The organism is Mesorhizobium sp. M0045 (assembly GCF_040323385.1).
In the GTDB taxonomy this organism is placed as follows: Bacteria; Pseudomonadota; Alphaproteobacteria; order Rhizobiales; family Rhizobiaceae; genus Mesorhizobium.
Genome location: NZ_JAMYUY010000010.1, coordinates 115,343 through 222,940 on the forward strand (window position 1 = coordinate 115,343; position 107,598 = coordinate 222,940).

The 107,598-nt window shown below is 60.9% G+C and carries 101 protein-coding genes, 6 pseudogenes and 1 riboswitch; of the genes and pseudogenes, 43 read left to right on the plus strand and 64 right to left on the minus strand.

Annotated features, from left to right (window positions below; genetic code table 11):
• Window positions 1–216 precede the first annotated feature (216 nt).
• The 3 genes from NKJ72_RS17625 to NKJ72_RS17635 form a co-directional block, all read right to left on the minus strand.
• Window positions 217–459, minus strand: coding sequence for a DUF982 domain-containing protein (locus NKJ72_RS17625; RefSeq protein ID WP_352478603.1), 243 nt, complete (start codon window positions 457–459; stop codon window positions 217–219).
• Between the two features lie 143 nt (window positions 460–602).
• Window positions 603–887, minus strand: coding sequence for a DUF982 domain-containing protein (locus NKJ72_RS17630; protein WP_352478605.1), 285 nt, complete (start codon window positions 885–887; stop codon window positions 603–605).
• Between the two features lie 4 nt (window positions 888–891).
• A complete protein-coding gene (locus NKJ72_RS17635; protein WP_352478607.1) occupies window positions 892–1,068 on the minus strand; it encodes a hypothetical protein in 177 nt (58 codons plus the stop codon).
• Between the two features lie 779 nt (window positions 1,069–1,847).
• On the opposite strand from NKJ72_RS17635, the gene NKJ72_RS17640 reads away from it, so the two are divergent.
• The 3 genes and pseudogenes from NKJ72_RS17640 (at window position 1,848) to NKJ72_RS17650 (ending at window position 4,007) form a co-directional block, all read left to right on the plus strand.
• Window positions 1,848–2,123, plus strand: coding sequence for a helix-turn-helix domain-containing protein (locus tag NKJ72_RS17640; protein WP_352478609.1), 276 nt, complete (start codon window positions 1,848–1,850; stop codon window positions 2,121–2,123).
• Between the two features lie 149 nt (window positions 2,124–2,272).
• Window positions 2,273–2,683 (plus strand): annotated as a pseudogene (locus tag NKJ72_RS17645) (PIN domain-containing protein).
• A 244-nt stretch (window positions 2,684–2,927) separates the two neighbouring features.
• Window positions 2,928–4,007, plus strand: coding sequence for an AI-2E family transporter (locus NKJ72_RS17650; RefSeq protein WP_352478611.1), 1,080 nt, complete (start codon window positions 2,928–2,930; stop codon window positions 4,005–4,007).
• Between the two features lie 145 nt (window positions 4,008–4,152).
• On the opposite strand, the gene NKJ72_RS17655 is transcribed toward NKJ72_RS17650, so the two are convergent.
• The gene (locus tag NKJ72_RS17655; RefSeq protein ID WP_352478763.1) at window positions 4,153–5,142 is read right to left on the minus strand and encodes a Tim44 domain-containing protein; all 990 of its coding nucleotides are present in this window, start codon (window positions 5,140–5,142) and stop codon (window positions 4,153–4,155) included.
• Between the two features lie 368 nt (window positions 5,143–5,510).
• On the opposite strand from NKJ72_RS17655, the gene NKJ72_RS17660 reads away from it, so the two are divergent.
• The 5 genes from NKJ72_RS17660 (at window position 5,511) to NKJ72_RS17680 (ending at window position 10,389) form a co-directional block, all read left to right on the plus strand.
• Window positions 5,511–6,230 carry a FadR/GntR family transcriptional regulator gene (locus NKJ72_RS17660; protein WP_502901855.1) on the plus strand — a complete coding sequence of 240 codons (720 nt, stop codon included), beginning with the start codon at window positions 5,511–5,513 and terminating at the stop codon, window positions 6,228–6,230.
• Window positions 6,231–6,243: 13 nt separating this feature from the next.
• The gene (locus NKJ72_RS17665; protein ID WP_352478613.1) at window positions 6,244–7,449 is read left to right on the plus strand and encodes a mandelate racemase/muconate lactonizing enzyme family protein; all 1,206 of its coding nucleotides are present in this window, start codon (window positions 6,244–6,246) and stop codon (window positions 7,447–7,449) included.
• 39 nt (window positions 7,450–7,488) lie between these two features.
• Window positions 7,489–8,472 (plus strand): sugar ABC transporter substrate-binding protein, encoded by a 984-nt coding sequence (locus NKJ72_RS17670; protein WP_352478615.1) that lies wholly within the window; start codon window positions 7,489–7,491, stop codon window positions 8,470–8,472.
• 202 nt (window positions 8,473–8,674) lie between these two features.
• The gene (locus tag NKJ72_RS17675) at window positions 8,675–9,655 is read left to right on the plus strand and encodes an ABC transporter permease (protein ID WP_352478617.1); all 981 of its coding nucleotides are present in this window, start codon (window positions 8,675–8,677) and stop codon (window positions 9,653–9,655) included.
• Window positions 9,656–9,657: 2 nt separating this feature from the next.
• On the plus strand, window positions 9,658–10,389 hold the full coding sequence (locus tag NKJ72_RS17680) for an ATP-binding cassette domain-containing protein (protein WP_254819755.1): 732 nt from the start codon (window positions 9,658–9,660) through the stop codon (window positions 10,387–10,389).
• 52 nt (window positions 10,390–10,441) lie between these two features.
• Here the strand turns inward: NKJ72_RS17680 and NKJ72_RS17685 are convergent, their stop codons facing one another.
• The 8 genes from NKJ72_RS17685 to NKJ72_RS17720 all read right to left on the minus strand — a co-directional run bounded on the left by NKJ72_RS17685 (window position 10,442) and on the right by NKJ72_RS17720 (window position 20,052).
• Entirely contained in the window at window positions 10,442–11,440 is a 999-nt protein-coding gene (locus NKJ72_RS17685; protein WP_352478619.1) for a sugar-binding transcriptional regulator, read from the minus strand.
• A gap of 98 nt (window positions 11,441–11,538) precedes the next feature.
• Entirely contained in the window at window positions 11,539–12,594 is a 1,056-nt protein-coding gene (locus NKJ72_RS17690; protein ID WP_352478621.1) for a hypothetical protein, read from the minus strand.
• Window positions 12,595–13,677 carry an ABC transporter ATP-binding protein gene (locus tag NKJ72_RS17695; RefSeq protein ID WP_352478623.1) on the minus strand — a complete coding sequence of 361 codons (1,083 nt, stop codon included), beginning with the start codon at window positions 13,675–13,677 and terminating at the stop codon, window positions 12,595–12,597. It lies immediately after the preceding gene.
• Window positions 13,678–13,754: 77 nt separating this feature from the next.
• The gene (locus NKJ72_RS17700; RefSeq protein ID WP_352478625.1) at window positions 13,755–15,080 is read right to left on the minus strand and encodes an iron-containing alcohol dehydrogenase; all 1,326 of its coding nucleotides are present in this window, start codon (window positions 15,078–15,080) and stop codon (window positions 13,755–13,757) included.
• Window positions 15,073–16,599, minus strand: a complete 1,527-nt coding sequence (locus NKJ72_RS17705; RefSeq protein ID WP_352478627.1) for an FGGY-family carbohydrate kinase — start codon at window positions 16,597–16,599, stop codon at window positions 15,073–15,075. The genes NKJ72_RS17700 and NKJ72_RS17705 overlap by 8 nt, the downstream gene beginning before the upstream one ends.
• A gap of 65 nt (window positions 16,600–16,664) precedes the next feature.
• A complete protein-coding gene (locus tag NKJ72_RS17710; protein WP_352478629.1) occupies window positions 16,665–18,194 on the minus strand; it encodes an ABC transporter substrate-binding protein in 1,530 nt (509 codons plus the stop codon).
• 47 nt (window positions 18,195–18,241) lie between these two features.
• Entirely contained in the window at window positions 18,242–19,141 is a 900-nt protein-coding gene (locus NKJ72_RS17715) for a carbohydrate ABC transporter permease (protein WP_352478631.1), read from the minus strand.
• Entirely contained in the window at window positions 19,141–20,052 is a 912-nt protein-coding gene (locus tag NKJ72_RS17720) for a carbohydrate ABC transporter permease (RefSeq protein WP_352478633.1), read from the minus strand. The genes NKJ72_RS17715 and NKJ72_RS17720 overlap by 1 nt, the downstream gene beginning before the upstream one ends.
• A gap of 867 nt (window positions 20,053–20,919) precedes the next feature.
• On the opposite strand from NKJ72_RS17720, the gene NKJ72_RS17725 reads away from it, so the two are divergent.
• The 3 genes from NKJ72_RS17725 (at window position 20,920) to NKJ72_RS17735 (ending at window position 25,289) form a co-directional block, all read left to right on the plus strand.
• Window positions 20,920–22,593 carry a LuxR C-terminal-related transcriptional regulator gene (locus NKJ72_RS17725; protein WP_352478635.1) on the plus strand — a complete coding sequence of 558 codons (1,674 nt, stop codon included), beginning with the start codon at window positions 20,920–20,922 and terminating at the stop codon, window positions 22,591–22,593.
• A 201-nt stretch (window positions 22,594–22,794) separates the two neighbouring features.
• Window positions 22,795–23,475, plus strand: a complete 681-nt coding sequence (locus NKJ72_RS17730; protein ID WP_254819764.1) for a hypothetical protein — start codon at window positions 22,795–22,797, stop codon at window positions 23,473–23,475.
• 65 nt (window positions 23,476–23,540) lie between these two features.
• On the plus strand, window positions 23,541–25,289 hold the full coding sequence (locus tag NKJ72_RS17735) for an alpha/beta fold hydrolase (protein ID WP_352478637.1): 1,749 nt from the start codon (window positions 23,541–23,543) through the stop codon (window positions 25,287–25,289).
• A 200-nt stretch (window positions 25,290–25,489) separates the two neighbouring features.
• Here NKJ72_RS17735 and NKJ72_RS17740 read toward each other — a convergent pair whose 3' ends face one another.
• Together NKJ72_RS17740 and NKJ72_RS17745 are read right to left on the minus strand one after the other, a co-directional pair.
• Window positions 25,490–26,536, minus strand: coding sequence for an NAD(P)-dependent alcohol dehydrogenase (locus NKJ72_RS17740; protein WP_352478639.1), 1,047 nt, complete (start codon window positions 26,534–26,536; stop codon window positions 25,490–25,492).
• 132 nt (window positions 26,537–26,668) lie between these two features.
• Window positions 26,669–27,508, minus strand: coding sequence for a hypothetical protein (locus NKJ72_RS17745; RefSeq protein WP_352478641.1), 840 nt, complete (start codon window positions 27,506–27,508; stop codon window positions 26,669–26,671).
• A gap of 530 nt (window positions 27,509–28,038) precedes the next feature.
• Here NKJ72_RS17745 and NKJ72_RS17750 point away from each other — a divergent pair.
• Window positions 28,039–28,305, plus strand: a complete 267-nt coding sequence (locus NKJ72_RS17750) for an AbrB/MazE/SpoVT family DNA-binding domain-containing protein (protein ID WP_352478643.1) — start codon at window positions 28,039–28,041, stop codon at window positions 28,303–28,305.
• Window positions 28,302–28,699: pseudogene (locus NKJ72_RS17755) on the plus strand (type II toxin-antitoxin system VapC family toxin). Before NKJ72_RS17750 ends, NKJ72_RS17755 begins: the two are co-directional and overlap by 4 nt.
• Window positions 28,700–28,858: 159 nt before the next feature.
• On the opposite strand, the gene NKJ72_RS17760 reads toward NKJ72_RS17755, so the two are convergent.
• Window positions 28,859–29,650 (minus strand): class I SAM-dependent methyltransferase, encoded by a 792-nt coding sequence (locus tag NKJ72_RS17760; RefSeq protein WP_352478645.1) that lies wholly within the window; start codon window positions 29,648–29,650, stop codon window positions 28,859–28,861.
• A gap of 143 nt (window positions 29,651–29,793) precedes the next feature.
• On the opposite strand from NKJ72_RS17760, the gene NKJ72_RS17765 reads away from it, so the two are divergent.
• From NKJ72_RS17765 to NKJ72_RS17775, 3 genes are read left to right on the plus strand one after another with little or no spacing between them, the layout of a single operon-like run.
• The gene (locus NKJ72_RS17765) at window positions 29,794–30,903 is read left to right on the plus strand and encodes an ABC transporter substrate-binding protein (RefSeq protein ID WP_352478765.1); all 1,110 of its coding nucleotides are present in this window, start codon (window positions 29,794–29,796) and stop codon (window positions 30,901–30,903) included.
• Window positions 30,893–31,972, plus strand: a complete 1,080-nt coding sequence (locus NKJ72_RS17770) for a FecCD family ABC transporter permease (RefSeq protein WP_352478646.1) — start codon at window positions 30,893–30,895, stop codon at window positions 31,970–31,972. The genes NKJ72_RS17765 and NKJ72_RS17770 overlap by 11 nt, the downstream gene beginning before the upstream one ends.
• The gene (locus tag NKJ72_RS17775; RefSeq protein WP_352478648.1) at window positions 31,966–32,805 is read left to right on the plus strand and encodes an ABC transporter ATP-binding protein; all 840 of its coding nucleotides are present in this window, start codon (window positions 31,966–31,968) and stop codon (window positions 32,803–32,805) included. Before NKJ72_RS17770 ends, NKJ72_RS17775 begins: the two co-directional genes overlap by 7 nt.
• An 88-nt stretch (window positions 32,806–32,893) precedes the next feature.
• Here the strand turns inward: NKJ72_RS17775 and NKJ72_RS17780 are convergent, their stop codons facing one another.
• Window positions 32,894–33,772: a GNAT family N-acetyltransferase gene (locus tag NKJ72_RS17780; protein ID WP_352478650.1), complete on the minus strand. Its 879-nt coding sequence runs from the start codon at window positions 33,770–33,772 to the stop codon at window positions 32,894–32,896.
• A gap of 234 nt (window positions 33,773–34,006) precedes the next feature.
• Between NKJ72_RS17780 and argE the strand changes: the two genes are divergently transcribed.
• The 5 genes from argE (at window position 34,007) to NKJ72_RS17805 (ending at window position 39,152) form a co-directional block, all read left to right on the plus strand.
• Entirely contained in the window at window positions 34,007–35,131 is a 1,125-nt protein-coding gene (gene argE, locus NKJ72_RS17785; RefSeq protein ID WP_352478652.1) for an acetylornithine deacetylase, read from the plus strand.
• A gap of 16 nt (window positions 35,132–35,147) precedes the next feature.
• The gene (locus NKJ72_RS17790; RefSeq protein ID WP_352478654.1) at window positions 35,148–36,071 is read left to right on the plus strand and encodes a 2-hydroxyacid dehydrogenase; all 924 of its coding nucleotides are present in this window, start codon (window positions 35,148–35,150) and stop codon (window positions 36,069–36,071) included.
• A 14-nt stretch (window positions 36,072–36,085) separates the two neighbouring features.
• Entirely contained in the window at window positions 36,086–36,442 is a 357-nt protein-coding gene (locus tag NKJ72_RS17795; RefSeq protein WP_023678793.1) for a cupin domain-containing protein, read from the plus strand.
• Between the two features lie 171 nt (window positions 36,443–36,613).
• The gene (locus tag NKJ72_RS17800) at window positions 36,614–37,657 is read left to right on the plus strand and encodes a tartrate dehydrogenase (RefSeq protein WP_352478656.1); all 1,044 of its coding nucleotides are present in this window, start codon (window positions 36,614–36,616) and stop codon (window positions 37,655–37,657) included.
• 19 nt (window positions 37,658–37,676) lie between these two features.
• On the plus strand, window positions 37,677–39,152 hold the full coding sequence (locus NKJ72_RS17805) for an NAD-dependent succinate-semialdehyde dehydrogenase (RefSeq protein WP_352478658.1): 1,476 nt from the start codon (window positions 37,677–37,679) through the stop codon (window positions 39,150–39,152).
• Between the two features lie 152 nt (window positions 39,153–39,304).
• Here NKJ72_RS17805 and NKJ72_RS17810 read toward each other — a convergent pair whose 3' ends face one another.
• Window positions 39,305–39,994 (minus strand): haloacid dehalogenase type II, encoded by a 690-nt coding sequence (locus tag NKJ72_RS17810; protein ID WP_352478660.1) that lies wholly within the window; start codon window positions 39,992–39,994, stop codon window positions 39,305–39,307.
• Between the two features lie 429 nt (window positions 39,995–40,423).
• Here NKJ72_RS17810 and NKJ72_RS17815 point away from each other — a divergent pair, with 429 nt between their 5' ends.
• On the plus strand, window positions 40,424–41,800 hold the full coding sequence (locus NKJ72_RS17815) for an aspartate aminotransferase family protein (RefSeq protein WP_352478661.1): 1,377 nt from the start codon (window positions 40,424–40,426) through the stop codon (window positions 41,798–41,800).
• Between the two features lie 193 nt (window positions 41,801–41,993).
• On the opposite strand, the gene NKJ72_RS17820 is transcribed toward NKJ72_RS17815, so the two are convergent.
• The 6 genes from NKJ72_RS17820 to NKJ72_RS17845 form a co-directional block, all read right to left on the minus strand.
• Window positions 41,994–42,371, minus strand: a complete 378-nt coding sequence (locus NKJ72_RS17820) for an HVO_A0114 family putative DNA-binding protein (RefSeq protein ID WP_352478766.1) — start codon at window positions 42,369–42,371, stop codon at window positions 41,994–41,996.
• Window positions 42,371–42,862, minus strand: coding sequence for a ribonuclease toxin HepT-like protein (locus NKJ72_RS17825; RefSeq protein WP_352478663.1), 492 nt, complete (start codon window positions 42,860–42,862; stop codon window positions 42,371–42,373). The genes NKJ72_RS17820 and NKJ72_RS17825 overlap by 1 nt, the downstream gene beginning before the upstream one ends.
• Window positions 42,849–43,169 (minus strand): nucleotidyltransferase domain-containing protein, encoded by a 321-nt coding sequence (locus tag NKJ72_RS17830; protein ID WP_352478665.1) that lies wholly within the window; start codon window positions 43,167–43,169, stop codon window positions 42,849–42,851. Before NKJ72_RS17830 ends, NKJ72_RS17825 begins: the two co-directional genes overlap by 14 nt.
• A 236-nt stretch (window positions 43,170–43,405) precedes the next feature.
• On the minus strand, window positions 43,406–43,882 hold the full coding sequence (locus NKJ72_RS17835; RefSeq protein ID WP_023718597.1) for an Lrp/AsnC family transcriptional regulator: 477 nt from the start codon (window positions 43,880–43,882) through the stop codon (window positions 43,406–43,408).
• Window positions 43,883–43,892: 10 nt separating this feature from the next.
• Entirely contained in the window at window positions 43,893–44,966 is a 1,074-nt protein-coding gene (locus NKJ72_RS17840; protein WP_352478667.1) for a tartrate dehydrogenase, read from the minus strand.
• Window positions 44,967–45,048: 82 nt separating this feature from the next.
• The gene (locus NKJ72_RS17845) at window positions 45,049–46,374 is read right to left on the minus strand and encodes an NAD(P)/FAD-dependent oxidoreductase (protein ID WP_352478669.1); all 1,326 of its coding nucleotides are present in this window, start codon (window positions 46,372–46,374) and stop codon (window positions 45,049–45,051) included.
• A gap of 769 nt (window positions 46,375–47,143) precedes the next feature.
• Here NKJ72_RS17845 and NKJ72_RS17850 point away from each other — a divergent pair.
• From NKJ72_RS17850 to NKJ72_RS17870, 5 genes are all read left to right on the plus strand, one after another.
• Window positions 47,144–48,808, plus strand: coding sequence for an ABC transporter ATP-binding protein (locus NKJ72_RS17850; protein ID WP_352478768.1), 1,665 nt, complete (start codon window positions 47,144–47,146; stop codon window positions 48,806–48,808).
• Between the two features lie 23 nt (window positions 48,809–48,831).
• On the plus strand, window positions 48,832–50,502 hold the full coding sequence (locus NKJ72_RS17855) for a peptide ABC transporter substrate-binding protein (protein ID WP_352478671.1): 1,671 nt from the start codon (window positions 48,832–48,834) through the stop codon (window positions 50,500–50,502).
• Between the two features lie 83 nt (window positions 50,503–50,585).
• The gene (locus NKJ72_RS17860; RefSeq protein WP_352478673.1) at window positions 50,586–51,536 is read left to right on the plus strand and encodes an ABC transporter permease; all 951 of its coding nucleotides are present in this window, start codon (window positions 50,586–50,588) and stop codon (window positions 51,534–51,536) included.
• Between the two features lie 32 nt (window positions 51,537–51,568).
• Window positions 51,569–52,447 (plus strand): ABC transporter permease, encoded by an 879-nt coding sequence (locus tag NKJ72_RS17865; protein WP_352478770.1) that lies wholly within the window; start codon window positions 51,569–51,571, stop codon window positions 52,445–52,447.
• Window positions 52,448–52,549: 102 nt separating this feature from the next.
• On the plus strand, window positions 52,550–53,800 hold the full coding sequence (locus tag NKJ72_RS17870; RefSeq protein WP_502901860.1) for an NAD(P)/FAD-dependent oxidoreductase: 1,251 nt from the start codon (window positions 52,550–52,552) through the stop codon (window positions 53,798–53,800).
• Between the two features lie 141 nt (window positions 53,801–53,941).
• Here the strand turns inward: NKJ72_RS17870 and NKJ72_RS17875 are convergent, their stop codons facing one another.
• Window positions 53,942–54,880 (minus strand): ornithine cyclodeaminase family protein, encoded by a 939-nt coding sequence (locus tag NKJ72_RS17875; protein WP_352478677.1) that lies wholly within the window; start codon window positions 54,878–54,880, stop codon window positions 53,942–53,944.
• A gap of 54 nt (window positions 54,881–54,934) precedes the next feature.
• Here NKJ72_RS17875 and NKJ72_RS17880 point away from each other — a divergent pair, with 54 nt between their 5' ends.
• The 5 genes from NKJ72_RS17880 to NKJ72_RS17900 all read left to right on the plus strand — a co-directional run bounded on the left by NKJ72_RS17880 (window position 54,935) and on the right by NKJ72_RS17900 (window position 60,449).
• Window positions 54,935–55,972, plus strand: a complete 1,038-nt coding sequence (locus NKJ72_RS17880) for a GNAT family N-acetyltransferase (protein WP_352478679.1) — start codon at window positions 54,935–54,937, stop codon at window positions 55,970–55,972.
• Between the two features lie 11 nt (window positions 55,973–55,983).
• The gene (locus tag NKJ72_RS17885) at window positions 55,984–57,162 is read left to right on the plus strand and encodes an alanine racemase (RefSeq protein WP_352478681.1); all 1,179 of its coding nucleotides are present in this window, start codon (window positions 55,984–55,986) and stop codon (window positions 57,160–57,162) included.
• Between the two features lie 56 nt (window positions 57,163–57,218).
• Entirely contained in the window at window positions 57,219–58,493 is a 1,275-nt protein-coding gene (locus tag NKJ72_RS17890) for an NAD(P)/FAD-dependent oxidoreductase (RefSeq protein WP_352478683.1), read from the plus strand.
• Window positions 58,490–59,944 (plus strand): aldehyde dehydrogenase family protein, encoded by a 1,455-nt coding sequence (locus NKJ72_RS17895; protein WP_352478685.1) that lies wholly within the window; start codon window positions 58,490–58,492, stop codon window positions 59,942–59,944. Before NKJ72_RS17890 ends, NKJ72_RS17895 begins: the two co-directional genes overlap by 4 nt.
• 286 nt (window positions 59,945–60,230) lie before the next feature.
• Entirely contained in the window at window positions 60,231–60,449 is a 219-nt protein-coding gene (locus tag NKJ72_RS17900) for a hypothetical protein (protein WP_352478687.1), read from the plus strand.
• 268 nt (window positions 60,450–60,717) lie between these two features.
• Here the strand turns inward: NKJ72_RS17900 and NKJ72_RS17905 are convergent, their stop codons facing one another.
• Window positions 60,718–60,876, minus strand: a complete 159-nt coding sequence (locus NKJ72_RS17905; RefSeq protein WP_352478776.1) for a hypothetical protein — start codon at window positions 60,874–60,876, stop codon at window positions 60,718–60,720.
• On the opposite strand from NKJ72_RS17905, the gene fghA reads away from it, so the two are divergent.
• Window positions 60,820–61,671, plus strand: coding sequence for an S-formylglutathione hydrolase (gene fghA, locus NKJ72_RS17910; RefSeq protein WP_352478688.1), 852 nt, complete (start codon window positions 60,820–60,822; stop codon window positions 61,669–61,671). The two genes, NKJ72_RS17905 and fghA, sit on opposite strands and share 57 nt — an antisense overlap.
• A 22-nt stretch (window positions 61,672–61,693) precedes the next feature.
• Here fghA and pqqE read toward each other — a convergent pair whose 3' ends face one another.
• The 7 genes from pqqE to NKJ72_RS17945 form a co-directional block, all read right to left on the minus strand.
• On the minus strand, window positions 61,694–62,815 hold the full coding sequence (gene pqqE, locus NKJ72_RS17915; protein WP_352478690.1) for a pyrroloquinoline quinone biosynthesis protein PqqE: 1,122 nt from the start codon (window positions 62,813–62,815) through the stop codon (window positions 61,694–61,696).
• Window positions 62,812–63,108, minus strand: a complete 297-nt coding sequence (gene pqqD / locus NKJ72_RS17920; RefSeq protein ID WP_352478692.1) for a pyrroloquinoline quinone biosynthesis peptide chaperone PqqD — start codon at window positions 63,106–63,108, stop codon at window positions 62,812–62,814. Before pqqD ends, pqqE begins: the two co-directional genes overlap by 4 nt.
• Window positions 63,105–63,860 carry a pyrroloquinoline-quinone synthase PqqC gene (gene pqqC, locus NKJ72_RS17925; RefSeq protein WP_352478694.1) on the minus strand — a complete coding sequence of 252 codons (756 nt, stop codon included), beginning with the start codon at window positions 63,858–63,860 and terminating at the stop codon, window positions 63,105–63,107. Before pqqC ends, pqqD begins: the two co-directional genes overlap by 4 nt.
• Window positions 63,857–64,795, minus strand: coding sequence for a pyrroloquinoline quinone biosynthesis protein PqqB (pqqB, locus tag NKJ72_RS17930; protein ID WP_352478696.1), 939 nt, complete (start codon window positions 64,793–64,795; stop codon window positions 63,857–63,859). Before pqqB ends, pqqC begins: the two co-directional genes overlap by 4 nt.
• Before the next feature lie 462 nt (window positions 64,796–65,257).
• Window positions 65,258–66,118 (minus strand): substrate-binding domain-containing protein, encoded by an 861-nt coding sequence (locus tag NKJ72_RS17935; RefSeq protein WP_352478698.1) that lies wholly within the window; start codon window positions 66,116–66,118, stop codon window positions 65,258–65,260.
• 1 nt (window position 66,119) lies between these two features.
• Window positions 66,120–66,644 (minus strand): c-type cytochrome, methanol metabolism-related, encoded by a 525-nt coding sequence (locus NKJ72_RS17940; protein WP_254819800.1) that lies wholly within the window; start codon window positions 66,642–66,644, stop codon window positions 66,120–66,122.
• A gap of 151 nt (window positions 66,645–66,795) precedes the next feature.
• Window positions 66,796–68,697 carry a methanol/ethanol family PQQ-dependent dehydrogenase gene (locus NKJ72_RS17945; RefSeq protein ID WP_254819801.1) on the minus strand — a complete coding sequence of 634 codons (1,902 nt, stop codon included), beginning with the start codon at window positions 68,695–68,697 and terminating at the stop codon, window positions 66,796–66,798.
• A gap of 671 nt (window positions 68,698–69,368) precedes the next feature.
• On the opposite strand from NKJ72_RS17945, the gene NKJ72_RS17950 reads away from it, so the two are divergent.
• The gene (locus tag NKJ72_RS17950; RefSeq protein WP_254819802.1) at window positions 69,369–69,722 is read left to right on the plus strand and encodes a hypothetical protein; all 354 of its coding nucleotides are present in this window, start codon (window positions 69,369–69,371) and stop codon (window positions 69,720–69,722) included.
• A gap of 390 nt (window positions 69,723–70,112) precedes the next feature.
• Window positions 70,113–70,493 (plus strand): c-type cytochrome, encoded by a 381-nt coding sequence (locus tag NKJ72_RS17955; RefSeq protein WP_352478701.1) that lies wholly within the window; start codon window positions 70,113–70,115, stop codon window positions 70,491–70,493.
• 56 nt (window positions 70,494–70,549) lie between these two features.
• Here NKJ72_RS17955 and gph read toward each other — a convergent pair whose 3' ends face one another.
• The 15 genes and pseudogenes from gph to NKJ72_RS18030 form a co-directional block, all read right to left on the minus strand.
• The gene (gph, locus tag NKJ72_RS17960) at window positions 70,550–71,248 is read right to left on the minus strand and encodes a phosphoglycolate phosphatase (RefSeq protein WP_352478703.1); all 699 of its coding nucleotides are present in this window, start codon (window positions 71,246–71,248) and stop codon (window positions 70,550–70,552) included.
• On the minus strand, window positions 71,245–71,802 hold the full coding sequence (locus NKJ72_RS17965; RefSeq protein ID WP_352478705.1) for a thioredoxin family protein: 558 nt from the start codon (window positions 71,800–71,802) through the stop codon (window positions 71,245–71,247). Before NKJ72_RS17965 ends, gph begins: the two co-directional genes overlap by 4 nt.
• A 22-nt stretch (window positions 71,803–71,824) precedes the next feature.
• The gene (gene rpe, locus NKJ72_RS17970) at window positions 71,825–72,511 is read right to left on the minus strand and encodes a ribulose-phosphate 3-epimerase (RefSeq protein ID WP_352478707.1); all 687 of its coding nucleotides are present in this window, start codon (window positions 72,509–72,511) and stop codon (window positions 71,825–71,827) included.
• Between the two features lie 62 nt (window positions 72,512–72,573).
• Window positions 72,574–73,512 (minus strand): CbbX protein, encoded by a 939-nt coding sequence (gene cbbX, locus NKJ72_RS17975; RefSeq protein ID WP_352478708.1) that lies wholly within the window; start codon window positions 73,510–73,512, stop codon window positions 72,574–72,576.
• 8 nt (window positions 73,513–73,520) lie between these two features.
• Entirely contained in the window at window positions 73,521–73,955 is a 435-nt protein-coding gene (locus tag NKJ72_RS17980) for a ribulose bisphosphate carboxylase small subunit (RefSeq protein ID WP_352478710.1), read from the minus strand.
• A gap of 18 nt (window positions 73,956–73,973) precedes the next feature.
• On the minus strand, window positions 73,974–75,467 hold the full coding sequence (locus NKJ72_RS17985) for a ribulose-bisphosphate carboxylase large subunit (protein ID WP_502901857.1): 1,494 nt from the start codon (window positions 75,465–75,467) through the stop codon (window positions 73,974–73,976).
• A gap of 21 nt (window positions 75,468–75,488) precedes the next feature.
• Window positions 75,489–76,568 carry a class II fructose-bisphosphate aldolase gene (gene fba, locus NKJ72_RS17990; protein ID WP_352478712.1) on the minus strand — a complete coding sequence of 360 codons (1,080 nt, stop codon included), beginning with the start codon at window positions 76,566–76,568 and terminating at the stop codon, window positions 75,489–75,491.
• Between the two features lie 10 nt (window positions 76,569–76,578).
• Window positions 76,579–78,582 (minus strand): transketolase, encoded by a 2,004-nt coding sequence (tkt, locus tag NKJ72_RS17995; protein ID WP_352478714.1) that lies wholly within the window; start codon window positions 78,580–78,582, stop codon window positions 76,579–76,581.
• A 10-nt stretch (window positions 78,583–78,592) separates the two neighbouring features.
• Window positions 78,593–79,465, minus strand: coding sequence for a phosphoribulokinase (locus NKJ72_RS18000; protein WP_254819812.1), 873 nt, complete (start codon window positions 79,463–79,465; stop codon window positions 78,593–78,595).
• Between the two features lie 5 nt (window positions 79,466–79,470).
• Window positions 79,471–80,379, minus strand: a pseudogene (locus NKJ72_RS18005) (class 1 fructose-bisphosphatase); the annotation flags it as partial.
• A 512-nt stretch (window positions 80,380–80,891) separates the two neighbouring features.
• Window positions 80,892–81,629, minus strand: coding sequence for a hypothetical protein (locus NKJ72_RS18010; protein WP_352478716.1), 738 nt, complete (start codon window positions 81,627–81,629; stop codon window positions 80,892–80,894).
• A gap of 37 nt (window positions 81,630–81,666) precedes the next feature.
• The gene (locus NKJ72_RS18015; protein ID WP_023679689.1) at window positions 81,667–81,789 is read right to left on the minus strand and encodes a hypothetical protein; all 123 of its coding nucleotides are present in this window, start codon (window positions 81,787–81,789) and stop codon (window positions 81,667–81,669) included.
• 15 nt (window positions 81,790–81,804) lie between these two features.
• A complete protein-coding gene (locus NKJ72_RS18020; protein WP_352478718.1) occupies window positions 81,805–83,337 on the minus strand; it encodes a Fic family protein in 1,533 nt (510 codons plus the stop codon).
• A gap of 402 nt (window positions 83,338–83,739) precedes the next feature.
• A pseudogene (locus tag NKJ72_RS18025) lies at window positions 83,740–83,949 on the minus strand (bifunctional hydroxymethylpyrimidine kinase/phosphomethylpyrimidine kinase); the annotation flags it as partial.
• Window positions 83,950–83,963: 14 nt separating this feature from the next.
• Complete coding sequence (locus tag NKJ72_RS18030) at window positions 83,964–85,124, minus strand: porin (RefSeq protein ID WP_352478720.1); 1,161 nt, start codon at window positions 85,122–85,124, stop codon at window positions 83,964–83,966.
• A gap of 1,046 nt (window positions 85,125–86,170) precedes the next feature.
• Between NKJ72_RS18030 and hemN the strand changes: the two genes are divergently transcribed.
• Entirely contained in the window at window positions 86,171–87,532 is a 1,362-nt protein-coding gene (hemN, locus tag NKJ72_RS18035; protein ID WP_352478722.1) for an oxygen-independent coproporphyrinogen III oxidase, read from the plus strand.
• 175 nt (window positions 87,533–87,707) lie between these two features.
• On the opposite strand, the gene NKJ72_RS18040 is transcribed toward hemN, so the two are convergent.
• A complete protein-coding gene (locus NKJ72_RS18040) occupies window positions 87,708–87,899 on the minus strand; it encodes a hypothetical protein (RefSeq protein ID WP_023727257.1) in 192 nt (63 codons plus the stop codon).
• Window positions 87,900–88,893: 994 nt separating this feature from the next.
• Here NKJ72_RS18040 and NKJ72_RS18045 point away from each other — a divergent pair.
• A complete protein-coding gene (locus tag NKJ72_RS18045) occupies window positions 88,894–89,220 on the plus strand; it encodes a hypothetical protein (protein ID WP_352478724.1) in 327 nt (108 codons plus the stop codon).
• 207 nt (window positions 89,221–89,427) lie between these two features.
• Here NKJ72_RS18045 and NKJ72_RS18050 read toward each other — a convergent pair whose 3' ends face one another.
• From NKJ72_RS18050 to NKJ72_RS18080, 7 genes are all read right to left on the minus strand, one after another.
• Entirely contained in the window at window positions 89,428–91,083 is a 1,656-nt protein-coding gene (locus NKJ72_RS18050; RefSeq protein ID WP_352478726.1) for an MFS transporter, read from the minus strand.
• Between the two features lie 280 nt (window positions 91,084–91,363).
• Window positions 91,364–91,729, minus strand: a complete 366-nt coding sequence (locus NKJ72_RS18055) for a hypothetical protein (RefSeq protein ID WP_352478728.1) — start codon at window positions 91,727–91,729, stop codon at window positions 91,364–91,366.
• 992 nt (window positions 91,730–92,721) lie between these two features.
• Window positions 92,722–93,678 carry an ImmA/IrrE family metallo-endopeptidase gene (locus tag NKJ72_RS18060; protein ID WP_352478730.1) on the minus strand — a complete coding sequence of 319 codons (957 nt, stop codon included), beginning with the start codon at window positions 93,676–93,678 and terminating at the stop codon, window positions 92,722–92,724.
• Window positions 93,675–94,205: a helix-turn-helix domain-containing protein gene (locus tag NKJ72_RS18065; protein WP_023830723.1), complete on the minus strand. Its 531-nt coding sequence runs from the start codon at window positions 94,203–94,205 to the stop codon at window positions 93,675–93,677. Before NKJ72_RS18065 ends, NKJ72_RS18060 begins: the two co-directional genes overlap by 4 nt.
• 15 nt (window positions 94,206–94,220) lie before the next feature.
• Complete coding sequence (locus tag NKJ72_RS18070) at window positions 94,221–94,655, minus strand: hypothetical protein (protein ID WP_352478732.1); 435 nt, start codon at window positions 94,653–94,655, stop codon at window positions 94,221–94,223.
• Window positions 94,637–94,867, minus strand: a complete 231-nt coding sequence (locus tag NKJ72_RS18075; RefSeq protein ID WP_352478733.1) for a hypothetical protein — start codon at window positions 94,865–94,867, stop codon at window positions 94,637–94,639. The genes NKJ72_RS18070 and NKJ72_RS18075 overlap by 19 nt, the downstream gene beginning before the upstream one ends.
• Entirely contained in the window at window positions 94,864–95,070 is a 207-nt protein-coding gene (locus NKJ72_RS18080; protein ID WP_010913797.1) for a ribbon-helix-helix protein, CopG family, read from the minus strand. Before NKJ72_RS18080 ends, NKJ72_RS18075 begins: the two co-directional genes overlap by 4 nt.
• A gap of 150 nt (window positions 95,071–95,220) precedes the next feature.
• On the opposite strand from NKJ72_RS18080, the gene NKJ72_RS18085 reads away from it, so the two are divergent.
• Genes NKJ72_RS18085 through NKJ72_RS18105 form a run of 5 tightly spaced genes read left to right on the plus strand, consistent with a single transcriptional unit; the run spans window position 95,221 to window position 97,520 of the window.
• Entirely contained in the window at window positions 95,221–95,769 is a 549-nt protein-coding gene (locus tag NKJ72_RS18085; RefSeq protein WP_352478734.1) for a multiubiquitin domain-containing protein, read from the plus strand.
• The gene (locus tag NKJ72_RS18090; protein ID WP_352478735.1) at window positions 95,685–95,876 is read left to right on the plus strand and encodes a multiubiquitin domain-containing protein; all 192 of its coding nucleotides are present in this window, start codon (window positions 95,685–95,687) and stop codon (window positions 95,874–95,876) included. Before NKJ72_RS18085 ends, NKJ72_RS18090 begins: the two co-directional genes overlap by 85 nt.
• Window positions 95,851–96,318, plus strand: coding sequence for a DUF6791 domain-containing protein (locus NKJ72_RS18095; protein WP_352478736.1), 468 nt, complete (start codon window positions 95,851–95,853; stop codon window positions 96,316–96,318). The genes NKJ72_RS18090 and NKJ72_RS18095 overlap by 26 nt, the downstream gene beginning before the upstream one ends.
• Window positions 96,319–96,378: 60 nt before the next feature.
• The gene (locus NKJ72_RS18100; RefSeq protein WP_352478738.1) at window positions 96,379–97,122 is read left to right on the plus strand and encodes a ThiF family adenylyltransferase; all 744 of its coding nucleotides are present in this window, start codon (window positions 96,379–96,381) and stop codon (window positions 97,120–97,122) included.
• A complete protein-coding gene (locus NKJ72_RS18105) occupies window positions 97,122–97,520 on the plus strand; it encodes a ubiquitination-like system serine protease family protein (protein WP_352478740.1) in 399 nt (132 codons plus the stop codon). The genes NKJ72_RS18100 and NKJ72_RS18105 overlap by 1 nt, the downstream gene beginning before the upstream one ends.
• A gap of 385 nt (window positions 97,521–97,905) precedes the next feature.
• On the opposite strand, the pseudogene NKJ72_RS18110 reads toward NKJ72_RS18105, so the two are convergent.
• Both NKJ72_RS18110 and NKJ72_RS18115 read right to left on the minus strand, forming a co-directional pair.
• Window positions 97,906–99,106, minus strand: a pseudogene (locus NKJ72_RS18110) (IS256 family transposase).
• Window positions 99,107–99,526: 420 nt separating this feature from the next.
• Entirely contained in the window at window positions 99,527–99,946 is a 420-nt protein-coding gene (locus NKJ72_RS18115; protein ID WP_352478742.1) for a hypothetical protein, read from the minus strand.
• 203 nt (window positions 99,947–100,149) lie between these two features.
• Here NKJ72_RS18115 and NKJ72_RS18120 point away from each other — a divergent pair, with 203 nt between their 5' ends.
• Window positions 100,150–100,323: a hypothetical protein gene (locus NKJ72_RS18120; protein WP_023737084.1), complete on the plus strand. Its 174-nt coding sequence runs from the start codon at window positions 100,150–100,152 to the stop codon at window positions 100,321–100,323.
• Window positions 100,324–100,344: 21 nt separating this feature from the next.
• Here the strand turns inward: NKJ72_RS18120 and NKJ72_RS18125 are convergent, their stop codons facing one another.
• The 7 genes and pseudogenes from NKJ72_RS18125 to NKJ72_RS18155 all read right to left on the minus strand — a co-directional run bounded on the left by NKJ72_RS18125 (window position 100,345) and on the right by NKJ72_RS18155 (window position 107,217).
• Entirely contained in the window at window positions 100,345–101,106 is a 762-nt protein-coding gene (locus NKJ72_RS18125) for a hydroxymethylpyrimidine/phosphomethylpyrimidine kinase (RefSeq protein ID WP_352478774.1), read from the minus strand.
• Window positions 101,097–101,702, minus strand: a complete 606-nt coding sequence (locus NKJ72_RS18130) for a thiamine phosphate synthase (protein WP_352478744.1) — start codon at window positions 101,700–101,702, stop codon at window positions 101,097–101,099. Before NKJ72_RS18130 ends, NKJ72_RS18125 begins: the two co-directional genes overlap by 10 nt.
• Window positions 101,699–102,472, minus strand: a complete 774-nt coding sequence (locus NKJ72_RS18135; protein ID WP_352478746.1) for a thiazole synthase — start codon at window positions 102,470–102,472, stop codon at window positions 101,699–101,701. Before NKJ72_RS18135 ends, NKJ72_RS18130 begins: the two co-directional genes overlap by 4 nt.
• A gap of 1 nt (window position 102,473) precedes the next feature.
• Window positions 102,474–102,671 (minus strand): sulfur carrier protein ThiS, encoded by a 198-nt coding sequence (gene thiS, locus NKJ72_RS18140; protein ID WP_023685606.1) that lies wholly within the window; start codon window positions 102,669–102,671, stop codon window positions 102,474–102,476.
• Window positions 102,640–103,640 (minus strand): annotated as a pseudogene (thiO, locus tag NKJ72_RS18145) (glycine oxidase ThiO). The gene thiS and the pseudogene thiO overlap by 32 nt, the downstream one beginning before the upstream one ends.
• Window positions 103,637–105,472, minus strand: a complete 1,836-nt coding sequence (gene thiC / locus NKJ72_RS18150) for a phosphomethylpyrimidine synthase ThiC (protein ID WP_352478748.1) — start codon at window positions 105,470–105,472, stop codon at window positions 103,637–103,639. The pseudogene thiO and the gene thiC overlap by 4 nt, the downstream one beginning before the upstream one ends.
• A 103-nt stretch (window positions 105,473–105,575) precedes the next feature.
• A riboswitch (TPP riboswitch) is annotated at window positions 105,576–105,692 on the minus strand.
• 223 nt (window positions 105,693–105,915) lie between these two features.
• On the minus strand, window positions 105,916–107,217 hold the full coding sequence (locus NKJ72_RS18155; protein ID WP_352478750.1) for an ATP-grasp domain-containing protein: 1,302 nt from the start codon (window positions 107,215–107,217) through the stop codon (window positions 105,916–105,918).
• Between the last annotated feature and the right edge of the window lie 381 nt (window positions 107,218–107,598).

A 107,598-nucleotide genomic window follows, 5' to 3' on the forward strand; every position in this document is an offset into this window, starting at 1 on the left:
GTGCCAGCGAGGTCCTCTGCGGGTCCACGTCTTGAGCTGCTCAAGGGCTGCCCTCGCATTGTTGCAGCCATGCCTGTCGCCGGTTTCAGTCTTCACGAACACCGGAGGGACGAACCAATGGGTTGCCATAAGGGATAATTAGAGGGGTCGGAGTGTTTGGCAGGGATGTCTGAGCCGGTGATCGAATTTGGCTCGCGCGAAGATCCACACGACCTACTAACCAGGAAAAAGCATACCCTCCTCCTCGGCAGCAGCCAGGAACGCCTTACGTGCCTCCTCAGGTTCCATCTCGTCGGAAATGCAGGCGATGCAGACGCGCACCGCTTGGTTCCATTTGGGGCCACGCTTGGTCCACTTCATCAACTCCTGGCCGGCTGCCTCGACGTTGTTCACGTTCCGAGTCATACCGGCGCGCTCCGTCCTCACAGGGACCGGAGCGGAGAACCAATGGCTTGCCATGGGGGGAACTTAGAGCGGGAATGGCCTGCTGGCCAACCCAGGAATCGTCCGCTGGTAAGGGAACAACGGAGGCCCTCGTAGGTTTAGAACTCGCAGCGGTCGATTTCTTCGAGGATGTAGCCGCTGTAGGTCCGTCGCCTTTCTCACGGGCGGCGGGCCCTCGTGGTATCCGATTTACCTATTCGCGGTTGGCGAAGTAACATACCCTCTTCCTTAGCGGCAGCCAGGAATGCCTTGCGGGCCTCCTCAGCTTCCATCTCGTCGAATATCACGGCCATACACACGCGCACCGCGAGGTCCCAGCAAGGGCCACGCTTGCTCCACTTCATCAGCTGCTCGCCGGCTGTCTCGGCGTTGTTGACGTTGTGGATGATCCCGGGATGCTCGGTCTTGACGTAGACCGGAGGGTTGAACCAGTGGAGAGCCATACAGTCACTCTTTGTCGGCCCTATCAAGTTCCTCCAGCAAATACCTTTGCTCAGCCGGCAGCTCTCGTTCTACAGGCAAATTTAGCAGGTTGCGAAGGTAATTGCGGACTACCTCTGAGGTGATCCACCGCCGCACAAGTTCGGCAATAGCCTTCTGTTTGGCTTTCTCGCTTTCAGCCATGTTCGGGCCTGCATGCTTAAGAGGACCGAACTGCACCGCGAGCGGATTTGTTCCTGCTAATCACGAACATCAAGCAGGACGGCGCGCCCGTCTTGCGGGGCCGCGATAAGCAAATTCCTGGAATGCTGGGCGGGAACGTTAGACGGATTAGCGAGGCGCGTGCTGGACAGCTACTCCCGGCCGTCGAAACACACGAACAGGCCAGTGGCGGAAGCTACCTCAAGGATAGCCTCAGTTAGCTCTTCGTCAGATGCCCGCAGATTAGGCGCAGTCACACGGACTCGTTCTATTGCAGCCTTGATCGATACAATGTCTCCGCGAGCCGCCCCGTTCAGGAGTGCAGCAATAGCCTGATATAGAATTGGACTGACAATTTGAACGACACTCATCCGACCATCCCCAAGGGACACGCCGAAGAGGCGACAGTACTCTCTCCCTGACCGACATCAACAGGATGTAAGAATCGTACAATGCTGGGCCGTAACCGTCAGGAATGTTGGTAGAAATTTCTGAGCGGGGGATCGGATAACTGGCTCGCGACGACCCCCATGCCCCCTTAGTTTCCCATCATACGCCAGCCTCAGGAAATCCTAGGGCCTCGCTTAATCCAGCGGTTCGGTGCCGTTTGTCGGCCGAGGTCCGCGTTGCACGGCTCGGGCCGCTGCTCGTGGCTGCGCTGCTGCGGCAGGAAGGTCTTGCCGCCAACCTCTCGCCAGCCTGCATGTCGGCGCCAAGAATATTCCGCGGGAGCGAAGGCGTGCGCGCAATCGCTCCGGTTGTTGGCTTTTGTTGACGCCATCCGCGACGCCGCGCTGGCCGGGTTGAAGGAGCACGATCGGCTGACGATGGCCAGAAAGCAGATGGAGCGGCGGCTGCGCGAGAGACGCGCGAATTCAAAGCTGCCCGACCTCGTCGAGCTGGTGCTGTCAAGACCGGTTGTCTCCACGGCTCTTATCCAGGAGCGACTAAAGATCTCGAAACAGGGCGCGCTCAATCTCGTGGGCGAACTCGGCCTGCGTGAGATGACGGGAAGGGAGCGGGCCTGGGGGATGTGATTTGCGGTGGTTGGAGTAAGGGCTGTCGAACCTTACGGACTTACCTAACTTGACGAACTTTCGAAGCGTCTTTCAGCGCAATCCGGCACAGACATCGAACTTGAGGCGGTGATCCGAGAGAGTCGCCGGCCGAATCGAGGCGTCGAGCTTTGATCTTCGTCAATACCAACGTCGTTTCCGAAACGTTGAAAAAACCCAGACGAGGCAGTCATTGCCGGGCTGATCCGATACGATGCCGAACTCGCGCTTCCAACCGTGACGATTGCCGAGATCGCCTTCGGCATCCAGAAGATAAGACCGGATCAACGTGCCGAACGGCTGGAGCAAGGGTTGGCCGACTGGCGCCGGCGTTTCGCAGACCGCATCTTCGGTCTGACAGAAGAAGCTGCGCTGGTTTATGGGAAATTGTGGGTGCTGCTGCTCGCCAGGGACGCGGCATGTCGGCACCCGATGGCATGATCGCGGCGATCGCTCGAGTAAACGGTGGCCGCCTCGCCACGCGCAATCTGACTGACTTCGAGACGGAAGGACTCGTTCTGACATCTCCATGGGAGTTCTGAGAGGTTTTCCTGTCGTCGCTTTTGCTCAAGCCCGATCTGCCAGTCACAGACGAGCTGAAAAGGCCGTCAAAGCGCAGGCGAGCGACATCAGGTTCGATTGCATGCCGTCAAATCCCCTCAAGATCACTCGAAGCGCCTCGGCAGCCTCGCCGTAAGGCTCCCGCAACCGACGCTGCCCTTTTTTTGAGAAACCAATTAGGCTCGCTGGGCTTGCGAGACACCGAAAGGGGCTGATCTGAAACAGATGCCGGACGTGAAACAATTGAGATTGCTCGGCGTTCTGGCAGCCGCAGCGATCGGTCTATATGTCTGCTATCTGCTTGCGTGGCCTTTTTTGCCGGCATTGACCTGGGCTCTCGTCCTGGCAGTCATTCTGTCTCCGGCTCATCGTTGGGTTGAGAGACGGGTCGGAAATCGAAACCTGGCAGCGCTGATATCGGTAAGCGTCGCGGCGATTGCCGTCGGGCTGCCGCTGGCACTCGTCGCACAACAGCTCGTTCGCGAGGCGGTAAACGGAGCGACTTATCTGGAGGAGGTCATCCGTGGTTGGGATGCAGACGGCTTCATGTCTGGCTATCCCACGCTTTCGGTCATTGCCCAATGGATCGAGAACCAATTCGATCCGGCCGGCTCCGTCGCAGCATTCGTACAATGGCTGACGGGACAAAGCACGTCGCTGTTGCGTGGCTCCATCTATCAGGTCGCGATGTTCGGGCTGACATTTTATCTTCTGTTCTATTTTCTGCGCGATCGCCAACATGCCCTGCAAGCCGTTGCGGGCCTTTCGCCCCTGCGCGCTCCGGAGACAGCATACATCTTGTCCCGCTTTGCGGAGACCGTCCATGCAACACTGCTCGGCACCGTGTTCGTCGCCGCCGTCCAGGGAACATTGGGTGGCCTGATGTTCTGGTGGCTCGGCCTGCCGACCCCAGTCTTTTGGGGCCTTGTCATGGGACTTCTTGCCATAGTGCCTGTGCTCGGGGCATTTGTGATCTGGGTGCCCGCAGCGGTCTATCTCGCGCTGGAGGGGGCTTGGGCCAGCGCGGCGATATTGACCGTCTGGGGCGGCGTCATTGTCGGCGGCATCGACAATCTGCTCTATCCGATGCTTGTCGGGAATCGGTTACGCCTCCACACGGTCGTGGCCTTTGTCGGCTCGGTCGGCGGCATTGTCTTGTTTGGGGCATCCGGCCTTGTCCTCGGCCCCGCGGTGATCGCCATCACCGTCAGCCTCATTGATGTTCTGAAGAACCGATTGACTGATCAGCCCGAGTCGGCGCCGCCGCGCCCTACCGAGCTACCGCATCAGCCCGTGACGGATTGACCACGAAGACAGGGCTGCTCATGAGTTCCGTGTTCTGACCGCACCGTACTCAAGATCAAGCGGGCGGAAGGGGCGGGCTGGCCTTCGAGCGGTAGCGAGAAACCTGAACAACTCTGGGCCAGACATTTCAATCAAGGCAAGCACATCAGCTCGGCTGCTGTATTGCGGCGAGCTTCCAGTCCCCGCTGTTCTGGCGCATGAAGGTCCACAGTTCGGTTGTCTCGGTCGGCTGATCGGCCTGGCCCTCAACGATTTTGTCGCTGATGCGATCGCGGGTCACGTCGCGAGACTCATAGCGCAAAGCAGCCGTCGCGTAGTCGCGGTCACCCTCCCGCCAACTTTCCGCAATATCGGCCTCCAATAGGTTGACGTCCGACACGTCGTTCCTGACGCCCTTTTTGGCATTGTCGGCAAGTTCCTCGGACAGATAGGACACCATCTCGGGCGTCGCCAACCGGCGCAAAGCAGCATGATCTTCGCGCCCGAATGCCTCCTGAACTTCCGTCAGCCGTTGCTGGAACGTGTCGAGGTCGGTTTGCGTTTGTGTGATCTCATCGGAAGCGTTGGCTTGGCTCGTTCCGCCAAATCCTGACCCGATGCCTGGAATGGGGAAAGCTGTAGCGTTGCTCGGCTCGGGCCCAGCTGCTGCGTTTCGCCCAAAGGTCCCGGTGCCCCGCGAGGCACCGGCCGTAGCGGGCGCTGGGTTGTATGCCGATTGCGAGCGGAAAAAGCGGATCACCAGCATGATCACGCCGCCGATCAGCAGTACTTGGAGCAAAAGGCCCAACATGCCGGCCAAGCCGCCGAACCCATGGCCCAGAAGAACGCCGATCAAACCGCCGAGGAGCAGCCCCCGCATCATCGATCCGCCGAGGCCGTTGAAGAAGCCTGGGCGCTGGAATGCCTGCGGCTGACGGGCCGCATTGTTCGTTGCCCCATTAGGCGTCATCGAGCGCTCGACCGGTGCGGCCGGTTGCGGCGCGACTCTGGTCGGCGGGACCGGCTGGAAAGTGCGCATGCCGCGACTGCCGAAGCTGCCGCCACGGCGAGCATCGGCGTGATCCACAGCGACCATGGAAAATGCCAGGAACAATCCGGCGAACAAAACTGCAAACCGTCCCCAACGCGAAATCAGCATAGGCAAATCCTCAAGTGACACTCTGTCCACCCATATGGGGTGCGTCGATCGAAATATCAGTGAATAGTCCGCTGAGATATTTTCCGACGGCATGGTCGGGCGCCCGCCGGGGTTCACGATGAGACTGTCCAGCCTGCCCAAGCGAGATGATTGCCTGTCCGATCATGCAGGCGCGCCGCACCCGGCCGACTGCCGTCTGTCGCATCAAGAGCAGCGGATTTGCAAGCGTCGGGTCACCGCCCTCCCGGCGACGAGGCCGACGGTTCTCCCGGCAATGACTTGAGCTTGACAGACAGCTTTTCTAGGTATTATCAACACACCTGCAAAACCTGCCATACAGGTTTGCCTTCTGAACTGGAGATCGCGTGAGCACGGTGGTAGCCGCAAAACATTCCGACGCAGTGAGCCTGGTCAGCAATACGATCGGCGAGATCACGCGCCACATCCGCACGCATGAACTCGGACCAGGCGACCGGCTGCCCAGCGAGGCCGCGCTTTCGAGGCAATTGAGCGTCTCGCGTACTGTGGTGCGCGAGGCCTTCAGCTCGCTCGCCGCGATGCGGCTTATCGACCTCAGGGCAGGGAGGCGGGCTACCGTCGCCGAGCTGGACTATGGCGCCATGTCGCTGGTGATCGAGCATGGTGTCCACACCGAGCAGATCACGGTGCAGCAAATCTACGACGTGCGCCGCACGATCGAGACCCGCACCGCCATGCTGGCGGCTTTGCGCAGAACCGCCGACGAAGTGGAAAGGATCAGGGCGCACGCGCTTGCCATGCGCGAGAATTTCCAGCGACCGGAACAGGTCATGGAGCACGATCTCGCCTTTCACCTCGAAATCGCCAAGGCGGCAAAGAATCCGGTTTTTAGCCTCATCGTAGGCGCGTTCGAGCGCGTATCGCGCCAGACCTGGCCGATCGGCTGGCGCAGCCGCCCTTCGGATGCCGAGCAGTTGGAGATGATCCAGATCCATATCGAGCTCGCCGACGCAATCGAGACCGGTGATCCCCAGTCTGCTCGCGACCTGATGGCGAGGCATTTTGACGAGAGCGTCAAGGCCCTGCTGGCGGCCGGCATCGCCTGAGGACGGGGGCGCAATGAAGATCGCGAAACTGGAAACGCTGCGGCTCAAGGAGCGGCCGAACCTTCTCTGGGTGCTGGTTCACACGGACGAAGACCTCGTGGGACTGGGCGAGACCTTCTTCATGGCCGAGACCGTCGAGACCTATTTGCACGAATATGTCGCGGCGCGCGTGATCGGTCGCGACCCCTTGCAGATCGACCTGCTCGCCGCCGATCTTGTCGGCTATCTCGGTTTCCGATCGACGGGCGCGGAAGTCAGGGGCAATTCCGCTTTCGACATCGCGCTTTGGGATCTGTTTGGAAAGGCCACGGGTCAGCCGATCGCACAGCTCCTCGGCGGGTTCACCAGGCACGAGATCAGGACCTACAACACCTGTGCCGGACCCGAATACATCAAGAAGGCCACGGGCCAGACGACGGCCAACTACGGGCTCGATAAGCCCGGCGACGCCTATGATGATCTGAACGGCTTCCTTCACCGCGCCGACGAACTGGCGCATTCGTTATTGGAGGAAGGCATCACGGCCATGAAGATCTGGCCGTTCGACATGGCCGCCGAGAAAACGCGCGGCCAGTATATATCGCAGCCCGATTTGAATTCCGCGCTGGCGCCATTCGAGAAAATCCGCAATGCGGTCGGCGACAAGATGGACATCATGGTTGAATTCCATTCAATGTGGCAGCTGCTGCCGGCCATCCAGATCGCTCGCGAGCTTGCCCCCTACAAGACCTTCTGGCACGAAGATCCGATCAGGATGGACAGCCTGTCCAGCCTGAAACGCTATGCCGAGGCTTCGCTGGCGCCGATATCGGCTTCGGAGACGCTCGGTTCCCGCTGGGCCTTCCGCGACCTTCTCGAAACTGGAGCGGCCGGTGTCATCATGCTCGATATCAGCTGGTGCGGCGGGCTCTCGGAGGCGCGCAAGATCGCTGCCATGGCTGAGGCATGGCACCTGCCGGTCGCGCCACACGACTGCACCGGTCCAGTGGTGCTCGGCGCATCGACCCACCTGTCGCTGAATGCGCCGAACGCGCTTGTCCAGGAGAGTGTCAGGGCCTTTTACAAGACCTGGTACCGCGACCTTGTGACCGCTTTGCCGCAGGTGAAGAACGGCATGATCACCGTGCCTCCCGGACCGGGCCTCGGCATGGAACTGAACCCGGAGATCGATCGCGCCTTCACGGCGCTTCGACGGGTGACTGACGCATCGACTCTCTGAAAATGAACCTGAAGCAGCTTTCTACGGAGGAGGAGAACCATGAAGAAGCTACTTATCTCGGCAGCCTTGGGAGCAGTACTGGCTGGAGGCTCGGCAATCGGCTCACGCGCACAGGAGCCGATGAACATCGTCTTCACGCATCATTCGTCGGCGTCGAACCCGTTCTGGCAGGCGGTGAAGAAGGGATTTGACGACGCCTGCGCCAAGATCCAGGCCAATTGCCAGATGGTCTTCACGCAGACCGAAGGCTCGATCGAGCAACAATCGGCCAACATGCAGGCGGCACTCGCGGCAAAACCGGACGCGCTGATCACCTCGATCGTCGACAACAATGCTTTCGACCAGATCATCGCCGACGCCCGCGCTGCCGGCGTCACGGTGATCGCGTCCAACGTCGACGACACCGAGGGTGCAGCCGGCAATGCCCGCCAGGCCTTCATCGGCCAGGGCTTCATTCCCGCCGGCTACGAACTCGGCAAGAAGATGTCCGAGTTTTTCCCCAAGGAAGGCAAGATCAGGGCGCTCGTCGGCGTCTCCGCGCCCGGTCAGAACTGGTCGGAACAGCGCGCTGCTGGTGTCATGAAGTTCCTTGAGGAATACAAGGCCGCGAATGGCGGACGCGAAGTAGTCATCGAACGGCTCGACACCGGCACAGATGGCGCCGTCGTCGCCGATCGTGTTGGCGCCTATCTGTCTGCCCACCCGGACACCACGGTGTATTTCGACACCGGCCTTTGGCATGCCTACGTGGCCCAAGTGCTGATCGATCGCGCCATCGAACCGGGCAAGGTGCTGATGGGCGGCTTCGATATCGTCTCGGAAGTCCTGCAACAGATGGAAGCGGGTTATATCCAGGTCCAGGTCGACCAGCAGCCCTACATGCAGGGGTTCATGCCGGTGATGGAATCCTATCTCGCCAAGAACGTCGGTTTGCTGCCCGCAGACATCGACACCGGCAAGGGCATCATCGTCAAGGAAGACGTGCCGAAGCTCAAGGAACTGGCCGCAAAAGGCGTGCGGTAGGCGGCGAAGCCGGCGTCGTCTCCTCCGTTCTTTACGGGAGGGGGGCAAGGGTGGGGGGCAGGCCGCGTGGCCTTTGGGCGTCTTAGCTCCACCCTTCATCCTGCCACCGCATCTCCCCGTCAAGGGCGGTAGAAGACAGACTGCCGCCATCCCCTTGCCGATGCGGCAAGCCAGCGCAAACAATCCCAAGCCGGAGCGAATGATGAAGCGCTTGATGAAGATTTATCTAGAGAAGCCGGAGCTTGCCGCGGTCGTGTTCCTGCTCCTCCTCCTTCTCGTCTTTCAGATACGCTCGAACGGCGTATTTCTGAACACACAGAACGTGCGTGGAATGCTTGGGCTGCTGCCTGAAATGGGGCTGGTCGCGATCGGCGTGACCCTGCTGATGATATGCGGCGAGTTTGATCTTTCCGTGGGCTCGGTCTTTGCGCTGACCCCGATGACGATGGCGGTGATGCTGGCGGCCGGCGTGCCGTTCGCGCCGGCCTTTGCCGCCGGCCTCGTGATCGCCGCCCTAATCGGCTTCTTCAACGGGTTCATAACGATTCGTTTCGCGATACCAAGCTTCATCACCACGCTTGGCATGCTGTTCATTGCGCGTTCGCTGACGGTGGTAATCTCCGGTGGCTTCCCTCCTGTCATCCCGGCCAACGCTCTGCCCAAATGGCTGTTTACGATCTACGTGGGGCCGGGCGACCTCTTTCGCATGTCGTTCTTCTGGTTCGTCGCCGTGGCAATCCTGGCGACGGTGCTTCTGTCGCGCACGAATTTCGGCAACTGGGTGCGCGCCACCGGCGGCTTTCTGCCTGCCGCGCAATCGATGGGCATCCCGACGGCCCGGGTGAAGGTCGCCTGCTTCATGATATGTTCTGTGCTCGCCGGCTTTGCCGGCACCATTCAGGTGATGCGGCTCGGCGCGCCGCTGCCCTCGATCGGCGAGGGGCTGGAGTTGCAAGCCGTGTCGGCTGCCGTCATCGGTGGCGCCTCGCTGGCTGGCGGCATCGGCACTATCTTCGGCGGCATCATAGGGGCTGCCCTTATCCGCGTCATCGACAACGGACTGGTGCTGAGCCAGGTTGACGCCAACTGGTTCAAGATGGCAATCGGCTTCCTGACTATCTTCGCGGTCGTCGTGAATGCCTGGCTGCGAAAGCGGGGCAGGGCAATGAAGGTGGAGACCTGATCATGGCGGCACCCATCATCGCGATCAAGGGACTCCAGAAATGGTATTCCGGCGTCCACGCCTTGAAGAACGTTACACTGGACATCTACCCAGACGAGGCACTGGGCCTCGTCGGCGACAACGGCGCCGGCAAATCGACGTTGATCAACATCCTGTCAGGCACCCAAAAGCCCGATGGCGGCGAGATCAGGATCGAAGGTGAACCGGTCCGATTCTCTAACCCGCGCGACGCCATGGATCGCGGCATCGAGACGATCTACCAGTACAATTCGATGGTGCCGACCATGACCATCGCCCGCAACGTTTTCATCGGACGCGAGCCGGTGAAGGGCTCGGTTTTCGGCATCGGCATCCTGGACCAGAAGCGCATGCGTGATGAAAGTGTCAAGGCGATCGCCGACGTCGATCTGCATCTGAGGTCGCCGGACGCGCTGGTCGGCGAACTGTCGGGCGGCCAGCGCCAAGGCGTGGCGATCGCCCGGGCCATGCACTTCAAGTCGAAAGTCATGATACTCGACGAGCCGACCAATCATCTCTCGGTAAAGGAGACCCGAAAGGTGATCGGCTTCGTTCGCGCCCTCAAGGCCCAGAACATCACCAGCGTCTTCATCAGCCACAACATGCATCATGTTTTCGAATGCTGCGACCGGGTCGTGGCCATGGCGCGTGGCGAGATCGTTCTCGACAAGCGGATCGGCGAGACTTCGATCGAGGAAATCCACGAGGTTCTGTGACGTGGAGAAGCGATCGCTCGCGAGCCGCTCTGCTGGTAGAGGTCAGTCTTCGCTACGGCTTTTGCACAAGGATCGCCTCAGCGGTTTTCTCGTCGGTGATCAGCACATCGACGACTCCCAGACGCAACACGGCGCGCAGCACCGGAACCTTGTCGAGGCCGCCGGAGGGCAGGATCACAGTGTCGACGTCGCGCAGATGTTCGGGCGCGAGGCCGATTACGCGACTGTTTAGCGGGTGATCGACGAGTTGTCCGTCGGCGCCGATCCAGTGGCCGCAAATATCGCCGACGGCTCCCGCTTCGCGGAGCGATTTGAGATCATCGCCGCCTACCAGTCCGATCCGAAAGATGGTGGCGTCCTTGTGCACCGCGCCCACCGAAACGAAAGCGGCGTCAACGTCGCGGGCATGGGTGAAGGCGTCTTCCAGAATGGACTGGCGCATAAGCAGATCGCGCGTGGCCTCCGTGTCCGTGAACACCGGTGCTGCGATGTAGAAGCATTCCGCATCGAAAAGCGCCGCGAGCCGCGAAGCGATCTCATAGATGTTGATCGCCGATCCGCGCGTGAGCCCACCAAGCAAGGAAACGACCGACATTCCTTTGACCGGGCGTACGGTCACTGACCGCAGACTAAGCTGGAGCGTCCGTCCCCATCCCACGCCCACCGATATCCCGTCGCGGATTCTGAGCGACAGGGCCTCACCGGCGGCGGCTGCGATGACCTGTGGCACCAGCGCGGGATCGGGTGGTGTCGGAACCACGATTGGATCCGAAACACCATAGGCGTCCCGCAGCCGGTGCTCCAGCTCGATGCAGTTCGCCACCTTCGAATTGATGCGAATCTGAACGATCCCCCGCTGGCGCGCATGCGCCAGCATCCGGTTGACGCGAAGGCGGGTCAGGCCAAGAGACTTGGCAATTTGCGCCTGCGTGAGGTCACCGACGTAAGCAAGCCAGGCGGCGCGCACGAGCAGCCCTTCCTCACGATCAGCCGTGACCGAACTCGTTACAGCTTGGCGGCCGTCGCGTTTCTTTCGTGCGGGTTTCTCCATCAGATAATCCTGTCCACTCCGCGGCAGCGGGTCCAGAGCGGGCTCGGCCGAGCCATGTGCTCATCGATATGAGGCATCAATCGAGTTCCCCGGCTCCGCTAGCCTCGATGATAGCGGTCGAAGGACAAAACCAGCGGAGCATCGTGACAAACCGCGTCGATGATGGCGGTCGTCAGCGGCAGGCGATCATGGGGAAGTACACCCCGGGCCATCATATTCTTCAAAGTCGGACCAAGGTCCAGCGCCAGTTGCGCTCCCTCGACCGTGTCCGAACTCATATGTTCGCGCTTCGCCACGGAATAGGGCAGGCCGCGGCCAAGCAGACGCCCCATGCGACCGTTACGGCCCGCCTGGCAGGTCACATAAAGATCGCCGGAGCCTGCCAGCCCCAGCACTGTTTCGATTTTTCCGCCCAGAGCATCGACCAGAATCGCCATCTCCGCGAGGGACTGCGAGAAAAGTGACGAGGCAAGATTGTGCATGAGCGCACCATTGGGCGCCTTGCCGTCGCGCTCCAGCAGTCCGACGGGAGCCCCAACGGCGAGTGTGTAGAAATTCTTGAAAGCAGCGCAGATCTCGACGCCGACGAGATCGGATGACGATCGCGCGTGATAGAAGGGCGCGCGCAGAAGGCGGGAGGCCCCGGCCACCTGGTCGGGATCGTGTCCGGCAACGATCACAGACGTATCGCGCTGTGCCGCCAGTTCGCCGGCAATGCACGGTCCGCCGACCGCCATCACCGGGACTGACAAGCCGGTGCGTTGCTCGATCTCGCGGGCAAGCAGATGTGGCAGGACGTCGATGCCTTCGTCGCTTGCTGCAAGTCCTTTCGTAATCATCAGTATCGGCACGGGCGACTTGATGCTTTCGGCAATGCGCTCGATCGCCCATGGAATGCCGGCCGACGAGACGCCGAGTACAAGCAGATGGGGTCCATCGTTCATCGCTGCCCCGAATTCGGTCCAGGACCTGGCGGCCACCACATCAGGCAGTGTGGTGTTGAGGCGCGGATGACGACCGGTGCTGGCCACCGAGTCGACGATCTCCTCGTCGAGATGGGTGCCGACAAGAGTGATGCGGTTACCCGCGTGAGCGGCCGGAAGCGTCATGGCAGAGCCCATGACGCCGGCGCCGAGGATAACGACCTGGGCCATTCAACTTCTTCCCTTGTCCAGTCGCTCGCCGCTGCCTTGGTCGAACAGGTGGATTCGCTCAGGCGCCGGTTCCAGATGGATTACAGCTCCAGGAGAGAACTCCATGCGGTCATGCAGCACCGAGCAGATCGCGGTGTTGCCCATGCTGGCAAAGATGTGGATTTCGGGGCCGGTCGGCTCGACAACCGTAATCCTGGCCGGGATGCCGCGCCCGTCGGCCACGGGTCGAAGATGTTCGGGGCGAATGCCGTAGATCACCTTTTGGCCGGGCCGGACCGCAGCCCCTGGCGGCAGCGGGAGGGATAGCTCGGCGGTCCGCACCACCCAGGCATCGCGCTCGGAAGCCACCTCGCCATGGAACATGTTCATTGCGGGCGAGCCGATGAAAGAAGCGACGAACAGGTTTGCCGGGTGATCGTAGACATCGAGGGGACGCCCGATCTGCTCGATATGGCCGTCGCGCATTATGACGATGACATCGGCCATGGTCATGGCCTCGATCTGGTCATGCGTGACATAGACGGTGGTGGTCTTCAGCCGCTGGTGGAGTTCCTTGATTTCGGTGCGCATCTGCACGCGCAGTTTGGCATCGAGGTTGGACAGCGGCTCGTCGAACAGGAACACAGTTGGGTCCCGCACGATGGCGCGGCCCATGGCGACACGCTGCCGCTGGCCGCCCGAAAGCTGGCGAGGGTACCGTTCCAGATAGGGAGTCAGGTTGAGGATCGATGCCGCCCACCCGACCTTCTGTTTGATTTCTTCGTTGGGGCGCTTCTTCAACTGCATGGAAAAGGCCATGTTGTCGAAGACGGTCATGTGCGCATAAAGCGCGTAATTCTGGAAGACCATCGCGATGTTGCGGTCTTTGGGATGAAGCGTGTTGACGACCCTGTCGCCTATGGCGATCTCACCGGACGTGATGGGCTCGAGACCGGCTATCATGCGCAACAACGTGGACTTGCCGCAGCCGGACGGCCCCAACAGAACGACGAACTGGCCATCCTCGATCGAGAGATCGAGTCCATCGATAATCGAGAGGGCGCCATAGTCCTTCTTTATGTTGCTGATGCTGACAGACGCCATAAATTGCTACCCTTCGATTGCCCTTGCCGGTTGGATCTCATTTTCACCATGCGAGCCATTGGCGATCGGATACGCTCTCACCATTCGCTGTCCAGAAACTCTTCCAGGACTCCTGCATCGGCGGCCAGATTGACAAAGGACCAGCGGCCGCGGATTTCTCGCGAATAGCGAATGGCATTGTGCCAAAGCGCGCGCGGAAGGCCTAGTTCCGCGCCGGTGGCCGGCCCCCCCGCAGCCTTCAGGGCTGCCTCCATGCGGGCAACCGGCATTGCCATTGGCCGAACCTCCTCGCGCAGGGCCGGCCAGATTTCCGCGAGTTTCCGGTTGAAGATTTCCGTCTGGCTGGCGTCAAGTGCTGTCTTGCTCATCTCGGCAATGCAAAGTGGTCCAAGCTGCGCTCCATAGCGGGCCAGCATCGCCGCCTCGTCGATGACGGTTGGCTTTGCCTGCGGCGGCTCTTCCATGTCCAGCAGCCGCGCTTGCAGACGCGCCATGACCAGCGAGGCAACCCCGACCTGCTGGCCGTGCGTGGTGCCTGGATGATGTGCTTGCGCGAACATGTCGACCCAATGGGAGATCTGGTGCTCCCCCATGGACCCGGGATGGGAAACGCCGGCAAAGCACACGCCCATCGAGCACAGCGTCAGGACGCGCTGGAGATGCCCGACGGCGGTGATGTCGTGCCTGGCAAGGCCAGGCGCATGGGCCAGCATCGGTTCCTCATCGCCCGCCTGAAGCAGATAAGGCACCTCGGAATAGTAAGTGCCGAACAGCCGATGCGAAGCCCACCAGTCGATCTGGGCGGTGGAGCGGCAGAGGCTGTCGCCAAGCCCGGCGGCGCTGAGCCAACTGGGTGCTGCAGCCGACACGCCAAGGTCCAGGAAGATGCCTCGCGGAGCATGCGAGGGCAGCGAGATCTTGAGCCCTGAAGCCAACGTCACCGACGCTGTCGAGGCGCCATAGCCATTCATCGAGGCCGCCGTGCCGAAGACGGCATAAGGCCGCTGGTCGAGGAAGGTTGCATGCTTGCAGCTGTCGTTGAGGACGCCGGACCCGACGGCCACGACGCCTTCGGCGTGACGCGTCTTCTCCCTGACCATCTGGATCGTTGCCTCATCGCAGTCGAGGCCGTCAGGCAGCACGATTTCGTCGATTTCGGCGATGGCACGCAGCGCCTTCGCGACGCGCCTGCCCATCACATCGACGGTGTTGATGTCGGAGACCACGGCGATACGGCTGCCTAGCGCCAAGGGCGCAACGAGATCCCCTTCGCGGCCCTCCGTCGTCTCCAGCAATTCGATTGTCTGGAACGGCAGGACCGCGGCTGCGCCTGTCTTGGGATCTGTCCAGCGTCCTGCGACGACGTCCTCGATCAAGGCGTTCCAGTTGCTCGCTTCAGCCATGATCGGTCTCCATGAAGGCCGCGAGACGCTGGTTCCAGGTTGAAAGCGTTGGCCAAAGATCGGCATGGATCGCAAGAAGTTCGGCGTAGAGCGCGGCCCGTTTCGCGTCCGGTTCGAAGGTTCTGGCCGGCTCGCTGGCCATTGCGAGCGACGCTTCGGCTATGGTGGAAAACCAGCCCACGCCCTTTGCCGCCGCCATCGCCGCGCCAAGCGAGGAGGCTTCGACGGTCGTCGAACGCTTTATGGGATGATCGAGCGCATCCGCCAGAATCTGCATCCACAGGTCGGACTTCGCCCCTCCGCCGATGGCTATGAATTGGCCGATGGTCTGGGCGGCCGCTGCGGCGGCCCGCTGACTTGTCGCGGCCTGATGCAGCGCTATACCTTCCAGCACGGCACGATAGATGTCGCCGCGGCTGCTCGAGCCGGACAGCCCGGCAATCACACCACGGGCCGTACTGTCCCAGTGCGGGTCCATGACGCCCTGCCAGTAGGGAAGAAGCATTATGCCGCCTGCGCCGATCGGGCTGGCAGCGGCTTCGGCCTCGAGCGCTGCCAGGCCGCTTGCGCCATGCAGATCGACGCCAAGCATTTCGCGCGCCATCCAGTCGACGAGAAAAGTGCCGGCGCGAAGGCACGTCTCGTAGATATAGCCATCATCGGCGACCGCTGACTCGGTGCGGAAGGCCTGGTCATGGACGTAGTCCGTGCCAAAGCTGCCGGAGACGACCGCCGTGCCGAGATTGATGTAAGCGCATCGTGGCTGCAACACGCCAGCGCCCGTTCCGGCACATTGACCGTCGCCGCCGCCGGCGACGATCGGCGTGCCCTCCCGCAGGCCCGTCAGTATGGCGGCTTCCGAAGTCAGTTGGCCCAGAACGCTGCCGGGCCTCGCCAGGTCCGGCATCATTCCCCGCGCCACGCCCGCGGCGTCCAGTATTTCGTTCGACCAGTCCATAGCTCGCATATCGAGTATGCCCATCGGGTCGGCGGATGCGGTGGATGTCACCCACCGGCCGCTCAAACGAAAAACCAGATAGCCATGGACTTCGGCCATTCGCTCCACGCGGGCAAAAATCTCGGGCTCTTCCTCGCGAAACCAAATCATGCGGTAAAGGCAAGGAATGACGTCCAGGGGCTTGCCCGATATTGCGTGGACGCGTGCCGCGCCGAAACTCTCGCCGAAGCGCCGTGCTTTCCCACGGGCGCGCTCATCGAGCCAGAGCGTCGCCGGCCCGACCGCCTGGCCCCGCTCGTCGAAAAGGCCGAAGCTCTCGCGCTGGTTAGCAATCGCAAGGGCGGCAATGCGTGCCGGCGAAACTGTTGCCGCGACAGCACGAAGCGCCGTCACCGTCGAGGCCCACCACGCGGCCGGATCCTGCTCGAAATAGCCCGGCCGCGGGTTGGACATTGCAAGCGGTGCACGACCTTCAGCCACGGCCAGCCCATTGCGGTCCCAGGCGATCGCCTTGGTTGCCGAGGTCGAGGAATCGATGCCGATGACGAGATCCGGAACCATTGCCGCCACATTGCCAAAGGGCGAGGGCGGTGGAAGCCGCCTTCGCCCAAATCACCGACGAGTCGCTAAAGACCGGCGTCCTTGACTTTGCCGTCGACAATGCCGGCGATGGCATCGAGGCACGCCTTGGCATTGCCGCCATAGTCTTGGCCCGTAAGCAATTTGCCGAGCTCAACCGGAATGTCGTTGTTCGACAGATCCGCCCAGATCGGCATGTCCGGCTCCGATCCCATCTGGTTGTCGATCGTGTATTTGATCGCGTCGAAGTGGCGTGTCGTTCCAGGCCCGACGACGGCCTTCGCCTTCACGCGAGGATCGGTGAAGGAAGAATTGCGCATCGGCGAGGCGCCGCCGCCGAGCGTCGATACCCGCGCCATCACATCCTTCGAGCAGACCCACTGCATGAACAGCCATGCCGCTTCCTTGTTCTTGGAATATTGCGACAGCGAAATCGTCGAGCCGCCCTGGTGACCAACGGCCGGGATTTCGTTGAAGCCGCAATCGGCGGCGGCGCGACGACCGGGAACCTCCTTGGGCGCGGGCAGGGCCTCGAACAGGCCTTTGACCTTGGAATCGTTGGCGTCGAAGCCGGGGAAATCTTCGCCCCAGGTGATTGCCATCGCCGCCTGCCCCTGTGTCAGTGCCTGTCCCTGCCCGTCCCAGGTCCATGTCGTCGCCGAGGGCGGCGAGTTCTTGACCAGCTCCTGATAGAATTGCAGCCCGGCCACGCCGCGCTCGTCATTGCCGACAAACTTCTTGTCTTTGTTGAAGATCGACCCGCCATGGCCCCACAAGGCGAAGGTCCAGTCGCATTCCAGCGAATAATGGCCGGACTTCGCCTGGCACGCGGTGCCGAAGATGCCGTTGCTTTTTTCTGCCTCAGTGAGCGCCTGCACGGCCTTGAGGTAAGCGTCGAGGTCTGTCGGCAGCGCAATGTTGTGTTTGTCGAAAAGATCCTTGCGGTACATCAGGATGAAGATCGGAATATCGAAGGGGATTCCGCACTGCTTGCCGTTGTACATGGCGATGCCGTCGACCAGCGGCTTAGAAAAATCGTCCCAGTCGAAGTTGGGCATCGCCAGTTCTTTGTTCTGGTCATAATACTCGCGCGGATCGACGACATCCTGCGCAAATGTCGCCATCCAGGACTGGTCGAGATAGTAGACGTCGTAGGTGCCAAGCTGGCCCTGCACATCTTGCGTAGCCTTGGCGAGAACCTGCTCCAGCGGCACGATCTCGACTTCCACCTCAATGCCGGTGGCCTTGGTGAATTCACCCGCGACAAGCTGGTTGGCGACGATCGTTGGCGGCGTAGCTTCCGAAGTGTAGCGGATTTTGGTGCCGGCATACGGTTTGCCGACATCGGCCAGCCACTTCAACATATCGGCGTCCTGGGCGCGGGCTTCTTCAACCCCGAGGCCCAGGATCCCGCGATTGGTGCGGCCGCCACCTAGCATGGCTGATCCGAAGGCAGAAAAGCCGACACCGGCGAGCGCCATCTTCCTCATGAAGTCGCGTTTGGTTATCCGGCGCGCCGTGAAGTCGTTGCAGGTATCGGCGACGAATGTCTTCTTGTCGTATTCTCTGAAGCTCATGATCGTTCCTCCGTTGCGTTTTTGTCGTCGTTCTTCTCGCCTGCGCCTCACTCCTTCAGGGACCCGAGGGTGAGGCCGCGGACCAGATGCCGTTGAACCAGCAGGATAAAGATGAAGCTGGGTATGATCGCGGACGTGCCGAGCGCTGTGATGTAGCCCCACTCGGTTGCGGTCGAGGTGACAAAGGTCGAGATCTTCACCGGCACGGTACGGATCGACGTTGTCAGGAACAGTGAGAGCAGGAACTCGGTCCACGAAAAGATGAAACACAGCACAGCCGTCGCAGCGATGCCGCCCTTGACCATGGGAAGGACCACGCGCCGGAACGTCTGCCAGCGCGTTGCGCCGTCGATCAGCGCCGCCTCATCGACCTCGCGCGGGACGTCGTCGAAGAACGACTTCAAAAGCAAAACCGCCAGCGGCAGATTGATCAGACTGTGAACGAGGATGAGCCCCGTATAGGTATCGCGCAAGCCGAGATCGCGGAACATGAAAACGATCGGAATGACGATCGCGATTGGCGGCATGAAGCGCTGCGAGAGAATCCAGAACAGGAAGGACTGCTGGCCGCTGAACTGCATTCGCGACAGGCAGTAGGCGGCCAAAGTTGCGAGCAGCAGTGTCAGCGCCGTCGATCCGACGGCTATGATGGCACTGTCGAGCAACGACTGGCGGGAATCATAGGAACTCGCGCCCCCCTTGATGACCCCGGCCGCTTCGCCGCCCTGTTCCATGCCGATGTCGACGCGCGAGACGCCAAGCAACGTCACGCGGTAGTTGTCCGGTGTCGGCGTGAAACCGGTATAAACCGGTCCGCTGCGATCGAAGATCGCCGAATAGGGTTTGATGGACGACAGGGCCCACCACGCGATCGGGAACATGAAGAACGCCACCACCAGGACGGCGAGCACGTCACGGGCGATCGTTTGGGCGCGCGACGACTCCATCAGAACCTCACCTTGAACAGCCTGACGAAGATGTTCGACACGACGATCAAGACGACGAGCACAATCAGCGACAGGGTCGCGGCATAGGGGAAGTCTCCCGTGAAGTAGATTCGACCAGCGTAGAATGAAAGCGTCTCGGTGGCCGTGCCTGGCCCGCCAGCGGTGATGATGTAAACGTAGTCGTAGATGCGAAAGAGGTCGACGCCGCGGATCAGCACCGCGACCGCTATCACCTTGCGCAGCATCGGCAATGTGAGCCGCCAGAACGTCTGGATGCCGGTGGCGCCGTCGATCGCCGCGGCTTCGAACGGTTCCTTCGGCAGCGCCCTAAGCCCTGCCAGGATGATAAGCACCATGAACGGCGTCCATTGCCATATGTCTGCCAGCAGGATCGCCGCCAATGCGGTTCCGGGCTGCGTGAGGATCGGCTGTGCCGGCGAGATCAGGTCGAGGGCATAGAGGTAGAACGACAGGACACCGAAAGAGCCGTCCTGCATCAGCAGGAACATCATTCCGGTTACCGCAGGCGGCACCACCAGCGGCAGTGTCATCAGCGCCCGCAGCACGCCGTAACCTTTGCGATCGGTGTCAAGCAGAAGCGCGATGAGGATGCCGAGCGCAAGCTGAACCGCAAGCGCGACGAAGGTGTAGATCAGCGTGGTTTCCAGCGAATGCCACATGCGCGCATCCGAGAAGGCACGCGTCCATTGGTGGAGCCCGGCGAAGTCAAGTTGCCGGGAGACGACATTGCGTTTGTGAAACGACAGCCAGACTGAATAGGCGAGGGGGTAGATGCCGAAAACGAGAAGCATCACCGTGATCGGCGCGAGCCAGGGGAAAGGATGCTCGGCCGTCATGAACCGGGGCAGGGCCCATCTGGGCGTTTCGCGGGTCACGGTCAGCGTGCTCACGCGCAAATCTCCGCTCGGTCACAGAGACGCATCGGCCTTCTCCCTATCGGCCAGATTGTGCCAACTTGAACTTTTGTAAGTTTGTTGTGTCTTTTGTTAAGAACGTGTCGGACGGTCGCCGATTTGTCAAGTGTCGGTTCCCTCAGCACTCAAGGGATTTGCTCGTGGTCCCAGAGGATGCCGTCATCGCCGGGTATGGAGTTATTTTTGGAGGGAACGTCGCCGGTAAATGCCGTGTGTCAGCATCAAAAGCGCTTAGGGCTGCCGCCAACTCTGGCAGCCCAAGGAAAGCTACAGAACGCGTCGAGGAGATCGGGAGGATACCCCGGGCTTTTGGAACTCCCTCCGGGCTCACCCACCATTGTCGTTATTTATCAATAACAGCGGTTATTTGTTCCCTCGGTTAACCACGTCCAAGATGGCGAACCTGCACGCATTGCTTTGATTTGATTGACCAGTGGTGGCCTACTGACAATCCAAATCGGCGGGTGAGGAGATGGTGCTCCACTACCTCGTCGAGGTTTCGCAAAATAGCAGCGTTTGGTTGCGCCTAGCCTACTCCGATAACATAGCGAGCGCTTGCTGCAGAGATCGCACCAGATCACCGGCCGCAGATGCTAAGGCCAGGAGGGGAGGGATAAGGTCGGCCCGTTGCGCGGAGGTCGTCGGATGGCTTGGTTGCGTCATGAGACGAAATTTGCATCTTGTGCGGCGAGCGTCGCGATCCGACCTGTTGCTGTCGTCCGGAACGCTCTCATTCAGAGCGCATAAGTGCATTCCGGTCATTCGTGCTCGATCATGCTATACTCCGTCTCGGAAAGTAGCCATTGATGGCTAGGATTTCTGTTCGTCTGCGGAGCCAACTGGATGGGCAGCTCAGATCGACAGCAATGCAACAGCGGCTCCTTGGAAGAGACGGATCAGCTCGCCCTCGGTCGTGAGACTTACGAAGAAAGGGCGTGGGGCGACGCCTATAGGTTCCTCTCGCACGCCGATGAGACGGCTCCGCTTGCCGTGGATGATCTCGAACGGCTGGCGATGTCGGCCTATTTGACCGGGCGCGACGAGGAGTACCTGCGGGCCCTGGAGCGAACCCATCATGCATATCTCGATGCTGGCGAATATCATCGCGCCGCCCGCTGCGCCTTCTGGCTGGGCCTGCGTCTTGTCCTTCGTGGGGAGATGGCTCCGGCGACCGGCTGGTTTGGACGGGCCCATCGACTGGTCGAACGCGAGCCACATGATTGTGTCGAACAGGGTTATCTGATGCTGCCCCGCGTCGAACAGCATCTTGCTGCCGGCAACCTTGAGGCATCCTACGCTGCGGCCAGCGCCGCAGTCGAGATTGGCGAGCGCTTTGCGGACGCGGATCTCGTTGCCTGTGCGCGGCACCTGCAGGGCCGTGTTCTGCTACGTCAGCGGCGGACCACAGAAGCTTTCGCGCTTCTCGATGAGGCGATGGTTTCGGTCACGGCCGGCGAATTGTCGCCGCTTTTTACCGGCTTGATCTACTGCAGCGTGATCGAAGCGTGTCAGCAAGTCCATGCTCTGGGCCGCGCACGCGAATGGACTTCCGCTCTGGGGCGATGGTGCTCGGAACAGCCCCAGCTGATCAGTTTTAGCGGCACCTGCCTGATGCATCGCGCTGAAATCAAGCGGCTCAGCGGCGCATGGCAGGATGCAATCGACGAAGCGCAGCATGCCGTGGAGCGTTTGACGCAGTCAAATAATCGAAAAGATACGGCTGGGGCTTGGTACCAGTTGGCGGAAGTACACCGCCTCCGTGGAGACTTTGAAGCGGCCGAACAGGCATATCGGAATGCAAGCCAATATGGCTTCGAACCGCAGCCGGGCCTTGCCCTGTTGCGGTTGGCCGAAAGGCACATCGATGCGGCTGTGGCCGCAATCCGGCGCGTCATGGCCGCGACGACCGACCAAGTGAAGCGCATTCGGCTGTTGCCAGCTCACGTCGAGATCATGCTGGCGGCTGACGACATCGAGGAAGCACGCCGTGCCTGCCACGAACTGTCGGAGGTTGCAGAAAGCTACGGAACCGAACCGTTGCGCGCCCTTGCCGCCCACGCGCGCGGAGCGGTGGAACTGGCAGAAGGCGAAGCGCAGGCCGCGGCGATTTGTCTGCGCCGGGCAATAGAGGAGTGGCAGCAAGTCGACGCACCATACGAAGCAGCGTGCGTACGCGTCATCATGGGCCTGGCATACCGCGCGCTCGGTGACGAAGACGGCGCGACACTGGAGCTGCAGGCAGCACGGACAGTATTTCAGCAGCTTGGTGCCACGCCCGACGTTTCTCGCATCGATGCCCTGCTTGACATGCGGTCGGAGGAAGCCAGCAGTCTCTCTGCCCGCGAGTTGCAAGTCCTCCGCCTGATCGCTTCTGGCAAAACCAACAAGGAAATCGCCAACGAACTGCATTTGAGCGGAAAGACAGTAGACAGGCACGCAAGCAACATCTTCAACAAGCTCGACGTCCCCACTCGCACCGCCGCCACCGCTTGGGCCTACGAGCACCGCCTAGTCTGAGCGTGCCCGGCATGGGTGGAATCACCCATGCATAGTCGGCGCCGATTGGGTGGTTCGCCCGAAGCGCCGCCTTCCCTTCCGGCCTAAGCTTGCACCTGTCGGCTATGGATGCGCGCCGCCTCGGCGCAACTCGCCTGCAGACTGCAGGACGGACTCGGTGATCGCGCTGCAAACATCCGGCCACAATGAAAGGAGGAAGCGATGTCACGTACCGATACCGGGATGCGGGTTGCGGGCGCCTGGCTTGCAATTGCTTCTGTACTCTTAGGTTTCGTCCTGGTCGGTCACGGGCCGATTCATCCCGACCTCGCCCTTCAAATGCACATCATCGCCAACAACGTCACCCTGTGGGTGGTCGTGCATTGGGCCGCCGCGGCAGCACTGTCGCTGTTCGTCGTCGCGAGCCTGATCGTGCTGACCGCGGGCTCTCGCCTGACCGAACACTGGTGGACCCTATCCGCCTGGGCGGTGGTGCCGGTCGGCGCCCTCTGGACAATGACCACCGCCGTGGCCGAGGCCACCACCGTCGCCGATGCCGCCGCCGCCAACGATATGGCGCGCTTCTCGGCCTGGTGGGCGTTCGCCGAAGGCAAGGCCAACGGATTCATGTTCCTATGTCTGGCGGTTGTCGTGATCGCCGGCAATGAGGCGCTGAGCCGGCAACAGATAACGCCGACCTGGGCGTCACTGGTCGGAGTTGTGGCCGGGCTTGCTGCCTTTGCCGGCTGGCCGTTGGGCATGTGGTTCGGCATCTGGCTGGGCAGCCTCGTCTGGGTTGCGTCGTCTTTCGTGATGGCCCTTTGGACGTTGTGGTTCGGATTGGGGCTCGCGCGAACCGAGATCAGCGTGTCAAGCGCTCGCAGCTCAAGCTCTGGCGCGTGAGCAACCCAAGAGGCCGGGCGGCACGCGCAAGACGAAATCGTCCTATCAACATTAGGGAGGCCATGATGACTCACGTTGAAGGTTACACCGCCACCCCGGCGGCGATTGATTCGAACCGCATATCCGGAGAAGCTGCGCGCAAGCGCCTGCTCACCGGGTTATCGATCGCCGAACGGCGGCTCGAATTGGCCGGCATCTCGACCGTGCTACTGGAAGGGGGCGCGGGATCACCGATCGTGCTGTTGCATGGCCCAGGAGAACATGCAGCAAAGTGGCTGAGAATTCTTCCGGAGCTTGTGAGAACGCATCACGTAATCGCGCCCGATCTGCCGGGCCACGGCACGTCGGGGACCCTCGAGGGACCGATTCATCCCGATCGTGTTCTCGCGTGGCTTGGCCAACTCATCGAACGCACCTGCCCAACGCCGCCCATTCTTGTCGGCCAAATTCTTGGCGCCGCAATTGCTGCTCGCTTTGCCGCCAAGCACGGTAACCAGCTCCGCTGCTTGGTGCTGTCGGACGCGCTCGGCCTTGCGCCGTTTCAGCCGGCGCCTGAATTCGGTGCGGCCCTCGCCGCGTTCATCACGGAGCCAAGTCCGGAAAGCCATGACCGCCTCTGGCAGCAATGCGCCTTCGACCTCGACGCGCTGCGTGATCATATGGGCGAGAACTGGGAGCGGCTGCGAGCCTACAATCTCGATCGCGCGCAGGCGCCGGAGTTGAAGCCGACCCAGCAAGGTCTGATGGAGCAGTTCGGATTTCCCGCAATCCCATCAGAGGAACTGGCGCGCATCAGAATCCCGACCTTCCTGATCTGGGGGCGGCACGATCTTGCCACCCCATTGCCTGTAGCGGAAGCGGCGAGCGTCCGATTTGGGTGGCCGCTCCACATTATCGACGGCGCCGCCGATGATCCGCCGATCGAGCAGCCTGCCGAATTTGTAAAGGTGCTGCGGGCTGCTCTTACCGCAGCCGGATCCGCGGCTCCTCAGGCGCTGCCCGACACACGTGAGGCTTGGGACCGAATTGCCTCGGGTTACGATCGGACGAATACCGAAACACAGATGTGGCTTGGCAATGAGAGTCTGGTCAGGGCAGGGCTCCGCGCGGGCATGCGCCTTCTAGACATTGCATCCGGCAGCGGCGCGCTCAGTATCCCGGCAGCTCGGATCGGTGCCGAGGTACTCGCCGTCGACCAGTCGCCCGTCATGCTCCGCCTGCTGCGAGAGCGCGCGAGCCGCGAAAGCCTGGAAATCGACACCCGCGTGATGGACGGGCATGCGCTTGCCTTTGACGACGACAGCTTTGACATGGCGGGGTCTCAGTTTGGGGTCATGCTCTTTCCCGACATGCCGAAGGGCATTCGGGAGATGACGCGGGTCGTCAAACCTGGAGGGCGGGTGCTGGTCATTGCCTATGGCGACCCGCATCGGATTGATTTCCTTGCATTCTTGATTGGGGCCGTTCAGGCGGTACGACCGGAGTTTAATGGTCCGCCCATGGATCCCCCACCACTGCCGTTTCAGCTCAGCGATCCGGAGCGGCTTGCCGGCGAACTGGCGAAGGCTGGACTGAACGGCGTCAATGTCGAGACGATCACCGAGAGCACGGCGTTCAAGTCAGGTGCTGAGCTATGGGATTGGATCGTTTGGAGCAATCCGATTGTCGAGGACGTGCTTGGCAGCCTCGCGTTGAGCGAAGGCGAGCGCGTGGTCATTCGCCAGACGCTCGATCGCATGGTGCGCGAACGGGTCGGCGATGACGCTTCAGCCATTCTCAGAAACCCCGTCAATATTGGCATCGGCACCAAATGACTGCGCGGGCGATGGACCGGAGGATGGTGACCGAGAAGGTGGCCCGCCCGAACAGATTCGAACTCCTGCCCTCGGGGACTAGAGGAGCGCAAGGTGCGACGAAGTCGTTCTGGGTTTTATCCTTGGGTTCGCCGGACCATACGAGATGATATGAGACATATGGGTTGGCGAACCAGCCGCTCTGTAGAAAACAGCGTCCCTTAATCCGGCAATTGGATCTGAAGCTTTACGTCCGCCGGCCGGGCTTCGACTGCGCGGTCGAAGGCGGTGATGGAGTCTTCGAAGGGGAAGGTCGCCGAAATCAATGGTTTGAGATCGACGCGGCCCGATCCCATCAGTGCGATCGCCCGGTCATATTGGTGGGCATAGCGGAATACCGTCTCGATGCGGATTTCCTTGGTAGAGGCCGTAGCGATGTCGAACGCCACCGGCGCGACCGGCAGGCCGACCACGACCAGGGTACCACCGGGCCGCGGCAGATCGAGCAGGGTCTCCCATGCCTTGAACGAGCCCGAGCATTCAAACACCACGTCGGCGCCCCAGCCGTCGGTCAGGCGCTTGACCTCCGCGGGCAGGCTCTTGTCGCGGATGTTGACCGGGATCACACCCTGGTAGCCGGCCGCAATGTCGAGCTTGGGTTGGGCGAGATCGGCGACGATGGCGCGGGCGCAGCCGCCGGCCAGCGCGGCGATCGCCACCATCGTGCCGATCGGCCCGGCGCCAATCACCACCGCGGTGTCACCCGGCGCAATCTTCGCTTTGGCCGCCGCCTGCATTCCGACAGCGAAGGGCTCCACCATGGCGCCCTCGGCGAAGCTGACATTGTCGGGCAGTTTGAAAGTGTAGTTGGCGGGGTGGACGACATAGGGCGTCAGCACGCCGTGGATTGGCGGCGTTGCCCAGAACCTGACCGCTGGATCGATATTGTAGAGGCCGAGCCGGCTCGCCCGCGAATTGGGATCGGGGATACCCGGCTCCATGCAGACGCGGTCGCCGACCTTCAGATGCTCGACGCCTTCCCCCGTTTCGACGACGGTGCCGGCGGCTTCATGGCCCAAGACCATCGGCGCTTCGACCACGAACGGGCCGATGCGGCCATGCGTGTAGTAGTGCACGTCGGAGCCGCAGATGCCGACAGTGTGGATTTTGATGCGAACTTCGCCCGGGCCGACGGTCTGTGGCAGATCGATGTCACGCAGCTTGAGTTCGTGTTGGCGTTCGAGGACAAGGGCGCGCACGTTCGTCATCGACGTAGTCTCCTCTAAAGCCGATCGTAGGGGCCTTTAACCCTCTACGGGTATACACACCGTCCATCTATGCATCATTGTTCTCCGGGCTGGCGCTGTGGCCCCGATAGACGCGATCAAGCGCAGGCGGGTTCAGTTGGTGCTGGTTGTGGGGGTGAACCCGCACTGCTTCTGTTCCATATCGATCTGTTTCGTGATGCGGACGGCGTTCTGCGCGTAGGCCTCCGTCACGGAGCCACTATTCACGGTCTTGCCCTTCAGCGGACTCACGCCTGCGCAGAGGTGGAAAACATGCGGCTCAGCGGACTTCGCGGCTCCGGCTTCCGGCGCGATCCAGTAGACGACATCCTGACCGGCGGGGTGGCTCGCGTCCCGCGTCGCCGCCGTTACCGCGGCGGTGTCCGTCGCGATCGCCTGCGCCTGAGCGGCGACATCGGGCGAACAGGCGGTGGTGGGCTGCCCCGACTTGATCTGGGCTGCGCATGCGTTCATATCCTGGGTGTACTGCTCGACCGACGGGGGTTTGAAACTGATCCCCATGACCGTCGCGAGCACGGCCAGCGCAGCGCCGACGCCGCCGGCAACCTTCTTGGTCCGCGGATCCATGTTTTTGTCGGTGAGGATCAGGAAAACCAGCGGGAGGAAGGCAATCAGCGTGATGATTGCGCCGAGCTGGTTTTGGAAGAAGAACCTGGCCGCGTCGGATGCACGGGCCGGATCGTGCCTGTTGGCCGCCTTCCACAGCAAGTTGCCGGCGATTGCGAAAATCGCGATGCCGACCAAAAGGCCGATGACCAGCGGCAGGTGTGCCTGGTCGAACTTGTTCTGGCGAAGCAGCATAATTCCGTAGATCTCGCCGCCAATAGCGACGATCCACGAGAGTGCGGCGAAAAGGCGAAGACGCGTGGCGGAAGACTTCTGGCCCTGCGTCGCTTGCCAATCCTTGGTAACGTCTGGCTTGTTGTCGGTCATTGACCAGATCCCCTGATATCGACACTTCTGCGGGCGACGTTAGACCAGAAGGCCAACCCGCCCGGCGCAGCAGCATTGAACGAGCGCCACCTGCCTTAGCGACGCGGCGAAAATGTGAGCGCCACGGCAGGCCTCATCTCCATTCATAATTCATATTGCGCATGAGCGAGTCCGTCCAGACCCACGCAGGCAGACGCCTATGCGGCGATGGCTCCGTTCTTCTTAATCTCCGGCTCGAACTTGATGGAGCGGACTGACAACTTACGGCCAATAAATGCGACGTAGAGTATCTGCTCGGCAAAGAGGGCTCCTGTACAACTCCGACGTCGCAGGGGGCAGATCAACCGGTTCGGCCAACATCAGAATCAGTCGAACGAGGGGCGAGCGCGAATCCACGATGCCTGACGGCTTTCTAAAAGGCATCAATGCCATTCAGTCGCCGCATGGACGCCAAGCTTTGGCCCCCGACCATCTGCATTGATAATAATGCAGATTTGCATGATCTTATCGCGAGAACAGGAATGTTTAACATGGCAACGTTGACAGTGACGACAAGGGGACAGGTGACGTTCCGCAAGGCCGTGCTGCAACATCTGGGCATCAAACCGGGCGAGAAGATCGAGCTTGATCTGCTGCCCGACGGTCGGGCGGAATTGAGGGCTGCACGGGCGAAGGGGTCGTTCCGGGACCTCCACGGCTTCCTCAGAGGCAAGACGAACGGCCGGGTGCTCAGCATCGAGGAGATCAACGAGGCGATAGCGGAAGCGGGCGCTGCGGCCGGGTCCGGCAAGGAATGAGGGTGACGGCCGACACGAATGTGCTGCTGTGCGCCATGTCGCCGATGATGAGGCGCAGGCGGCCATTGCCGTCGACCTGCTGGCCAAAGCGGACATCGTGGCCGTGAGCTTGCAGGCCTTGTGCGAGTTCGCCTGGATTCTGGCCCGGCAGTACCAGACAGAGCGCGAAAATATTGGCGCGGCGATCCGGGCGTTGCTGAACACCGCGAATGTTGTCGTCAACCGGCCGGCAGTTGAGTCAGGGCTGTTAGTCCTCGATGCCGGCGGCGATTTCGCCGACGGCGTGATCGCTTTTGACGGCGGCTGGCTTGGCGGGGAGACTTTCGTCTCGTTTGACCGGAAGGCCGTCAAACTGCTCTCGGCGCGGGGACAATCCGTACAGCTTCTTTTCTAAGTCTCTTTCCGCGGTGGTCTTTCGCCCTGTGCTGTCGCGTCTTTAGAGGCCGCTGCGAGCAATCGGATTCTGTCTGCGGCATGGATGTCAGATCGGAATGGCGGGGTGAGAGCCGACGATCGCCGATAGATGGTTGTGGAAATCGTTAGAATTCCCCAACTACCAGGCCGACTTGGTCGCGCAGATCGCGTAGCGATGCTGCGTCGAGCGTTCCAGCGCCCTGAGGAAATACATGTGCCGCGCCTGCGCACGATGAATTGCGCCGAGCCGGGTGTCGACCACGGGCATCTCAAAGCCAGCCTCCACCAGAAGCGCGCAGACCTCGTCCGCTTTGGCGCCGCTCGAAAAGTGCAACCGTGACAGGATGCTGCCATGGCGGTCCGCCATCGCCTGATCCAGTTCGTGGACCGGCCCGACTGTCCGGCCAACGGCCCTTTTCAGGACTTGTCGCAGAGAGGTTACCCAGGTCTTACTGACGAAATCACCATCAATGATCAGCAGCCGTCCGCCAGGCTTGAGCAGCGAGAACCATTCGGCGAATGCCGCTCGCGGATCCACCAACGTCCAGACGAGATGACGGGTGACGAGGACGTCGTAGCTCTCTGCTTTTTCAAGGGTTCGCTCGGCGTCGCCGATCAGAAACCGGATGCCGCTTTCCCTCTGCGTCGCCTTTGCACGCGCGCGGGCAAGCATGGCCTCTGACCAATCGAGCCCGGTCACGGCATAACCCAGGTCGTGCATGAGATGGGATATGACCCCGGTGCCGCAAGCGAGGTCGAGCGCGCGACGCCCATCCCCGCGCCCCAAGTGCTTGAGTATCAGCCTGTGCCAGGCCAGGCGTTCCCGCTGTGAGAAGATTTCATGCCCCACCGAAAGGTCGAATGTTCCGGCGCGCGTCGACCAATAGTCGCGTATCTCATCCCGCAGCGAATAATTGGGCTCGCCCGCCATTCCAGACCCCTTGTCGTCGTACCAGTCTGAAATGGCTCTAAAAGATATTTCTTGAGAATTTAAGTCATCTTTTATAAGCCACCTCTGGCTAATCCATTTCAAGAGAGGGCGCGATGAATTTCGGAAAGATCCCAGCAGCGACGATGGCGGCCGCCATCGTCGCTCTGTCGATGACGCTGGCCGCCAGGGCCGAAATGGTTGCAGTGACTGACATCACGGGCCGCCAGGTCGAGGTGAACGTCCCGGTGGAGAGGGTAATCCTGGGTGAGGGCCGGCAGGTCTATCTCGTCGCGGCACTCGACACCGAGGATCCGTTCAAGCGCATCGCTGGCTGGCGCGAGGATTTCAGCCAAGCGGATCCGGACAATTACGCCGCCTATCTGGAAAAGTTCCCAAGGATGGCGAATATCCCCACATTCGGCGGTTTCAAGGACGGCACTTTCGACGTCGAGCAGGCGGTATCGCTCAAGCCCGACGTCATCGTGATGAACATCGAGTCGAAGCAGGCCACGGAAGACGCCAAGTATATCGAGAAGCTCACCGCTGCCGGCATTCCGTTGGTTTATGTCGATTTCCGGGAGCGTCCCTTTACCAACACCGAACCCAGCATGCGCCTGTTTGGCAGGCTGTTCGGCAAGGAGGAGCGCGCCGAGGAATTCATCACCTGGCGCGCCGCCGAGATCGCGCGCGTTACCGACGTAATCGAGAAGGCCAAGCCGGAAAGGCCCAAGGTCTTCATCGAACGCGCCGGCGGCTATTCGGACGATTGCTGCATGAGCTTCGGCGACGACAATTTCGGCAAATTCGTTGAGATGGCAGGCGGTGACAACATCGCCAAGGACATCATCCCCGGCACCTTCGGCACACTCAATCCCGAACAGATCATCGCCTCCGACCCGGATCAGATCATCGTCACCGGCGGTTCGTGGGAAGCCTATGTACCGGGCGGTGCCTGGGTGGGCGTCGGCCCCGGCCGTGATGAGGCGGAGGCGGTGCGCAAGCTGAAGGCGCTGACCGAGCGGCCGGCGCTGACCGGCGTGAAGGCCGTCGAGGACGGCGCGGTGCATGCCATCTGGCATCAGTTCTACAACAGTCCTTATCAGTTCGTGGCCATCCAGCAGATGGCGAAGTGGCTGCATCCCGATCTTTTCGCCGACCTTGATCCCGAGGTGACCTTCAGCGAGTTGCACAAGAAATTCCTGCCGATCGCATACAGGCCCGGCCACTGGGTCTCGCTGACCGATGTCGATTGAATCGACGGCGGTCAGCACCGCGCTCGACAGCACCGATGGACGAGGGCGTTACCGCGCTCTCGTCTGGCGGCGGCAGTTGATCCTTGTCGGCCTCGGCGCTGCCCTGCTCTTCAGCCTGTGCGTCGACCTTGCGGTCGGTCCCGCCCGCTACGACCTCGGCGAGGTCGTGCGGGCCCTTGTGTTCCCCGACACCGTGCCGCAGCAGGTGCGCGTGGTGCTCTGGGACATCCGCATGCCGGTGGCCCTGATGGCGATTGTCGTAGGAGCGGCGCTCGCCGTGGCCGGCGCGCAGATGCAGACCATCCTCAACAACCCGCTGGCGAGCCCCTTCACGCTCGGCATATCCGCCGCCGCGAGCTTCGGCGCCGCGCTTGCGCTTGCCTTCGGGGTGAGGCTTGTCCCCGCCGCAGTCGAGTATGTAGTGCCGATCAACGCCTTCGTGATGGCGATGCTGGCGGCCTTCCTCATTCACGTGCTGAGCGTCAAGCGCGGCGTCAGCGCGGAGACCATCGTGCTGCTCGGCATCGCGCTGGTTTTCACCTTCAACGCGCTGCTCGCGCTCGTCCAGTTTTTCGCGTCGGCGGAAGCGCTGCAGGCGGTCGTCTTCTGGACAATGGGCAGCCTCACCAAGGCCACTTGGCCTAAGCTTGCGGTCACCACATTCATTCTCCTCGCAGTCTTACCCATTTTCGCCCGGCGCGTCTGGGCGCTGACGGCGTTGAGGCTCGGTGAGGACAAGGCGGCCAGCTTCGGCGTCAAAGTCGGTCGCCTGCGGCTCGAGACGCTCATCCTGGTGAGCCTCCTCGCCGCCATTCCCGTCGCCTTCGTCGGCACCATAGGTTTTATCGGCCTCGTGGGCCCGCACATCGCGCGCATGGTCATCGGCGAGGACCAACGCTTCTTCCTGCCCGCCTCGGCGCTCGCGGGCGCGCTCATCCTGTCGGCCAGCTCGGTCGTCAGCAAGTCGCTTATCCCGGGGACGGTTTTCCCGATCGGCATCGTCACCTCGCTGATCGGCATCCCCTTCTTCATCTCGCTCATCCTGTCCAGCACGAGGCGCTCATGGTGACGATCCGGCTTGAGGCGCTCGGCGCGGGCTACGGCACGAGCCTCCGGCTTCGGGATGTGACGACCCCAGCGTTCGAGGGCGGAGACATTGTGGCCGTGATCGGTCCGAATGCCGCCGGGAAGTCGACGCTCTTCAGGCGCATCGCCGGCCTCCTGCACGGACCGGGAGCAATGCATGTCGAGGGGGCCATTCGCGGGACGAGCGGCATCTGCTACATGCCACAGGAAACGTCCGCCAACGCGGTGCTCACCGTCTATGAGTCAGTGTTGCTCGCCCGCAAGCAGGGTATGGGCTGGTCCGTGGGCGACGATGATCTGGCTCGCATCGACGAGACCCTTGCGGCGCTCGGCATCGCCGACATCGCTTTCCGCAACATTGGCGAGCTTTCCGGCGGCCAGCGGCAACTCGCCAGCCTGGCACAGACGCTGGTGCGCGAGCCGGAGGTCCTGCTGATGGACGAACCGACATCAGCACTCGATCTGTCGCGGCAGGTGGAAGTGCTCGGTCTCATGCGGGAACTTGCCAGGGCGCGAGGCATGGTCGTGCTGATCGCCCTGCACGACCTCAATCAGGCCCTGCGCTTCAGCGATCAGACAATGGTCATCGCGGACGGCCGGCTGGTCGCATGCGGGCCAACGCGGGACATCATTACCTCACATCTGCTGCGGGACATTTATCATCTCAACGCGCGCATCGAGCCGTGCTCGCGCGGCATCGGCCATGTCATCGTGGATGGCGTGGCGGATGGGCGTCGGACGCTCATAATGCCGGCAGCGGAGACCGAATCCGGGCTTCAGAGCAGATTCGAGGCGGCAACCGTTCCGGCCGCGTGACGGCAACCGCATTAAGCCGGTTGATCGACGCCCGCACTGATCGACCTGGTCCTCTGACCGCTGATTGAAGGCGACAGCGTGCTTGCATTCAACTCAAGGCGTGGCCGGCCAATCCATAGACCCAAGGCCCATTGTCTTCCCGGTTCAGAAAGCGGCGCCCCTTGGACATGGTCGTAACGGTCTCGGCAATGCCGAGGCCGCACTGCTGGAGAAACGCGGCAAACACGCCACCCTTCTCGCGGGTGTCGACGCGGGCAAATCGTCCTGCCAGTCCCTTCAGATGCACGGCTGTAAGATGGACCGCGTCGAGATCGTTTCGCGCGACCATCGGGCCGATCACGTGACCACGCCCGAACTCGCGACACATGGAATAGCCGACGATCTCGCTGCCGCGGCTCAAAGTGCAGATTGAGGCATCGGCCGCGAGCAACGTGAGCAGCCTCTCGCGGTTTGTCCCAAACGCGCGGGTGTCCAGCGCCGTGATCTCCCTCAGCCTGTCGCTCGACAGCGCCTGCAATTGACCGTCCAGGGACGGCACTGTTGGGAGGATCGGTGGCACTTCCCCCTGGCGCATGTATACAGTCGCCTCGGTCGTGAAACCGAGTGAGACATAAAGAGGATAGGCAGCATGGGTAGCATTGAGTGCCAAGTTGCGATCGCCGCACTGCTCGAGAACTAGCTCCATGAGCCACCGGCCGCCTCCTTGCGCTTGCGTGCGGGGCGTTGTGATCACTACGCCGATGGTGGCGAAATCGTCCCCGTGAGGAAACCACATCGCGCTGCCGAAAACGCGTCCAATACCATCAACGGCAACGATGCCCTGGCCGGCGCGACGCAGTAGGTTCCAATCCTTCGGCCGATGAGGCCAGCGGACTGAGATCGAGAGCGCGTGCAGCAGCTCAACGTCGACATCATTGATGTCCCGCGCGGCCAGTTCGAAGGATTTCAGGCGTACTGATCTCTGCATCTCAGTCGATCCTTCAACAAATGCGCAAGGCACGCGGTGTGACGTTGTGATCGATCGCCATCGCGACATGCCTCTTTTGCCGTAGCATTATACGGGAAAGCCAGCAGGTTTCGCTGGTTCGAGGTGCTTTTTCGCAATCTTCGGCCAAAGCATGACGCAATTCGGCAGGGAACTCTGCTGCCTGCGGATACGCTGATTGCACCCGGTGATAATGTGCGATTAGAGCGGACCGCCATGAACGTGGAAGAAATCCTCGCGACGCTGATTGGATTTCCCTCTGTTGTGGGCACGCCAAACCGCGCGATCGTCGATTGGATCCGCGACTACTGTCAGGCAGCCGGAGCCGAGGTGACGGTTCTGCCCGGTCCCGAGGGTGACCGGTCCAATCTCTTCGTGACGATCGGCCCGCGCCAGGGTCGGGGCTACATCATCTCCGGACATATGGATGTCGTGCCGGCCGGCGAGCCGGAATGGAGCTCGGATCCGTTCGTCCTGCGCGGAGAGGGCGGCAGGCTATACGGCCGCGGCACCACCGACATGAAGGGCTTCCTCGCCTGCGCATTGGCCGCGCTCCCAGGACTTGCGGCGATGAACCTGCGGCAGCCAGCTCATCTCGCATTCTCCTATGACGAAGAGGCGGGGTGCCGTGGTGTGCCGCATCTCCTGGCCGCGTTGCCGAGCTTATGCGAGAGGCCGCTTGGCGCCATTATCGGCGAGCCGAGCCGGATGCAGCCTGTGCGCGCGCACAAGGGGAAGGCCGCCGCGCGGCTCGAGGTGATGGGGCGATCCGGCCATTCCTCACGCCCCGATCTCGGACTCAATGCTGTGCACGCCATGGCCAGCGTCATCGCGAACGCCGTGGCGTACGGCCAATCCCTCGCCGACGGGCCGCTCGATGAAAATTTCGAGCCCCCATATTCTTCCTTGCAGGTGGGCGTGATCGCCGGTGGACAGGCGGTCAACATCATCCCTGGCCACTGCACAGCCGATATCGAGGCGCGCGCCGTGCCCGGCGTTTCTCCTGCCTCCCTGCTTGAGCCGGTCAAGGCCCGGCTTTTCGCTCTGCGAGACAGCGGCTTCGATGTGGCGTGGCATGAGTTGAGCACCTATCCCGCCCTTGCGCCCGCCAACGGGAGCGCGCTAGCGGCCGTTCTGACCGAGCTGACCGGGCAGGAGCCGCTCACAGCCGTCAGCTTCGGCACGGAGGCCGGGCTTTACCAGCAGGCCGGCATCGACGCGATCATTTGCGGTCCTGGCGACATCGGCCGTGCCCATCGTCCCAATGAGTATATCGAGATCGGTGAACTCGCCGCTTGCCGGAAGATGATCGAGGGGCTCGGCGCGCGTCTTGCGGCCTGAAGGAAGGGCGGTCGCCATGGCGTTTCTTTTCAATTCCGATGCGGCGCGTGCTGCGATCTTCCGCGAGATATTCGCGCGCGAGCTCCCGGATCTGGAATTCTTCCATTCCGGAGATGAGATGGAGCCGGAGAAGGTGCGCTATCTCATCACCTGGACGGTGCCGGACGAGATCTCGCGCTACCGCAATCTGGAAGTGCTGTTTTCCATCGGCGCGGGCGTCGACCAGTTCAAGCAGGACGTGGTGCCAAGCCATGTGAAGCTTGTACGCATGGTCGAGGACGGCATCATACGCATGATGCAGGAATACGTCGCGCTCGGCGTGTTGGCGCTCCACCGCGAGATGCCCGCCTATCTTGAGCAGCAGAAAAAGTGCTTGTGGAAACCGATTGCCGCTCGACAGGCGGCCGAACGCCGGGTTGGCTTTCTCGGCCTTGGCATGCTGGCGCAGGCGGCTATCGAGCGTTTGAGGCCCTTCCAGTTTCAGCTTGTCGGGTGGAGCCGCAGCGAAAAGCGGATCGAGGACGTCGCCTGCTTTCATGGCCCGGATCAACTCGCGGGCTTTCTGAAGCGGACGGATATTCTCGTCTGCCTGCTCCCGCTCACGGAACAAACGCACGGCATGCTCGATGCGGAGTTCTTCGACTTACTGCCCGCCGGGGCGCAGCTGCTGCATGTCGGCAGGGGTCCGCAACTGGACCAGACGGCGCTGATCGATGCGCTCGACACCGGTCACGTATCTGCGGCGATGCTTGATGTCACCGATCCAGAACCGCTTCCGGAAGACCATCCGCTGTGGTCGCATCCGAAGGTGATGATAACGCCGCACATCGCCTCGGTGACGCAACCGCAGACGGCGGCACAATCCGTCGTCGACAACATCCGGCGCCACCGCGCCGGAGAAGAACTGATCGGCCTCGTCGATCGGACACTCGGCTACTAACAAGGAAACATCACATGTCACTTCTGATCACGATCGACACAGTTCCAGACTTCGCGCCGAAGGAGGCATTACCGGCTCCGGAGCGGCTCATTTCGGGCAATCCATCCTTCAAGACCTGGGCGCAGGATGCCTCGAAAGGTGAGAAGGTTCTGACCGGCGTCTGGGAGGCGACGCCCGGCGAGACGCATTCGATCAAGGGCACTATCTACGAGTTCTGCCATATCGTTTCGGGTCTCGTCGAAATCGAGGAGAAGGGCGGTGAGACCAAGACTTACCGCGCCGGCGACAGTTTCGTGATGAAACCCGGTTTCGTCGGCGTCTGGCGCACGATCGAGACCGTGCGCAAGATCTACGTCTGCGTTTATGACTGAGTTCAGTGCTCAAGGTCCGGCCGAATAGCGCGCGGCGGTTCCAGAACAATCGGCTTTCCAGGTTCCGCCTGACGCGATTCGACGCCGTCGGAGGCATCAACCTCGACGGAAAATGCGGCAGGCGGTCGACTACTGTTCCGGTCACGCCAGTGCGAATGAGGACCTCCACCAATGAAGACCTACAAGATAGCGCTGATCCCCGGCGACGGCATCGGCAAGGACGTGACGCAGGCGGCATGGCAGGTGCTGCAGGCGGCGGCTAAGCAGGGCGGTTTCGTGCTTGATGACACAAGATTCCCGTGGTCGTGCGCCTACTACCTGGAGACCGGTGCAATGATGCCGTCAGACGGCATCGATACACTTCGAAAATTCGATGCGATCTATCTCGGCGCTGTGGGCTGGTCCGCGGAAGTGCCCGACTCAGTATCGCTTCACGGACTGCTCCTGCCGATCCGGAAAGGCTTCACGCAGTACGCCAACATACGACCGCACCGGCTGTTGCCGGGCGTTCAGGGGCCCCTCCGCTCCGATGGTTTCGATATCCTGTGCATCCGCGAGAATACGGAAGGCGAATATTCCGGCGCCGGTGGGCGCGTTCATTCCGGCACGGCCGATGAGGTCGCGGTTGAGACTGCGATCTTCACGCGTACGGGTGTCGAACGGATCATCCGTTTCGGTTTCGAACAGGCGCGGGCGCGTCGCAAGAAGCTCGCATCTGTCACCAAATCCAACGCGCAGAAACACTCCATGGTTTTCTGGGATGAGGTCACGCGCGAGGTGGCGAAAGACTATGCCGATGTGGAGGTCTCCCACTACCACATCGACGCCATTGCCGCCCGCATGGTCCTGGTGCCGGAAAGCCTCGACGTAATCGTCGCATCGAACCTTTTCGGCGACATCCTCACCGATATTGGAGCGGCCATTCAGGGAGGGCTGGGTTACGCCGCTTCCGCCAATATCAATCCCGATCGCAGCGTGCCTTCCATGTTCGAACCGGTCCATGGTTCGGCGCCCGACATCGCGCATCTCGGCGTCGCCAATCCGATCGCCGCGATCTGGTCCGGTGCCATGATGCTCGAGCATCTGGGCGAGGGGCACGCTGCGGCGCAAGTGATGTCGGCAATCGAGTCCGCAACCGCGCGGGGGATTGGCACGATCGCAGGCAAGGACAGGACTGAAACAATCACGCAGGCCGTGCTGGCAGGATTAAGCTGAAAGGGGCAGAGGAAAGACCATGAATGCGATGACGAAGATTGGCATGTTCAACGACTCCGACCTTTTTCGCCAGCAGGCGCTGATTGGCGGTGTCTGGCAGGATGCGGAAACGAAGGGCGCGGTCGATGTCGTTGACCCTGCCAGCCAAAGTGTTCTCGGCACCGTTCCCGCAATGGGGGAGAACGAGACGAGAGCGGCAATCCATGCCGCGGCCGAGGCCTTCAAAGGCTGGAAGAAAAGGACGCATGCCGAGCGTGCAGGATTTCTGGAGCGCTGGCACGACCTCATCCGCCAGCACGAACAGGATCTCGCGCTCCTGCTGACGCTGGAACAGGGCAAGCCGCTTGCCGAGGCGTTGGCGGAAATCCGCTATGGCGCATCTTTTGTGAAATGGTTCGCCGAAGAAGCGCGCCGGATCGGTGGCTCGACCATTCCCTCACCCACGGCCGATCGCCGCATTCTGGTGCTGAAAGAACCCGTCGGCGTCTGCGCCATCATCACGCCGTGGAATTTCCCCAACGCGATGATCGCACGCAAAGTAGCACCGGCGCTGGCCGCAGGTTGTGCGGTTGTCATCAAGCCGTCGGAATTTACGCCATTCTCGGCGCTGGCGCTCGGCGTTCTGGCGGAACGGGCAGGTATCCCTGCAGGCGTGATCAACATTGTGACCGGCATGCCCGTCGAAATCGGCAACGAACTGATGGCAAATCAGACGGTGCGCAAGATCTCGTTCACCGGTTCGACCCGCGTCGGTGCGCTGCTCATGCGCGGCGCGTCCGATACCATCAAGCGGCTGAGCCTGGAGCTTGGCGGCAACGCACCCTTTATCGTCTTTGACGACGCCGATCTGGATAAGGCAGTTGAAGGGGTGATCGCATCCAAGTTCCGCAATGGCGGTCAAACCTGCGTCTGCGCGAACCGGATTCTTGTGCAGGAAGGCGTTTACGACGCTTTCGCCGAAAAGCTGAGCCAGCGCGTCACGCGGATGAAGGTTGGCGCAGGGACCGACGAGGGCACTGAGATCGGCCCGATGATCAACGCGGCCGCGATCGACAAAATCGGGCGTCACATCGCCGATGCTCAGGCGAAGGGTGCGCAGATCATCGCCCAAAGCGAGACGGTGCCGGAGGGCAAGCAATATGCACGGCCCGTCGTGCTGGGAGAGGCTACTACCGATATGCTCCTGGCATCGGAAGAGACGTTCGGTCCGGTGGCACCGCTTTTTCGCTTCGAGACGGAGGAAGAGGCCATCGCCATCGCGAACGGTACGCCGTTCGGCCTTGCCGCCTACTTCTACACCGACAACCTCAAGCGCTCATGGCGTGTTGCCGAGGCACTGGAGTTCGGTATGGTCGGGCTCAACACAGGCATGATCTCGACCGAGGTTGCGCCTTTCGGCGGTGTCAAGCAGTCGGGAGTGGGGCGCGAAGGATCGCAGCTCGGCATCGAGGAATATCTCGAGGTCAAGGCGCTTCATGTTGGCGGGCTTAACTAGATATCTTGCATGCCGGTGGAAATACCTGCAGCCCTAAAGCGTTGGAATCACAAGAAAGGGGCGGTGAAAACCGCCCCTTTCTCTATCGCGACCAGTGATTATTAACGTCTGGGAGTGCCTCAGCCTGGTGCGACTGCGCCAGCAAACAAAGTTCAGGCGAATTCCCGAACAGGCTCCAGCCCGACGGCGCCAGCCAGACCGCCGATATCCTTGATTTCGGTATATTCGTAGAAGGGGTTCGCAGGTTCATGGCCGCGGTTCACCCAGACCTTGCTCTTGATGCCAAGATCATAGGCCGTCATGAGATCGTAGCGGAATGAAGACGACACATGTGTGATGTCCTCCGGGCCGCAGCCTAGCTTCTCGAACATATATTCGAAGCCCTTCATCTGGGGCTTGTAGGCGCCGGTCTCCTCGGCCGTGATGACCATGTGAAAGGGTGCGCCGAGTTTCTCCACATTCGACATGATCAGGCTCTTCATGGAGTTCGACAGGATCACCAGCGGAATCTCCTTGGCGACCTTGGCCAGGCCCGCCGGGACATCCGGGTGCGGACCCCATGTCGGCACTTCCGCATAGATGCGCTGGGCATCTTCGGGCCGGAATGCGACGCCGTTGCGCTTGCAGGTCCGTTCCACGGAATTGTGCACGACCTCGCTGTACGGCTTCCAGGCGCCAAGAACCTCGTCGAGGCGATAGGCCGAGAAATCCTTGATGAACTGCGCCATCCCAGCTGGGGAGAGCTGCGCGCCGTATACGCGTCTCGCCGCACCGGCCATGTCGAAGTTGGTCAGCGTACCATAGCAGTCGAAGGTGATGTATTTCGGTCTGAACTGGGTCATGGGCGTCGATCCTTCCAATCCTGTCGGCACCGCGTGCCTTTAACAGCAAGGATCATAATGAGGACCGGAGAAGACTAGTGGCCGCATTCGATGCGCCCTGAAGCAGATTGTTTTGTATTGCGTGAGAGCTTTGGCAGAGAGTTGCGCCTGAGTTCGTTTCGAGCTTCGGCGGGAGCGCGATCCTTCTGCCGTGCGTCGGCATAAGATGCGGCGCCGGCGACAAAGGAAAGTCAAAACGCCCATCGCTCAGGTTCTGGTCGGGAGGAACTGCTGCCCGCGGCGGGCTATCTTCGGCCTATGCGAATTCAGGCCCGAAATGAACCATGACCGCGCAGCAGATCACGCTGGAAAACGAGCTGAAGGACGAAACCGCACCACACCGGACTTACGCTCTCGTCAGTCAGGTCCCAAGCTGAATCGGAGGAAGCAATGCTGGCAAACTCACTGATCGAACTCGATCGCGCACATCTGGTTCACCCGTTTTCATGCTATCGAAGCCACGAGGAGACGGGCGTGCGGGTGCTCAAATCCGCCAAAGGCGCAACCGTGACCGATGCAAGCGGGAAAACCCTGCTGGACGGATTCGCCGGTCTATGGTGTGTAAATATCGGATATGGCCAGGAAAGCGTCATTGAAGCAGCGGCAAAGCAGCTAAGAGAGCTTCCCTATGCGACGGGATATTTCGGGCTCGGATCCGAGCCTGCCATTCGCCTTGCTGCCAGGCTTGCCGAGCTGGCGCCCGGCAATTTGAACCATGTCTATTTCACGCTTGGCGGCTCCGACGCGGTCGACAGTACGATCCGCTTCATTCGCTATTACTACCATGCCAAGGGTACGCCGCAAAAGGACCAGTTCATCTCGGTGGAGCACGGCTACCATGGATCCTCGACGGCAGGGTCAGGTCTGACCGCGATCCCGGCTTTTCACGCGGGTTTCGGCGTGCCTTACGACTGGCAGCACAAGATTCCCTCGCACTACGCCTATCGCAATCCGGTCGGTTCCGATCCGCAGGCGATCATCGGCGCATCGGTCGCGGCCCTGCGGGCCAAAATTGCAGAACTCGGCGCGGGCCGCGTTGCGGCCTTCTACGCCGAACCAATCCAGGGTTCGGGCGGTGTCCTCGTTCCACCGACAGGTTGGCTGAAGGCTCTGCACGCCGTGTGCAAGGAACACGACATCCTGTTCATTGCCGACGAAGTTATCACTGCCTTTGGCCGCACAGGCCCTCTCTTCGCCTGTGAGGAAGACGAGGTCGTGCCGGATTTCATGACCACGGCGAAGGGACTGACCTCGGGCTACGTGCCGATGGGCGCCGTCTTCATGTCGGACCATGTGTACAATACGATCGCGGACGGAGCCGGCAAAGCGGCTGTCGGCCATGGCTATACCTATTCGGCCCATCCCGTGAGCGCGGCGGTCGGGCTCGAATGTCTGCGTCTCTATGAAGATGGCCTGCTCGAGAATGGGCGGAAGGTGGGGAAGCGGTTGATGGAAGGCCTTCGCTCGCTCGCCGACCACCCGCTGGTTGGCGACATTCGCGGTCGCGGCATGCTGGCAGCAATCGAGTTGGTCACCGACAAGGCACGCAAGACACCGCTGCCGGCGGCGGCCGATCCGGGGCGCCGCATCTTCGAGCGCGCGTGGGCAAACGGCCTTGTCGTCCGTGCCTTCAACAGCGGCATCCTCGGCTTTGCGCCGCCGCTCTGCTGCACCGACGACGATATTGATGGAATCCTCGAACGCACGCGGATGACGCTGGACCAAACCCTCGAAGATAAGGATGTGCGGGCAGCGATGAAGGCATGATCAGCGGGCGCATTGCATTGACCAGGGCTAAACTCACGCCGTCCGGGTCTTTCGCATGTGTCCCGGCCTAAGTATCAGCCCAGACGCTTCTTTCTCCGTTGTACGAACGCTTGGCTCGCCGTCACCGAGGCTTCACGTCCGCCACTTGCCAAACCTGGTCAGCGGCGCACCCACTGATCGACTTTTGCCCCTGTCACCCATCGCGCAGCAAAGATGATGGTCGGGCGATTTGTCTCCACGAATCGTCGACCTCGCATCGGCCACGCTGAAGCTCAGCGAGGTCGGTCGTGACTCGTTGCACGGCGAGTTCGGGTCTCTTCGGCCTGGAGCCCGCCATTGAGACAATTCCCGCCCGCTCAAGGGCCGCCAAGGAGCGGGATACGTTCGGCTGCGGACGCGCCGCCAACCTGCACAGCTCCGTGATGCTTTGCGGTCGATACCGATGCATCAGCGCCACCAGCCGACAATTCTCAGGGGTCAACGCCCGCAGAATCTCTTCCGGCGCACACGACTGAGCCATTGGTTCAGGGACCACCAGATGCCCGGCCTCCTGAACCGTCGCCGCCGCCATCACTGTCGTGCGTGTTTTCCTAAGTAAGAGGTTTCCAAGTAAACAATGGCCTCGAGGAAAGACGGAAATGCCTCTTTTACCCTGTCGAGGCTTTCCTGGACCTTGTCGGTTTTCAGGTCAAAACCGTACCGATGCCTCACCAAGTGACGGAATCCGTGTAACTCACTCAAGGACTGATAAAGCTCGGGGTCGAGCACAGCCGGCCGGATGCCTGCAATTTCCGCCGACATCTGATCGAGCACGTCCTGGTGCATCGTAGGCCCTTGGGGAACGAGGCCGTCTATGTCGTTGGAGAGGCTGAGCAGGATGTCCTCGATGCTGTTGTAGACATTGTGGACTCCCAGCGAAACTGCTGCGACCGCGCCCCATTCGCCGAGTGACAGCTCACTCCGATGAGCCGCAAGATATTCCTCGATTTGCTGCAGTTCCTTCGCAGCGCGCTCGATTTTTGGCGACAGTTTTGCGAATGCCGGATGCTTAAACGCTGTCATTAAGCAATTCCTGCACTCGTTCGGACGAAACGTCTGAGGCAAAGATCAGGTCATAAGGAATGTTCGTTCCCCGAAGCTGGTCTGCGACCAAGCGCTCTACCATGGCCCGGCGCGCCGGATCAGTGCGTCCGTGCACCAGCAGATCTACGTCAGAGTGGACGCGGAAACGGTTTTTCGCGAGGGATCCGACAACAGAGATATCGACGCCGCGGGCTTTGGCGTTCCGGAGAATACGCGATACACAGGCTTGCGCAGTCATCCGGCGATCGTCAGCTCTTCGGTGGATCAAAGTGTCAATCTTGTTCATCTTTTCGCCTGTTGCCTTTGCTCCAACTGTGACCCGAGGCGAGATTGTCGCAACTCCGCAAGCTGTGCGCGCTACCTGCCTATACATCATTCATATTCAGGCCATTTGACGACAGGCGAGTGGCAATGACGGCCTCACCCGAAACGTGGACATCGTCATTCGACAAATGCCGCGCGCAACAAGATGGAGCTTGGCACGAGCGCCCGCCGCTTGAGGACCGAGCCGGAGCTGCCTTCTCATTTGTCGAAAATGATGTCGAGAGGCAAATGGGATTTCACGATCGGTGACTTCAGCACGACGAAGCTGAAATATTTGTCGATTCCGATATCCAATTCGATCATGCGCTCCATAATCGTCTGGTACTCGCTGATGCCTGCTGTGACAAACTTCACAAGATAGTCGTAACCGCCTGACACCAGATGGCATTCGATGACAGAATCGACTTTCTGAATAGCGGTGAGAAATCTCGCGAAGTCGTTCTGTTGATGGTGCTTGAGCGTGACTTCGGTGAAGATCGTTAGAGTCTGTCCGAGCTTGGACACATCGATCTGGGCGGAATAGCCGGTGATGAAGCCTTCCGCCTGAAGCTTCTTCACCCGCATCAGGCAAGGGCTCGGCGAAAGGTTGACAAGGTCGGCAAGCTCGACATTCGTGACTCGCCCGTTCTTTTGCAGTTGGGATAAGATCTTGATGTCGATCTTGTCGAGCTTCATTGGAAACCTGTCACATGTTCGAACCGCGGATCGCTCGGCAGACGGCGTCCGTCACTCCCTGCGTGGTCGCTGTCCCTCCCACGTCCGGCGTCAGCACGCCTTCACTCGTCACCGTTTCCACAGCGCTCATCAACCGCACGGCCGCTGCGCTCTCGCCCAGATGTTCGAGCATCTGGGCAGCGGTCCAGAAGGTGGCGACCGGGTTGGCAAGACCCTTGCCGGCGATGTCGAATGCCGAGCCGTGAATTGGCTCGAACATCGAGGGATAGCGACGCTGGGGATCAATGTTGGCGGTCGGTGCAACGCCGAGACTGCCCGCGAGCGCGCCTGCAAGGTCCGACAATATGTCGGCGTGAAGATTGGTGGCGACGATCGTATCGAGGCTCCGAGGTTTCAACGTCATACGCACTGTCATAGCATCGACTAGCATCTTGTCCCACGCGACGTCAGGGAACTCTTGCGCCACCTCGGCTGCGATTTCGTCCCACATTACCATGCCGTGACGCTGAGCGTTGGATTTCGTAACCACGGTCAGGAGCTTTCGCGGCCGTGACTGCGCCAGCCGGAATGCATAGCGCATGATGCGGGTGACGCCGACGCGCGTGAAGATCGCGACCTCGGTTCCGACCTCCTCGGGGAGGCCGCGATGGGCGCGGCCGCCGTGGCCCGAATACTCGCCCTCGGAATTCTCCCGCACGATCACCCAATCCAGATCGCCAGGGCCAACACCCGCCAGCGGAGAAACGATCCCGGGCAATATTCTTGTCGGCCGCACGTTCGCGTATTGATCGAAGCCTTGGCAAATCGGCAGCCGGAGGCCCCAGAGCGTGATATCGTCGGGCAGGTCGGGAGCGCCTACCGCGCCAAAGAAGATGGCGTCGAAGCGCTTCAGTTGCGCCACGCCATCTTCGGGCATCATCCGACCATGGGCCTTGTAGTAGTCCGAGCCCCAGTCGAATTGCTGGACGCGCAGCTTGAAGTCGCCGCAGCGCTGCTGCAGCGCCTCAAGCGCTTGGAGACCTGCGGCAATGACCTCTGGCCCGATCCCGTCGGCAGGAATGGCGGCAATCTCATATTCGCGCATCGTTACTTCCCTGTTTTTGGTGCTGGCCGCATCGTGCCTCAATCTCGTGTGCGACCGATTGTACCTTGGCAAGACGGTCCTCTCAGAATTCAGCGACCTTGCCCCACGCAGCGGTCTTCAGACGCTCGGGCCTATAAGGACGCGGATCGACAATAGGCTCGCTGCCTGTGATGATGTCGGCGATCATATGCCCCGCGCCGGGGCCAATCCCGAAGCCGTGACCGCTGAATCCCGCCGCCAGGATGAAGCCCGGAATCCCCTCCACTTCGCCGACTGCGGGAATGCCGTCGGGTGTACTGTCGATATAACCCGCCCACACATCGGAGATCGCGACCCGTTGGAGTTCGGGGATCAATTCGCAGGCTCTCCGATATGTCAGCCGAATCTGCCCCATGTCGGGCTTCGGGTCGAGAATCCGGTTCCGTTCCATTGGCGTGATGTCGTCGAGGGTCCATTTGCGCAGGCTTTCGTGGCCCTGACGCCAGCCCTCGAAGGCGCCCGGGGCGAGATGGCGCCAGCGGCGGGCGAACATAGGTACAAACTCGCGGCTGAACCTGAACTGTTGCGGCGTTGGATCGACACGCGCCCGACCGCTGATCGCCAGCGTGTATCCACCGTTGCTGCGCCGCGTCAGAGAGATGCGAGCGGTATGCAGGGCATCTGGCAGGCCGTTTGCTCCTGGCGCCACGGCCAGAATGGACTGACGCACGGCAGCTTGCGGAAAACGCACACCGAGCTGGTTGCAGAAGGAAGAAGCCCACGCGCCCCCGGCCATGACCACGGTCTTTGTCCGGATGCTACCCGCTTCGGTCACGACAGCGCTCACCCGGCCGGCGCTCAATTCCAGCCCGCGCGCCGCGCAGTGCTGATGTACGGTGCCTCCCGCCGCCATGATGCCGCGCGCCGCAACCGGCACTGCCTTGGAAGGGTCCGCCGTTCCGTCGGTTGGCGAGAACACGCCACCTTTCCATTTGCGGCCCGTCGCTTTGCCCCGTTCGGTGGCTTCTTCCGCGCTCAGCATGTGCGTGGTGACGCCGACCGTTCTCGCAAAATCGCGCCACTTTGCCCAGCCTGCCAGCTCATTTTCGTCCTGTGAGAGATAGAGGAGCCCGCAGCGGCGAAAGCCGGTGTCTTGGCCGGTCTCCTGTGCTACCTTCTCCCAGAGGTCGAGGCTCTTGGTCGCCATCGGCAGCTCACGCGCATCGCGGTTCTGCTGGCGGCACCAGCCCCAGTTGCGGCTGGACTGCTCGGCCGCGATACGCCCCTTCTCGATCAGGGTGACCTTGAGGCCGCGGCGCGCCAGATAGTAAGCGCTGAACACGCCCACCACCCCGCCGCCGATGACGACGACGTCCGCCTCGCGAGGGAGGGAAGGGCTGCAGTCGATATGCATGAGCGGCGCGGGCATGGATGGGACTCCGGTAATTTGAAGCATCCTAACCTGCCGCCCGCAGAGGCAGACTGCGGAGTTTGTGCCTGGACGGAATTTCCTGCGTTTAGCAGCCCCCAAGACAGGCAATTATTGCGCGAAAAGCTCGCTGCGTGGGCAAGCTGGAGTACATTTCATGCAGTCACGTCGTCTGCGGCATGGGCGGCATACGGCGCAGTCGTCGACCTTGATCGGCAGCGCCTTGGCCGACATTGCGATGGGCCGTACGGTCACCAATCGGTTTGGGCGCCATGGCCCGCAAATGGTGTCGATGTACACCGGAAATCTTTGGTCCTATCCCTCATGGCCACGTATTGCCGTATGGTTGCCTGATCCCGGTTTCCGCGCCGAAACGGGAACAGAGTGAAATGCCGAACTGGATGTTCTTTTCAGAAGTTCCTGCCGCCCGAGGGCGAAGTTTCGAAGACTCTGCGGAAACAGAACAGTCAAACTGGCTGCACGAACGGAGCAACCCTTCCTTTTGGCAGGCAGGCTCCAGAGGACATTCGACAGGCAAGGCTTGCCCCCTCGGAGAGTTCTCCAAGAAAATGGAAACTGAGTCCGGTACACGGACCGGATTTCATAAGGGAACCGCCAGGATGAGCAGAACCCGTCACTCGCAGCCTCAGCGCGCGAAGCGTCGAGAAGGCCGGACTGCGGCCGCTACGGTGAGGCGCTTCTGCTCAAAGGGCGATGATGCGGTCCGCAACAGGGTGGACGCGCTCGGTTGAAAGGGGAGGTGATCTCGATGATCGCAAGCATCCAGGCTGTGGCCCCCCACGATGTGGCGCTTTCGGTGCGCGACCTCACAGTGAATTTGCCGCAAGGCATGGAACGGACCCATGCTGTCAAGGACATTTCCTTCGATCTGAAACGCGGCCAGATCCTTTGCATCATAGGCGAGTCCGGATCGGGTAAGTCGGTGACGGCGAACGCGATCATGGGGCTTCTGCCGAAGGTGATCCGCCTCTCATCGGGTGTCATCCAGCTGGAAGGGATGAACATCGTTGGCATGTCGCCAGACAAGCTGCGCAACCTGCGTGGACGGGTCGTGTCGATGATCTTTCAGGACCCGCTCTCGGCGCTCAATCCCCTGATGACGGTGGGCGCGCAGATTGACGAGGTCATGGCCGCGCACGGCTTCGGCACGCCACAAACCTGTCGCAACCGCGCAATCGAACTGCTCACTGAAGTGGGCCTGCCAGATCCCGAACTCATGTATTACCAGTACCCGTTCCGGCTTTCGGGCGGGCAGCGGCAGCGCGTCATGATCGCCATGGCCTTGGCGCTCGAGCCGACGGTGCTGATTGCGGATGAGCCGACCACCGCGCTCGACGTCACCACCCAGGCTCAGATCCTGCAACTGATCCGTGACATTCAGCGACGCAAGGGCATGAGCGTGATGTTCATCACCCACGATTTCGGCGTGGTGGCCGAGATCGCCGACAGCGTCGTGGTGATGGAAAAGGGTCATGTCGTCGAACAAGGCAGCGCCGAGCAGGTGTTGAAGTCGCCCAAGCACCCTTATACCCAGCGCCTGATTGCAGCCGTACCGCATTTGACCGGCGAAGATCGCCCCCGTCCGGACGCTGCCAGCAAGGAGCCGATCCTGAAGGTTGAGGGTCTGGTGAAGACCTATCGCGGTGGCAGCGCGCTGTTCGGCGCGCAACGGACTGTGACAGCGGTCAACGAGGTTTCGTTCGAACTGGCGCCCGGCCGCACGCTTGGGGTCGTAGGCGAGAGCGGTTCGGGGAAATCGTCCCTGGGCCGGCTGCTGATCAAGCTGCTGGACAGTGACGGCGGCGGGATCTTGTTTGAGGGCTGTGACATAGCCAAGCTTTCCGAAGCGAAGTTCCGCCCGCTTCGACCGCGGATCCAGATGATCTTCCAGGATCCCTTCGCTTCTCTGAACCCACGCTCGACGGTCGGTCACATCATGACGGTAGGCCCGCTGGCGCACGGGATGCCTTATGTCCAAGCGCGCGATGAAGCGCGTGCGCTTCTGGCCCATGTCGGTCTCGATGCCGGCGCTTTTGGCCGCTACCCGCACGAGTTCTCGGGTGGGCAACGCCAGCGCATCGGCATCGCTCGTGCGCTGATGTTCAAGCCGAAGCTGTTGATTGCCGACGAGGCGGTCTCCGCACTCGACGTGTCGATCCAGGCGCAGATCCTGCAGCTTCTGGACCAGATCCAGCGCGAGACGGGCGTGTCGATGGTCTTCATCACGCACGACCTGCGCGTCGCCAGCCAGATCTGCGACGAAATCGCAGTGATGCAGACGGGCCGGATCGTCGAGCGCGGACCGCCCTCGCAAATATTCCTGAACCCGCAAGCAGCCTACACGCGCCAACTGGTAGCGGCGATTCCAGGAGAGCGGCCGGGCAATGCCGGTCCAGTAGCAGCAAACGCATAAGAAATAACAGGAGAGGAACTACCATGACCAAAAATTCATCGACTACGTCCAACTACTCGAGACGCGAAGCGCTGCGACTGATGGCGATAGGTGGGGCTGCAGGCCTCATCGCGCCCAATCTGTTGGGCAAGCCCGCCTTCGCCAAGACCCCTCCTGCAGGGCCGGCCGGGCGCGTCGTCGTCGGCCTCTCCCAAGAGCCGACCGTGTTCAATCCGCTGATGGCGCATATCGAAGTCGATGACGCGATCCATTTCTCGGTTTTCGACGCGCTGGTCCGCATGGATCCCCAAGGCGGCCTACATCCAAACCTCGCGGCCGAGGTGCCAAGCCAAAAGAACGGCGGCATTTCGGAGGACGGTCTCAACTGGCGCGTCCGGTTGCGTGACAATGCCCGCTGGCACGACGGTGAGCCCTTCACGGCCGAAGACGTGAAATTCACCCTTGAGCTCATCACGAACCCGAAGTTTCGGGCTTGGCGCACGAGCGGCCATTCGCTCGTGCAGGACATCACAGTGGTTTCGCCCACCGAGATCACATGGCGGATGAAGGAGGCCTTCGCGCCCTATCTTTCGTTCTTGGCCGAAACCTTCATCGTGCCGAAGCACATTCTGGGGAAAGAAGCCGATCCGAACACAGCCGCGTTCAATCAGGCGCCGGTCGGCACCGGAGCATTCAAATGGGGCCAGCGTGTTGCGGGCGATCATATCGAGCTCGTCGCCAATCCTGAGTACGCCGGCGAAGGTCCCTATGTCGAGCAGCTCATCTTCAAATACATCCCCGACATGACCGTGCTCTACACTCAGTTCAAGAGCGGCGACGTGGACCTGGTCGATCAGTCGTTCATCACCGCCGACCATTATACTGAAGCCCGCGAACTGCCGGACCGCGTGGTGACACTGGAGACAGGGGCATCCCTGGAATCGATCTACCTCAATTTGGGCCGCCCGCAGTTCAAGGACCTGGCAGTGCGCCAGGCGCTCTACGCCGCGTTGGACAGGAAGGCGATTGTCGACACGATCTATTACGGGGTGGGTACCCTCACCGAGACCTTCATGCCGAAGGAGTCCTACTACTATGACCCGAACCTGCCGGTTCAGGAATTCAATCTGGACCGGGCGCGCCAAATCCTTGATGAGGCCGGGTGGGTGCCGGGGCCGGATGGAATCCGGGCCAAGGATGGGGTGCGACTGTCCTTCTCCAACTCGACAACTTCCGGCAACAACCTGCGCGAGCAGACGCAGCAGTTCCTGCAGCAGACGTTTGCCGAGATCGGCGTCGAGATGACGATCTCGAATTTGCCGGCTGCAGTCATGTGGGGCGAGTTCTGGCTGAAATCGCAATTCGACACCGCCATGGTGGGCGTCACCTATCTGATTGCCGCGGACCCCGACGCCACAAACCGGCTCCATACGAAGGCAATCGCCGCTCAAGGCGGACACGGTTCGAACACCGGGCAATATTCCAATCCTGAGGTCGATGCTCTGCTCGAAAAAGGTGCTCGCAGCTTCGATCCGGAAGAACGGCGCGCGATCTATAATCGTGTGCAGGAAGTCGTGCGCCACGATCTGCCCTTCCTGCCGCTGTTCGCGTACACAATCGTCCTCGGGCGCAAGAAGGGGTTGGACGGCTTCGAGCCCAACGCCAACACCCGCACCGCGTCGTGGAATGCCGCGGCCTGGAAGTGGAAGGCCTAGATCCACGCAGTTGCCGCCGCCCAGCCCGATTCCGCCGCGGCGGCAACAGACCAAAATCATCAACCCACAATGGAGGGACTCGAATGCGCGGCTTCCTGCTCAATCGCCTCTTGCAGAGCCTGGTGCTGCTTGTGATCGTTTCGATCATCGGCTTCGGCATTTTGAACCTCCTTCCCGGCGGCCCGCTGGCGCAATTCGGGCTCGATCCCGGAATGACCCAGCAGGATATCGAGCGTCTCAAGGGGCTGCTGGGCCTCGATCGCCCTATATGGATCCAATATCTGGACTGGGCATGGCGGCTGCTGCGGGGCGACTGGGGTCACTCCTTCCGCGACGGAGCGCCGGTCTTGGAGGTCATCGGCAGCCATCTCTTTGCCACGCTGCTGCTGATGGGTTCCTCAACCGTGATTGCAATCTCCATTGGCGCCTGGATTGGAATCCGAGGCGCCACGCGCCGCTACTCGCTGTTCGACTATCTTGCAACTGTCGGCGCCATGGTCGCGTTGTCGGTCCCCACCTTCTGGTTCGGACTCGTCGGCATCTACGTCTTTTCCCTGAAGCTGGGCTGGCTGCCCGCGGGCAATATGTCCGAGATCGGCGATGCCTCGATCCTGGGCTATCTCCACCATCTGATCCTGCCAAGTATCGTGCTGTCGCTGGTCCATGTCGCGATCTGGAGCCGTTACATGCGGACGGCGACTCTCGACGCCATTAGCCAGGACTTCGTCAAGACGGCCCGGGCCAAAGGGTTGAGTGAACGCCGGATTCTGATGAAGCATGTCGTCGGCAACGCACTATTGCCGATGATTACCTTGGCCGGGATGCAGCTTCCCAGCGTCCTTACCGGCGCGCTCGTGACCGAAACCGTCTTTACCTGGCCAGGAATGGGACGGTTGTTCCTCGATAGTCTTGGTTACAGCGACTATCCGGTTGTGATGGGGCTGCTGATGTTCTCCGCCATCCTCGTTCTGCTTGGAAACCTGATCGCCGACATTGTAGTCGCTATTGTCGATCCGCGCATTCGCCTGGCTTGAGCGAGCAACTTCCCCGACAGGAGACAGCCGATATGACCGCTCTCACCGCAAATGCAGCTCCAAGCCGATGGAGTAACAACCGCGCGGCACGTCGTTTCATGCGTCATCGCTTGGCGCTGCTGGGGTTGGCGATGATCATCTTCCTGAGCCTCGCTTGCGTCCTCGGCCCCCATCTCCTGCCTTATGACTCACTGTATATCGATCTGCGGGCCCGCTTTGCCCCTCCGCTGACGGGCTACCACTTTCTAGGTACCGATCCGCTTGGCCGAGACGTGGCGGCAAGGCTTTTGATGGCGGGACGAATCTCGCTGCTGGTGGGTTTCTTTGCCATGGTTTTATCGACGCTCATCGGCACGCTGGTCGGCGTAATTGCCGGCTATCGCGCCGGCTGGGTCGGGGCCACGCTGATGCGCACGGTCGATGGTTTCCTGTCATTCCCATCGATCTTTCTGCTGCTGGCGCTGGCTGCCGCACTGAAGCCCAGTCCTGTGATGATCACCGTCATTATCGCCCTCACCAGTTGGATGGAGGTTGCCCGCATAGTCGAAGCGGAAGTCCGCTCGCTACGCGAACGCGAGTTCGTCCTGGCCGGGCGAATGCTGGGATTGAGCGGCACCCACATCATGTTCCGCGAGATACTGCCCAACGCCATGGGGCCGATTATCGTTGCTTCCACCTTGACGGTCGCGCGCGCCATTCTCATGGAAGCCTACATCAGTTTCCTCGGCTACGGGATCCAGCCGCCACTGCCCAGCTGGGGCAACATGCTCAATGGCGCCCAGCAATATCTGGGCAGCGCACCCTGGCTGGCAATCATTCCCGGAGCTGCAATCACGATCGCGGTAACCAGTTTCAACTTCATCGGTGACGGGCTGCGTGATGCGCTCGACGTCCGAGACGACCACATCTGAAGTTTCACCGACCGTAGATCACCCCAGCGAGAAGTCAGCCCCGTGCAAGAGCCTCATATCGCCGACAAGAACACACCCTACTGGTGGGAAGCAGCGCCCGTCATGCCGCTGCCGCGGCAGCCCCTCGCAAAGAAGCTTGACGTGGCAATCGTCGGCGCCGGTTATGCCGGTCTTTCGGCCGGGCTTGTGCTGGCGCGCGAAGGACGCTCGGTCGCAGCTTTTGACGCAATGAATCCGGGCGAGGGTGCTTCCACCCGCAACGGCGGGATTACGAGCGCGAGCATCCGGCCCGACTATGCTACGATCACCCGGCGCTTCGGGGAAGAGAAAGCCATGGCGATCGAGGCCGAGGGAAAGGTCGCACGCGAATTCCTCTACGACTTCATCAAGACCGAAGGGCTCGACTGCGACTTCCGACTGGTTGGCCAATTCAAGGGCGCTTTCGGATATGAACAGTATGAGAAGATGGCGCGCGGCGCCGAGACGCTGGCGAAGAAACTAGGGATCGAGTCCTACGCGGTTCCGCATGCCGAGCAGCGAAGTTATATCGGCACCGACTTCTACCGCGGCGGAACCGTTCGGATGGACATTGGCGGGCTGCACCCCGCAAAATTCCATGCTGAGCTCCTTCGGGTGGCGCTCGCATCCGGGTTGACGGTCCATTCGCATACAGTGGTCAAGTCGATCGAGAGGAACGGTTCGGGGTTCCGCGTCGCGACTTCGGCGGGGACGGTGGACGCACGGCAGGTTCTGGTCTGTACCAACGGCTATACCGACGGCGCTGCTCCCTTCCTGCGCCGCCGCCTGGTTCCGGTCCGCAGCCGGATCATCGTCACCGAGGAACTTGCGCCCGATGTCATGACGCAACTGATGCCGAAGCTGATGACGGTCACCGAGAACCGGCAACTCGGTTTCTATTATCGTCCCTTGCCCGACGGAAAACGTATCCTGCTGGGGGGCCGTGACAGTTCCCGCTTCGGCGATCCGGCGGCGCCGAAACTTCTCCTTCGCAAGGGCCTGGTGAACCTTTTCCCGGAATTGGAGAACGTGCGCCTTTCGCATTGCTGGTTCGGCAATGTGGCGATGAACCGAGACATGCTGCCCCGCATCTTCGAGAAGGACGGCGTGGTCTATGCAACTGGCTTCTGCGGTTCGGGCGTGGTCTGGGCGCCATGGATTGGCATGCGTGCGGCCTACAAGTTGATGGGGCATGGCGAGCAGTCGCGCACTGCGTTCGACTTTCGACCGCCTTCGGCCGTCCCGCTCTATCGTGGCAATCCGTGGTTCATGCCGGCGATTATCCAGGGCTATCGGTTGCAGGACCGTCTCGCCTTCTGGCGCGCCAGACGCTAGTCGCCGACATCGGGGGCGATCCGTGGTTCATGCGGGCACCCCTTTGGCGCGCCCGCCGCTGATACGACTGCAGGATCGCGCGCGGCCACCTGTTGCCGTGTCGAAAAATCCGTCGGGACTGGGGGCCTGGTGCGAAACTGATCAGCGGTGGGACGCCTTTGCGCGGATCAGCGCGTCGGCCATGTAGAGGTCCTGCAGGGAGATGCCGGAACTGTCGAAGACGGTGATCTCATTGTCGAAGCGGCGTCCGAGCGCACGCCTTTCAATAACGTCGCCGATTGGTGTTACCACAAGCACGCCGGCGTCGATCTCGTCGCGCACGTGTTGGAACTCGCCGATCTGGACGGACTGGGAAAGCAGATCACAAAACAGACGTGCCTTGGGAAACAATTCGCTCGGCAATTCGCGTTTGCCCGGAGCATCCGACCCGATGCTGACGATATGGGTTCCGGGTCCCACCCAAGCGGCATCGAACAGCGGTTCGCGTGCGGGTGTCGCCGTCACCACGATGTCGGCCGTGCGCACGGCTTCTTCCGGCAAGGCAGCGCGCGCCTTCAGTCCCCTTTCGCCGATCTGATCGACAAAAGCGTCGCGCCGCGGCGAAGGCCGGGCCACGACCAGCACTGTTTCGATTGGGCGGATGCGTGCCAGCGCCATCACTTCGAAGCTCGCCTGGTTGCCGGCCCCGAAGATCGCCAGAACCTTGGCTTGCTTGCGCGCAAGAAGATCGGCCGCAACCGCGTCGGCGGCGGCCGTCCTGTAGGCGTTGACCTTCCCGGCCTCGACTACGGCACCCAGCCGACCTGTATGCTGATCGAGCAGCACGATGGTCGAGTTGTGGCGGGGAAGGCCACGTGCCGGGTTGCCCGACCAGAAGGAGCCAATTTTCACGCCGGTCAGCTCGCCCGACGAACCGGATTTGATTGAGAAGGTATTGGTCACCTCCTGTGTGCGCCCCAGAACAGCCGGAAAGACCCAGCTCTGCCGCGATGTTGCCGCCACGAGAGCCTCGCGCGCCGCCTCGAAAGCAAGTTCATGCGTGACGAGGGCGGCTGACTCCTCTTCGCTGATGTAGATCATCCAAAATTCCTCCTGGGCATCGCCGATCGGGCAACCACGAAGTGGCGATTCAAGGTGCCAGGTATTCCTCGCCCGATTTGCACGATTTGGCATGCCGAGGAACTGCGTAAAACGAATAATACCGCTGATTTGACGGGGCAAAACAGCAGCGAAATCTGTCCGCCGGGCGCGACCCTAAGATCCGACTTCAATCCGACTCTGGATCAACTGACAGCGTTGCACCTTATGGCCTTTGAGCATGACAGAGATATCGTCAGCGCCCCGATCGAGCTGATGGAATTGGAAACCCGCCATTTGCCGGGCGCACTGAAGCTGTCGCAGGAGATGGCCTGGCCCTACCGTCAGGAGGATTGGGAATTTGCTCTGATGGTCGGCAATGGCCTGGTCCTTGAGCGGGCAGGACAGGTGATTGGCACGGCCATGTCCTGGAATTACGGACAGTCCTATGCCTCGGTCGGGATGATCATAGTTACTGGCTCCGCGCAAGGCGGTGGCAACGGGGCCCGGCTCTTTGATGGATTGCTTGAGGCGACACACGGTCGCAACCTGCTGCTCAACTCAACCGAAGAGGGGCTGGCGCTCTACAAGCGACGCGGCTTCACTGCCTGGGGCACGGTGCTTCAGCACCAGGGCTCGCTGGCTGTCGCCGTGACGCGGAGTATCAGCGACGACGTCCGTCAAGCGACAGCCTCCGACCTCGCGGCAATCCAGGCCTTCGACGAACGGGCCACGGGCATGCCCCGGCTGGCGATGGTGGCTGCGCTCGCCGATGTGGGCAACGCATTGGTCATTGAGCGCAGGGGACGGATTGCAGGCTACGCTGTCGCCAGGAGGTTTGGCCGCGGCTATGTCGTCGGCCCTTGTGCAGCCGAGAGCGACCACGACGCGCGGCTTCTGATCCTGGCCCAGCTTTCGAAGCTTCACAATCAATTCGTTCGCATCGACGTCTATGCCGAGGATGGATTGGGCGACTGGCTTGCGAGCCTTGGCCTGCAGCGGTCCGGCACTGCGACCGCCATGGTCAAAGGACAGCGACCCGTCGCCGAGGGGCCAGCCCATATGTATGCGTTGGCAAACCAGTCGTTCACTTAGGAAACGAGACTATGAACAAGATGGCGGCAAGCCTGACGGTGAGCGAGACGGCTAGGACGATCGACGCCTTGGTCACGCCGGCGCTGCTTCTCGACCGTGGGCGGCTCGGACGCAACATTCAGCGCTTGGCTGAGCGCGCCAGGAAGCTTGGCGTGGTGCTGCGCCCGCATATGAAGACGGCCAAGAGCATTGATGTTGTCCGATACGCGTTTCACCGCGAACCCGGACCGATCACGGTCTCGACCATCGCCGAGGCGGAGTATTTCGCGGGCCATGGCTTTCGAGACATGACCTATGCGGTCGGCATCTCGCCGGCCTCGGCCAAGCGGGCCATGGAGCTTTGTCGCCGCACCGGCGCTGATGTGAAGCTGTTGCTCGATTCGGTCGAGCAGGCCGATGCCCTGGCCAGCGTCCGCGAAGCCACCGGTATGACCCCATCTGTTTTCATCGAACTGGACTGCGATGACCATCGCGGTGGCTTGAGGCCGGACGACCCGAAGTTGCTCGACGTGGCCGGCAGTGTCGTCGCGGCCAGTGCCAAACTGGTCGGCGTTCTCGCCCATGCAGGCGAATCCTATGGCTTGAACACGCCCGATGCGCTGGTCAAGGCAGGCGAGAACGAGCGGTCAGCCACGGTGCGCGCCGCTGAAATCCTGCGCGCCCATGGCCATGCCTGCCCGATCGTCAGCGTCGGCTCGACCCCGACAGCGCATTTCGCCGGCAATCTTGAGGGGGTCACGGAGCTGCGTGCCGGCGTCTACATGTTCTTCGACCTTGTCCAGCACGGCGTTGGGGTGTGCGAACTCGATGACATCGCGATTTGCGTATTGGCCACGGTGATCGGGTCCAAGGCGGAAAAGGGATGGGTGCTGGTTGACGCCGGATGGATGGCGCTTTCGCGCGACCGGGGAACCGCAAACCAGCAGATCGACCAGGGTTACGGCGTGGTCTGCGACGAAAAGGGGCGGGTGCTTGAAGATGTGATCGTGGCCCAGGCCAGCCAGGAACACGGTATCCTCGCCATTCGTGCCGGTTCTGGAAAGTCCATGCCCGAGCTGCCGCTCGGGACTCGGGTCCGGATTCTGCCCAACCATGCGTGTGCGACGGCCGCCCAGCATGATTTCTACAGCGTCGTCAACGGGGCCAGCCCCAAGATTGAAGCACGTTGGGAGCGGATGCGCGGCTGGTAGGCGCGCGACTAGGCTCGGATGTCGCCCCACTCAAATCAGCACTGGTGGTCAAGAAAATGAAGTTTACCTCTTACTGGCTGGATACGTCTCAGCCGTTCAATGAAGGGTCGTCCAAACCGCTCGAAGGCCACTACGACGTGGCGATTGTGGGCGGCGGCTTGACCGGCTCCTCCGCCGCGCTGGCCCTTACCAAAAAGGGCGCCCGGGTTGGCCTGTTGGAGGCCGAAACGATCGGCAATGCCGCGTCCGGCCGCAATGGCGGCATGTGCAACAACGGCTTTGCCCAGAACTATGCAATCATGGCTGGCAGGCACGGCAAGCCTGCCGCAAATGCGCTCTACAAGGCTTTCGACGCCGGCGTCGATATGGTCGAGCGGTTGGTGCAGGAAGAGAAGATCGACTGCAGCTTCTCCCGCGTCGGCAAGCTCAAGCTTGCCGCCAAGTCCGAGCACTACGACATGCTGGCGCGCAGCCAGGAACTACTGGCTGCCAATGTCGATCCCGACACCAGGATGATCGCGCGCGAGGACCTGCGAACCGAAGTCGGTACCGACCGCTACCATGGCGGGCTGCTCTTTCCCAAGAGCGCGGCCATGCATGTCGGCCGGTTCGTCCGGGGCCTCGCGACCGCCGCTGCCCGGCGTGGCGCAGAGGTCCATGAACGCTCGCCCGTCACTGCGATGCGAAAGGTTTCAGGCGGGCATGAGGTAACGACGCCAAAGGGCAAGATCGTCGCGCGGCAGGTCCTGTTGGCAAGCGGCATTTCCCAGGTTGGCCCGCTCGGCTGGATCCGCCGGCGCATGATCCCGGTCGGCGCATTTCTGATCGTGACCGAGCCGCTGTCGCCTTCGCAACTCGAGCGCCTCATGCCGACCCGTCGCAATGTCGTCGACACGCGCAATCTCGTTGTCTACTGGCGGCTCACGCCGGACAATCGCCTTCTGTTCGGCGGGAGGGCGCGCTTTGCCGTGTCCAACCCTCAATCCGACGAAAAAAGCGGCCGGATACTCAAGGCGGCGATGGTCGAGGTCTTTCCGGAACTGGCCGGCACCCGCATCGACTACTGCTGGGGCGGCATGGTCGATATGACCCGCGATCGTCTGCCGCGCGCCGGAGAGCGCGATGGCATCTATTACTCGATGGGCTATAGCGGACACGGGACCCAGATGTCGACGTTGATGGGCACCATCATGGCCGACGTCATGGACGGGCGCCCCGAGCTCAATCCCTGGAAGGATTTCGACTGGCCAGCGATCCCCGGTCATTTCGGGCGCCCCTGGTTCCTGCCGATTGTCGGCGCCTATTACCGCATGAAGGACCTTGTAGGGTGATGACGCCTCTCGAACACCTGGCCCGCAACGGCCACCTGGACAAGTTCTTCATCGACGGTCAATGGGTTGAGCCGAGCGGCACCGCGACGGGCGTCGTCGTCAATCCCGCCACAGAAGAGGTTGTGAGCCAGTTTCCGCTTGGAAATGGCAAGGACGTTGACGCGGCCGTTGCAGCGGCTCGCCGGGCATTCGCCACCTGGAGTCGGACCACGCCAGAAGACCGCGCGGGTCTGCTCGATCGCCTGCAAACGCTGCTCGAGGCGCGGGGCGAACTGCTGGCTCAATGCCTGAGCCTCGAAATGGGCGCGGCGATCGGCTATGCGCGCAGCGCCCAGGTGCCGCTGGCGATCACGCATGTTAAGGTCGCTCGCGATGTGCTGACAGACTTTCGCTTCGTCAAGCAACGGGGGCAAACCGCCGTCACCCACGAACCGATCGGTGTATGCGCCCTGATCACTCCGTGGAACTGGCCACTTTACCAGATCACCGCCAAGGTTTCGCCGGCGCTCGCTGCAGGCTGCACGATCGTGCTGAAGCCGAGTGAGCTTTCTCCCTTGGACGCCCTGCTATTCGCCGAGGCAATCGAAGAAGCCGGCTTCCCTGCCGGGGTTTTCAACCTCGTGCAAGGTGATGGTCCAGGCGTGGGTATGGGTCTCGCTTCCCATCCGGATGTCGACATGATCTCCATTACCGGGTCCACCCGCGCGGGCATTGCAGTGGCCCAGGCGGCAGCGACGACTGTCAAGCGTGTCGCGCAGGAGCTGGGCGGCAAGTCGCCGAACGTGATCTTGCCGGATGCAGATCTCGATCGCGCCGTTTCTCTGGGCGTATCCGCCGCCTTCCGCAATCTCGGCCAGTCATGCAGTGCGCCGACGCGCATGGTCGTGCCACGCCCGCGGCTCTCCGAGATCGAGGCAATCGCCAAAAGGGCCGCAGCCCAGATTGTCATTGGCGATCCTCTTTGCGAAGCCACTACTCATGGTGCAATCGCAAACCGTGCCCAATTCGACCGCATCCAAACCATGATCGGCGTCGGCATTTCTGAGGGCGCCAGGCTCCTCACCGGCGGACCGGGTCGTGCGCACGATCTGAACGTCGGGTTCTATGTGAGGCCGACCATCTTTTCCGACGTGCGCACGAGCATGCGCATTGCCCAGGAAGAGGTCTTCGGGCCAGTTCTCTGCATCATCCCTTACGACACAATCGAGGAAGCCGTCACCATCGCCAACGACACGGTCTACGGTCTGGGGGCTCATGTGCAGGGCCAGGATGTGGACGCCGTCAGGGACGTGGCCTCGCGGATCCGCTCCGGCCAGGTGCATCTCAACTACCCGGCCTGGGATCCGCACGCCCCGTTTGGCGGTTTCAAGCAGTCTGGAAACGGACGCGAATATGGGATCGAGGGCATGTTGGAGTATCTCGAGGTAAAATCCATCCTCGGCTATTTCTAGACGACATCTTCGCCCAGCGCAGGGGGCGCCCGTGGGCCGAGCCGAGCTCCTGGACCGGGCTCGCGTACGTACCTGGCAATTTGACATGGCTCTGCAGCGCGCTAGCCATCTGCTGAGAAACCGGTCGAGGCCGCTAGCCAGGCTTGGTCGATCCCGAATGCCGTCGAAATTAGAGATGTCTGGCCGTAGCGGTCCAGCCGATCGAGTGTGTACGTTTTCGTACATCGATTTGGAACACAACCACGGATAGAGTACCATCCCTATGGGCAGCTATGGGGAGGGTTGGATGAGTAAGGTGCAGAGGGTCAGTCCGGTAGTAGAGCAGGCAATCGCCGCAGTCCTCAATAGGGAGGATCGTGGTGACACCATCTCGGTCACAGCGACATTAAACGCAGCACGGCAAGCCGCCCCTTATCTGGTCGCATCCGACGAAGAGCTGACCGAGGCGATCGTCGAGGCAGCAACTGCCTTGGGCCTGTCCGTGGCTTTCGACGCTCGGAAATAGCCGTTGGCTCACAGGGTGGCTAAGAGTCGGAAAGTTGGTGTCGTGCTTAGGAGCCCTCCTATTAGGAGGTAACTATCACCCGCAACACTTTCTTGCTCGGTCCCTGGTCACGCATGCTGCGAACCCACGCGATGACGCGTGCGTGCTCGTCCGCCATAGCCGCGTCGAACCTGCTGTCGCCGCTGAAAGCCACGGTGCATTTGCGCAGAGCTCGTCCTCCCGGAATCATTGCTGAGGTACTGGGCAGTGTTGGCCATCCCGGCTCCGATCAAGAGCCCTGCGCGCCAGCCAGCCCACCAAGGTTGCCGCGATCGCCCACGATGTCGTAGAGGCTATGGTCGGCGGTCAAAAAATTGGCGGAGAAGAATACATGCCAGAGCACCTGAAACTCGTCTCGACTGCCAAGTCGCATGGCGGTGCCCAGCACGTTTACTCTCATCTCTCGACGAGCTGCTCGTGCGAAATGACGTTTGCCATTTTCGTGCCTCCGCAGGCGCGGGAAAGGCGTTGCCCCGTGGTGTGGTACCTCTCCGGACTCACCTGCACCCATGCGAATGTAATGGAAAAAGGCGAATACAGACGTATTGCCGCCGAACTTGGCTTCATCGTCGTGTGTCCCGACACCAGCCCGCGTGGTGCCGACATTCCAGATGAAAAGGACAATTGGCAGTTCGGCACCGGCGCCGGTTTCTACCTCGACGCCACGCAAGAGCCGTATGCCAAGAACTATCGCATGTATTCCTATATCGTCGAGGAACTGTCAGCCGTGATCGGGCGCGAATTTCCCGCCGATATGGCGCGCCAGTCGATCTTCGGCCATTCGATGGGCGGGCATGGCGCGCTGACGATCGCACTGAAAAATCCCGCGCGTTTCAGAAGTTGCTCGGCCTTTGCGCCGATCGTGCAACCAAGCACAGCCGGCTGGTCGAAGCCGGCTGTCCAAAAATATCTCGGCCTGGATGAGGCCTCGTGGCGGCGCTACGATGCCACTTCGCTCATCGAGGATGGATACCATTTCCCGGAATTCCTGGTCGATCAGGGAACGTCAGACGGTTTCCTCAAGGAGGGCCTCAGGCCTTGGCTGCTCGAAGACGCGTGCTCCAAGGTAGGCATTCCGTTGAAATTGCGGATGCAGGATGACTACGATCACTCCTATTTTTTCATTTCGACATTCATGCAGGACCATATGACGTGGCATGCCGAACGGCTTTCACGAGGCTAAGGCCGTAGGAATAGGTCGGCAGTCAGGCCGGCTCGGTGACGACGCCGATACGCCGGTAGACGAACAGTTCGTCCTTCGAAGGAACCGTCGCAGCGCGCTGAGCTTCGTCGATCAGCATTGCCATGCGCGCATGGATCGGCGATTTCGCGCAAGCCGGGTCCGTCGCGGCGGCGTCGCCGGCGATTGCCATCGCCTGGCAGCGGCAGCCGCCCCAGTCGATCTCGCGCCGCTCACAGTTGCGGCAGGGCTCCTGCATCCAGTCCGTGCCTCGAAAGGCATTAAATGCCGGGGAATCGGTCCAGATCGCGGCCAGGCTGCGAGGTCCAAAACGCTCGAAGCTGAGCGACGGGATGGTCTGGGCGGCATGGCATGGCAGTACGGTGCCGTCTGGCGTCACCATGAAGGCGTCGCGCGCCCAGCCGCCCATGCACGGCTTGGGATAGATGGCGAAATAATCCGGCGTGACGAAATCGATGTTCATGATGCCGGTGAGCCGTTCGCGCGCCGCCGCGACGATCTCCGCCTGCCGATCGACGGCAGCACGCTCGGGCATCAGTTGATCGCGATTGGTCAGCGCCCAGCCGGCGTACTGCACGTTGGCTATCTCGAGACGCTCCGCATCCAGCGAAAGGGCCAGATCGATGAATTCCGGTACCTCCTCGATATTGTGGCGATGGATCGGCGCGTTGATGGTAAGCGGCAAGCCGGCCGCGCGGGCGCGGCGTGCCGTTTCCAGCTTCTTTTCGTGGCTGCCCCTGTGATTGCCGATGCGCTCGGTGGTCGCCGGCCGTGCGCCTTGAAAACTCAGTTGCAGATGGTCGAGCCCGGCTTCGGCAAATGCCTCGATACGGCCATCCGCAATGCCGACGCCGGCAGTGATCAGGTTGGTGTAGACGCCGCGCGCCGAAAGCCCGGCGATCAATTGCTCAAGATCGCGACGCAGCGTCGGTTCACCGCCAGACAGATGCACCTGGAGAACGCCAAGATCGGCCGCCTGCGAGAACAAGTCGAGCCAACTCTGCGTGTCGAGTTCGCGATTGGCCTTCAGCAATTCGAGCGGGTTGGAGCAATAGGGGCATTGCAGCGGGCAGCGATGCGTCAGTTCCGCCAGCATGCCGATCGGGGGGAGAGGGGGCTCGCTCATAGCTTCACCAGCAGCTTGTCCGACCATTCCTGCAGGAAGGCAATGACATCGGCCGCCACAGCCTCCTGTTGGGCATCATAATCTGCGGCAAGGCCGGCAATGATGTGGCCGACCGTGGACCGCCCATCGCAGCGGCGCAATATGTCGAGGCTGATGTCGTTTGGCCAGAACACCTTTTCAGGCGAAAGCACGGCGAACGCCTGGCGCCCGGGGTCGTACTGTATGCGCACGTGCTTAGGCAGCGATGGAACCGACAGCGGCGACACCATGGCTCTTTCGCGCAGTGCCATCATGGGGCCCCCGGACGGAAGGCGCCGGGCGGGATATTGCCCGGCTCGCCATAGGCGTTTTGAAGCGCGTCGAGCATGGCCCAGAGTATATCGCATTTGAACACGAGTGCATCGATCGCCCGCTGCTGGCGTTCCGCCGTGTCGGCATGTTCGAGCACATAGGCAAGAGCGAAGTCGGCGTCGCGTGAGGCCTGTTCGGGCCGTCGGCTGAAATAGGCCAGCGTGTCCTCGGTGATATAATCGTACCTGGCCAGCATCGCGGGTACCCGCTCGCCGATGATGAGCGGCGAGAACATCTCGGTCAGCGACGACGCGACCGCCTCCAGCAGGGTCCGGTTCGTGCAAAAAGAGAGGTAAGCGCCAACCGCAAAACGTGTCGCCGGCAGGGCCAGCCTCTCGCTCTTCACCGCTTCGGCATCCAGACCGAGCGAGGTCGCCAGGTGCAACCAGCGCGCAATACCGCCGCTCCAGCCGTCCTCGCCGTCATGATCCTCGATGCGTTTGCGCCAGGCGGCGCGAAACGCCGGATCCTCGGCATGCGCGAGGATCATGGCATCCTTGCGCGGAATGACAGCCTGATAGCAATAGCGGTTCAGCGCCCAGGCCTGCATCTCGGTCCTCGACAACGCACCGCTGGTCATCCTGTGATGGAAAGCATGGCGGTTGTGATAGCGTTCGGCACCGACCTGCCGCAGCACGGCTTCGAGCTCTCTGGAGGACAGGCCGTTGCTGGCGGCGTCGTGGAAATCACTCAAAGTTCCATCTCCATCCCGTCGCGGGCCACTTCCCAGCCAGCCGCTGCGACTGCTGCATGCTCGGGAGAATCCTCGTCCAGAACAGGATTGGTGTTGTTGATGTGGACGAAGACACGACGGCCGATCCTCACATCGGCCAAGCCGGCGATCGACCCTGCGTCTCCCGACATTGCCAGATGCCCCATGCGCGCACCGGTCTTTTCACCGACGCCGGCAGCAATCAACTCGTCGTCGGTGAAGACCGTGCCGTCGAACAGAAGGCATGCGGCATCGGCTAGACGCGTGCGCAGGGTCGCATCAATGCGGGCGCAGCCGGGGATGTAGAAGACGGAGCCGCGACTGCCGGCACCGGCGATACGGACGCCGATCGTGTCGCCGGCGTCAGAGCTGAAATTCGCATCCGGCTGACCTCTTTCTTCGAGATAGAGCGCTATCTTCCCGGGCACGGGAAAGCTCTCGACAGCCACGCCCGTGTCGTGGCCGTCTGCGTCGCAGATCGCCAATTCTTGCGCCGGTGGCAAGATGCGTCGCGGCACGAGCGCCGGATCGAGGACATTGAAAATCGAATTCGCCTCCAGCGTCGCCAGAACCTGTGTCGTTGCATAGATAGCGAAAGGCTGCCGCTCACGCAGGCTGAGCAGGCCGGCGATATGATCGACATCGGCATTGGTCAGTACCACCGCGCGAATGGGCGTCGAGCGCAGCGGCGCATCGTGCGCGGGCTGCAATTCAGGCGTTGCCGCGATCTGCTGGCGAATGTCGGGTGACGCGTTGAACAGAACCCAGCCGAGCCCATCCGCCGACGCGGCGACACTTGATTGGGTTCGTGAATGCACGCCAGCCATCCCGGTGCGAGCCGCACGGCTCAGACGATAATTGCAGTTCCACTGCGGAAAGCCACCGCCGGCCGCCGATCCGATGATTCTCAAGCGCATGAAAACGCCCGCCCCGCGGCTTCTCTGACCAGCAGCCAATTAGCAGCCGCAAAAAACGTCCCGCTCGCTTTGCGTGCCTCAAGATCTTTCACGAAAAACCCATGCGGCAAGGGGATGCGTGCCCCTGTTGCCAGGGACACGCACCTCTGCGGCCTACTTCTTGGGAGTAATCTCAGCAGGCAGATACCGCGAAATTTCAAAGCCCGCAGCAACCTGACACATGGTCGGTTTTGTCCAGCTCTTCTTCATAACATTTCTCCTCTTCTACCAGCCCGAAGGGGCCGATCCGGTGGTTAGCCAACCATTGCAGGGCACCGAAGCAATGGCTCGTCCATCACGTCTCAAATGGACAAATGAAACACAAGGTTTTGAAAGGCCGAAAAACAAAACGATCGAAAATAGCTGTAGCCTTCTCTTCAATTTTTCATCGCGCAGGTTTGTCCTCCTCCTCACACATCCCGACTATTGCGTAATCGGATTATCGTGCTCGTCGATCAGCGGCACATTATAACCCAGCAGGAGCTTGGTGATCTCCGCCTGGTTCTCCCTGATCACCCGGTTGAGCGTCCGCTTCCATTCCTGGTCGGACGGACGTACGCCCATGGTGATGCGGTAGGACATGCGCGAGCCTTTCTTTTCCTTCAGTAGCGGAACAATGGTGATATCGGCTCCGAGTTCCCTGGCATAGTAACCTGCCATCGGCCCCCACAGGACCGCCGCGTCAATCTTGCCGGCCAGCATGTCCTTGATCATGACCTCCCCCATGGAAGGAGTGACGCGCGTATCCACCGCGAGTGGATAGATCTTGGCGGTCCGCAGAAGCTTGTTGGCGGCCATGTTGGCGGTTGGCGGCGTGCTTTCGACGACGCCGATTCTCTTGCCGGAAAGTTTCGGGTCTTCGATCGTCTCGATGCCTTCCATGCCCTTGCCTTCGGGGTATACGAGCACATAGGCGGAGCGATAGTAGGCGTTGGTGTTCTGCACCAGTTCGTCGCCTTGGGCGTAGCCCATGATGATGTCGCATCGGTTGGCCCCCAGCGTGTTGCGCACAAAGCCGACGACAGTGGGAAACCATGTGTAGGCGACTGATTTCCGCCCCGTCTTCTTGGCAACCAGTTCAGCCAGCTTGTTTTCGAAGCCTTGGCCGTTCTTGTCGGTAAAAGGCATGTTCGAGGGATCGGCGCAGACGCGCAGAATGTTGGGATCCACCAGTTCGCCCGCAGCGCCAAGTCCGGCATTTTGCGCCAGAACGTTCGACGGCAACAAGGCGAGCGCGCCGAGGATCGGCAGAACGACGCGCAGCTTCGATGCAGTATTGGTCATATCATCCACCCATGCAGGATGCTTCGGCATCCTTGGCTGCCTGAGCCTTGTTTTCGTGCTTGGGCGGCCTGCCGCGGGGTGCCGCGCCATCAGCGCGCGCGCGCAGATAGACGTAGAGATCGTCCAGGTAACAATAGACGTTCTTGTTGTCGCCAAAGGCAGGCATGACGTTTTCCTTGCCGCCGCCGACATTCTTGCGGCCCTCGGCGACGATCGAGAGGAACGTGGCGTAGTCCATGGTTTTCAGACTATTGACCAGGGCAGGCGCATAGCTCGAACCTGTTGCGTCCTGCCCGTGACAGACATGGCAATCGGAGTGATACCGGCGGTACCCGCTGAAGGTGTACCAATCGACGGTTCCGTTTTCGATCTTGTAGGTCGGATTTCCGTCCGCATCTAGATATTTGCCTCCTTCTTGCTTCACCGCCTTGGCTTTTTCCATGCTGTCTTCGGCCCGTGCCAGAGTTGAGCTGGCCACAGGCAGCAGGACTAGGGCGAGAGCGGAAACTGCAATGCGAACGATCATTCAGACTCTTCCTTCATCTGCCAGGGACACTGGCTGCCGTCGTGCAGCGGCATTGATCGGTGTTGGGTGGGCGCAATCGAGAGCCCGGTTCCCGGCTTAGGGTGACCCGGGCTCTCGTTTTCGAACCTAGTCGTAAGGCTCTTCCCGGTTATCAGTCCGGGAGGCCGAAGACGGTGAGCTGGCCGCCCAGCGTCGTATAGTCGGCAAGTGCCGCGTAGCCGCCGACGGCACCCAGGCCGGCGGTTCCAACCACTGCGGCCTGGTCACCCTGCTCACGGCCCTGATCAACGGCGCCATGCCAGGCAGCGGCGTTATCGGGCGAAAGCAGCCCACCTGCCAGACCGATACCGGCCCATCCACCGACGCCGGACAGAACGGCGATGTACTGCTTGCCGTCATGCTCGTAGGTCGTGATGTTGCCGATGATGCCGGACGGGGTCTTGAACTTGTAGAGTTCCTTGCCGTCCTTATCGACCGCCTTGATGTAGCCTTCGAGGGTACCATAGAAGACGACGTCGCCATCTGTCGCCAATGCGCCCGACCACACCGAGAACTGCTCGGGCTTCGACCAGACGATCTCACCCTTGGCTGCATCCCAGGCAATGAAGTTGCCCATGTTGCCGTCACCGCCGGGCGCCGCATACATCGACACGGTGGCGCCCACGTAGGGCTGACCGGCGGTGTAGCTCACTTTGTAAGGCTCATAGTCCATGCAGACATGGTTGGTCGGCACATAGAACAACCCGGTCTTTGGCGAGTAGGCGGCCGGCTGCTGGTCCTTGGTTCCAAGCGCGGCCGGGCAGATACCGGTCGAGTTGGTGTCTTCGCCGTTCTGCTGGGTCGAATACTTGGCGACGACCTGCGGGCGGCCATACTGGTCGCTCTTGGGATCCATGTTGACTTCCGTCGCCCAGTTCACTGCCGGATCGTATTTTTTGGCGACGAGAAGTTCGCCGGTGGCGCGATCCATCGTGTAGGCAAAGCCGTTGCGGTCGAAATGCACCAGCACGTCGTGCTTGGCGCCGTTGACCTCCATGCCATCGACGAGAATCATCTCGTTGATGCCGTCATAGTCCCACTCGTCATGCGGGGTCATCTGGTAGAGCCATTTGGCAACACCGGTATCGGCGTCGCGAGCCATGATTGTCATGGACCAGCGATTGTCGCCTGGGCGCTGGACCGGGTTCCACGTCGAGGGATTGCCGGTGCCGTAATAGACCAGGTTCAGCTTGGGATCATAGGAATACCATCCCCATGTCGTTCCGCCGCCCGTCTTCCACTGTTCGCCTTCCCAGGTGTTGGTGCCGGAATCCTTTCCGACGGGCTTGCCGAGATGGGTCGTCTTCTCGGGATCGAGAAGGGTGTCTGCATCAGGACCTTCCGAATAGGCTTTCCAGGCAAGCTTGCCGTCTTTCAGATTGTAGGCGGCCAGCCAGCCGCGAACACCGAATTCAGCACCGGAGACGCCCACGAGCACCTTGTCCTTGATGACCACGGGTGCCGACGTGCCGGATTCGCCCTTTCCGCCGTCGGTCTGGTCGCCGTTCTTGACAGACCATACGACCTTGCCGGTCTTGGCATCGAGCGCGACGACGGTGGTGTCGGCCTGGTTGAGAATGATCTTGCCGTCGCCATAGGCGACACCGCGATTGACCGTGTCGCAGCACATGATCGGAATGACGTTCGAGTCCTGCTTGGGCTCGTATTTCCACAGGATCTTGCCGTCGTTCTTAAGGTCGAGAGCATAGACGTTGTTTGGGAAAGGCGTGTGGACATACATCACATCGCCGATGATCAGCGGGCCGCCTTCGTGACCGCGCAGCACGCCGGTGGAAAAGCTCCATTTGACCTGCAGGTTCTTTACATTGTCGGCAGTGATCTGGTTGAGTTTGGAATAGCGGGTATTGGCGTAGTCACCCGTCTGCATCGCCCAGTTCTTCGCATCTGATGCGAGCTTTGCAAGGTCTTCATTGGCCGAAGCCGTATAGGCAGCGCCTAGCGACAAAAAAGCCGCGGTCGTCAGTATGTAGGTAGTTTTCGCAAGTACACGCATCCGAAATCCTCCCGAGGTTCACAGTGACGAATCGACCGTCAAGCCCACAAGGGGCCTGCCCAAGCGATTCATGTGGGGAAGTAATTTCCGGCAGCTGTCACGACCTACCCCGACAAGCAGAGGGCACGTTATTGCCCGCCCCACTTGGCCTTCGAAAGACTGCCACCGCTCCCTGACAATGGCGCTCTTGAAGCCGGAAACAGGGAAAAAGCTATGTCATCGCTAAAGGCCAAGCAAGCAAAAACCCTGAAGTGATGTTGCGGTGCAATATCTATTATGGTGCGTCGCAGTATAAAGACACAAACAAGAGAAGTATCCTGTGCGGAACTATTGAGAGAATGACTGGCGGCGACGACATATATAATATCCATGTCGTTGTTGTATTATTGATGAAATTCGGGTTGGAATTTATTTCCATGTAATTTACAAGGTCGCTTCGAGGTAAGTATGCGTACGCCTGGTTGGTTGCCGATAGTGGGCGAGGCATGAAATGACGGCTGGAAGCGGGGTGTGCAGCGGGCCGTGAATCCACCTCTTGCCGGTCGACAGGGCATTCCTCCTTTGGTCCTATAAGCAGGCCATGGGAGCTTGACTGGCTTTGCGGTACGTCGCCAACTAGGGCGATGATCCTGTCCGGATACATCGTGTCTAGGCCAACTGGAGGCTCCCTCATGATCAGATCTGTTGGATCTTTTATCCTACCGCTGGTCTTTTCGGCGACTCTGGCCTTTGCGAACCCGGCCAGCGCCGCGGGAGACTACCCGACGGCAACGATTGCAGACTACGTGCTCGGCTGCATGCAAACAAATGGCCAGACACGTCAGGCGCTTGAAAGCTGTTCGTGCTCGATCGATGTTATCGCCTCCATCCTCCCCTACGATCACTATGAGAGGGCGGAGACCTTCAAAAGTATGTCGTTGACGACAGGGGAGGCGGCAGGGCTGTTTCGCGAAAGCGCGCCAGCGAAGGCGGCGCGGGCGGAACTGAAACGCGCGCAGGCTGAAGCCGACGTACGTTGCTTTTAGTCAGGCGGAACAGGCACGCGTGGCGGTGCCTCACAGTGCCGCCATTTCTATTGGCCATTGGCTGCGAAATACCTTCTAATCCGCATTCGAGCCGTAAGGCGACCAGGTCACGCCCGGAAAGTTTTGGTGGAACGAAAAGGTCGCTCATCACAACCGGCTTTGAGGCGAGGATGGCGGCTGCCCCCACAGCCGACAAGCGCAGCGAAACAGGACCTTTGTACGATTGACTTCCTTCATCGGCAGTCTACCTTTTCGAGGCGTGTAGGTGCTGCCGGTCCCCGGGGGAAAGGACGAATAGTTCGCTCTCCCGCACAAAAACGGATGCCGGCGGTCTAGGCATCGACACGCGTAAATTATCCAGGGCACTCACACGATCAATGAGGAAATGCCATGCGCGCAGTCGCATTTTTCGCCGCCGTGTCCGTCGCTACCTTTGTCACCACCCAGTCCCAGGCACAGGATGCGGCGGCGGGTGAGAAGGTCTTCGCCAAATGCAAGGTCTGCCACGTCGCAGACAAGGACCAGAACAAGGTCGGTCCGTCCTTGAACGGCGTCATCGGCCGAACGGCCGGCACGCATCCAGGGTTCAGCTATTCCAAGGCCATGACCGAGGCCGGAAAATCCGGCGTTAAATGGGACGAAGCCACGCTGACGAACTACCTTCGCGATCCCAAGGCGATGGTCAAAGGGACGAAGATGGCGTTTGTCGGCCTCAAGAAGGACGAGGACATCGCCAATGTCATCGCCTACCTGAAGGAATTCTCCAAGTAACGCGGTACCGCCGGCCATTTGGACTGCGCCCGGCCGGCGTTGGCTTGGGCTTGGGGTCACGCAGCGTCTTGCAGCGTCTGCATCGCGGACGGCAGATCGAACAGGCTATCGCAAACGAGGTCGGCGCCAAGCTCTTCAACGGGAATTTGGCTGTATCCGCCACGCAGCAGAATGACTGCCATGCTGGCCGCGCGGGCGGCGGCCACGTCGGCGCTGCTGTCTCCGACCATCAGCGTATCACGAGGTTCGACCTGAAGCTGGTCGAGCGCCAGCAATAGCGCATCTGGCGCCGGCTTCAAGTATGTCACCGCGTCTCCGCCGACGATCGCGCCGAGATAGTCCGTCAGCCCAAAATGCAGCAGGATTTCGCGAGCCGCCAACTGCGGCTTGTTGGTCACCACGCCCATGGCTATTCCGCTCAAATGCAAGTGCGTGAGAGCTTCCCTGACGCCGGGCATCAGCCTCGTGCGGCCGGTCAGATGCCTGCGATAGATCGGCGCCATGACGCGGTTGGCTTCATCGAGCGCGCTGCCGAGCGGCGTACCGGAAGCCGCGAAAGCTCGCTCGACCAGTTTTCTGATGCCGCCGCCGATCATGGCCTTGACCTGATCCAGGCGCAGCGGCGGCAGATCGCGGCCGGCCAGCAATTCGTTGACGGCCGCCGTTATATCAGGCGCCGAATCGACCAGCGTACCGTCGAGATCGAAAAGGATCGCCTTGGGCGATCGAAACCGCCTGCCTGCGCCGACGTTCATGCAGCATCCTTCCATTTGATCGAACAGCCGATCGAAGCGATCTGGTCCAGCGGTCCGTCGCCGGTTCGGGCAACCTGCTTCATCGCCTCGAACAGATCGCGCCTGAGCCCAGGCGGTCCGGCGTCGCGTCGCGACGCGTCAAGCCGGCCGCGATATTGCAGCGTCAACTCATTGTTGAGCCCGAAGAAATCCGGAGTGCAAACGGCTCCGTAGGCACGCGCCACCCTCTGGTGCTCGTCGTGGAGGTAGGGGAAAGTGAAGCCGTTCGTCCTGGCGAAAAGTTTCATGTTGTCGAAGGAATCATCGGGGTAGGCGTCGGCATCGTTTGAGTTGATGGCGACAAAGCCGACGCCTTCTGCCTTGAGGTCGTTGGCATCGCGAACGATGCGTGAGATCACCGCCTTCACATAGGGGCAGTGGTTGCAGATGAAGGCCACCACCAAGCCGTTCGGGCCGGCGTGGCTGAAGATGGAACGCGATTTGCCGTCGACGCCGGGCAATACGAAATCGACGGCTTGCCAGCCGAAATCACAGACAGGTGGGATTGCCCCCATGTTGCCCTCCGATGAGATGGTTCTACGCGGCTTTCTGGAGCGCTCCGTCGGCCGCCTGCCTGATGGCGCCGATATTGGCACGATAGGCAGCCTCGGTGCCACCCCTGAAGATGGCCGAGCCGGCGACCACCACATTGGCGCCGGCCGCGGTAACCAGCGGAGCGGTCTCGGGCGTGACGCCGCCGTCGATCTCGATGTCGATCGGACGTTGGCCGACCAGCGCCTTGACTCGCCTGACCTTGTCGACGACACCCGAAATGAATGCCTGGCCGCCGAAGCCCGGATTGACCGTCATCAGAAGCACCAGATCTAGCCGATCGAGCACATATTCGATCACGCTCTCCGGCGTTGACGGGTTCAGCGACACGCCGGCCTTCTTGCCGAGATTCCTGATTGCCTGCAGCGAACGGTCGAGATGCGGTCCGGCCTCGGCATGCACCGTAATGATGTCGCACCCGGCATCGGCGAAGGCGCCGAGATAGGCGTCGGCCGGAGCGATCATCAGGTGGCAGTCGAAGACCTTGTCCGTTCGATTACGGATCGCCTTGACCACCGGCGGACCGAAGGTGATGTTGGGCACGAAATGGCCATCCATGACATCGAGATGGATCCAGTCGGCACCCGCCCGGACGACCGCTTCGACCTCGTCGCCGAGCCGCGAGAAGTCCGCGGAAAGCACCGAGGGCGCGATGATTGTCTTGGTACCCATGGTCGTCGGCTCCCATTCTGTCGTCCGTTTCCATTCGCTGCACAGCAACCGCCGTCATCTTGTCAGCGCGCCTTCGTCTCCGGTTCGCCTTCGAGCTTACCTTCCGCGAATACGCGGCTGCCGCGAATATCGGATTCCTCGATGGTGATAAGATCGGTTTTCGTCAACGCCCGGTCGCGCGACGCGAAAAGCCGGTTGGCCTGGCGAAGCCGCGCCCGGTCGAGCCCATTGCGGACCGATCGAGCGTTGGAGAAGTGCGGCAGCCGCATGCGGATCGGGAGATACTCTTCGAGCGCCTTGGCTGCCGCTTCGCTGAGACGGTAATTCTGTTCCGCCAGCATGATCTCGGCGATCGATTTGAGTTCGCTGACACCGTAGTCGGGAAAATCGAGGTGATGGGCAATGCGCGAGCGCATGCCGGGATTGCTGTCAAAGAAGCGGTCCATCTTGTCCTTGTAGCCGGCGAGGATCACAACCAGATCGTCACGGTTGTTTTCCATGCACTGCAGCAGGATTTCGATCGATTCCTGACCGTAGTCGCGCTCGTTCTCGGGCTTGTAAAGATAATAGGCCTCGTCGATGAAAAGCACCCCGCCCATGGCGCGCTTGATCACTTCGCGGGTTTTGGGCGCGGTGTGGCCCACATATTGGCCGACGAGATCGTCGCGCGTCACCGCGACCATGTGCCCTTCGCGGACATAGCCGAGACGATGCAGGATTTCTGCCATTCTGAGCGCCACGGTGGTCTTTCCGGTGCCGGGATTGCCCGTAAAGTTCATGTGCAGCGTCGGGGCGCCCGAGGTCAGCCCGAACTTGCGGCGAAGCCGGTCGACCAGGAGGAGCGCGGCGATCTCGCGGATGCGGGTCTTGATGGGTTTCAGGCCAACGAGTTCGCGGTCGAGCTTATCCATCACCTCGTCGATGTTGGACGCTTCGAACTCGGCCTGCAGATCGACCGTTTCGCCCTGCGCGGCAGCGCCCTTTGCTATCGCGTCCAGCATGGTTTCGCCTAGCTCCGCTCGCCTTCAGGCCTGTCGGTCGCATAAGGCACGATCGAATAACCCTGGCTGCGGCCGTCACGCTCCTGGCGCAGCAGCCGGAAGCCGGGTTCATTGGGTGGCCGGTTGACGATGAATGACATGCGCGGCGCTTCCCAGCCCTTGGCCGAATCGAAGGCGGTTACCCGGACATACATGTTGGGCATGGCTTTCCGGCAATTGTTGACTTCAAGCAGGATGCCCGCCGGGTCCCTCAGGTCGAACATCGGGTTGCCGTACATTTCCCAATAGGTGTTTCGCGGATGCGGATCGTCCGTGTATTCGACGCTGACCGCCCAGTGGTTTTTCAACGCGTATTTGATCTGCGCCGAAATCTGCTCATCGGTTAGCTCAGGCAGGAACGAAAACTGTCCCTGCGTGACTTTGTTTCCCGGATTGGTCATCATGGCGACGGTTCCTTTCGTCTAGAAGCTCGGCGTTGCGGTTGGCACAAAGTCGGCCGTGTCGGTCGATTCGTAGTTGAAGGTGACGTCCTTCCACGTCTCCAGGGCCGCCTTGAGCGGCGTGCACCATCTGGCCGCCTGATCGAGGATCTTGGTCCCTTCGCGCAGATAATCGCGGCCCTCGTTGCGGGCGAGGATCATCGCCTCCAGCGCGACGCGATTGGCCGTCGCGCCGGCCTGGATGCCCTCCGGATGGCCGATCGTGCCGCCGCCGAACTGTAGAATGACGTCCTCGCCGAGATAATGGATCAACTGGTGCATCTGGCCGGCATGGATGCCGCCCGAGGCGACCGGCATCACCTTGTTGAGCGAGGCCCAGTCCTGATCGAAGAACAGCCCGGTTTCGAGGTTCTGCGGCGTGCGCTCCTCGCGCAGCGTGTCATAAAACCCCTTGATCATCAGCGGGTCGCCTTCCAGCTTGCCGACCACCGTGCCGGCATGGATGTGATCGACGCCGGCCATGCGCATCCATTTGCAGATGACGCGAAAATTCATGCCGTGGTTCTTCTGGCGCGAATAGGTCGAGTTGCCGGCCCGGTGCAGGTGCAGGATCATGTCGTTGCGGCGTGCCCACTTGGCCATCGACTGGATCGCCGTGTAGCCAATGACGAGGTCGATCATGACGATGCAGGAGCCAAGCTGTTTTGCGAATTCGGCGCGCTCGTACATGTCCTCCATCGTGCCGGCGGTGACGTTGAGATAATGGCCCTTGACTTCGCCGGTGGCGGCCGACGCCTTGTTCACAGCCTCCATGCAGTAGAGGAAACGGTCGCGCCAATGCATGAAGGGCTGTGAGTTGATGTTCTCGTCGTCCTTGACGAAGTCGAGGCCACCCTTCAGCGCCTCGTAGACGACGCGGCCGTAGTTGCGGCCTGACAGGCCAAGCTTCGGCTTCGTCGTCGCGCCGAGCAGCGGCCGGCCGAACTTGTCGAGCCGCTCGCGTTCCACCACGATGCCGGTAGCCGGGCCCTGGAAGGTCTTGAGGTAAGCCACCGGAATGCGCATGTCCTCGAGCCGCAGGGCCTTGACGGCCTTGAAGCCGAACACGTTGCCGATGATCGATGCAGTCAGGTTGGCGATGGAGCCGGGCTCGAACAGGTCGAGGTCGTAGGCGATATAGGCGAAGTACTGTTGCTCGATCCTGGTGCCTGGACCTGTGTTCGGCACCGGCTCGGATTTGAACGCCTTGGCGCGGTAGAGCTCGCAGGCGGTCAGCCTGTCGGTCCACACCACAGTCCATGTCGCGGTAGAGGATTCACCGGCGATGGCGGCGGCCGCCTCCTCATGGTCGACGCCGGGCTGCGGCGTGATCCGAAACATGGCGATCAGGTCGGTCTCCTTGGGTCGGTAGTCCGGCTCCCAGTAGCCCATCTTCTTGTAGGGGATGACGCCCGACCTGTAGCGTTCCTTGCCTTCCTTGAGCGTGCCTGCTGAGGGCATGTCGATCTTGTTCATGGCAGGTCTCCTGTTTGCCGCTCAGGCGGCTTTCGCGGTTGCGATACGGGGGTCGAGCTTTCCTGCGGCGTAACGTTTCGCCATCTCATCCATGGCGATCACCCTGATCTTCGACGCGTGGCCTGCGGTGCCGAAGCGTTCGAAGCGATCGCGGCAAAGGTCGCGCAGCGCGTCCATGGCGGGTTTCAGGAATTTACGCGGATCGAATTCGCGCGGGTCCTGCGTCGCGACGCGGCGGAACTGCCCGGCCATGGCCATTCGGCAATCGGTGTCGATGTTGACCTTGCGCACGCCGTAGCGGATGCCGCGCTCGATTTCCTCGACCGGGACGCCAAAGGTCTGGGGCATCTCGCCGCCATAGTCGTTGATGATGTCCTGCAGTTCCTGCGGCACGGAGGAAGACCCGTGCATGACCAGATGCGTGTTGGGCAGCTTTTCGTGGATCGCCTCGATCACCTGCATGGCCAGGATGCCGCCGTCAGGCTTGCGGCTGAATTTATAGGCACCGTGCGAGGTACCGCAGGCGATCGCCAGCGCGTCGACCCCGGTGGCGGTCACGAAGTCGACCGCCTGATCGGGATCGGTCAAAAGCTGGTCATGGGAAAGCGCACCTTCAGCGCCGTGGCCGTCCTCGGCCTCGCCCTGGCCGGTTTCTAGCGAGCCGAGCACGCCAAGCTCGCCCTCGACCGAAGCGCCGACCCAATGCGCCATGCGTGCGACACGTTCGGTAATGGCGACGTTGTAGTCGTAGCTCGCCGGCGTCTTGGCGTCCGCCATTAATGACCCGTCCATCATCACCGAGGTGAAGCCGTGGCGGATCGCCGACAGGCAGGTGGCTTCGTTGTTGCCGTGATCCTGATGGATGCAGAGCGGAATGGCCGGATGGATTTCGGTCAAAGCCTCCATCATCTTGGCCAGCATGACGTCAGTGGCGTAGGAGCGGGCGCCGCGCGAGGCCTGGATGATGACCGGCGCGTCGCAGGCCCTGGCCGCCTCCATGATGGCGAGGCCCTGTTCCATGTTGTTGATGTTGAATGCCGGCACCCCGTAGCCGTGCTCGGCGGCATGATCGAGAAGCTGGCGAAGGGTGATGCGGGCCATGGTCGTCCTCCTAGATGATGAGCAGCGCCGCTTCCGCGACGGCTTCGGGCGTGATGTCGAAATGCCGGTAGAGATCCGGGGCAGGGGCGCTGGCGCCGAAACCAGCCATACCGACGAAAGCGCCGGTGTCGCCGATCCAGCGGTCCCAGCCGAGCCGTGCTGCGGCTTCGATGGCGATGCGCGGCGCCAGGCCGAGGACGGCCTTGCGGTAGTCCGCATCCTGTTCCTCAAACAGCTCCCAGCACGGCATCGAGACGACCGCAACGGCGACGCCGTGCTCGGTCTCCAGCCGTTCGGCGGCGGCAATAGCGATCTCGACCTCCGAGCCGGTGGCGATCAGCGTCACGGCGCGGTGCCGGGCTGGCTCGCGCAGGATGTAGGCGCCACGGCTCGACCGGTTCTCGTCGCCGTGCCCCTGGCGCAGCATCGGCAGGTTCTGGCGCGAGAGCACCAGCACGCTTGGCCGGTCCTCGCTTCTCAGTGCCAGTTCCCAGCATTCCGCCGTTTCGATGATGTCGGCCGGACGGAAGACGTTGAGGTTTGGCGTCGCCCGCAGCATTGCCAGGTGCTCGACCGGCTGGTGGGTCGGGCCGTCCTCGCCGAGACCAATGGAATCATGGGTCATCACATAGATGACGCGCTGGCCCATCAGCGCCGAGAGCCGCATCGCGCCGCGCGCATAGTCGGCAAAGCACAGGAAAGTGCCGCCATAAGGCAAGAAGCCGCCATGCAGCGCGATGCCGTTCATGGCTGCGGCCATGCCGTGCTCGCGGATTCCATAGTGGATGTAACGGCCGGCGTAGTCGCCCGGCGCGATGCGATCCATGCCCTTGGTGATCGTCAGGTTCGAATGCGTCAGATCGGCGGAGCCGCCGACCGTCAGTACGGTTGCGGCGTTGATTGCAGCGAGCGCCATTTCCGAGGCTTTTCGCGTCGCAACCTTGGTCGCCTTTTCGACATGCTCCTTGCGGAAAACACCGAGCGCTTCGAAGACCGCGTCAGGCAGGGCGCCGGCGACCGCGCTCTCGAAGGCCTCACGCTGCGGCGAGGCGGCAAGCCGCTGCTCCCAGGCCCGCCGCACCGCTTGACCGCGGCTGGCGATCTCGCGCCAGGCGAAAAGGATGTCGTCCGGCACCTCGAACGGCGCGTAGGCCCAGCCGATGTTCTCGCGCGTCGCGGCGATCTCCGCATCGCCAAGCGGCGCGCCATGCGTCTTTTCCGAACCGCCCAGGTTGGGCGCCCCCTTGCCGATCACCGTACGGCAGGCGATCAGAGACGGCTGGTCCGATTGCTGCGCCGCTTCGATTGCCGCCGCAACAGAGTCGGTGTCGTGGCCGTTCACCGACTGGACATGCCATCCAGCGGCTTTGAACCGTGACGGCTGGTCCATCGATGTCGACAGCGAAGTCGGTCCGTCGATCGAGATCGCATTGTCGTCCCAGAGGACGATCAGCCGGGAGAGCTTCAGGTGACCCGCAAGATCGATCGCCTCGTGGCTGATGCCTTCCTGCAGGCAGCCGTCGCCGGCGATCACGTAGGTGAAATGGTCGACGAGATCGGCGCCGTGCCGGGCAGCAAGCATGCGCTCCGCCAGCGCCATGCCGACCGCGGTCGAGATGCCTTGTCCAAGCGGACCGGTCGTCGTCTCGATGCCGAGCGCATGGCCATATTCCGGATGCCCGGCGGTGCGGCTGCCCAACTGGCGAAACCGCTGCAACTCCTCGATCGGCATGTCTTCGTAGCCGAGCAGGTAATGCAGCGCATATTGCAGCATCGAGCCGTGCCCGGCCGAAAGCACGAAGCGATCGCGATCGGGCCAGTTGGGCGCCGACGGATCGATATTGATGAAGCGGCTGAACAGCACCGTCGCGACATCGGCCATGCCCATCGGCATGCCCGGATGACCGGAATTGGCCTTTTGGACGCTGTCCATCGCCAGTGCGCGAATGGCGTTGGCCATGTCGCGCTCCGAGACGGCGGCGACGGGCTTCAGTGCTGCTGTCTGGCTGTTCATGGCGTCCTCCTCACGACACACGGTTCTTGCGTTCGATCAATTGCAGGATGAGCGGCGTCAGGATCAGCTGCATGGCAAGGTCGAGCTTGTTGCCGGGCACCACTATGGAATTCGGCCGCGACATGAACGAGTCGTGGATCATCGAAAGCAGGTAGGGGAAATCGATGCCGCGGGGATTGGCGAAGCGGATGACCAGCATCGATTCGTCGGGTGTCGGAATCCAGCGCGCGATGAATGGATTGGACGTGTCGACGATCGGCACGCGCTGGAAGTTGATGGCGGTCTGCGAAAACTGTGGGACGATGTAGCGGACATAGTCCGGCATGCGGCGCAGGATCACGTCCATCACCGCCTCTGTGGAATAGCCGCGCGTTGCGCGGTCGCGGTGGATCTTCTGGATCCATTCCAGATTTATGACCGGCACCACGCCGATCCTAAGGTCAGCGTGTCTGGCCAGGTTGATCTTGTCGGTGACGACGCAGCCATGCAGGCCCTCGTAGAAGAGCAGGTCGCTCGGCGGGAATTCGCGCCATTCGGTGAAATGTCCCGGCGGCGTGCCGTACTGCTTCTCCTCATCCTCGTCATGGATGTAGGTGCGGGTCTTTCCGGTTCCCCGGCGGCCATATTCCTCGAATACCTCTTCGAGGATTGCCAATTCATTGGCCTCGGCATGGAAGTGGGTGAAGTTTGGATTGCCCGCCTTTTCCTCCTCGGCCACCTTCGCCTTCATCGTGGCACGGTCGTAGCGATGGAAAGCATCGCCTTCGATGAAGGCGGCCCCGATGTTCTCGCGCCGGAAGATCAGTTCGAAGATGCGCTTGACAGAGGTGGTGCCTGCGCCCGACGACCCGGTGATGGTAATGATGGGGTGCTTTGCCGACATGGTGTTCAGGCCCTGAAAAGGCCGCGGCGGCTGAACAGCGGCGCGCGCTCGCCGATGGCGCTCGGCTCGGTGTGGTAGCGGGTGATGCGCGCGACTTCGCGCGCCGATCCGAAAACCATGGGCACGCGCTGGTGCAGGTTCTCTGGTTCGATTTCGAGGATGCGGGTGATCGTATCGGTGGCGGCACCGCCCGCCTGTTCGACGAGATAGGCGATCGGGTTTGCCTCATAGACGAGGCGCAGTCGCCCCTGGCGGTAAGTCTTGCGCTTGTCGCCCGGATACAGGAATACGCCGCCGCGCATCAATATGCGGTAGCAGTCCGCGACCAGGGAGGCGATCCAGCGCATGTTGAAGTCCTTCTCGCGTGGGCCTTCGGTGCCTTCAAGGCAGTCGTCGATGTAGAGCCGCACCGCCTCGTCCCAATGCCGGTAGTTGGCGGCATTGATGGCAAACTCCTGGGTTCGCTGTGGGATGATCCGGCTCTCGTAGGCCTGGACGAAGGTGCCGAGCCGGGTCGAGAGAACGAAGACATGGGTGCCGCTGCCGAGCGACAGAACCAGCGCCAGCTGCGGCCCGTAGATGAAGAAACCGGCGCCCAGCTGCTTCACGCCTGCCTGCAAAAACGAGGCGGCCGGATTCCCATCCGGCTCATCAATTGCAGGGAGGAGCGAGAAGATCGTTCCGATCGACACGTTGGTGTCGATGTTGGATGAGCCGTCGAGCGGGTCGATGGCGATGGCAAGAGCCGCTTGCCTGTCGAGCAGCACCGGCTGCTCCAGTTCCTCGGAAGCGTAGAGCGCGACCGGAGCGTGGCGCATGGCGTCGAGGAAGATGTCATCGGCAAAGACATCGAGATCCTTCTGGATGTCGCCGTCAGCATTGGCGCCGCGGGTTCCGGCAAAGGCCGTGCCGAGCACCTGCGCATCATCGCAATCCGAAAAAATGGTATCGACAAACCGGGACAATGTCCGCTCGCAATCTCAAAGGCAGTTCCTCGCTTCATCAGCTCCGGAAGCTTGTACTGGAAAAACAGCGGAACCCCTGGGAAATTGATGCGGATGTCAAAGCCAGAATGCCCCTCCTGTATGAGGTTTGGAAAGACCGGCGCGCCTACAGGTGCGGCTGACGATGACCGGATAAGGTTTTCGGTGAAGGCATACCCAAATGAGAACTCCGTGTAGCCCACCTTCATTCAATTCTGCTTTCGTGCTGAAGTTTATCGGGGCTCTTTGCCTGCAGCCGAGCAGACTCTATAACAAAAAAACTATGTATACTTGCGAGATAGTCTGAGCTTATCGATTCCTCGGATAGATATTTAAAGAGCTCACCCACTCTTCTGGCTGCTAGAATGGGAATGGGAAGCTTCTGGTTGATCTGGGTCGAGTTCCAGTTGATTTTGGTAAGCGACAAAACCTCCTGCGCTATCTCAGCGATTCCCGGCCAGATCGCCGATAAGTTTCGGGCTTCGCGAACAGAGCCAGAGTGCGTAGCCGATATCTTCAACCAGGGCGGCGGCTTCTCCCTCGCCAGTGCCGAGCGCGATCACATGCGTTGCCCATTCGGCCAGCGCGCCGTCAAGGCGCCCCGCTTCCGTCGCGCTGCCGTAAAGGTCCAGGAACCTCGCCAGCGAATAAGACCAGTCGGCAGGCAAGTCCTGCCCATTGTGATCCCTTGCGACGAGGGCCACGACGGCGTTGCGGCCTTCGGGCGTGCGGGGCTCTATCCCAAGGATCGGGTATAATTCGGGTGTCGGCTGCTGAAGGATACGCGCCGGCACGAGCGACAGTGCTTTCTCCAGCGAGGGAGGAAAATCCTCCAGTTCTTCGGTCAGTTCGGCAGCTTCTCTCCTTCGTCCCTCGCGGCGCGCTTCTACATATTCTGCCGCAACCACGGCAATGGTGCGCTGCGCCCGTTCAGCGGTGCTGGTGGCAATCAGCTCGGCCGGAATGTCACCATCCTTGATCGCCCAGTGCGTACGGTGCTGTTCGAACTGTTGAATGCCCAGCCGGTCCGCAATTCTCAACACCGCTGACCGGTCGAGAAAGGCATGTTTCGGATCGGGCTCGAAGGTGAAGGCCAGTTCGTGTCCGCGCCGAACGATATTGCGTATGCGGCTGTGCCGGACCACGCGCGCGTGCGGGCCTCCCGCCCCGACTTCGTACATCAAAAGCGCCGGGATTTCCTCCAGCCGGCGCAATGTTTCAGGGCGCGAGGTCGATAGCCTCGGCCTCGGCGCCGCTAGATTCCTTGAACCGGTCAATGGTTGACGTGAACGGCGGCGTTTCCCACCACTCGCCGTGGCCCGAGACAAGCAAGTTAAACATGGCACACCACCGACCTCACGCCGCCTTCTCCATAGACCACTTCACCCGTTCGCCGAGAAAGGCGGCGAACGTTTTCACATTCATATTGCCGCTCGCCTCCTCCAGCCCTGCGAGGTAGGCCTTCCGGTCATCGACTCTGACGACTGTCCAGGGGTAACCGCCTGAAGCCAGCATCGCGTTCATGAGGAACCGCGCCATTCGTCCGTTGCCGTCCGGATAGGGGTGCACATAGCCCACAAGCCAATGCCCCAGCACGGCACGCACGGAGGCCTCCTTCTCCGCCTCCAGCAGGTCGAACAGCTCATTCATACCATCGGCCACCGCTTCGGTACGCGGCGGCACGTGCTGCGAGCCGCGCAGGTACACAGGGTGATTGCGATATCCCGCAAGCGCGCTGGCTTTGAGGATGCCGGCGGTCACTGACGGCGCGAACAGCTCCCGGTACCACTCCCGGTGAGTGTCCCGCGTCAACGCGCCGGCTGGCTTGCCGTTGATGATCGCGGCAACAGAGTCTTTGACCTTCTGGAATGCGAGGTAGTAGCCACGCGCGGCAAGCGCATCTCGGTTCTTGCGGTCCTCTTCATCAATCTCCGGATTCCAGCTCCCCTCGCGCACCCGGTCGATGAGTTCCGGGGTGACGCTGTACCCTTCTATCGACAGCGAATGGTAGGCGTCGCTTTCGTAGATATCCTCGACGAACTTCATATAGGCGTCTTTGTCGGACGGCAGTCCGGGTGCCTTCGGGAATATCTCGATGATGGCTTCGCGCTGCGATTGCCAGATCGCGCGCAGGCGGGCGACCAACGGCGGTACGCCCGCCGCAATAGTTGTCACTCCAATTTGTCCCGCGAACGGATCGGATTCGCGCACGTCATAGCCGGCGGCTTTGAAGGCGGCCACGATTTCATCGGCAAAGGAGTCGCGTCCTACGCGACGGAAGGCCCCCGCAAGCCGTCCCGCCACGGCGGAATGGCCGCCATCAAGCAGCAGGGCCAGAACGGTTGATACGTCGCGCACCGACGCCATGGCGATCTGCATCTCGATAGGGGCGCGCTGGAAGAACGCTTCCGGCACCCGGGTAAGGGCGGCCTCGACAGTGAACACGCGCTGGCCGTTTTTCTCTGTCAGTTCGGCCGGCATCTCCTTGACCTTGAGGTCATAGAGCGAAGTGCCGAACAGCAGGTCGATTTTGTTATTCGTGCCTTTGGGGGTGTTCACCACCACCTGAGGCGGAATAGTGGGCGCTTCCGCGTGCAGAAGCAGCGACTGCTCCGGTGAGAGGAACCAGTCCTTGCCGAACCGGTCATTGCAGTAAAGGGAGCAGAACTCCCAGAAGCTCGCGTTCCAAGGGGTGGTGTCTTGCTGCCGTGCCTGCGGGCCGGTCGACATGAGCCAGCCTTTGATAACATCGCGCAGGAACCCGTTCTGCAGCAGCCGCTCCCGGTGGACGCGGGTCAGCTTATCTGATTTGAATATGCGCCGCCCACCCTCCTGCAGCTCTTTGAGGACGGCCAGTGATACAGCGAGTTTTTCATGGGGCTTGGCCATGGCCGTGCCTTTGCAAGTTTTTAGAGCTGTGCGATTACAAGTATATAGTGCTGATAGGCGACAAGTCAATGATGCTGTGGAGTTGCAAGTTTTTTTAGTCGTGCGATAACAAGTTTTTTATGCGATAATCGGCAAATGCGATCGTTTCCATAGCCGCGCGAAGGATCGTTACCCGGATGGGCCGAGACCCAGCTCCCCCGCAGGCTACGCAGGGGCTCGGGGCGAGCCTAGAGCCTGGCCCTCCGAAGCGCTTCGAAGGAGGACGCGCCTCTTTGAAAAACTCGCCCGTTGTGCATCGTGGGTACCCGTAAACGCGAATTCTCAAAGGAAAGACGCTCCTTACCTCTCCCTCCCGCCACGATCATCACGGCCGCGCCCGCGCTCACTACGCCGCGACGCCCGCGAGATCGCTGCACGCATCTGATCGGCCACCAGACCGGGTTGCAGATGAAGGATGTCCGTGACGCTGTCGTGTGTTTGCACCGTCACCGCAGTGACGGCAAGGCAGCTGCGCACGCCCATGGAGGAGAGCGTCTCGATGTCGCGCGCGATTCCGGCACCCCCACTGGAGTCCGATCCGCCGACGACAAGTACATGCGATGCCTGCCTCAGCGCCCTTTCATCCGTTAGAATGAGCGTTCGAAACGCAGGATTCCGCCGACACTGCTCTTCTTGTTCGCGTTGGTCCAATTCATGTTGGAAGCGCCGTCCACCTTGCCGACGGCGAAGTTACCGTATCGGCCATAGTCGAGTTCCGCCGTAACTGTGAAATCTGGAAGAAACGCATAGGCGACGTTTGCAGCGACACCATGGTTCTTGAGCTGATCACCGGAGAGCTGAAGGTTGAACGAAGTTGTCTCGTTGAGCTTGTAAGTGGCGCCAGCCCAGAAAGCCCAGTTCCCGCCCCAACTCTTATAGAAGCCGCGACCATGAGCGTCGATCGCGTTGATGGAGTCGTCGTTGAGCTTGCCATTGGAACCGTAGCCGAACATTCCGAACAGCAACAGTTCGTCGGTGACATTGATGTCGACACGGACCTTAGCGGCCACCGATTCGTAGTTGCTATCATAAGCGGCAACGCCGGTGATCGCGCCCCAGCCATGTGTGTATTTCAAGCCGCCGACTACGTGCGGTGCGTAGCTGTCGATTGTGCCGACCACGCCCGAGCCTTCTTCGAGCGAAACCACGGCCGAAAAGCCGTTCCCGACGTCGAAGTAGTACTGAACCACATTGGTATCGAAAGGGCCGTACGGAACCGGCGTCTGGTTGAGTACGTCACCCGCGCCGCCAATAAACATGTCGAAGGCCGACCAGTCCTTACCAACTCGGAGGCCACCAAGCTGAATCCAGGCGAAAGTCAAAGTGCTGTCTCCGTTGAAGGCATAGGGCCGAGAACTGTCCGAAACCGAAGTGTGGCGGTTGCCGAAGTTCATGCGGGTTTCGGTGTAGGTCTTCAACGTGCCGAGTTCGGTCTCCTGGCCGGTCCAAGTTTTCAATGTGAAGCGCGTGTTGTTTTGCCATGTGCCCTGATGCTCACCAGTCCTCACATCCGAGGTTCTGGCGTGATCAACCAATCCGACATGGCCCAAGCCGACGTCGTAACGGACATAGCCGCCGATGCGCACGCAGGTCTCAGTGCCTGAAATGTAGACGTAGCCCGAGCCGTAGACGTCGCAGACTTTAACGTACTCAGTCGGGTCAGGCTCGGCAACGGCGGTCACGGCGCGAGCGTCGGAAACGGCAATCAGTGCCGCAGTTGAGCCGAGGAGGAGGCTCCTAATGTTCATTGTTGATCTCCGTTCAAAGAGTAAAAGGAATGGACGTCAGTGATGAACTCTTGCTAAGGAAACAGTCGATAACGATGCGCATTGAGTTGAATTTGAGCAGTTTTGACGCGCTCGTCACGCCAGATATTCATCAGAAATTGAGAATATGATTGGGTGTTATTGTTACAAATATGCGATTGTTATTACAAATATAATAATCGCCGAAACGACGCCATCCAACATTTCTGTACAAATCATCCCCGTCATCTCCGCTAGTTGTTGGCGGGCCGTCACAAAGGCTTCTACTGCAAATGACGTGCCATCCTGACGACGCAGCTGCGGCTTGAAGCTCAAGTGTGCCGGCGGACCTTGGTTCGCTCTTCCTTCCTTTTTGCCTGCGGATCAACCCAAGCACGAACGGCAAACGTTTCGGCTACGGTTCGTCTGTTCGCTTCGCGACAGTTTCGTTCAATGGCGACAGCTTTGTTTGCTGTGAGCCCCGACGTTGAGACATCATGCGGCGGCACCCCTCGGTACGACGCCGTCATTTTGGCGAGCGCGATGATCGGTAATCACGCGCTGAACGCGCAGCCTTGCCTCCACCACGGAGTCAGTAGACGCGCCGGCCTTGGCATTGCGGCCGACCTGACGGTCGCGTCGAGCAGCCTCTCGTCCTGATAGACGGCGCGCCACAGCTAATGCTTCTTGCCAGCAATTCACACAACGAGCTCATCGAGATGCCAGAGATCACTATGGGGGCTGCGCTAGCTGGCGAGCAAAGTGTGGTCCCAACGCCGTGTTATCTCGTTGGATGCGGCAGCCGCGCTCAGCAGAATCTACTCGACCAGGCGCAGGCTGAAGGGAAGGGATGGTGGAACCAAACGGTGCGCGTGAGGGTCGCGGCGGGAACAGCCATGGCCAGTCGCTGACCGTCCAGCCAAGACTGAACGGCCGCTATTGCTGAGAAATACAAGTTTCGAGACCAAAGCGGAACGGACTGACATAGCGCAAAGACACAGGCGAGCGCAGCGGTAAGGTTGGTGGTTATCAGCATGGGACGGTAACTGTTGCAGACCACAAAATATCGCGAGGCCGGCCTGCCTTGGTACACTATCTATCCGGCTGTGTCGGAGTTCTCTGGGGCGGTCGGCGCCGAGGCTTATGAGGAATGGCTCAGGAACCTGCCGGCTGATGATCCGGTGTCACTCTATCTGCACGTTCCGTTCTGCCGATCAGCCTGCTGGTATTGCGGCTTCCCAACCACCATCACCCGCCGTGATGCGCCCATCCTCAACTATCTGGCGGCGCTGCGTGACGAGATCCGTCTGGTTTCGGAGCGAGTGCCGAAGACGTTGCCCGTGAGCGACATACATTTCGGCGGCGGAACGCCGTCTCTCATTGGACCAGCCGAGTTCCTCGCTCTGATGGAGTTCCTGCGATGCCGCTTCGCCATCTCGAAAACAGCTACGGTCGCCATCGAGATCGATCCACGCACGCTCACGCCCGAGATGGCGGAAGGCTTGGGAGCGGCCGGCGTGAACCGCGCGAGCCTGGGCGTACAGAGCTTCGATCCCATTGTTCAAAAAGCGATCAACCGAATCCAGAGCGAGGCCCAGACGTCGGCTGCCGTGGAAGTGCTGCGCCGGCATAGAGTAAGCCGCATCAACTTCGACCTCATCTACGGCCTGCCGCGTCAAACGGTGGAGTCGTGCGTCGAAACAGTGAGGGCGGCGGTCGCCATGCGCCCCGACCGGCTTGCCTTGTTCGGCTACTCGCACATCCCATCCCAAGTAAAGAATCAGCGCCTCATCGAGGCGGAATTTCTTCCCGACAGCGCTGCCCGCGCTGAACAGTATGCGGCTGTCGCCGTGACGCTGATTGCCGCCGGCTACCGACAGATCGGGCTCGACCATTTCGCCTTGCCGGACGACGAGCTCGCGCTGGCACAGGAAACAGGTCGCCTGCGACGTAACTCGTTGGGCTACTCGGCTGACACCTGCAGAACCCTGATCGGTTTCGGCGCGTCGGCTATCGGCCGCATCGGCCAGGGATACGTTCAAAACGAAGTTACACGGGATTCCTACATCCAGCACATCGCAGCTGGCCGACTGGCTACATCGAAGGGCCATCGCCTCACAGACGACGACCGCGTGCGAGCCGCAATTATCGAGCGATTAATGTGCGATTTCGAGGCTGACGTGCCGGCAATCTGTGTCGCCCACGGATCTGATCCGATCCGTCTTCGCGATTCGGCTGAGCGCTTGGCCATGCTGGCCAAGGACGGGATAGTGGACTTCGAAAACGGCTTTGTCCGCGTACGGCGGGAGCATCGCTTTGGGATTCGCGCTGTCGCTGCCGCATTCGATGTTTTTAGGGATGGCGTTACGTATATCCCGCAGCAGCTTAATGCGATGCAAAGCACGACATAGTCCGGCATCAATGTCTCCGCTTGGAACCGCCGGCCTACTTGCCACGCCGGCCGGGCGCTGGTCTGGCAAGTGGGCTTTCCGTTTGCCAATGCGTTCGTTCCCGGCCCTCCGGGGCGGCGAGTCCCTGCCGTGAGCGCCTCACCCGCGAGGCTACATGGCGGCCGTGGAGATTACCTCAGCAGCGGCGCCCGATCGGAAACCTTAGCACCTCAGCGCTTTGGCGTGGCTGCTTGAACTCTTCGACGGCAACCGCCTCAATTAGCAGGTCCAAGGCTTCGCGGCCCCTTTGACTCATCGGGTCATCCCCACAAAGGTAGTCATACGCTCGATCTAAATGCACTCGGGCGGCGGAAAAATCGCTTGTCATATCATAGAACCCTCTCTACCCGCCCGCATTGCCGTCTACGAGGTGAAGGTAGTGCAATCGTCAATATATACAGACAAATTTGAATTAAATCGGAGATGATCATGGAGGCCGAGTTCCCTGACCTGATGCCGCCATCGAGCCCGCCGACGACCACTCGCTGGCGCTCGGTCGGTTCATAAGTGCCGAGCACCCCGTCCCGAGACCACCTCTGACCTCCCTCCTTCGATGCTAGACGCGTGGAAGACATGGCTGCGCCGCCGCTGCGAGAAAGGCGTGTCCCATCGCGCGGCGGCTGCATAGTGGGCAGCCAGCGCCGGGAGCTAATCGGCAAAGCCGCGTGTGGCGATTTTGCATAGCGGGCGCAGGCGAATCGCCACGCCCGTCCAGCATGTCCGATGCCGCGTAGGCCGCCAGGATCCCTGAGCGGAGTGCATGCACGATCCCGCGTGATGACAGTGGATCGGCACAGAACAGGCACCGCGACCCAGCGGTCACCGGCGGCGGGATCGATCGTTGCGGTTCCCGCCGCCTTGATCATGCTGGCGGTCTCGATTGCGTTGGGCGGCACGAGCGGCGCGATGGACTGCGTTGCGGCTAAAGCGCGGTACCAATGTCCGGCTTTGCGCAGTTCGCTGCCCAGATCCGGATCGGTGAGGCACGCGCAAGTCGGCGCTGTACCACCAGCCTTCGGGACGCGCCTCGACAACCATGCTGCAATCGCCCGGTGCGCGGTCGAAAAAGCGTGTGTAGGCGGCAAGATGTCCGTGCATGGTGAGCTTGGCGCCGAAACATCGCGCCAGCCTCCAACTGCGACCGGTCGTCCAAACCACGGCGCGGGCAACGATAGCTTCATCGGCCAGCTTGAGCAGCCAGCCTTGATCGTCGCGCACTGCCGAACCCACGGCCGAGCCAAACCGCGTGTCCACACCTGCCGCCTTGGCCGCCTGCACATCAGCCGGTCGAATCGCGTCCGGTCGAGCTGCCAGCCGGCACCTTGAGCGGAAAACATGCCGTGCCGCTCGCTGGGAACTTCATTGGCCCACACCGAAACAAGCGCACGATTTTCAACGAAGCCGGCCTCGGCGAACGGCGTCCAGACACCAAGCTGACGCAGCAGCCCATTCGCTACTGCCGGCAGCACCTCTCCCGGCTTTGGCCGATCATGCCTTCCTGCTTCCAGCAACAGCACGCTCCGCGCGGGTGCATCGTTGCCAACGCCAGTCCGGATGTGGTCGCCGCCGAACGTGATCGTCTCAGCGAGCTGGCGGGACAAAATGCCAACCTCAAGATAGCATTGGCCCGGATCAGCGAGGCGGACTAGGAAGACTTTAAATTCAAAAGGTGACACGCGGCAATAGTCGCGTGCCGCTGTAGCCCCAGGCTCCGCTTCACCGTGGGGACCGATCGGTCGCACTCTCAGCCTGGGGTTCTTCTCTGCCACCCATCATCGAATTTTGGTGGATTGTCCGTCTCCCGCACCGGTTTGAGCGCGATAGACAAGAATCGCGTTTTCTGTGCCGGCCGGGCTTCAATGACGGGGATGGCGAAAAGCTGAGTGCTCGGGCTTGCGGGCCGAGCTTGTCGGTCGCTCGATGGAAAGTGTCATCTGAGGCGCTTCCTCTCCCGCGTGCAACTGGAAGACACGCTCGTCCAGTTCCTTGTCCACTTCCGTCAGACGATGATTGAGGCGAAGGTAGTCCGTCCAGGTCGGCGTGCGGAACGTTTCCGTCCAATGCATAGGCTTCTGCAAGTTCCGCTGGAGCGTCCAATTCCGAGCACCGACCCGGCTGTGTACATGACGCCGCTGCCGCATGAGGTCGAGGAAAGCCTCGAGATTTCTCTCGGCTATCAGATATTCGACCTTGACCACGATCGGGCCGCTTCTCGGCTTCAGATTGAGAGCGACAGCCGGGGCATCGAATTCCTCCAGAGGATCGGGCTCTGAGTCGCGGCGCTCGCGAAGAGGAAACAGAACGCCGGCTGCAGCGACGAACATCAGGGAGGCAGCGGAACCCTCCAGCGCCAGGGCCAGCGAATGGTTTTCGGCCACCGTGCCCCACACCCAGCTGCCGAGCGCGATGCCACCATCTATCAAAGCATAGTAGATCGAGATGGTGCGCCCCACGACCCAGCGCGGGCTTGCCAGCTGCACGCTCACACCGACCCCTGACCAGGCGGTGACCCAGCCCGCGCCACCCAAAGCGAGTGCAATTGCCGCCACCCCGATCGAAGTTGTCAGTGCCAGGGAAAGTGAGCACGCCGCGCAGGCGACGCAGGAGAGCCTCATCAGCCGCTCCTGCGACAAGCTCCGTCTGAACAGGCTGTTGGAGAGGCCAGCGAAGACGGCTCCGGTCCCGAAGCCGGCCATGAGCGCGCCATAGGCGAGCGGGCCTCCTCCCAGCTGATCGCGGACAACCACCGGCAGCAGCGCGAGTATGGCGATGCTCGCCAAGCCAAAGAGGGTTCCGCGCGCGATCGCGGCCTTGATTTCCGATGACATCGCCGTGAAGCGCAGCCCGTCATAGATCGCCGTCCTCATCGACTCGCGTGGAAGAGGGGAAGAACGAACCTTCCACTTGCAGCGCCAAATAGTGGCCAAGGGTACGAAATAGGTGAGCGTGGTCACCGCGAATGCCGCCATAAGGCCAAACGAGGCAACTACAATGCCGCCGAGCGCCGGGCCCACAGTGCGGACGGTATTGTATCCAACAGAAAGCAGGGTGACGGCAGCGGGAACATCTCGTCGATCCACAATATCGCCAACCGACGCTTGCCAGGCCGGATCATTGAGAGCACCGCCGCTTGCGATCAAGAAGCTGAAGCCGAGGATCATCCACGGACTGACAAAGCCAAGCGCCACCGATGCGGTCAGCATCGCGGAGGCAGTCACCATAAGGCACCGACCGGCGAACATGACCCGGCGCCGGCTGAAATTGTCAGCGAGAGCCCCGGCGAAGACAGACAAGACGAAGGCGGGCAGGTTCGATGAAGCCTGAACCAACGCAACCATCAGATCGGAAGTCGAGATCGTTGCCATCAGCCAGCTGATGGCGACAGTCTGCATCAACCAGCCGAGGCTTGAAACCTGCGTGGCGAGCCAGATCGAGCGAAAGGTGGGCTGCAGAAGTGGCCCAAAGGTCGTTGGTGCAGCCAAATCTTCGTTTGATCCAGCCACCCTACTCATTTTGCGATCCTTTGCTTTCCGTTATTGTCGCTTCCCATGTAATCTAGGCTGAACCGTGGCGGCTGGAAGAATAGATAGACCCATTTGTCTCCGACGATGTGGCCACAGTTCCTCCAGTGGTCTGGCGGCCGAGACGCAGAAATGGGCCGGCTCACTCGCCTTCGACGACATGTTGGTGTGCCGGAATTCACATGTCATTTGAGGCATCAAGCTCGTTCGACGCGCTGCCGAGCGATTTTTCGCGAAACGTTACCCTGTTCTTTTGTTGGAAACTCACTTATCAGCGGCGTTCGATGCTGAGTGTGGCTTCCAAAAAGTGAGGACGCTTGCAGATCTTTGACTGATAGATGCAGACGATTGCCAGGCCGCGATCGAAGACGCGCGCGCCCTGCTCCTTCAGTTCGGACAAAAGTCTGATGCGCTCACACATGCGATCGACGAGTTTCTGCTCGACCTGATGACATTGGCTTTCATCGTTGAATGTTACGGACGCGGCTCTGAACTTTTGGCGCCAACGCTTGCCCGTAGAAGGCTGGCGAAGGTCAGACCGTTGTCGGGAGGGGTCGGCCGGGCAGAACGGGTTCCAAAGCCTGATGGCTGAACAGGCGATCGAGCCGCGTTCCATTAACGACGTGGCGACCGCCAAAAAAAAGGGCCATCGGAACACCGAGGCCCTTTAGGTGTAAAGTCAAAACCTTCAGAGAGGAACAGCTGATACGATGGAATGGGAGGGAACCATCGCGTGCATCAGCTGTAAGCTTAAGGGCTAAAAGTTGTGCAATGCGCAAACACATTTTGCAATGCAGCTATGCAGTAACGCAAAGCCTCAAGTTGCAGGATCGAGTTTGGAAATGTTTGCTGCTCGTACGGTGATGGGCGAGATCCTTAAGCGTATGTACGGCGGCATGATGGACGCTTGCAAGCATCCAGACAAGATTATCGCGAAGCTAAAATAAGAGGTTCGATCCAATCGGTGATGCTCAATACCCGCGCCATTCTGGTTCAGCCGGGCGTTACATCGCCTCGCCAAGTTGAGGATGTATTGGTCGCGAGCAGCCGCGCGCCAATTTGGAACCCACGACCATATGCAACGATTGGGCACTGTCCGAAGAAGGCCGAGAACGGTTGAAAGTGCGCTAGATCGAGATATTCTGAATTGGAACGGGGGCCTGGTTCATCGCCAAAGCGAGACATGGATGAAAAGCAGATCGCGCCCAACGCCTGATCCAACCATTGCAACGGAAGTCCCCTGGTCGGAAAGCCTAACCGCATATGATGACAAGCATACGTTTGGCCGCTGCAGCAACCTACCTTACTGGCTGATGTATTTCGGACCGTGGTGGATGACGGGGGCTGTCCAAGGAAGAGCTTCGGCACGATCTGCCGTTGTTCGCTCATGATGTTGAGAGCTTGGCTGCACTTCCTCCGGGCTGGCTCTCGCAAGAGCCTGCTCGCGTCGTGAAGCTGAAGCTCGTGGCGCCGACCCGCGGTGAGGGGCCGTCCGGCCAGCTCGGCGAGCTCATACCAATGTCGCGCCGACAATAAGCGACGTCCGCCAAGAAATATGCCGCAAGCGAAACAGCGGTGGTGTGCTTACATATGGGGCAAGCTGCCGTTGAGATAACCGTCTGCCTGTGCCTAGGCTGCCCTATAGCCGACAGGGAAAATGCGCTGGTGTTTCTTCTTGTAGATGCAGTAAGTGAGCAGATCGTAGGTGTTTGAGAAGCTGTGCAACCAGAATACATGGGGTTCGCCGTTCGCATCATAAAAGATGCTTTCGCCTTCGCCTACTGGACCCCGTTTGCGGTTCGTTGCGTGATCGCAGATCGCGGAATAGGCAACTGTGGTGGTGATTCCGGGAAAGTGCTCAGCTAAAGCTTTCGATCTTGGAAAATACGCTACATTGTCATTCCCCGCCTTCTCGCAAATATCTCTGTGATACGGATGCCGACTGACAACGCCGAAGGCAGGAAACTCCGGGTCGCGTTCACAAACCATTTGCCAAAGTGTTGTTGTAAGTGTGTTCCCATAGCGCTTGCGAAGCTGCTCGATACTCTTCCATTCCAATGAGCAGTCCAGCGCTTCCGGTCGAAACCTTCCTCCGAGAAACAAGAGATGGCGTCCGCCATAGTTAGCTTCTGCTTCCATTGCCTGATGGAATGTTGGGTTCAGCGTGAACTCGTTGTCGCCCAGAAGCAGGGAGCGATGCCACGGTAGAAGGTCATGTGTAATTTCATGTGCGATGAGGAAGCGTCGCTTTAGCTCGGCTACCTCGTCATCGATGAAGATTCTTTTGTCGCCTTCCTTCAACATTAGGATACCACGAAGGCCATATTGCTGGACTACATCGACCATGCGCTTAGCCGTGCTGGTGATCTCGTTCCCAGCCATTCGCGCCCTGTGGGCGATCTCATCTAATAGGCTCAAGTTCGCCTTGCTATAATAGGTAAGGTCAAGCTTTTGCAGCGCGCGCACCTGCTCGAGCCTTAATGGGGGCTCTGGATTGCCGAGATCACGTAGCAAACGTGATATGTGCTCATGGATATCTCGGCGCTCAAAGTTCCCGATTATCGGCTCAATCGCAGACATGGTCATCCATTCTTCTTATCGATTGACGCCAGTACCTTAACGAAATCGTTGAGGTCGCGCCTTTCAGCCTGGCTTAGTTTCGATAGGTCGTCTGAACTCGCAGCAAAACGATGCACCGCTTCGGTGAGATTGTCATTCTGCGCGGACGCCGCCGCAGTCAGCAGTCCTACAGCACGTGCTGAAACCCCAATAAACTCGGCTAGCTGATGAACGGTACGCGGGCCTGGAACATAGTTGGGATCCTTCTCCACCTGCTCCAATTCCGCCGCATCAACACGAATTTTGGCAGCCAACTGCGCAATGCTTAAACCGTCCTTGCGTCGAAGCTGATGCACCAACTTAAACAACACAGCAGATTTCTGTTCGGGGGCAGCCGAATTAGGCTGCCCCGCAGTTGCTTGATGACGAGACTTCTCCTGCATAAGACGCTCAAGCGGAGCTGCGTCGCGGAGCGGGAGCCCCACGTCGCAATCGACATCCGGATCATGTTCGATATGGCTGCGCAGCCAATCGGCAGTGAAATGTAATTTCATGGTCGACTCCTCTTGTTAGTGTTGCACGGATAGGAAAGTCGCAGCATCCCTGCTGGAAAGCTCGAAGTATCTAAGTCCTTTATGTACTCCTTCGCTATCCGTTCCGAAATCCGTCATTCCGATCGCATCCCGGTAGAAAACTTCTGCGCCACGAAGTGAATGCAGACCAATTCGGCCACCAAATTCCTCTTCTAGGCTCAAGCTGACGGCCGTACCGATGAGCACACGGCCCGCGCCCTTGTAAGTTGGGTCAGCAACCAACTTTGGTCGGTTCCATGGAGCCGTCGCCAAAAACTCCACGTAGATCAGCGGCGCTCGCTGATGCTCGGGGTGGCGACTGAAGCAATCCTGACCGCCTTTGCGCGTCATCATGATGGCTTGGGTACTGCCACCACATTCAAGCACGAAGAAATCGAACAGGAAGGGGTCGTTCAGCGCAACCAGCGCCACTTGCCCCATTCCCAATGGGCGTCTTCAGCATTGACCTCTGCTAACGTCTGAAGGGAAGCCTTAGCCTCCCTCCGACGCAACTCAAAAAGAGGTCGCCAGCGTCCTTCGATATGCGCGAGATTCGTGCTGTCCAAGCCATGATACAGGTGTGCATCTTCGTACAGGCCTGTGGCACGATTTTTGAGAAAGACTCGATCGATCAGCCCTTTCATAGAACCATAAGCTCTACTTTTTCTGATTTATCCGCGCTTTCGACGAACACCTTTTCGCCCCGCGCCAGTCGATCATCGACTGATTTGTAGAGCCGCAGCGCTTGGCGAACGAGTGCGGTTTTAGACAATCCTTTTTCTTCACACATGGTTTCAAGGACGCTCATTTCTGCGTCCGACAAATTAAGCGTCATCGTACGCTTCACAGGCGCTTCTCCCTAACCAGCACTCTCCATGTAGCTATAAAGTCCATACCTGTCAATCAAAAAACAATCATTAATTAGCCAATTAATAGCTAGACATTGGCTAAAAGCTCCATATATGATTTGTGCAGAATGCGAAACAAGGAGGCTTCAATGCCTGACGTAACGAACTTTACATATAAGCTGGATGGTCGCGTGATCGCCACCAATGACGCCATAATCTCAGGTCGCGAGGTCCGCACCATCGGCGGGCTCAATCCAGCTAGCGGTTATATTCTCATCCAGATTGCGGACGGGTCGACGCGTTCGATCGGGCTTGAGGAGCCGACCGACCTGCGACAGATGCCGCAGCCTGAGTTCCTTTCATTCGAAGGTGATCGGACCTTCTCCCTCACCGTCAACGAGCGCGGCTGGGAATGGGGGGCGGCCAAACTCTCCGCAGCTGACATCTACCGTTACGCCAGCATCGATGAGGAACTCGAGCTAATCCTGGACAGCGCCGGCGACGCGGTCATTCCCGCTGATGGCGAGGTGACTCTGGGCGGACAGGGAGTCGAGCGCATCCGCAGCCGCGAAGCGAAGACGGTGGTCATCAAAGTAACGGGCGACCGCATACGGTGCCCAAGAAAAAGCTCAGCTATCGTGAGGTTGCACTTCTCGCCTACCCTGACGCCGACTTCGAGAAATTCAAGTACACGATAACTTACCTGAAAGGTGTACACGGCGCGGAAGGTGATCTGGTGGAGGGCGAAAAGATCGAAGTCAAGAATGGGATGGTCTTCAATGTCCGCCGATCTGATAAGTCGTGATCCACATCTGAAGCAACTGCTGGACGAGGGGTTTGAGCTTGAGATGCGCGACCTCGTCCTCCTCGTTCACAGCGTGCCCTATGTGAAGCGGGACATGTCGCTTGGTCGAGGCACACTTGTCTGCACTCTGTCGCTGGATACGGAAGGCCTGACCTCGACTCCACTGACGGACCACACCATGTGGTTCGCCGGCGAGATGCCTTGCCATCGCGATGGCACGCCAATGACAAATATCATCCATAATAGTCAGGAAGCGACTGTGGGGTCGGACATCAAGGTCCACCATTATTTCTCGTCGAAGCCAGAAGGCACCGGCCAGTATGCCAACATTTACGACAAGGTTGTCACCTATGAGTCTCACCTCGGTGCTGCTGCGCGGTCTCACGACAAGACCGCCAACGCGCCTGTCTCGCGCGCAGATCGAAGCGGGCCGCGTCCATGACCGTCTGCTCAAGCGCGGCGCCCAGCCGAAGGGGCTCAGGGCCATCGTCGAGGCGTCACGTTGGCCAGTGCGGAGGACGATAGTCCCTTCGCGATTCCCGATTCTGCGTCAGTCCGCTACGGAATCCTCGCCGCCAACTGCAAACTCAGGGGCAGCATCGCGATCATCGGCCTCGGCGGAACCGGTGCCTATCTGCTCGACCTCGCCGCCAAGACCCGTGTTGCCGAGATCCACATCTACGATGACGACCAGCTTCTCAACCACAATCTTTTCCGTTCGCCTGGTGCTCCCGAACTGGTGCTAGCGAAGAATTTCCCCCGCAAGGTAGATTATTACGCTGCGCTCTACGCGCGCATGCACAAGGGCGTGAAGCCGCACACCACTCGAGTGACGGCTGACAACATTGACGAATTTTCAGCCTATGACTTCGTATTTGTCTGCGTTGATAAGGGATCGTCGCGGCGCGTGATTGCCGAAGGGCTGGTTCGCCTGGGCATTGCATTCGTCGACACTGGCATAGGTATAGGGCTGGACGACAACACGCTCGACGGTTGCGCAAGGGCAACGTTTATTGCCCCTGGCATGCCGTGGGCGGAAGTGGCTACCCATCTGTCGTTCGGTGACGACGACGAAGAGGCCGATGTGTACGGAACCGAAATCCAGATCGCCGAACTCAATTCTTTGAACGCGATTATGGCGGTCATGCGCTGGAAACGCTGGCTGACCTTCTATCGTGATGAGCGCAACGAAAGGAACGCGACATACATGATCGAGGGCAACAATATCACAAACCGGGTGACATGATGGCTCGGGTGGATTGTCTTACAACGGTCTTCGTCGAAGACATTCCGGAACAACTGGAAGACGGTGTCCTTTACGTGTCGCGCGAATGCCACGTCGCGCTGCATAATTGCGCGTGTGGGTGCGGCGAGGAGGTTTCAACACCGCTCGTTCCGACTGAATATGACCTCATTATGGAAGACGAGGGAGCCTCGATATGGCCGTCGATCGGCAATCACGACTTCCCTTGTGGCTCGCACTACATCATTAAAAGCGGCCGCATCCAATGGGCCGGCAAGATGCGCATGGTTCAAGCGCCTGTGGATCAAGTTCATTGGCTAATCAACGTTTGCCATGGGGTCGGCCGCAATTTGCGGTCGGGCTGGCGCCGACACGGCTGTCCTCCGATTGGCTCCAAGTAGGTCTAGGAAGCCGGTAGTCGTTGATGTTGCAAATCTGAATGAAGGGCAGGTTTCCGGGAAACGGTTACCTGGCGGCGTTGTCCAAATGAGGCGCGAAGCCCGATCTTTCATCCAGGAGCACCCGGACAACGCCGAAACTCGCTCGTCAGGGCCGGAGATCGCTTCGTTTTCTGTGAAGTCGGTCGATTAGGGATTCATTTTGGTCGGTACCCATCCAATTCTGAATGAATCGAATTTGGCGGTCTGACCGGCCGAACAGATAGGTGTCTGCTGACCCAACGATGTGTTCGTTTATTGGCCTAATGCCAAACCCAGAGATCGTGTCCCGCGGCGTGGTGTAGGTGGCGGCATTAGTCGCCGTGCTCTCCGGCATGGGCCGGGCTGATCAGCGCGCCACGGCTGGCAGGCTGATCAGGGGATCATCGCTCATCTGGCTGATCGTTTCCAGAGTCATATTATCTGGCCCGCTGCACTGCCCATTCATCGTTCTGTTCGAGCAGGATTGCGCCGACGAGGCGCACGACCGCATCGTCGTTCGGGAAGATTCCGACGACCTCGGTGCGCCGCTTGATCTCGCCGTTGAGACGTTCGATCGGATTCGTCGAGTGGAGCTTGGCGCGATGTTCCTTGGGGAAGGTCATGTAGGCCAGCACGTCGGGCTCGGCGTCGTCCATGATTGTCGCCAGCTTCGGCACCTTCGGCCGGATCTGGTCGGCGACGGCGCGCCATTGTACGGACGCGGCCTCGGGCGTTTCCTGGGCGAAAGCGGTGGCGATGAAGGCTGAGACGACCCTGCGGCCGCTCTTGCCGGCATGGGCCAGCACGTTCCTCATGAAGTGGACGCGGCACCTCTGCCATGTCGCGCACAGCACCTTGGTGACGGCCGCCTTGAGGCCTTCGTGAGCATCGGAGACGACGAGCTTGACGCCGCGCAGGCCGCGACGTGTCAGCTTGCGCAGGAACTCTGTCCAGATCGGCTCGGCCTCCGAGGTGCCAATCTCCATGCCCAGTACCTCGCGCCGGCCGTCCGCGTTGACGCCGACGGCGATGATAACGGCGACCGAGACGATCCGCCCACCGCGGCGGACCTTCAGGTAAGTGGCGTCGATCCACAGGTATGGCCAATCGCCCTCGATCGGCCGCTCGAGGAAGGCCTTCACCTTCCCGTCGATCTCCTCGCACAGCCGCGAGACCTGGCTCTTGGATATGCCGCTCATACCCATGGCCTTGACCAGGTCGTCAACCGACCGGGTCGAGATGCCTTGCACATAAGCTTCCTGGATAACGGCGGTTAGCGCCTTCTCGGCCATGCGGCGCGGTTCGAGGAAACCTGGGAAGTAGCTTCCCTTCCTGAGCTTCGGGATGCGCAGCTCGACCGTGCCGGCCCGCGTCTCCCAGTCCCGGTCGCGGTAGCCATTGCGCTGGGCGAGCCGCAGCGGGTTCTTCTCGCCATAGCGGGCGCCGGTGGCCGCGCCCACCTCCATTTCCATCAGTCGCTCGGCGGCAAAGCCGATCATCTCCCGCAGCAGATCGGCATCCGGGGTCTTCTCCACGAGCGTGCGCAGGTTCATCATGTCGTCGGTCATCGGTGGTCCTTCCGAAATGGGTTGGCGTCAACAACCAAACCCTACCGGAAAGCGCCGATGACCACCCACACGCCGCTCGCTCGCTACAGCGCTACTAACGGCGCGCTCGTGAGCGGCTTCGCTACCGCCGAGCTACACCACCTGATGGGACACGACCAACCCAGACGCTGCCGCGCGCGGGATCATGTCTGTACCGCAATGCGGGCAAGAGCCCCCGAAACCCGCTTGCGGGCGGAATCTTCGCCCATCGACCAATGCGTTACGCATGGCACCTTTCCCGGCAATGCAGATATGTGGCAGAATTTATGGCCGGGAGCGGGAGCGAAGATATATGCGAGGGTAAAACCTTGGCATGCTTATCGTTGGGCGCGATCACTGAGAATGGCCTTTTCAAACCAATCAGGAACCTGTTGCTGCCACCTACGGCATTGCCGGGACGTCGCGCCAGAACGCGTTAATCGCGTCTGAGAACGTCTGGAACTGGTCATCGCTCACCTTGAGGTGCGTGTGGTTCAGCAGTTTCTCTGACCACGGCGGCCGAGTGCCTTTGAGCGGATCGTCTAGATACTCGGAGCAGGTTTTCTTCAGGTCATCCAGCGATTTTCCGGCGCCGTGCTTGTAGACGTTGACCACCAACCGGCACGCATCGAGCGTCTTGAAGCAGTCCGTGCTTCGGACTTTCCAGCCGAAACTTTCCAGGAGGTTTGCAATCTTGGCGAAATCCGCTGACCAGACCTTCGCAGCTGCCGTATCCCCTCGATGCCAATGTCGTAATTCGCGGACCAGCCAGTCCCGCAGCTGTTTGTCCCACTCGTGGAACATCCCTGCGGTGACACTCAACCGGGTTTGGTCGCGTATGCCGCTCAGGAGCTGGTAGAACTCAACGCCGGCGTCGCGAGCAGCCTCGTAGAAATCCCCGGAATCGTCTCAAACCGGCCTTTGCTTTGCTCCAGCACTGCGGGGCCAGATCCGGCGGCCCCCGCCGCGCTGAAATGCCTCGCTCCTGCGGCCTCACACTCGCCAGGAGGCACAAGTGCATCCCCATGCCTGACTGGCAGTGCGCTTCGCCGCAGGAAGAGTCCCGTTACTTTCCCGGCCTGGCAGGGCAGCTTGTCTCGGCGCCGCTGAATTCCGATCTGCAAAGCGGCCTCATCCCGTCACGCCCTGTGAAAAAAGGGCAGGAGGGCTACGGCTTCCATTTCAGCGTCAGCCGCTGAACGCTTGAGCCGGCTCTACGGCTATTCGGCTGGGGTTTTCCGAAGCTTTTCTAACACAAAGAGCTTGCCCTGGCGCACGGCGTACTCGATTGATTGCGCCTTCGCCAGATGTGCCGCAATCGAGCTGGCCAGCATGCAGCCCGTCCCGCGCATCGATGCGGCAAGGCGCGGCGTGTCAAAGCGGACTGGTTCGTGATCGGGGCGCAACAGAATATCGGTTGATTGCGGTCCCGATGCATGGCCGCCCTTGATCAGCAGAGCCCGCGCGCCGGCTGCCAGCAATTCTTGGCCTTGCCACACTACGCCGTCCTCATCCACTGCCCGCTCCGAGCCAACAAGGAGTGCCAGCTCGAAGAGATTGGGGGTGACCAGACGGCAAAATGGCATCAGATCGCATTTCAGGGCGGCGATGGCGCCGGCTTCCAGGAGCGCCCGGCCTGACGTCGACGCCAGCACCGGGTCGAGCACTGCCGGCACCTGCGGATTTTCGCGCAGCACTCCGGCAACCGCAATGACGATCTCCACCGTGGCGAGCATCCCGATCTTGATGGCCGCCACTTTGTTGGCCTGCAACCCCGCACGCATCTGACCGGCCACCAGACCGGGTTGCATAGAGTGGATTTCCATGACCGCATGGTGCGTCTGCACCGTTAGCGCGGTGACAGCAAGGCAGGTGCGCACGCCAATGGAAGAGATCGTCTCGATATCGCGTGCAATTCCAGCCCCACCGCTGGAGTCCGATCCCCCGACCACGAGCACATGCGGTTCTCGCCCTAGCGCCATGGCTTTGTCTTTTCGATCCATTCTCGCGTGCGCGCTTCGGGATCGGCATTCAAGGTGATGTCGGTGACCACCGCGGCGCTGTCCGCACCAGCCTCGAAGACACCGTCGAGCCGGTCGGGGTTGAGGCCGCCGATGGAGACCAATGGGATCGGCGCGACCCGGCGCTTCCACTCGCTGATCCGCTCGAGCCCTTGCGGCGCCCATTTCATCTGCTTCAGGACGGTGGGATAGATGGGGCCGAGCGCGATATAGTCGGGCTCGGCAGCGATGGCCGTTTCCAGTTCGAGATGATCGTGCGTGGAAAGCCCGAGCTTCAATCCGGCGTACTTAATCGCCAGCAGGTCGGCCGCAGCCAAATCCTCCTGGCCGAGATGGACGAAGTCGCAGCCTTCCTCGATTGCCGTGCGCCAATAGTCGTTGACGATCAGTTGGCAACCATGGACCGCGCAGACGCCGTTCGCGCGGCGGATTTCCGTCCGCAGCGTGGCCTCGTCCCTATCCTTGATGCGCAACTGAACCATCTTAACGCCAAACGGCACCAGCCGTTCGATCCAGGCGGCGCTGTCGAGGATCAGGTAGAAGGGATCGAGCTTCATGAAAATACTGCCCTGCCGATGGTCGGTGTCGATGATATGGCGACGTCGCGCGGTTCGAGCATTCCGGAGCTGAAAGCTTCACGACCGGCCTCGACCGCCTTGCCGAACGCGCGCGCCATGCCGACCGGATCGGCCGCCCTGGCGACCGCCGTGTTCAGGAGCACGGCGTCAAAGCCGAGTTCCATGACAGTCGCCGCGTGTGACGGCCGCCCGAGCCCTGCATCCACAATCAGAGGTACCTCAGGGAAATGTCCGCGCATTGAGCGCAGGGCCGGAATGTTGACCGGCCCGAGGGCGGAACCGATCGGTGCACACCAGGGCATCAAGACCTTGCAGCCCGCCGCAAGGAGCCGCTCGGCGACGACGAGGTCGTCGGTGGTATAGGGGAATACATCAAAGCCGTCCTCGCACAGGATGCGGGCGGCTTCGACCAGGCCGAAAACATCCGGCTGCAGCGTGTCATGGTTGCCGATCACTTCGAGCTTGATCCAGTTGGTACCGAAAACTTCGCGCGCCATCTTCGCAGTCGTGACAGCTTCCTTGACGGAGTGGCAGCCAGCAGTGTTGGGCAGGATTCTGACGCCGAGCGATCGGATCAACGACCAGAATTTTTCGCCGGCCCTGCCGCCTGCCATCTCACGGCGCAACGAGACGGTCACCACCGCCGTGCCCGATGCCCTGACCGCATCGGCAAGGATGGCCGGCGAAGGATACTGAGCCGTGCCGAGAAGCAGTCGGGAGGGAAGCATCGTTCCAAGAAGGTCGAACATGCTAGCCGCCCTGCATGGGCGAGAGGATTTCAATCCGGTCGCCGTCGTTCAACTGGAATTCCGCCCGGTTGGCTTTGTGCACGAGGTCGTTGTTGACGGCGGTCGCGAGCCAATCGCCCTCATAGTCAAGCGCGGCAAGCAGCTCGGCCAGCGTGGTGGCGGCAACCTCATGCGCTTCGCCGTTGACCATCAGTTTCATGAGCAAGCTCCTTGGTTCTGTCTTGACTGAAAACCAGGTCGGCAGCCTGGCGCGCCATGGCGGGAGCCAGGAGAAAACCGTGACGATAGAGCCCGTTGATCGCGATGATTTCACCGTTCGTTTCGACGCGCGGCAAATTGTCGGGAAAGGCTGGGCGGACGCCGACACCGGTTTCAACGATCTCGGCCTCGCCAAAGGCCGGGTGGAGGGCATAGGCGGTACCCAGCAGCTCCATCATGGAGCGCGCCGTGACTGGTCCGGCGGACTGGCTTTCAATCATCGTCGCACCAACCATGAAACGGTGGTCGGTGCGCGGCACGGCATAGAGTGGAAAGCGCGGATGCAGCAGCCTGACGGGGCGCGACAGCGAGGCATCAGGGGTGCGCAGGATGAGCATTTCGCCGCGAACGCCGCGCAACCTGTCATCGGCGGCGGCCATTCCCGTGCAATCGATCCGACGATCGAAACCAAAAACATGCTGGGCGTCGACGCCGAAGTGGAATTCGACACCCATGGCCGCGAGCTTGTCATGAAGCGCTGCCATCGCCTGGCGCGGATCGAGATGGCCCTCATCGGGAAAGAGCAATCCGCGGCGGAAGCGGCCGGCGAGGTCGGGTTCCAGGAGCGCAATTTCATCTTCCTCGACGCGCCGATAGCCCGTCGTGCGGCTGACGAACCGGTCGAGCTCGCCCGCATCGCGCGGCGCGGCCACGACCAGCGTTCCCCGTCGTGCTACCAGCCGGGCGTTGCGGCGTCCCACCAGTCGGCGGCGTCGCATCCGAGATCCAGCACCGACTGCTCGGCGCTTTCACGCTCGCACCATGGCGCCAACATGCCACCGGCGAACCACGACGCATTGCCCCCAAGGGCAGGCCTTGTCTCGGCAACGGTAACCGCCGCGCCGCGTGCGGCGAACTCGAAGGCGGCGGTGAGGCCGGCGACGCCGGCCCCTTTGACCAAGACCTTCATGATGACTCACGTGGCTGAGGTATGAGCGGTGCGCCGGTCTCGCCCGCAGGCATGTAGAGATCGCCGCCCTCGCGGTATTTCGCCGCCATGGCCGCCAGGCCCTCCTTCTGCGCTTCGGCGCGGATGTCGTGGGAAATTCGCATCGAGCAGAATTTCGGTCCGCACATCGAGCAGAAATGCGCCAGCTTGTGCGCTTCCTTGGGCAAAGTCTGGTCGTGGAAGGACCGCGCCGTTTCCGGATCGAGCGACAGGTTGAACTGGTCCTCCCAGCGGAACTCGAAGCGCGCGCGGGAAAGCGCATCATCCCTGACTTTCGCTGCCGGATGGCCCTTTGCCAGGTCGGCGGCGTGGGCGGCGATCTTGTAGGTGATCACGCCAATCTTGACGTCGTTGCGATCGGGAAGGCCGAGATGCTCCTTGGGCGTGACGTAGCAGAGCATGGCGGTGCCGAACCAGCCGATCATGGCAGCACCAATGCCTGAGGTGATGTGGTCATAGCCAGGCGCGATGTCGGTCGTCAATGGCCCCAGCGTATAGAACGGCGCCTCGCCGCAGACGGCCAACTGCTTGTCCATGTTCTGCTTGATCTTATGCATCGGCACATGGCCGGGGCCTTCGATCATCACCTGGCAATCCTTTGCCCAGGCGATCTGCGTCAACTCGCCGAGCGTTTCCAGCTCGGCGAATTGCGCTGCGTCGTTGGCATCGGCGATTGAGCCTGGACGAAGGCCGTCGCCGAGCGAGAAGGAGGCGTCGTAGGCTCTGGCGATGTCGCAGATTTCGGCGAAATGCTCGTAAAGGAAGCTCTCCCGGTGGTGATGCAGGCACCATTTGGCCATGATCGAGCCGCCGCGCGAGACGATACCCGTGACCCGGTCAACGGTCAGCGGGATATAATGCAGCCGCACGCCGGCGTGGATGGTGAAATAGTCGACGCCCTGTTCGGCCTGCTCGATCAGCGTGTCCCGGTACACCTCCCAGGTCAGGTCCTCGGCGAGGCCACCGACCTTTTCGAGCGCCTGGTAAAGCGGCACGGTACCGATCGGCACCGGTGAATTGCGCACGATCCAGTCGCGGATGTTGTGGATGTTGCGGCCGGTCGACAGGTCCATCACCGTATCGGCGCCCCAGCGGATCGCCCAGACCATTTTTTCGACCTCTTCAGCCATCGACGATGTGACAGCGGAGTTACCGATATTGGCGTTGATCTTGACCAGGAAATTGCGCCCGATGATCATCGGTTCACTCTCTGGGTGGTTGATGTTGGCGGGAATGATTGCCCGCCCGCGCGCCACCTCTTCGCGGACGAATTCGGGCGTGACGAAATCGGGCAGCATCGCGCCGAAAGCCTCGCCGTCGCGCTCAAGCTTGCCGTGCAGGATCTCGCGACCAAGGTTCTCGCGGATGGCGACGAACTCCATTTCGGGTGTGATGATGCCGGCGCGTGCATAGGCAAGCTGCGTCACCGCCTTGCCTGCTTTGGCTCTGAGCGGTCGGTGGCGGATGGGAAATTCTGGCGTCAGGCGTTCGCCCGTCGCGAATCCGTTGTCCTCCGGCCGGACGTGGCGGCCGTCACAGTCCTCGACATCGCCGCGCGCCAAGATCCATTCGTGGCGAAGCCGGGCCAGGCCTTTTTGGATGCTGGTTTCGACAGCCGGATCGGTATAGGAGCCCGACGGGTCGTAGACGGTGACGGGCGGTTCGCCGGCTGTCGGATGGACGGAGATTTCGCGCATCGGCACCCTGATCTGCGGGTGGATGGCACCGGGCTTGTGGATCTTACGCGAAGCAGGCAGCGGTCCCGTTGAGACGGCTGGGGTGAGGGCATTCATCTTGAGGCTCCTTTGCTCATGCATTGGAGACCCAGTTCTGTGCCGGAAGGATGAAAAGACGCTTCTGTCGACCTGCCGAAACAGGACCTCGGGCGTGAACTCCCGCAGAGCGCTTGCACCGTCCCTACGCCAGTATGAACTGGATCAGGTTCAACGGGTCACTGCGCCGCGAAAGCCAGCAGTATCTCAGCCCCTTGCCGGGACTCCCCTGGTGAATGCCTCAAGTTGAACGGGCCGGCGTTGTCTTGTCAAGCGCATGTTCGTCCTGCGGCGGCGGTGGGCGGCAATCAAATTGGGCCCAAATTGGGCCGACGGCCTCGCCATGGGTCGCGGAGAAGTTCCGCGGAAGACAAGGCAGGTGTGGCCAAAGCTGCATTTGCCTCGTCAAACTTGATGTGACATTGACGTAGACGGAACTGCTGCGTTTCAAGGATCTTAAGCCGTCAATGCCTGATCGGAGAACTGGTGGGCCGCCCGAACGCCCCACAAACATCGTGCTCTCGATGACCTCTTATTGTCGCCGGAAAAGGGGTGATCGACCAATCGATCAAGTCGACCGCTCGCTGAAGGGCGCCCTCGGTTTCAGCACGGCTGGGCGAAGTGGCAATGACATGTCCAATCCAGTCTCGGAAATCCCCCTTCCTGACGATCGGTGTCTTGGGTTCAACATTCAATTTGACCTCGGCCACACCTGATATAGCAGCTGCCTGAGTGTCGCCACCAATCCAGTCGAGGGTGCCATCTTGATCAGGAAGCAGGAATCGCGCGGCCGCAGTACGCGAATGCTTTTTGCGCAGATCCCATTCCTCGCCAATGACAAGCTTGATGTGCTCGGTGACGAGGTCGACACCGTAAGCTAACTGGACCAGTTGAGGGTCGGGCGCGCCACTAAGACGCGGATTGACTTCAATGACAACTGGACCGCGTTTCGTGCACCGGAGTTCAATGTTAGTTGGCCCCCAGCCAAGGCCGAGAGCCCGCAAACAGCTCAGCGAAACATCGGCGATGCGCTCACGCTCCTGATCGGTTAGCAGGGCCGGATACGTCACCTCACGTATGACGAAATGGGGGAGGGGACCAAAGTCATTGGCGCAAATCGCAACGACCTCATTCCCCATAACATTAATGCTATAGAACGGGCCCTGTGCGAATTCTTCGACGAGTATTTTCGGTGTAGACCGCCATATGTGCTTTCCGCCCAATAGATAGGTCGTATGTTCGGCTACGTCTTCGAGGCTGCGGCACAATCGGACACCCATGCTGCCGCTGCCTACTGCCGGCTTAAGAATCACGGGCAGGCCGATCTCTGCAGCCGAGCTTTCTACCTCCGCCGCATTCGTTGCCAACCGATAAGCCGGTATTGGAACGCCGGCCTGCGCGAGGAGTTGGCGTTGCTTGAATTTGTCGCAGCTTCGTTCAATCGATTCAGGGTTCGGTCCCGGTAGATCGAAATGCCGGCAAAGCTTGCCAACTGTCGCATAGATCGATTCATGGTCCCCGGCAAAGCCAGTGATGCCAGCAATGTCGTGGGTAGCACGCAGCCGCGAACTTTCGCGGACCAACGCTTCGAGATTGCCAGTGTTGACACGGATTGCCTCAACGTTTTCCGCCGAAAGATAGTCGTACCGAGGTGGATCAGCCGTCAGAGTAATTGGATGAAGACCAAGACACTGAGCCGCTTGGACGTATAGCTGACCAGTACCCCTATGGCCTTCGACCAATATGAGCGCTCTTCTTCTTACCATTGCTGTTAATCCCCATGTTGCGTGCTGGCGGCGGTCCGAGGGTACCGGCGTCACTTTTGTGGCCGTGCCGGACCTCAGACTCGCGGTGCCGTACCATTGTCAACGACTGACGGTTGTAAAAATCTTGTAAATTGATTTGAAGGATCTGTTGCAGCGTTTTTGATTAGGGCGGCGTCGGAGGCTTGCTCCGTTCAAACCAGGTTAGCTGGGGTTGGTGTGTGATCCCGTGGGCCTGGGGGGGGGGGGGGCGGCCGGCGGGGGGGGGGGGTGTAAGAGAGAGGGAAGGAGCACCCCAATTGCCTCCCCGGGCCACAGGGGGGGGGGGGCGCGGCCCCGCGGGCCCGGGAGTGGGTCGGGGGTTGCTGGAGTGTTTGAGTGCGG

Coding starts and splice junctions, on each gene's coding strand:
- NKJ72_RS17625 (WP_352478603.1), bottom strand. CDS start 459: ATGGCAAGCCATTGGTTCTCCGCTCCGGTCCCTGTGAGGACGGAGCGC.
- NKJ72_RS17630 (WP_352478605.1), bottom strand. CDS start 887: ATGGCTCTCCACTGGTTCAACCCTCCGGTCTACGTCAAGACCGAGCAT.
- NKJ72_RS17635 (WP_352478607.1), bottom strand. CDS start 1,068: ATGGCTGAAAGCGAGAAAGCCAAACAGAAGGCTATTGCCGAACTTGTG.
- NKJ72_RS17650 (WP_352478611.1), top strand. CDS start 2,928: ATGCCGGACGTGAAACAATTGAGATTGCTCGGCGTTCTGGCAGCCGCA.
- NKJ72_RS17665 (WP_352478613.1), top strand. CDS start 6,244: ATGAAGATCGCGAAACTGGAAACGCTGCGGCTCAAGGAGCGGCCGAAC.
- NKJ72_RS17670 (WP_352478615.1), top strand. CDS start 7,489: ATGAAGAAGCTACTTATCTCGGCAGCCTTGGGAGCAGTACTGGCTGGA.
- NKJ72_RS17675 (WP_352478617.1), top strand. CDS start 8,675: ATGAAGCGCTTGATGAAGATTTATCTAGAGAAGCCGGAGCTTGCCGCG.
- NKJ72_RS17680 (WP_254819755.1), top strand. CDS start 9,658: ATGGCGGCACCCATCATCGCGATCAAGGGACTCCAGAAATGGTATTCC.
- NKJ72_RS17685 (WP_352478619.1), bottom strand. CDS start 11,440: ATGGAGAAACCCGCACGAAAGAAACGCGACGGCCGCCAAGCTGTAACG.
- NKJ72_RS17690 (WP_352478621.1), bottom strand. CDS start 12,594: ATGGCCCAGGTCGTTATCCTCGGCGCCGGCGTCATGGGCTCTGCCATG.
- NKJ72_RS17695 (WP_352478623.1), bottom strand. CDS start 13,677: ATGGCGTCTGTCAGCATCAGCAACATAAAGAAGGACTATGGCGCCCTC.
- NKJ72_RS17700 (WP_352478625.1), bottom strand. CDS start 15,080: ATGGCTGAAGCGAGCAACTGGAACGCCTTGATCGAGGACGTCGTCGCA.
- NKJ72_RS17705 (WP_352478627.1), bottom strand. CDS start 16,599: ATGGTTCCGGATCTCGTCATCGGCATCGATTCCTCGACCTCGGCAACC.
- NKJ72_RS17710 (WP_352478629.1), bottom strand. CDS start 18,194: ATGAGCTTCAGAGAATACGACAAGAAGACATTCGTCGCCGATACCTGC.
- NKJ72_RS17715 (WP_352478631.1), bottom strand. CDS start 19,141: ATGGAGTCGTCGCGCGCCCAAACGATCGCCCGTGACGTGCTCGCCGTC.
- NKJ72_RS17725 (WP_352478635.1), top strand. CDS start 20,920: ATGGGCAGCTCAGATCGACAGCAATGCAACAGCGGCTCCTTGGAAGAG.
- NKJ72_RS17730 (WP_254819764.1), top strand. CDS start 22,795: ATGTCACGTACCGATACCGGGATGCGGGTTGCGGGCGCCTGGCTTGCA.
- NKJ72_RS17735 (WP_352478637.1), top strand. CDS start 23,541: ATGACTCACGTTGAAGGTTACACCGCCACCCCGGCGGCGATTGATTCG.
- NKJ72_RS17740 (WP_352478639.1), bottom strand. CDS start 26,536: ATGACGAACGTGCGCGCCCTTGTCCTCGAACGCCAACACGAACTCAAG.
- NKJ72_RS17745 (WP_352478641.1), bottom strand. CDS start 27,508: ATGACCGACAACAAGCCAGACGTTACCAAGGATTGGCAAGCGACGCAG.
- NKJ72_RS17750 (WP_352478643.1), top strand. CDS start 28,039: ATGGCAACGTTGACAGTGACGACAAGGGGACAGGTGACGTTCCGCAAG.
- NKJ72_RS17760 (WP_352478645.1), bottom strand. CDS start 29,650: ATGGCGGGCGAGCCCAATTATTCGCTGCGGGATGAGATACGCGACTAT.
- NKJ72_RS17765 (WP_352478765.1), top strand. CDS start 29,794: ATGGCGGCCGCCATCGTCGCTCTGTCGATGACGCTGGCCGCCAGGGCC.
- NKJ72_RS17770 (WP_352478646.1), top strand. CDS start 30,893: ATGTCGATTGAATCGACGGCGGTCAGCACCGCGCTCGACAGCACCGAT.
- NKJ72_RS17775 (WP_352478648.1), top strand. CDS start 31,966: ATGGTGACGATCCGGCTTGAGGCGCTCGGCGCGGGCTACGGCACGAGC.
- NKJ72_RS17780 (WP_352478650.1), bottom strand. CDS start 33,772: ATGCAGAGATCAGTACGCCTGAAATCCTTCGAACTGGCCGCGCGGGAC.
- argE (WP_352478652.1), top strand. CDS start 34,007: ATGAACGTGGAAGAAATCCTCGCGACGCTGATTGGATTTCCCTCTGTT.
- NKJ72_RS17790 (WP_352478654.1), top strand. CDS start 35,148: ATGGCGTTTCTTTTCAATTCCGATGCGGCGCGTGCTGCGATCTTCCGC.
- NKJ72_RS17795 (WP_023678793.1), top strand. CDS start 36,086: ATGTCACTTCTGATCACGATCGACACAGTTCCAGACTTCGCGCCGAAG.
- NKJ72_RS17800 (WP_352478656.1), top strand. CDS start 36,614: ATGAAGACCTACAAGATAGCGCTGATCCCCGGCGACGGCATCGGCAAG.
- NKJ72_RS17805 (WP_352478658.1), top strand. CDS start 37,677: ATGAATGCGATGACGAAGATTGGCATGTTCAACGACTCCGACCTTTTT.
- NKJ72_RS17810 (WP_352478660.1), bottom strand. CDS start 39,994: ATGACCCAGTTCAGACCGAAATACATCACCTTCGACTGCTATGGTACG.
- NKJ72_RS17815 (WP_352478661.1), top strand. CDS start 40,424: ATGCTGGCAAACTCACTGATCGAACTCGATCGCGCACATCTGGTTCAC.
- NKJ72_RS17820 (WP_352478766.1), bottom strand. CDS start 42,371: ATGGCGGCGGCGACGGTTCAGGAGGCCGGGCATCTGGTGGTCCCTGAA.
- NKJ72_RS17825 (WP_352478663.1), bottom strand. CDS start 42,862: ATGACAGCGTTTAAGCATCCGGCATTCGCAAAACTGTCGCCAAAAATC.
- NKJ72_RS17830 (WP_352478665.1), bottom strand. CDS start 43,169: ATGAACAAGATTGACACTTTGATCCACCGAAGAGCTGACGATCGCCGG.
- NKJ72_RS17835 (WP_023718597.1), bottom strand. CDS start 43,882: ATGAAGCTCGACAAGATCGACATCAAGATCTTATCCCAACTGCAAAAG.
- NKJ72_RS17840 (WP_352478667.1), bottom strand. CDS start 44,966: ATGCGCGAATATGAGATTGCCGCCATTCCTGCCGACGGGATCGGGCCA.
- NKJ72_RS17845 (WP_352478669.1), bottom strand. CDS start 46,374: ATGCCCGCGCCGCTCATGCATATCGACTGCAGCCCTTCCCTCCCTCGC.
- NKJ72_RS17850 (WP_352478768.1), top strand. CDS start 47,144: ATGATCGCAAGCATCCAGGCTGTGGCCCCCCACGATGTGGCGCTTTCG.
- NKJ72_RS17855 (WP_352478671.1), top strand. CDS start 48,832: ATGACCAAAAATTCATCGACTACGTCCAACTACTCGAGACGCGAAGCG.
- NKJ72_RS17860 (WP_352478673.1), top strand. CDS start 50,586: ATGCGCGGCTTCCTGCTCAATCGCCTCTTGCAGAGCCTGGTGCTGCTT.
- NKJ72_RS17865 (WP_352478770.1), top strand. CDS start 51,569: ATGACCGCTCTCACCGCAAATGCAGCTCCAAGCCGATGGAGTAACAAC.
- NKJ72_RS17870 (WP_502901860.1), top strand. CDS start 52,550: ATGCCGCTGCCGCGGCAGCCCCTCGCAAAGAAGCTTGACGTGGCAATC.
- NKJ72_RS17875 (WP_352478677.1), bottom strand. CDS start 54,880: ATGATCTACATCAGCGAAGAGGAGTCAGCCGCCCTCGTCACGCATGAA.
- NKJ72_RS17885 (WP_352478681.1), top strand. CDS start 55,984: ATGAACAAGATGGCGGCAAGCCTGACGGTGAGCGAGACGGCTAGGACG.
- NKJ72_RS17890 (WP_352478683.1), top strand. CDS start 57,219: ATGAAGTTTACCTCTTACTGGCTGGATACGTCTCAGCCGTTCAATGAA.
- NKJ72_RS17900 (WP_352478687.1), top strand. CDS start 60,231: ATGAGTAAGGTGCAGAGGGTCAGTCCGGTAGTAGAGCAGGCAATCGCC.
- fghA (WP_352478688.1), top strand. CDS start 60,820: ATGCCAGAGCACCTGAAACTCGTCTCGACTGCCAAGTCGCATGGCGGT.
- pqqE (WP_352478690.1), bottom strand. CDS start 62,815: ATGAGCGAGCCCCCTCTCCCCCCGATCGGCATGCTGGCGGAACTGACG.
- pqqD (WP_352478692.1), bottom strand. CDS start 63,108: ATGATGGCACTGCGCGAAAGAGCCATGGTGTCGCCGCTGTCGGTTCCA.
- pqqB (WP_352478696.1), bottom strand. CDS start 64,795: ATGCGCTTGAGAATCATCGGATCGGCGGCCGGCGGTGGCTTTCCGCAG.
- NKJ72_RS17935 (WP_352478698.1), bottom strand. CDS start 66,118: ATGACCAATACTGCATCGAAGCTGCGCGTCGTTCTGCCGATCCTCGGC.
- NKJ72_RS17940 (WP_254819800.1), bottom strand. CDS start 66,644: ATGATCGTTCGCATTGCAGTTTCCGCTCTCGCCCTAGTCCTGCTGCCT.
- NKJ72_RS17945 (WP_254819801.1), bottom strand. CDS start 68,697: ATGCGTGTACTTGCGAAAACTACCTACATACTGACGACCGCGGCTTTT.
- NKJ72_RS17950 (WP_254819802.1), top strand. CDS start 69,369: ATGATCAGATCTGTTGGATCTTTTATCCTACCGCTGGTCTTTTCGGCG.
- NKJ72_RS17955 (WP_352478701.1), top strand. CDS start 70,113: ATGCGCGCAGTCGCATTTTTCGCCGCCGTGTCCGTCGCTACCTTTGTC.
- gph (WP_352478703.1), bottom strand. CDS start 71,248: ATGAACGTCGGCGCAGGCAGGCGGTTTCGATCGCCCAAGGCGATCCTT.
- NKJ72_RS17965 (WP_352478705.1), bottom strand. CDS start 71,802: ATGGGGGCAATCCCACCTGTCTGTGATTTCGGCTGGCAAGCCGTCGAT.
- rpe (WP_352478707.1), bottom strand. CDS start 72,511: ATGGGTACCAAGACAATCATCGCGCCCTCGGTGCTTTCCGCGGACTTC.
- cbbX (WP_352478708.1), bottom strand. CDS start 73,512: ATGCTGGACGCGATAGCAAAGGGCGCTGCCGCGCAGGGCGAAACGGTC.
- NKJ72_RS17980 (WP_352478710.1), bottom strand. CDS start 73,955: ATGATGACCAATCCGGGAAACAAAGTCACGCAGGGACAGTTTTCGTTC.
- NKJ72_RS17985 (WP_502901857.1), bottom strand. CDS start 75,467: ATGAACAAGATCGACATGCCCTCAGCAGGCACGCTCAAGGAAGGCAAG.
- fba (WP_352478712.1), bottom strand. CDS start 76,568: ATGGCCCGCATCACCCTTCGCCAGCTTCTCGATCATGCCGCCGAGCAC.
- tkt (WP_352478714.1), bottom strand. CDS start 78,582: ATGAACAGCCAGACAGCAGCACTGAAGCCCGTCGCCGCCGTCTCGGAG.
- NKJ72_RS18000 (WP_254819812.1), bottom strand. CDS start 79,465: ATGTCGGCAAAGCACCCCATCATTACCATCACCGGGTCGTCGGGCGCA.
- NKJ72_RS18010 (WP_352478716.1), bottom strand. CDS start 81,629: ATGTACGAAGTCGGGGCGGGAGGCCCGCACGCGCGCGTGGTCCGGCAC.
- NKJ72_RS18015 (WP_023679689.1), bottom strand. CDS start 81,789: ATGTTTAACTTGCTTGTCTCGGGCCACGGCGAGTGGTGGGAAACGCCG.
- NKJ72_RS18020 (WP_352478718.1), bottom strand. CDS start 83,337: ATGGCCAAGCCCCATGAAAAACTCGCTGTATCACTGGCCGTCCTCAAA.
- NKJ72_RS18030 (WP_352478720.1), bottom strand. CDS start 85,124: ATGAACATTAGGAGCCTCCTCCTCGGCTCAACTGCGGCACTGATTGCC.
- NKJ72_RS18040 (WP_023727257.1), bottom strand. CDS start 87,899: ATGACAAGCGATTTTTCCGCCGCCCGAGTGCATTTAGATCGAGCGTAT.
- NKJ72_RS18050 (WP_352478726.1), bottom strand. CDS start 91,083: ATGAGTAGGGTGGCTGGATCAAACGAAGATTTGGCTGCACCAACGACC.
- NKJ72_RS18060 (WP_352478730.1), bottom strand. CDS start 93,678: ATGACCATGTCTGCGATTGAGCCGATAATCGGGAACTTTGAGCGCCGA.
- NKJ72_RS18065 (WP_023830723.1), bottom strand. CDS start 94,205: ATGAAATTACATTTCACTGCCGATTGGCTGCGCAGCCATATCGAACAT.
- NKJ72_RS18075 (WP_352478733.1), bottom strand. CDS start 94,867: ATGAAAGGGCTGATCGATCGAGTCTTTCTCAAAAATCGTGCCACAGGC.
- NKJ72_RS18085 (WP_352478734.1), top strand. CDS start 95,221: ATGCCTGACGTAACGAACTTTACATATAAGCTGGATGGTCGCGTGATC.
- NKJ72_RS18095 (WP_352478736.1), top strand. CDS start 95,851: ATGTCCGCCGATCTGATAAGTCGTGATCCACATCTGAAGCAACTGCTG.
- NKJ72_RS18105 (WP_352478740.1), top strand. CDS start 97,122: ATGGCTCGGGTGGATTGTCTTACAACGGTCTTCGTCGAAGACATTCCG.
- NKJ72_RS18120 (WP_023737084.1), top strand. CDS start 100,150: ATGCCTGACTGGCAGTGCGCTTCGCCGCAGGAAGAGTCCCGTTACTTT.
- NKJ72_RS18125 (WP_352478774.1), bottom strand. CDS start 101,106: ATGGCGCTAGGGCGAGAACCGCATGTGCTCGTGGTCGGGGGATCGGAC.
- NKJ72_RS18130 (WP_352478744.1), bottom strand. CDS start 101,702: ATGAAGCTCGATCCCTTCTACCTGATCCTCGACAGCGCCGCCTGGATC.
- NKJ72_RS18135 (WP_352478746.1), bottom strand. CDS start 102,472: ATGTTCGACCTTCTTGGAACGATGCTTCCCTCCCGACTGCTTCTCGGC.
- thiS (WP_023685606.1), bottom strand. CDS start 102,671: ATGAAACTGATGGTCAACGGCGAAGCGCATGAGGTTGCCGCCACCACG.
- thiC (WP_352478748.1), bottom strand. CDS start 105,472: ATGAATGCCCTCACCCCAGCCGTCTCAACGGGACCGCTGCCTGCTTCG.
- NKJ72_RS18155 (WP_352478750.1), bottom strand. CDS start 107,217: ATGGTAAGAAGAAGAGCGCTCATATTGGTCGAAGGCCATAGGGGTACT.